The organism is Hydrogenophaga sp., from assembly GCF_025699295.1.
Lineage (GTDB): Bacteria > Pseudomonadota > Gammaproteobacteria > Burkholderiales > Burkholderiaceae_C > Hydrogenophaga.
The window spans coordinates 168593-280779 of sequence record NZ_JAILWB010000004.1 but is presented as its reverse complement, the minus strand read 5'-3'; the positions used below and the strand labels follow the sequence as shown (position 1 = coordinate 280779).

At 67.3% G+C, this 112187-nt stretch carries 112 protein-coding genes, 1 other RNA gene and 2 riboswitches (2 of these 115 running past the window's edge); of the genes, 66 read left to right on the top strand and 47 right to left on the bottom strand.

Annotated features, from left to right (window positions below; all coding sequences use genetic code 11):
• Together K5880_RS05880 and K5880_RS05875 are read right to left on the bottom strand one after the other, a co-directional pair.
• Nucleotides 1-352, bottom strand: partial view of a 3-oxoacid CoA-transferase subunit B gene (locus K5880_RS05880; RefSeq protein WP_297649757.1) — the 5' portion only. It extends 284 nt beyond the left edge of the window; the window shows 352 of its 636 coding nt (coding positions 1-352); it begins with the start codon at nt 350-352; its stop codon lies off the left edge, out of view.
• Between the two features lie 51 nt (nt 353-403).
• Nucleotides 404-1105, bottom strand: coding sequence for a CoA transferase subunit A (locus K5880_RS05875; RefSeq protein ID WP_297649755.1), 702 nt, complete (start codon nt 1103-1105; stop codon nt 404-406).
• A gap of 111 nt (nt 1106-1216) precedes the next feature.
• On the opposite strand from K5880_RS05875, the gene K5880_RS05870 reads away from it, so the two are divergent.
• A complete protein-coding gene (locus tag K5880_RS05870; protein ID WP_297649753.1) occupies nt 1217-1771 on the top strand; it encodes a LuxR C-terminal-related transcriptional regulator in 555 nt (184 codons plus the stop codon).
• 12 nt (nt 1772-1783) lie between these two features.
• Here the strand turns inward: K5880_RS05870 and iaaH are convergent, their stop codons facing one another.
• Nucleotides 1784-3265: an indoleacetamide hydrolase gene (gene iaaH, locus K5880_RS05865; protein WP_297649805.1), complete on the bottom strand. Its 1482-nt coding sequence runs from the start codon at nt 3263-3265 to the stop codon at nt 1784-1786.
• Between the two features lie 186 nt (nt 3266-3451).
• On the opposite strand from iaaH, the gene K5880_RS05860 reads away from it, so the two are divergent.
• On the top strand, nt 3452-4189 hold the full coding sequence (locus K5880_RS05860) for a LuxR C-terminal-related transcriptional regulator (protein ID WP_297649751.1): 738 nt from the start codon (nt 3452-3454) through the stop codon (nt 4187-4189).
• 3 nt (nt 4190-4192) lie between these two features.
• On the opposite strand, the gene K5880_RS05855 is transcribed toward K5880_RS05860, so the two are convergent.
• Together K5880_RS05855 and K5880_RS05850 are read right to left on the bottom strand one after the other, a co-directional pair.
• Nucleotides 4193-5110 (bottom strand): Bug family tripartite tricarboxylate transporter substrate binding protein, encoded by a 918-nt coding sequence (locus K5880_RS05855; protein ID WP_297649804.1) that lies wholly within the window; start codon nt 5108-5110, stop codon nt 4193-4195.
• 114 nt (nt 5111-5224) lie between these two features.
• Complete coding sequence (locus K5880_RS05850; RefSeq protein ID WP_297649749.1) at nt 5225-5614, bottom strand: carboxymuconolactone decarboxylase family protein; 390 nt, start codon at nt 5612-5614, stop codon at nt 5225-5227.
• A gap of 83 nt (nt 5615-5697) precedes the next feature.
• Between K5880_RS05850 and K5880_RS05845 the strand changes: the two genes are divergently transcribed.
• Both K5880_RS05845 and K5880_RS05840 read left to right on the top strand, forming a co-directional pair.
• The gene (locus K5880_RS05845; RefSeq protein ID WP_297649748.1) at nt 5698-6279 is read left to right on the top strand and encodes a peroxidase-related enzyme; all 582 of its coding nucleotides are present in this window, start codon (nt 5698-5700) and stop codon (nt 6277-6279) included.
• A gap of 128 nt (nt 6280-6407) precedes the next feature.
• A complete protein-coding gene (locus K5880_RS05840) occupies nt 6408-6719 on the top strand; it encodes a DUF5666 domain-containing protein (RefSeq protein WP_297649745.1) in 312 nt (103 codons plus the stop codon).
• Nucleotides 6720-6729: 10 nt separating this feature from the next.
• Here K5880_RS05840 and K5880_RS05835 read toward each other — a convergent pair whose 3' ends face one another.
• The 4 genes from K5880_RS05835 to K5880_RS05820 form a co-directional block, all read right to left on the bottom strand.
• Nucleotides 6730-7845: a PQQ-dependent sugar dehydrogenase gene (locus K5880_RS05835; RefSeq protein WP_297649744.1), complete on the bottom strand. Its 1116-nt coding sequence runs from the start codon at nt 7843-7845 to the stop codon at nt 6730-6732.
• 168 nt (nt 7846-8013) lie between these two features.
• Nucleotides 8014-8433, bottom strand: coding sequence for an acyl-CoA thioesterase (locus K5880_RS05830; RefSeq protein ID WP_297649742.1), 420 nt, complete (start codon nt 8431-8433; stop codon nt 8014-8016).
• A gap of 16 nt (nt 8434-8449) precedes the next feature.
• A complete protein-coding gene (locus K5880_RS05825) occupies nt 8450-9349 on the bottom strand; it encodes a DMT family transporter (protein ID WP_366882566.1) in 900 nt (299 codons plus the stop codon).
• A gap of 45 nt (nt 9350-9394) precedes the next feature.
• Complete coding sequence (locus tag K5880_RS05820) at nt 9395-10177, bottom strand: SDR family oxidoreductase (protein ID WP_297649738.1); 783 nt, start codon at nt 10175-10177, stop codon at nt 9395-9397.
• A 178-nt stretch (nt 10178-10355) separates the two neighbouring features.
• Between K5880_RS05820 and K5880_RS05815 the strand changes: the two genes are divergently transcribed.
• From K5880_RS05815 to gcvP, 5 genes are all read left to right on the top strand, one after another.
• Nucleotides 10356-12041, top strand: a complete 1686-nt coding sequence (locus K5880_RS05815; RefSeq protein ID WP_297649736.1) for an electron transfer flavoprotein-ubiquinone oxidoreductase — start codon at nt 10356-10358, stop codon at nt 12039-12041.
• A 118-nt stretch (nt 12042-12159) separates the two neighbouring features.
• Nucleotides 12160-12672 (top strand): hypothetical protein, encoded by a 513-nt coding sequence (locus K5880_RS05810; protein ID WP_297649803.1) that lies wholly within the window; start codon nt 12160-12162, stop codon nt 12670-12672.
• A 31-nt stretch (nt 12673-12703) separates the two neighbouring features.
• A riboswitch (glycine riboswitch) is annotated at nt 12704-12817 on the top strand.
• 12 nt (nt 12818-12829) lie between these two features.
• Nucleotides 12830-12934, top strand: a riboswitch (glycine riboswitch).
• Nucleotides 12935-12989: 55 nt separating this feature from the next.
• A complete protein-coding gene (gene gcvT / locus K5880_RS05805; protein WP_297649734.1) occupies nt 12990-14114 on the top strand; it encodes a glycine cleavage system aminomethyltransferase GcvT in 1125 nt (374 codons plus the stop codon).
• Nucleotides 14115-14150: 36 nt separating this feature from the next.
• Complete coding sequence (gcvH, locus tag K5880_RS05800) at nt 14151-14522, top strand: glycine cleavage system protein GcvH (RefSeq protein WP_297649732.1); 372 nt, start codon at nt 14151-14153, stop codon at nt 14520-14522.
• A 22-nt stretch (nt 14523-14544) separates the two neighbouring features.
• Nucleotides 14545-17448: an aminomethyl-transferring glycine dehydrogenase gene (gcvP, locus tag K5880_RS05795; protein ID WP_297649730.1), complete on the top strand. Its 2904-nt coding sequence runs from the start codon at nt 14545-14547 to the stop codon at nt 17446-17448.
• 27 nt (nt 17449-17475) lie between these two features.
• Here gcvP and K5880_RS05790 read toward each other — a convergent pair whose 3' ends face one another.
• The 3 genes from K5880_RS05790 to K5880_RS05780 form a co-directional block, all read right to left on the bottom strand.
• Complete coding sequence (locus K5880_RS05790; RefSeq protein WP_297649802.1) at nt 17476-18216, bottom strand: sterol desaturase family protein; 741 nt, start codon at nt 18214-18216, stop codon at nt 17476-17478.
• Between the two features lie 79 nt (nt 18217-18295).
• Nucleotides 18296-18652, bottom strand: a complete 357-nt coding sequence (locus tag K5880_RS05785; protein ID WP_297649728.1) for a helix-turn-helix transcriptional regulator — start codon at nt 18650-18652, stop codon at nt 18296-18298.
• A gap of 91 nt (nt 18653-18743) precedes the next feature.
• Nucleotides 18744-19595, bottom strand: coding sequence for an Ivy family c-type lysozyme inhibitor (locus tag K5880_RS05780; RefSeq protein WP_297649726.1), 852 nt, complete (start codon nt 19593-19595; stop codon nt 18744-18746).
• A gap of 133 nt (nt 19596-19728) precedes the next feature.
• On the opposite strand from K5880_RS05780, the gene K5880_RS05775 reads away from it, so the two are divergent.
• Nucleotides 19729-21660, top strand: a complete 1932-nt coding sequence (locus tag K5880_RS05775) for a B12-binding domain-containing radical SAM protein (RefSeq protein ID WP_297649724.1) — start codon at nt 19729-19731, stop codon at nt 21658-21660.
• A gap of 57 nt (nt 21661-21717) precedes the next feature.
• Here the strand turns inward: K5880_RS05775 and K5880_RS05770 are convergent, their stop codons facing one another.
• Nucleotides 21718-22395 carry a DsbA family oxidoreductase gene (locus K5880_RS05770; protein WP_297649722.1) on the bottom strand — a complete coding sequence of 226 codons (678 nt, stop codon included), beginning with the start codon at nt 22393-22395 and terminating at the stop codon, nt 21718-21720.
• An 85-nt stretch (nt 22396-22480) separates the two neighbouring features.
• On the opposite strand from K5880_RS05770, the gene aroE reads away from it, so the two are divergent.
• The 3 genes from aroE (at nt 22481) to K5880_RS05755 (ending at nt 24775) form a co-directional block, all read left to right on the top strand.
• Nucleotides 22481-23302 carry a shikimate dehydrogenase gene (gene aroE / locus K5880_RS05765; protein WP_297649720.1) on the top strand — a complete coding sequence of 274 codons (822 nt, stop codon included), beginning with the start codon at nt 22481-22483 and terminating at the stop codon, nt 23300-23302.
• A 108-nt stretch (nt 23303-23410) separates the two neighbouring features.
• On the top strand, nt 23411-23875 hold the full coding sequence (aroQ, locus tag K5880_RS05760) for a type II 3-dehydroquinate dehydratase (RefSeq protein ID WP_297649718.1): 465 nt from the start codon (nt 23411-23413) through the stop codon (nt 23873-23875).
• A gap of 9 nt (nt 23876-23884) precedes the next feature.
• Nucleotides 23885-24775 (top strand): DMT family transporter, encoded by an 891-nt coding sequence (locus K5880_RS05755; RefSeq protein WP_297649716.1) that lies wholly within the window; start codon nt 23885-23887, stop codon nt 24773-24775.
• Here the strand turns inward: K5880_RS05755 and K5880_RS05750 are convergent.
• A complete protein-coding gene (locus tag K5880_RS05750) occupies nt 24732-25910 on the bottom strand; it encodes an MFS transporter (RefSeq protein ID WP_297649714.1) in 1179 nt (392 codons plus the stop codon). The two genes, K5880_RS05755 and K5880_RS05750, sit on opposite strands and share 44 nt — an antisense overlap.
• Nucleotides 25911-26009: 99 nt before the next feature.
• Nucleotides 26010-27110, bottom strand: coding sequence for a chorismate synthase (gene aroC / locus K5880_RS05745; protein ID WP_297649712.1), 1101 nt, complete (start codon nt 27108-27110; stop codon nt 26010-26012).
• 164 nt (nt 27111-27274) lie between these two features.
• Between aroC and K5880_RS05740 the strand changes: the two genes are divergently transcribed.
• Nucleotides 27275-27700: a cupin domain-containing protein gene (locus K5880_RS05740; RefSeq protein ID WP_297649711.1), complete on the top strand. Its 426-nt coding sequence runs from the start codon at nt 27275-27277 to the stop codon at nt 27698-27700.
• 346 nt (nt 27701-28046) lie between these two features.
• On the opposite strand, the gene K5880_RS05735 is transcribed toward K5880_RS05740, so the two are convergent.
• A complete protein-coding gene (locus K5880_RS05735) occupies nt 28047-28484 on the bottom strand; it encodes a hypothetical protein (protein ID WP_297649710.1) in 438 nt (145 codons plus the stop codon).
• A 411-nt stretch (nt 28485-28895) separates the two neighbouring features.
• Nucleotides 28896-29558, bottom strand: coding sequence for a glutathione S-transferase (locus K5880_RS05730; protein WP_297649709.1), 663 nt, complete (start codon nt 29556-29558; stop codon nt 28896-28898).
• A gap of 141 nt (nt 29559-29699) precedes the next feature.
• Between K5880_RS05730 and phaZ the strand changes: the two genes are divergently transcribed.
• A complete protein-coding gene (phaZ, locus tag K5880_RS05725) occupies nt 29700-30908 on the top strand; it encodes a polyhydroxyalkanoate depolymerase (protein ID WP_297649708.1) in 1209 nt (402 codons plus the stop codon).
• 63 nt (nt 30909-30971) lie between these two features.
• On the opposite strand, the gene K5880_RS05720 is transcribed toward phaZ, so the two are convergent.
• Nucleotides 30972-31439 (bottom strand): CBS domain-containing protein, encoded by a 468-nt coding sequence (locus tag K5880_RS05720; RefSeq protein WP_297649706.1) that lies wholly within the window; start codon nt 31437-31439, stop codon nt 30972-30974.
• Between the two features lie 183 nt (nt 31440-31622).
• On the opposite strand from K5880_RS05720, the gene K5880_RS05715 reads away from it, so the two are divergent.
• From K5880_RS05715 to K5880_RS05705, 3 genes are read left to right on the top strand one after another with little or no spacing between them, the layout of a single operon-like run.
• Complete coding sequence (locus K5880_RS05715; RefSeq protein WP_297649704.1) at nt 31623-32933, top strand: O-acetylhomoserine aminocarboxypropyltransferase; 1311 nt, start codon at nt 31623-31625, stop codon at nt 32931-32933.
• A 2-nt stretch (nt 32934-32935) separates the two neighbouring features.
• On the top strand, nt 32936-33754 hold the full coding sequence (locus tag K5880_RS05710; protein ID WP_297649702.1) for an alpha/beta hydrolase: 819 nt from the start codon (nt 32936-32938) through the stop codon (nt 33752-33754).
• 15 nt (nt 33755-33769) lie between these two features.
• Nucleotides 33770-35050: a cytochrome P450 gene (locus K5880_RS05705; protein ID WP_297649700.1), complete on the top strand. Its 1281-nt coding sequence runs from the start codon at nt 33770-33772 to the stop codon at nt 35048-35050.
• Here the strand turns inward: K5880_RS05705 and K5880_RS05700 are convergent.
• Nucleotides 35037-36284: a YihY family inner membrane protein gene (locus tag K5880_RS05700; protein WP_297649698.1), complete on the bottom strand. Its 1248-nt coding sequence runs from the start codon at nt 36282-36284 to the stop codon at nt 35037-35039. The two genes, K5880_RS05705 and K5880_RS05700, sit on opposite strands and share 14 nt — an antisense overlap.
• 35 nt (nt 36285-36319) lie before the next feature.
• Here K5880_RS05700 and K5880_RS05695 point away from each other — a divergent pair, with 35 nt between their 5' ends.
• Genes K5880_RS05695 through xth form a run of 7 tightly spaced genes read left to right on the top strand, consistent with a single transcriptional unit; the run spans nt 36320 to nt 42171 of the window.
• On the top strand, nt 36320-36772 hold the full coding sequence (locus tag K5880_RS05695; protein WP_297649696.1) for a DUF2069 domain-containing protein: 453 nt from the start codon (nt 36320-36322) through the stop codon (nt 36770-36772).
• A complete protein-coding gene (locus K5880_RS05690) occupies nt 36769-38199 on the top strand; it encodes an FAD-binding oxidoreductase (RefSeq protein ID WP_297649694.1) in 1431 nt (476 codons plus the stop codon). The genes K5880_RS05695 and K5880_RS05690 overlap by 4 nt, the downstream gene beginning before the upstream one ends.
• The gene (locus tag K5880_RS05685) at nt 38196-39125 is read left to right on the top strand and encodes a lytic transglycosylase domain-containing protein (RefSeq protein ID WP_297649692.1); all 930 of its coding nucleotides are present in this window, start codon (nt 38196-38198) and stop codon (nt 39123-39125) included. Before K5880_RS05690 ends, K5880_RS05685 begins: the two co-directional genes overlap by 4 nt.
• A complete protein-coding gene (locus tag K5880_RS05680) occupies nt 39122-39934 on the top strand; it encodes a thymidylate synthase (RefSeq protein ID WP_297649690.1) in 813 nt (270 codons plus the stop codon). The genes K5880_RS05685 and K5880_RS05680 overlap by 4 nt, the downstream gene beginning before the upstream one ends.
• 25 nt (nt 39935-39959) lie before the next feature.
• Complete coding sequence (locus tag K5880_RS05675) at nt 39960-40880, top strand: DMT family transporter (protein WP_297649688.1); 921 nt, start codon at nt 39960-39962, stop codon at nt 40878-40880.
• Between the two features lie 4 nt (nt 40881-40884).
• Nucleotides 40885-41391, top strand: coding sequence for a dihydrofolate reductase (locus tag K5880_RS05670; protein ID WP_297649686.1), 507 nt, complete (start codon nt 40885-40887; stop codon nt 41389-41391).
• A gap of 3 nt (nt 41392-41394) precedes the next feature.
• Entirely contained in the window at nt 41395-42171 is a 777-nt protein-coding gene (gene xth, locus K5880_RS05665) for an exodeoxyribonuclease III (RefSeq protein ID WP_297649684.1), read from the top strand.
• Here the strand turns inward: xth and ntrC are convergent.
• From ntrC to K5880_RS05635, 6 genes are all read right to left on the bottom strand, one after another.
• Complete coding sequence (ntrC, locus tag K5880_RS05660; RefSeq protein ID WP_297649682.1) at nt 42158-43717, bottom strand: nitrogen regulation protein NR(I); 1560 nt, start codon at nt 43715-43717, stop codon at nt 42158-42160. The two genes, xth and ntrC, sit on opposite strands and share 14 nt — an antisense overlap.
• Nucleotides 43718-43766: 49 nt before the next feature.
• Entirely contained in the window at nt 43767-44924 is a 1158-nt protein-coding gene (glnL, locus tag K5880_RS05655; RefSeq protein WP_297649681.1) for a nitrogen regulation protein NR(II), read from the bottom strand.
• Nucleotides 44921-45445, bottom strand: coding sequence for a hypothetical protein (locus tag K5880_RS05650; RefSeq protein ID WP_297649679.1), 525 nt, complete (start codon nt 45443-45445; stop codon nt 44921-44923). Before K5880_RS05650 ends, glnL begins: the two co-directional genes overlap by 4 nt.
• A 206-nt stretch (nt 45446-45651) precedes the next feature.
• Nucleotides 45652-47067 carry a type I glutamate--ammonia ligase gene (gene glnA / locus K5880_RS05645; RefSeq protein ID WP_297649677.1) on the bottom strand — a complete coding sequence of 472 codons (1416 nt, stop codon included), beginning with the start codon at nt 47065-47067 and terminating at the stop codon, nt 45652-45654.
• A 264-nt stretch (nt 47068-47331) separates the two neighbouring features.
• A complete protein-coding gene (locus K5880_RS05640; protein WP_297649675.1) occupies nt 47332-48147 on the bottom strand; it encodes a molybdopterin-binding protein in 816 nt (271 codons plus the stop codon).
• A complete protein-coding gene (locus K5880_RS05635) occupies nt 48144-49067 on the bottom strand; it encodes an EI24 domain-containing protein (protein WP_297649673.1) in 924 nt (307 codons plus the stop codon). Before K5880_RS05635 ends, K5880_RS05640 begins: the two co-directional genes overlap by 4 nt.
• 87 nt (nt 49068-49154) lie before the next feature.
• On the opposite strand from K5880_RS05635, the gene K5880_RS05630 reads away from it, so the two are divergent.
• Both K5880_RS05630 and K5880_RS05625 read left to right on the top strand, forming a co-directional pair.
• Nucleotides 49155-49967, top strand: a complete 813-nt coding sequence (locus tag K5880_RS05630; protein ID WP_297649671.1) for an alpha/beta hydrolase — start codon at nt 49155-49157, stop codon at nt 49965-49967.
• 316 nt (nt 49968-50283) lie between these two features.
• Complete coding sequence (locus K5880_RS05625) at nt 50284-51012, top strand: hypothetical protein (protein ID WP_297649669.1); 729 nt, start codon at nt 50284-50286, stop codon at nt 51010-51012.
• Between the two features lie 20 nt (nt 51013-51032).
• Here the strand turns inward: K5880_RS05625 and K5880_RS05620 are convergent, their stop codons facing one another.
• Nucleotides 51033-51776, bottom strand: a complete 744-nt coding sequence (locus K5880_RS05620; protein ID WP_297649800.1) for a 16S rRNA pseudouridine(516) synthase — start codon at nt 51774-51776, stop codon at nt 51033-51035.
• Nucleotides 51777-51863: 87 nt separating this feature from the next.
• On the opposite strand from K5880_RS05620, the gene K5880_RS05615 reads away from it, so the two are divergent.
• Entirely contained in the window at nt 51864-52544 is a 681-nt protein-coding gene (locus tag K5880_RS05615) for a DUF2062 domain-containing protein (protein WP_297649667.1), read from the top strand.
• On the opposite strand, the gene ssrA is transcribed toward K5880_RS05615, so the two are convergent.
• From ssrA to ompA, 4 genes are all read right to left on the bottom strand, one after another.
• Nucleotides 52523-52899, bottom strand: a transfer-messenger RNA (tmRNA) gene (gene ssrA / locus K5880_RS05610). The two genes, K5880_RS05615 and ssrA, sit on opposite strands and share 22 nt — an antisense overlap.
• Before the next feature lie 13 nt (nt 52900-52912).
• Nucleotides 52913-53590, bottom strand: a complete 678-nt coding sequence (locus tag K5880_RS05605) for an HAD-IA family hydrolase (RefSeq protein WP_297649665.1) — start codon at nt 53588-53590, stop codon at nt 52913-52915.
• Complete coding sequence (ubiG, locus tag K5880_RS05600; RefSeq protein WP_297649663.1) at nt 53587-54294, bottom strand: bifunctional 2-polyprenyl-6-hydroxyphenol methylase/3-demethylubiquinol 3-O-methyltransferase UbiG; 708 nt, start codon at nt 54292-54294, stop codon at nt 53587-53589. The genes K5880_RS05605 and ubiG overlap by 4 nt, the downstream gene beginning before the upstream one ends.
• Before the next feature lie 67 nt (nt 54295-54361).
• On the bottom strand, nt 54362-55021 hold the full coding sequence (gene ompA / locus K5880_RS05595) for an outer membrane protein OmpA (RefSeq protein WP_297649662.1): 660 nt from the start codon (nt 55019-55021) through the stop codon (nt 54362-54364).
• Nucleotides 55022-55282: 261 nt separating this feature from the next.
• On the opposite strand from ompA, the gene gyrA reads away from it, so the two are divergent.
• From gyrA to lapB, 9 genes are all read left to right on the top strand, one after another.
• Entirely contained in the window at nt 55283-57922 is a 2640-nt protein-coding gene (gene gyrA / locus K5880_RS05590; RefSeq protein ID WP_297649660.1) for a DNA gyrase subunit A, read from the top strand.
• Entirely contained in the window at nt 57922-59028 is a 1107-nt protein-coding gene (serC, locus tag K5880_RS05585; protein WP_297649658.1) for a 3-phosphoserine/phosphohydroxythreonine transaminase, read from the top strand. The genes gyrA and serC overlap by 1 nt, the downstream gene beginning before the upstream one ends.
• 4 nt (nt 59029-59032) lie before the next feature.
• The gene (pheA, locus tag K5880_RS05580) at nt 59033-60130 is read left to right on the top strand and encodes a prephenate dehydratase (RefSeq protein ID WP_297649657.1); all 1098 of its coding nucleotides are present in this window, start codon (nt 59033-59035) and stop codon (nt 60128-60130) included.
• Nucleotides 60130-61008 (top strand): prephenate dehydrogenase, encoded by an 879-nt coding sequence (locus K5880_RS05575; RefSeq protein WP_297649798.1) that lies wholly within the window; start codon nt 60130-60132, stop codon nt 61006-61008. The genes pheA and K5880_RS05575 overlap by 1 nt, the downstream gene beginning before the upstream one ends.
• A gap of 35 nt (nt 61009-61043) precedes the next feature.
• On the top strand, nt 61044-63071 hold the full coding sequence (locus K5880_RS05570; RefSeq protein WP_297649655.1) for a bifunctional 3-phosphoshikimate 1-carboxyvinyltransferase/cytidylate kinase: 2028 nt from the start codon (nt 61044-61046) through the stop codon (nt 63069-63071).
• 183 nt (nt 63072-63254) lie between these two features.
• Nucleotides 63255-64940, top strand: a complete 1686-nt coding sequence (gene rpsA, locus K5880_RS05565; RefSeq protein WP_297649653.1) for a 30S ribosomal protein S1 — start codon at nt 63255-63257, stop codon at nt 64938-64940.
• A 95-nt stretch (nt 64941-65035) separates the two neighbouring features.
• Nucleotides 65036-65356, top strand: coding sequence for an integration host factor subunit beta (locus K5880_RS05560; RefSeq protein WP_297649651.1), 321 nt, complete (start codon nt 65036-65038; stop codon nt 65354-65356).
• 46 nt (nt 65357-65402) lie between these two features.
• Nucleotides 65403-65717, top strand: coding sequence for a lipopolysaccharide assembly protein LapA domain-containing protein (locus K5880_RS05555; RefSeq protein ID WP_297649649.1), 315 nt, complete (start codon nt 65403-65405; stop codon nt 65715-65717).
• Complete coding sequence (gene lapB / locus K5880_RS05550; RefSeq protein ID WP_297649647.1) at nt 65707-66852, top strand: lipopolysaccharide assembly protein LapB; 1146 nt, start codon at nt 65707-65709, stop codon at nt 66850-66852. The genes K5880_RS05555 and lapB overlap by 11 nt, the downstream gene beginning before the upstream one ends.
• Nucleotides 66853-66859: 7 nt before the next feature.
• On the opposite strand, the gene K5880_RS05545 is transcribed toward lapB, so the two are convergent.
• The 7 genes from K5880_RS05545 to K5880_RS05515 all read right to left on the bottom strand — a co-directional run bounded on the left by K5880_RS05545 (nt 66860) and on the right by K5880_RS05515 (nt 76233).
• Nucleotides 66860-70459 carry a hydantoinase B/oxoprolinase family protein gene (locus tag K5880_RS05545; protein WP_297649645.1) on the bottom strand — a complete coding sequence of 1200 codons (3600 nt, stop codon included), beginning with the start codon at nt 70457-70459 and terminating at the stop codon, nt 66860-66862.
• Nucleotides 70460-70471: 12 nt separating this feature from the next.
• Nucleotides 70472-71434: a TRAP transporter substrate-binding protein gene (locus tag K5880_RS05540; protein WP_297649643.1), complete on the bottom strand. Its 963-nt coding sequence runs from the start codon at nt 71432-71434 to the stop codon at nt 70472-70474.
• Nucleotides 71435-71447: 13 nt separating this feature from the next.
• Nucleotides 71448-72746: a TRAP transporter large permease subunit gene (locus K5880_RS05535; protein ID WP_297649641.1), complete on the bottom strand. Its 1299-nt coding sequence runs from the start codon at nt 72744-72746 to the stop codon at nt 71448-71450.
• A 28-nt stretch (nt 72747-72774) separates the two neighbouring features.
• The gene (locus tag K5880_RS05530; RefSeq protein ID WP_297649639.1) at nt 72775-73284 is read right to left on the bottom strand and encodes a TRAP transporter small permease; all 510 of its coding nucleotides are present in this window, start codon (nt 73282-73284) and stop codon (nt 72775-72777) included.
• 80 nt (nt 73285-73364) lie between these two features.
• A complete protein-coding gene (locus K5880_RS05525; protein WP_297649637.1) occupies nt 73365-74330 on the bottom strand; it encodes a TRAP transporter substrate-binding protein in 966 nt (321 codons plus the stop codon).
• Between the two features lie 27 nt (nt 74331-74357).
• Nucleotides 74358-75134: a putative hydro-lyase gene (locus tag K5880_RS05520; protein WP_297649796.1), complete on the bottom strand. Its 777-nt coding sequence runs from the start codon at nt 75132-75134 to the stop codon at nt 74358-74360.
• A 139-nt stretch (nt 75135-75273) separates the two neighbouring features.
• Entirely contained in the window at nt 75274-76233 is a 960-nt protein-coding gene (locus tag K5880_RS05515; RefSeq protein ID WP_297649635.1) for a LysR family transcriptional regulator, read from the bottom strand.
• 94 nt (nt 76234-76327) lie between these two features.
• Between K5880_RS05515 and K5880_RS05510 the strand changes: the two genes are divergently transcribed.
• From K5880_RS05510 to K5880_RS05485, 6 genes are all read left to right on the top strand, one after another.
• Nucleotides 76328-77293, top strand: a complete 966-nt coding sequence (locus K5880_RS05510) for a TRAP transporter substrate-binding protein (RefSeq protein WP_297649633.1) — start codon at nt 76328-76330, stop codon at nt 77291-77293.
• A gap of 131 nt (nt 77294-77424) precedes the next feature.
• Nucleotides 77425-77928: a TRAP transporter small permease gene (locus tag K5880_RS05505; RefSeq protein ID WP_297649631.1), complete on the top strand. Its 504-nt coding sequence runs from the start codon at nt 77425-77427 to the stop codon at nt 77926-77928.
• A complete protein-coding gene (locus tag K5880_RS05500) occupies nt 77921-79216 on the top strand; it encodes a TRAP transporter large permease subunit (protein ID WP_297649629.1) in 1296 nt (431 codons plus the stop codon). The genes K5880_RS05505 and K5880_RS05500 overlap by 8 nt, the downstream gene beginning before the upstream one ends.
• 88 nt (nt 79217-79304) lie before the next feature.
• Complete coding sequence (locus tag K5880_RS05495) at nt 79305-80300, top strand: recombination-associated protein RdgC (RefSeq protein ID WP_297649627.1); 996 nt, start codon at nt 79305-79307, stop codon at nt 80298-80300.
• 25 nt (nt 80301-80325) lie between these two features.
• Entirely contained in the window at nt 80326-80709 is a 384-nt protein-coding gene (crcB, locus tag K5880_RS05490) for a fluoride efflux transporter CrcB (protein ID WP_297649626.1), read from the top strand.
• Nucleotides 80710-80724: 15 nt separating this feature from the next.
• Entirely contained in the window at nt 80725-81231 is a 507-nt protein-coding gene (locus K5880_RS05485; protein WP_297649625.1) for a GFA family protein, read from the top strand.
• Here K5880_RS05485 and K5880_RS05480 read toward each other — a convergent pair.
• Nucleotides 81226-82185: a YafY family protein gene (locus tag K5880_RS05480; RefSeq protein ID WP_297649624.1), complete on the bottom strand. Its 960-nt coding sequence runs from the start codon at nt 82183-82185 to the stop codon at nt 81226-81228. The two genes, K5880_RS05485 and K5880_RS05480, sit on opposite strands and share 6 nt — an antisense overlap.
• 77 nt (nt 82186-82262) lie before the next feature.
• Between K5880_RS05480 and K5880_RS05475 the strand changes: the two genes are divergently transcribed.
• The 12 genes from K5880_RS05475 to K5880_RS05420 all read left to right on the top strand — a co-directional run bounded on the left by K5880_RS05475 (nt 82263) and on the right by K5880_RS05420 (nt 93990).
• Nucleotides 82263-82994, top strand: a complete 732-nt coding sequence (locus K5880_RS05475) for an NIPSNAP family protein (protein ID WP_297649623.1) — start codon at nt 82263-82265, stop codon at nt 82992-82994.
• 26 nt (nt 82995-83020) lie between these two features.
• A complete protein-coding gene (locus K5880_RS05470) occupies nt 83021-83500 on the top strand; it encodes a DUF1579 domain-containing protein (RefSeq protein ID WP_297649621.1) in 480 nt (159 codons plus the stop codon).
• 129 nt (nt 83501-83629) lie between these two features.
• Nucleotides 83630-84127, top strand: coding sequence for a hypothetical protein (locus tag K5880_RS05465; protein ID WP_297649619.1), 498 nt, complete (start codon nt 83630-83632; stop codon nt 84125-84127).
• A gap of 143 nt (nt 84128-84270) precedes the next feature.
• Nucleotides 84271-84738, top strand: coding sequence for a (2Fe-2S)-binding protein (locus tag K5880_RS05460; protein ID WP_297649616.1), 468 nt, complete (start codon nt 84271-84273; stop codon nt 84736-84738).
• Nucleotides 84739-84749: 11 nt separating this feature from the next.
• Nucleotides 84750-87128, top strand: a complete 2379-nt coding sequence (locus tag K5880_RS05455) for a xanthine dehydrogenase family protein molybdopterin-binding subunit (protein ID WP_297649614.1) — start codon at nt 84750-84752, stop codon at nt 87126-87128.
• 11 nt (nt 87129-87139) lie between these two features.
• Nucleotides 87140-87931: a xanthine dehydrogenase family protein subunit M gene (locus tag K5880_RS05450; RefSeq protein ID WP_297649612.1), complete on the top strand. Its 792-nt coding sequence runs from the start codon at nt 87140-87142 to the stop codon at nt 87929-87931.
• Nucleotides 87928-88833 carry a MoxR family ATPase gene (locus K5880_RS05445; protein ID WP_297649611.1) on the top strand — a complete coding sequence of 302 codons (906 nt, stop codon included), beginning with the start codon at nt 87928-87930 and terminating at the stop codon, nt 88831-88833. The genes K5880_RS05450 and K5880_RS05445 overlap by 4 nt, the downstream gene beginning before the upstream one ends.
• A gap of 427 nt (nt 88834-89260) precedes the next feature.
• Nucleotides 89261-90436: a VWA domain-containing protein gene (locus K5880_RS05440; protein WP_297649609.1), complete on the top strand. Its 1176-nt coding sequence runs from the start codon at nt 89261-89263 to the stop codon at nt 90434-90436.
• A 46-nt stretch (nt 90437-90482) separates the two neighbouring features.
• Nucleotides 90483-91058 (top strand): CoxG family protein, encoded by a 576-nt coding sequence (locus K5880_RS05435; protein ID WP_297649607.1) that lies wholly within the window; start codon nt 90483-90485, stop codon nt 91056-91058.
• 6 nt (nt 91059-91064) lie between these two features.
• Nucleotides 91065-92138 (top strand): XdhC family protein, encoded by a 1074-nt coding sequence (locus K5880_RS05430; RefSeq protein ID WP_297649605.1) that lies wholly within the window; start codon nt 91065-91067, stop codon nt 92136-92138.
• Nucleotides 92135-92773, top strand: a complete 639-nt coding sequence (locus K5880_RS05425) for a nucleotidyltransferase family protein (protein ID WP_297649603.1) — start codon at nt 92135-92137, stop codon at nt 92771-92773. Before K5880_RS05430 ends, K5880_RS05425 begins: the two co-directional genes overlap by 4 nt.
• A 104-nt stretch (nt 92774-92877) precedes the next feature.
• Nucleotides 92878-93990: a helix-turn-helix domain-containing protein gene (locus K5880_RS05420; RefSeq protein ID WP_297649601.1), complete on the top strand. Its 1113-nt coding sequence runs from the start codon at nt 92878-92880 to the stop codon at nt 93988-93990.
• A gap of 21 nt (nt 93991-94011) precedes the next feature.
• Here K5880_RS05420 and K5880_RS05415 read toward each other — a convergent pair whose 3' ends face one another.
• Complete coding sequence (locus K5880_RS05415; protein ID WP_297649599.1) at nt 94012-94806, bottom strand: TOBE domain-containing protein; 795 nt, start codon at nt 94804-94806, stop codon at nt 94012-94014.
• Between the two features lie 77 nt (nt 94807-94883).
• Here K5880_RS05415 and modA point away from each other — a divergent pair, with 77 nt between their 5' ends.
• From modA to modC, 3 genes are read left to right on the top strand one after another with little or no spacing between them, the layout of a single operon-like run.
• Complete coding sequence (gene modA / locus K5880_RS05410) at nt 94884-95639, top strand: molybdate ABC transporter substrate-binding protein (RefSeq protein ID WP_297649597.1); 756 nt, start codon at nt 94884-94886, stop codon at nt 95637-95639.
• A gap of 4 nt (nt 95640-95643) precedes the next feature.
• The gene (gene modB, locus K5880_RS05405) at nt 95644-96327 is read left to right on the top strand and encodes a molybdate ABC transporter permease subunit (protein ID WP_297649595.1); all 684 of its coding nucleotides are present in this window, start codon (nt 95644-95646) and stop codon (nt 96325-96327) included.
• Nucleotides 96324-97424: a molybdenum ABC transporter ATP-binding protein gene (gene modC, locus K5880_RS05400; RefSeq protein ID WP_297649593.1), complete on the top strand. Its 1101-nt coding sequence runs from the start codon at nt 96324-96326 to the stop codon at nt 97422-97424. Before modB ends, modC begins: the two co-directional genes overlap by 4 nt.
• A 29-nt stretch (nt 97425-97453) precedes the next feature.
• On the opposite strand, the gene K5880_RS05395 is transcribed toward modC, so the two are convergent.
• The 5 genes from K5880_RS05395 to K5880_RS05375 all read right to left on the bottom strand — a co-directional run bounded on the left by K5880_RS05395 (nt 97454) and on the right by K5880_RS05375 (nt 101112).
• Nucleotides 97454-97870, bottom strand: coding sequence for a DUF3597 family protein (locus K5880_RS05395; protein WP_297649592.1), 417 nt, complete (start codon nt 97868-97870; stop codon nt 97454-97456).
• Between the two features lie 60 nt (nt 97871-97930).
• Nucleotides 97931-98710, bottom strand: coding sequence for a hypothetical protein (locus K5880_RS05390; RefSeq protein ID WP_297649590.1), 780 nt, complete (start codon nt 98708-98710; stop codon nt 97931-97933).
• A gap of 73 nt (nt 98711-98783) precedes the next feature.
• Nucleotides 98784-99548 (bottom strand): substrate-binding domain-containing protein, encoded by a 765-nt coding sequence (locus K5880_RS05385; RefSeq protein WP_297649794.1) that lies wholly within the window; start codon nt 99546-99548, stop codon nt 98784-98786.
• A 44-nt stretch (nt 99549-99592) separates the two neighbouring features.
• The gene (locus tag K5880_RS05380) at nt 99593-100378 is read right to left on the bottom strand and encodes an ATP-binding cassette domain-containing protein (protein WP_297649588.1); all 786 of its coding nucleotides are present in this window, start codon (nt 100376-100378) and stop codon (nt 99593-99595) included.
• Entirely contained in the window at nt 100375-101112 is a 738-nt protein-coding gene (locus K5880_RS05375; protein WP_297649586.1) for an ABC transporter permease, read from the bottom strand. The genes K5880_RS05380 and K5880_RS05375 overlap by 4 nt, the downstream gene beginning before the upstream one ends.
• A gap of 132 nt (nt 101113-101244) precedes the next feature.
• On the opposite strand from K5880_RS05375, the gene K5880_RS05370 reads away from it, so the two are divergent.
• Complete coding sequence (locus K5880_RS05370) at nt 101245-102375, top strand: substrate-binding domain-containing protein (protein ID WP_297649584.1); 1131 nt, start codon at nt 101245-101247, stop codon at nt 102373-102375.
• A gap of 113 nt (nt 102376-102488) precedes the next feature.
• Here K5880_RS05370 and coaBC read toward each other — a convergent pair whose 3' ends face one another.
• The gene (coaBC, locus tag K5880_RS05365) at nt 102489-103715 is read right to left on the bottom strand and encodes a bifunctional phosphopantothenoylcysteine decarboxylase/phosphopantothenate--cysteine ligase CoaBC (RefSeq protein ID WP_297649582.1); all 1227 of its coding nucleotides are present in this window, start codon (nt 103713-103715) and stop codon (nt 102489-102491) included.
• A gap of 115 nt (nt 103716-103830) precedes the next feature.
• Between coaBC and K5880_RS05360 the strand changes: the two genes are divergently transcribed.
• Genes K5880_RS05360 through K5880_RS05340 form a run of 5 tightly spaced genes read left to right on the top strand, consistent with a single transcriptional unit; the run spans nt 103831 to nt 108669 of the window.
• Complete coding sequence (locus K5880_RS05360; protein ID WP_297649580.1) at nt 103831-105504, top strand: CTP synthase; 1674 nt, start codon at nt 103831-103833, stop codon at nt 105502-105504.
• A 26-nt stretch (nt 105505-105530) separates the two neighbouring features.
• Nucleotides 105531-106388, top strand: a complete 858-nt coding sequence (gene kdsA / locus K5880_RS05355) for a 3-deoxy-8-phosphooctulonate synthase (protein ID WP_297649578.1) — start codon at nt 105531-105533, stop codon at nt 106386-106388.
• A 42-nt stretch (nt 106389-106430) separates the two neighbouring features.
• Nucleotides 106431-107714, top strand: coding sequence for a phosphopyruvate hydratase (gene eno, locus K5880_RS05350; RefSeq protein WP_297649575.1), 1284 nt, complete (start codon nt 106431-106433; stop codon nt 107712-107714).
• A gap of 11 nt (nt 107715-107725) precedes the next feature.
• Nucleotides 107726-108010, top strand: coding sequence for a septum formation initiator family protein (locus K5880_RS05345; protein WP_297649573.1), 285 nt, complete (start codon nt 107726-107728; stop codon nt 108008-108010).
• 2 nt (nt 108011-108012) lie between these two features.
• Entirely contained in the window at nt 108013-108669 is a 657-nt protein-coding gene (locus K5880_RS05340; protein ID WP_297649571.1) for an ATP-binding protein, read from the top strand.
• Nucleotides 108670-108671: 2 nt separating this feature from the next.
• Here K5880_RS05340 and K5880_RS05335 read toward each other — a convergent pair whose 3' ends face one another.
• Together K5880_RS05335 and K5880_RS05330 are read right to left on the bottom strand one after the other, a co-directional pair.
• Complete coding sequence (locus K5880_RS05335) at nt 108672-109649, bottom strand: Hsp33 family molecular chaperone HslO (RefSeq protein ID WP_297649558.1); 978 nt, start codon at nt 109647-109649, stop codon at nt 108672-108674.
• 40 nt (nt 109650-109689) lie between these two features.
• Nucleotides 109690-110214: a gamma carbonic anhydrase family protein gene (locus K5880_RS05330; protein ID WP_297649556.1), complete on the bottom strand. Its 525-nt coding sequence runs from the start codon at nt 110212-110214 to the stop codon at nt 109690-109692.
• Between the two features lie 37 nt (nt 110215-110251).
• On the opposite strand from K5880_RS05330, the gene K5880_RS05325 reads away from it, so the two are divergent.
• Together K5880_RS05325 and K5880_RS05320 are read left to right on the top strand one after the other, a co-directional pair.
• Nucleotides 110252-111118 (top strand): ferritin-like domain-containing protein, encoded by an 867-nt coding sequence (locus K5880_RS05325; RefSeq protein ID WP_297649554.1) that lies wholly within the window; start codon nt 110252-110254, stop codon nt 111116-111118.
• A gap of 111 nt (nt 111119-111229) precedes the next feature.
• A protein-coding gene (locus K5880_RS05320) for a histidine kinase dimerization/phosphoacceptor domain -containing protein (protein ID WP_297649552.1) crosses the window boundary here: on the top strand, nt 111230-112187 show its 5' portion. It continues 38 nt past the right edge of the window; 958 of the gene's 996 nt are visible here — the first part of the coding sequence; the start codon lies at nt 111230-111232; its stop codon lies off the right edge, out of view.

Below are 112187 nucleotides of genomic sequence, written 5' to 3'. Positions count from 1 at the left end.
GGATCATCCAGTTGGCCAGGTCGCCCTTCTCGCTCACCTGCATGGCGCCGAGGATGGACAGGTTGATCTTGCCGCCACGGATCATGGCGAAGCTGTCGTGGCTGCCGAAGATGCTGGAGCCCGGCAGCGTGGTCACGGTCTGCTTGCCGGCGTTGATCAGGTCGGCGTCCACTTCGTCCTCGGTCGGGAACGGGCCGATGCCGAGCATGCCGTTCTCGCTCTGCAGCCACACCTCCTTGTTGCCCGTGTGGTTGGCCACCAGCGTCGGGATGCCGATGCCGAGGTTGACGTAGAAGCCGTCTTCGAGTTCCTGGGCCGCGCGCGCGGCCATCTGGTCTTGGTTCCAGGGCATGTCAGTCTCTCCGTTCAGTTGGGGACAGAGCAGAAGGTCTGTCCCGCAAGGTTATTTGGATTCGGTGATGGTGCGCTTCTCGATGCGCTTCTCGGGGTTCGGGTTGTGCACGATGCGGTGCACATAGATGCCGGGCAGGTGCACCTCGTCGGGCACCATCTCGCCGGTCTCCACGATCTCCTCGACCTCGACCACGCAGATCTTGCCGGCCATGGCCGCGGCCGGGTTGAAGTTGCGCGCGGTCAGGCGGAACTGCAGATTGCCTGACTTGTCGGCGCGGTGCGCCTTGACCAGCGACACATCCGGCACGAGGCCACGCTCCATCACATAGGTCTCGCCGTCGAACTCGCGCAGCTCCTTGCCTTCGGCCACCAGGGTGCCCACGCCGGTCTTGGTAAAAAAGGCCGGGATGCCCGCGCCACCGGCGCGCAGCTTCTCGGCCAGCGTGCCCTGCGGCGTGAATTCCAGCTGCAGTTCACCAGCCAGATACTGGCGCTCGAACTCCTTGTTCTCGCCCACATAGCTGGAGATCATCTTGCTGATCTGGCGCGTCTCCAGCAGCTTGCCCAGGCCGAAACCGTCGACACCGGCGTTGTTGGAGATGACGGTGAGGTTCTTCGCACCGCTGTCGCGCAGCGCATCGATCAGGGCCTCGGGAATGCCGCAGAGGCCGAAGCCCCCCACGGCGAGCAGCTGGCCGTCCGCCACGATGCCTTTGAGCGCGGCGGCCGCGTCCGGATAAATCTTGTTCACGTCGGTGTCTCCTGGGTTGAACCGTGCAAGCCGCTACGATACTACGTAAAGACATACGTAGTATTTCGTAAAGCCTAACCCGAGGAACGTGCCGACGAGGACACGACCCGCATGGACATCGACTACCGACTCGCCTTCGATCTCGCCCCGGTGGGTCTGGCCCTTTCGCGCGAACGCACCATGGTCGACTGCAACCAGGTGCTGTGCGACATGTTCGGCGCGACGCGCGACCAGCTGGTGGGCCAGAGCTTCCAGATCCTCTACCCGAGCGCGGACGAATACGAGCGCATCGGCGCGCGCATGGCGCCGCTGCTGGGCCGGGGCGGCACCTATGCCGACGACCGCATCATGAAGCGCGTGGGCGGGCCGTCACAAGGCGAGACCTTCTGGTGCCACGTGACCGGCCGCGCGCTCAACCGCGAAGCCCCCCACGCGGCCGGCATCTGGAGCTTCGAGGACCTGAGTTCCCGCCGCACCGTGAAGGCCGAGCTCACGCCGCGCGAGCGCGAGGTCGCGGCTTTTCTCATGGACGGCCTCACCAGCAAGCAGATCGGCAAGGCGCTGGCCATCAGCCACCGCACCGTGGAGATCTACCGCGCGCGGCTGATGCGCAAGTACCAGGCCCACAGCACGCCAGACCTGATGCACCGCCTGCTGGCTGGCTGAGTTGACGCCCCCTCAGCGTCCGGCAGGCACACGCCCGAGCAGGCCTTCGATCGCCATGCCCAGGGCAAGCAGCCGCCGGTCGCTACCGGCCGGACCATCCAGCTCCATGCCCACAGGCAACCGGCTCGAAGCCCCCAGGCCGATGGGCACCTGCACGCCGGGCAGGCCCGCGTTGCTGCCCGGATCGGTGTTCTGGATGAACAGGCCGAAGGTTTGAAGACTGCTGCTCTGCGGACCGGCGGCCGGAGCCACCTGCGGCACCGTGGGAAACACCAGCGCGTCGAGCCGGTGCTGCGCAAACGTGTCGGCGTACAGCCTGACCAGCGCGGGACGGTGGGTGGCCAGGGCGGCGCGGTAGGCAGGCTCTGCGTCCACCAGATTGGCGGGCGGCGGCGCGGGCAGCTTGCGGGGTACCACCAACGCCTCGTAGGTGCCTTTCACGTCCGGGCTCGCGATGCCCGAGACGAGTTGAGCCAGGCTCACGCCGGTGCCTCGCTCGCGCAGGTAGCGCACCATGTCATCGTGCGCCTCGTACAAGGCCACCGGAAAGCCCACCAGGCCGTTGAGCTGCATGAGTCTGGGCATGGTCACGGGCACAACGGTCACGCCGGCCGCTCGCAGTCGATCGAGCGCCGCGTCGAACGCGCTCCGGGTATCGGCATCCAGATTGACCATGAAATCGGGCGCAAGGCCCAGGCGCACGCCACGCAGGTCTGCAGCGGCCACCGCGTCACCCCCCGCGATCACTCGATCCAGCAAGGCCACATCGGTCATGGACACCGCCATCGGTCCGGCGGTGTCCCGCGTGTGCGAGATCGGTGCAATGCCGGTCTGCGCGTAACGCCCCATGGTCGGCCGCAGCGATGCGCAGCCATTGAGCGCACAGGGCAAGCGCACCGATCCACCCGTGTCGGTGCCCAAGCCAGCGGGCGCCATGCGCGCACCGATGGCCACCGCCGTGCCGGAGGAAGAGCCGCCCGCCATCCTTGACGGGTCATAGGCGTTGCGCACCCCGGGCTGCGGCCCCGTGTTGTAGTTGGGATTGAAGCCAGAGATGCCAAAGGCGAGCTCGTGCATGTTGGTCTTTCCCAGCACCACGGCGCCGGCGGCGCGCAGCTTCTGCAGCACGGGCGCATCCACCTTGGGCACGAAGCCCTTGAGCGCGGGGGTGCCGGCGGTGGTCGGCAGGCCAGCAGCTTCGATGTTGTCCTTCACCACGATGGGCACACCTTGCAAGGGCAGGCAGGGGGCACCGCTGGCGTGGCGGGCATCGGCCTGGCGGGCCGCGGCGAGGGCGCCAGCCTCGTCCAGCGTGACGAATGCGTTGAGCGCGGCGCGGGCTTGGGCGCGTGCCAGATAGGCGCGCGTGAGAGCCTCGCTGCTCACGCGCCCGCTGCACACCGCTGCGGCCGCCTCGCTTGCGGTCAGGGTGGTGAGGTCGGGCGCGGAACCACCCGTGCTGGCACAGCCGGTCAACACAAAGGCACCCGCCATGGATGAAAGAAACAGATGACGCATGGCAACAACTCCTGCAAGAACATGGCAGGGACTGTGCACGTGCACGACAGCTTCGTCTGTCATGAAGATTGATGACATGACCCGGGCACGCGACTTGCGTCAGCCGCTACACGCTCCTTTTTCCGGATTGACCTCCCCGCAGCTGCCCGCTAGCCTGCCGACATGCACCTGACCACGAACGAACAAGGCCAGCTCGCCGCGTGTTTCGCACTGCTCGCACAGGACTTGAACGAGCACGACATCCGTGCGCGCCTGGGCGGGAAGTTGCTGCGCCTGTTCCGCGCGGACCATTTCGCCTCCTTCGTGTGGGATGAGGCCACCGGCCGCTTCGACCACGGCCTGGCAATCAACATGGACCCGGCCAACCTGCACCGATATGACGCTTGGTACCAGTACCGTGACCCGATCACTTTTCGCCTGCAACAACGCCGGTGCGCCACGTTGGTGAGCGAGGTGATGCCGCGCGACGAGCTGCTGCGCTGCGAGTTCTTCAACGACTTCCTCTCCGTTGACGGTTTGCACTGGGGCATCAACCTCCATGCCTTCGAGGGCGCGCAGGCACTGGGCGATCTGCGTATCTGGCGTGGACGTTCGGGAAGCGAGTTTTCCGACCACGAGCGATCACTGCTGCAGTTTATCGAGCCCGCGTTCGCGGCCGCGCTGCGCCGCGCGCGCGATGTCCGCCGACCCGACAGCGCGGTGAGCGACGCCGCCATTGCGCAGCTGAGCCCGCGCGAAACCGCCGTGGCCCGCTGTGTGGGGCAAGGCCTGACCGACAAGGAGATCGCGCGCGAACTGGGCCTGGGCCTGCCCAGCGTGCGCACCTACCTGCAACGCGTTTTCGACAAGCTCGGCGTGCACCGCCGCACTGCACTGGCGCGGCTGGCCGATCGCCTGTGAGACTCACTGCGGCTGAAAGCCGCTGTCCTGAATGATCTTCGCCCACACTTTGCGGTAGGCCTGCTCACGTGCGCCAAGCTGTTCACCGTTCATGAATCCGACGGTAAGGCCCATGGCCGTGAGCTTCGCGCGCACGTCGGGTTGTGCAATCGCCTTCTGCACCGCCTGCGCCATGCGGTCCAGCGTGGCCCGGGGCGTACCGGCCGGGGCGAACAGTCCGTAGTAGGGGACGTCCTCGAAACCCTTGAGTCCGAGTTCGGCAAACGTGGGGACCTCGGGCATCGAAGCCTGCCGCTGTGAACCCATCACCGCCACCACGCGCAGCTTGCCGGCCTTGTGGTTTTCGATGAAGTCGGGGATCGAGGCCACGCCGGCCGGGATCTGGTTGCCCAGCATGTCGGCCATCATGGGCGCACTGCCGCGGTACGGCGCGGCCACGAGATCAAGGCCGTTCTGCTTCGCGATCACCTGCACGAGGAACTGCGGTACCGAGGCCGGCGCCGGAATGCCCACCGTACCCTTGCCACCGGCCGCCTTCACGCCGTCGACGTAGCCCTTGAATGACTGCGCGGGCGTGCCGCCGGAAACGGCGAAGGCATTGACGAAGGTGGCAAAGCCGGCCACCGGCACAAAGTCCTTTGCCGGCTCGTAACCGGGGGCCTTCATCACCATCGGCAGGATGGTGATGCTGTGGTCGTGACTGAGGAACAGCGTGTGGCCGTCGGGCGCGGCGGCCTTGAGCGCCTGCGCGGCGAGCTGACCACCCGCGCCGGGCTTGTTCTCCACCACCACCGCATGGCCGAGCTCGTCCTTGAGGCGTTCGCCCAGGATGCGCGCGATCGCGTCGGTACCGCCCCCGGGCGGGAAGCCCACCAGGATGCGGGTGGTGTCCTGCGCCTGGGCCAGGCCCATGCAGAGCATGGCGCCCAGGGCAACGGCCAGACGGCGGGTCAACACGGGAACAGGGGCATTTTTTTTCATGGCAGGTGGCTCCAGGAGAAGGGGATGGATGAAACCTTGAAAGGGGAAACGGGGTCAGGCCGAGGGTGCGTCCACCACCGTGGCAGCCGTGCGGAAGGCTTCGACCGCAGTCGGCACACCGCAGTAGATGCTGGCGTGCAGCAACACCTCCTGGATTTCCTCCGCAGTGGCGCCGTTGTTGAGTGCGCCGCGCACGTGGCCCTTGAGCTCGTGCTGCTTGCCCAGCGCGGTGAGCATGGCCACGGTGAGCAGGCTGCGCGTCTTCAGATCGAGCCCCGGGCGCTGCCACACATCGCCCCAGGCGTTGCGCGTGATGTACTGCTGCATGGGCTGGGTGAATGGCGTGGCCGTGCCGAAGGCCTGCGCCACGAAATCCTCGCCCATCACCTGCTTGCGGGTGGCGAGGCCCTTGTCGAAGTCCTTGTCGGCGAGCGGGGGGTTCATGCGGCGGCTCCTTGCAAAAGCCATCAGCATAGCCGCTACATTCCATGGACCCACCCGAGACAAACCACCCGCAGGAGACCCGCATGAACCGCTACCCCGCCCCCGACATCAACGACCTGCCCGAGGACATCAAGACCAAGGTACTCGAAGTGCAGGAGAAGGCCGGCTTCGTGCCCAACGTGTTCCTCGCGCTGGCGCGCCGACCCGCCGAGTGGCGCGCGTTCTTCGCCTACCACGATGCATTGATGCTCAAGGAGGAGGGCTCGCTGAGCAAGGGCGATCGCGAGATGATCGTCACCACCACCAGCGCGGCCAACCAGTGCCTCTACTGCGTGGTGGCGCACGGCGCGATCCTGCGCATCCACGAGAAGAAGCCGCTGGTGGCCGACCAGGTCGCGGTGAACCACCGCAAGGCCGACATCACGCCGCGCCAGAAGGCCATGCTCGATTTCGCGATGAAGGTCTGCCAGCGCTCGCACGAGATCAGCGACGACGACTTCCCGCCCTTGCATGCGCACGGCTTCTCGGACGAGGACATCTGGGACATCGCTGCCATCACCGCGTTCTTCGGCCTGTCCAACCGCATGGCCAGCTTCAGCAACATGCAGCCCAACCCCGAGTTCTATCTGATGGGTCGCGTGCCCAGGGCCAAGCCCGCAGCCTGAGCGGTCTGCGCCGCGCCGTCTGTAGGACGATCGCGCCTTTACGGGGCGATACCGCAAGACAACAAAGAATGACAGCCGCGCGCGCCGTTCGACGATTCAATGGAGACACCACAACAACCGGAGTCTCCATGTCGAAGCACATCAACCCATCTGTCACACGCGCTTTTCTTCTGGCCGCCTCGCTCGCACTGGGCGTGGGTGCCGTCCATGCCGAAGACCTCAAGGGGCGCATCCAGTCGATCGACCTCACGGCCAAGGCCTTCGTCGTCAACAGCGAAACCGTCTACGTGACGGACAAGACCGACTACGAGAACGACTACAAGCGCTTCGAGGACCTGCGCCAGGGGCACTACGTGGAAGTCGACGTCGACCGCAAGGACGGCCGCCTGTACGCCGACGACATCGAGTACAAGGCCAACGCCCGGGAGAACAAACAGTAAGCGGTCGTCTTCAGCCGCCGATGCGCAGCAGCTTGCCGCTGCTGCCGTCGGTAAGCAGGTGCAGGCGTCCGTCAGGGCCTTGTCGCACATCGCGGATGCGCTCGTTGCGCCCGGCAAGCAGGCGCTCCCGCCCCACCACGCGCGTGCCGTCGAGCTGCAGCCGCCACAGCGCCTGACCGGCCAGCGCGCCCACGAACAGGCTGCCATACCAGTGCGAAGGCTGTGGCCCGGTGAAGAAGGCCATGCCACTGGGCGCGATGGACGACTTCTGCCCCCCGTTCCACACCGTGCCGTCGATGGTCTCCCAGTACGCCACCGGCTGCTCCATGCCCGCCTTGGCCGTGCCTTCACCCACCTGCGTCGTGGTGCCGTATTCCTGGCCGTGGCTGATGACCGGCCAGCCGTAGTTGCGGCCCGCCCGCGTGAGGTTGACCTCGTCACCACCTTGCGGGCCATGCTCGTGGGTCCAGAGTTCACCGGTCAGCGGATGCAGCGCGGCGCCCTGCGGGTTGCGGTGGCCGTAGCTCCAGATACCGGGCTGCGCGCTGGCGAAGACCGGGTTGCCCGGTGCGGGAGCGCCCGAGGTGGTGATGCGCGCCACCTTGCCGTTGCCGCGGTTGAGGTCCTGCGCGAACACGCGCTGGTCGTTGCTCTGGCGGTCGCCCAGCGTCACGAACAGATGGCCGTCGCGGTCGAACGCCAGGCGCGAACCGAAGTGGCCGCTGCCCGCCACCTTGGGCAGCTGCTGGTAGATCACCTGGACGTTCACCAGTGCGAGCGCGCCGGTGTCGAGTTCGGCGCGCGCCACCGCCGTGCCGTTGAGCGATGCGTTGCCGGGGTCCCGCTCCGAAAAACTGAAGTAGATGCGCCGGTTCGTGGCGAAGGCCGGATCGACCACGACATCGAGCAGGCCGCCCTGCCCGCCGGAATCGGCCGCCGGCAGCCCGCTGATATTGCCCTGGAAGGCACCATTCGCCGCATGCAGGCGCAGGCTTCCCAGGCGTCCCGTCACCAGCATGCGCCCGTCGGGCAGGAAGGCCAGGCTCCAGGGATTGGGCAGTCCGGTAGCCAGTTCAGTGACGGCGATTGGGCCGGTGGTGGGAACGAAATCGGGATCGTTCGGCAACGGCGTGCCACCGGAACTGCCTCCACCTCCGCACGCGGTCAACAAGCCGAGGGACACACCGATGCAGGCCGCAAGGGAAGTGAGAGCGCAACGCATGCGGCCATGCTAGGCACGCGCCCGGCGCCCATGTGCAAGCATTTGTGTGTGCGGTGGCACACACACCGGCGCTCAGCCCAGGTGCGCGCGCAACCAGTCGGGAATGGGCGCCGACTTCTTCAGCGGGAAGTTCACCCACACCGTGGTGGCGCCGCCGGCCGCGTACACCTTGTCGGGGTCGTCGCTGCGGGCCAGCGTGCACCAGCTCTCGAAACTGGTGCGACCCACATCGCTCACGTACATGGTGGCAATCACCTCGCCCGGGTATTCCAGCTGCGTATAGAAGTTGCAGAAGGCATTGACGATCACCGGCCCTTCGCCCACCGGGTCGGGCGCGCCACCGATGGAATGCATCCAGTCGATGCGGATCGTCTCCAGGTAGCGAAAGTAGGTCGTGTTGTTCACGTGGCCCATCGCGTCCATGTCGCCCCAGCGGATGGGAATGCTCATGCGATAGACCTGTTTTTTCTGTTCTGGCAGTTCGAGTTTCATGCGTTTGCGGGTGAGGTCAGCGGTGCGCCTTGATCGACGCGAGGATGCCGAGAACGAACAGCGCACAGGCCGCCCACTGCAGTGCCGCGGGCCACTGCGCGCTCCAGGCGAAGGTGTAGAGCAGACCGAACACGGTCTCGCTCACGATGAGCTGGCCGGCCAGGCTGGCGCTCAGGCGCCGGCTGGCCATGTTCCAGAGCACCGAGGCGACCCAGGCAGCCCCGATGCCGGTGACCACGCAGACCAGCACGAACATGCCGAAACCGGGGCGCTGCACCAGGGTGGCCAGGTCGCTGCCGGCCACGGCCCAGATCGCCAGGGCGCCCACGCCGGCGGCCACGCCCAGCCAGTTGGCCCACACGGTGGAGTTCACCTCGGGGTGGCGGCCGAGCCAGCGCGCGTTGAGCAAGCCGAACGCGGTCCACGCGGCCGCCGCCAGCGAGGCATACAGCACACCCAGCCACAGGTTCGACCCAGCCCCGGCGTCGGCGCCGTGCGCGGTGACCTGCATCATCAGCGCCATGCCGGCCGCGGTGAGCAACAAGCCCGGCACCAGCGCGCGCCAGCGCAGGCCGTGCGGCTTGCCCAGCAACATGATCCATAAGGGAATGGTGCCGATGATGAGCACCGGCAACGCGGCGCCGGCGGCCTGGATGGCCAGCACCAGCAGCAGGTAGTAGCCGGTGTAGCCCAGCAGGCTGAGCCACAGCGCGGCGCCCATCTGCGCGAACGTGGGACGGCGCGCCTCGCCGCGCAGCGCGGCCCACGCCAGCAACAGCACGGACAGCAGGCCACAGGCCAGGTAGCGCCCCACCGTGAGGTCAACCGAGCTGAAGCCTGGCGCCATCAGGGGTGCGACGAAGGTCGTTCCCCAGAAGGCCCCCGCCCCCAGCCCGGCGAGGATGCCGGTGACCATGCCCGGCGGCCAGCGCGAAGGCTGGCCCGCAACCGCAGCCGTCATCTACGCACCGAATCCGTCGTCGGCGGCAATCACCGCGCCATTGATGAAGTGGCTCTCGGTAGAACACAGCATCACCAGCACCGCGTCCAGGTCGGTCGGCACGCCCACGCGTTTGCGCGGCAGCATGTTGATGAGCTTCTTGCCCTGCTCGGTCTGCCAGTGGTGGTGGTTGATCTCGGTGTCGATATAGCCCGGGCAGATGGCGTTGACGTTGATGCCGAAACGGCCCCACTCCACCGCCATGGCCTTGGTCATCTGCACCACGGCGGCCTTGCTCATGCAGTACACGCCGATCTGCGGAAGCACCTTCAGCCCGGCCATGGAAGCGATGTTGATGATGCGCCCGCCCACATAGGTGCCCGGCGCTGCGCCGTTGGCACGCGCCAGCATGCGCCGGCCCACCTCTTGCGCCACGAAGAAGGCGCCCTTGGTGTTGGTGTCGAAGATGTAGTCGTAGTCTTCCTCGGTGACGTCCTGCAGGCGCTGCGTGGTGCTCACGCCCGAGTTGTTGACCAGGATGTCGATCGCGCCAACCTCGGTCTCGGCGTGCGCCACGGCCGCCTTGACCGAGGCGCGGTCGGTCACATCCATGGCGACCACGTGCGCGTCGCCACCAGCGGCCTCGATGTGCGCGCGCAGCGCCATCAGCCGGTCGGTGCGCCGGCTGGCCAGCACCACGGCAGCGCCGGCGCGTGCCAGCGTCTTGGCGAACTGTTCACCCAGGCCACCGGATGCTCCGGTGACGAGGGCCACGCGACCCGACAGGTCCAGGCTGTATGCCATGAGAGAGCCTCCTCTGAAGTGATGGGTTGTGCGGGCCATTCGGGCGCCGCGAGCCTGTGCGACAGATTGTGCGCCATGGACCACTAAAATCGGTCACGACCACGACACCGGCAGGCCCACGCGCGCTGCCGTCATGAAAATCCCCGGGCACCCCGCCCGACAGAGCGAGACCCAGCACATGACGCCTGAAGACATCCTCAGCACCTACGGACCCCGCGAGGCCATGGAGTACGACGTGGTCGTGGTCGGTGGCGGCCCGGCCGGCCTGGCCACCGCCATCCGCCTCAAGCAACTGGCGGCGGACAAGGGCGTCGAGATCGGCGTGTGCGTGCTGGAAAAAGGCTCGGAGCCCGGCGCGCACATCCTCAGCGGCGCGGTGATGGATCCGAAGGCCCTCAACGAACTGCTGCCGAAATGGAAGGAAGACGGCGCGCCGCTGAACCAGCCCGTGACCGACGACAAGCTGCTGTGGCTGACCGAGAAGGGCGCGCTGGACACACCCAAGTTCCTCATCCCCAACAACTTCCACAACGAAGGCAACTACGTCGTCGGCCTGGGCAACGTGGTCAAGTGGCTGGGCCAGCAGGCCGAGGCGCTGGGCGTGGAGATCTTTCCCGGCTTCTCGGCCGCCGAGGTGCTGTACAACGACGACGGCTCGGTCAAGGGCGTGGCCACCGGCAACCTGGGCGTGGGCAAGGACGGTGAGCCGTCGGACAGCTTCCAGCTCGGCATGGAGCTGCACGCGAAGTACACGGTCTTCGCCGAAGGCTCGCGCGGCCACCTGGGCAAGCGCCTGATTGCGAAGTTCCAGCTCGACGAAGGCAGGGACCCGCAGGCCTACGCCATTGGCGTGAAGGAACTCTGGGAGATCGACCCGACGAAGCACAAGCCCGGCCTGGTGATCCACACCGCCGGCTGGCCGATGAAGGACGATACCTATGGTGGCGGCTTCATGTACCACCTGGAGGACAACAAGGTCACACTGGGTCTGGTCACCGGCCTGAACTACAGCAACCCCTGGCTCAGCCCGTTCGAGGAGATGCAGCGCTGGAAGACGCACCCGCGCATCAGGGCTTTCCTCGAAGGCGGCAAGCGCATCAGCTACGGCGCACGCGCCATCACCACGGGCGGCATCATGAGCCTGCCGCAGACCGTGTTCCCCGGTGGCGCGCTGGTGGGTTGCGACGCGGGCTACCTCAACGGCGCGCGCATCAAGGGCAGCCACGCAGCGATCAAGAGCGGCATGCTCTGCGCAGAGGCCGCCTTCGAGGCGGTGCAGGCCGGCCGCCAGCACGACGAGCTCAAGGCCTACCCGGTCGCGTTCGACAAGAGCTGGTTGCGGCAGGAGCTGGAATCGTCGCGCAACTTCAAGTCGTGGTTCAAGTACGGCAACATCGTCGGCGGCCTCATGGTCGGTATCGAGCACTGGCTGCTGCCGCGCCTGGGCTTCAAGGCACCGCCGTGGTCGCTGCACCGCGAGAAGGCCGATCACCTCTACCTCAAGCCAGCGGCCGAGTGCCCGAAGATCACCTACCCCAAGCCCGACGGCAAGCTCACCTTCGACAAGCTGGGCAGCGTGTTCGTGAGCAACACCAACCACGAAGAGCACCAGCCGGCCCACCTCACGCTCAAGGACAGCAGCGTTCCCGTGAGGATCAACCTGGCCAAGTACGCCGGCCCCGAGGCCCGCTACTGCCCGGCCGGCGTGTACGAGTTCGTGAAGGGCGAAGACGGTTCGGACCGCCTGCAGATCAACGCGCAGAACTGCGTGCACTGCAAGACCTGCGACATCAAGGACCCGACGCAGAACATCGTCTGGGTCACGCCCGAAGGCGGCGGCGGGCCGAACTACGCGGGCATGTGAGCGAAGTCACGCAACGCCATCAAAGCCGCCGCAGGGCGGCTTTTTCATGCCCACTGTTCACCGGGTCGTCACATGCGCTGGCCACAGTGCAGGCTCCGAGAACGACGTCGTGAAACCCATGCTGAACAAGACCGAGAAAGCCAGGGCAGAACTGCAGCCCGGACAGCGCCAGCTGGCGCAACGCGAACGCGCCCTGCTGCTCATGGCCGATGGCCGCAAGGCCGATGCCGAACTGTTTGCCCTGTTCGAGGGCCAGGGACGCGACCTGGCAGCCGGCTTGCTGGCGCGTGGCTACCTGGTGGACGAGTCACCCGAGCCCGCCCCGGCACCCCCCGCGCGGAACCTCCAGGCGCCAGCGGTGTCGGCCGATGCCTTCTCGGGCCCGCGCTCGATGGCCAGCGCGCGCATGTTCCTGTTCGACCTGAGCGAGCGCATGTTCGCGCCGCGTGACAAGGCGCTCGCCCAGCACCATCGCGACGCGCTGCGCGAGGCGCGGGACCTGCAGGGCATGCTGGTGGTCGGCCGCGCCATGATGGCCGATGTCGAGCGCCTGGCCGGCAGCGAGCGCGCCGACAGCATCAGCGAACGGTTGGCCCGCCTGCTGCCGGAATCGGCGCTCGAAACGCCCTGATCCGCCTGCCAGGCCCATCCCGTGCGATACACTTGCCCAGTCAGGAGAGAAGCCCCATCGCGCAGTGAAGGGGCTCGCCGAAGGCGCAGGCGGTACCGCACACCGGGTGCCCTGAACGCTCAGGCAAAAGGACTGGCAAACACGGGCCGCAAGGCCGGTGTACCCCCCTGGAGAGAGGCCGCTCCTTGAAGCGGCCCACCGAAGGAGCAAGCGCGGCATCGCCCGCGTGAATCTCTCAGGTAAAGCGGACAGCGGGGCAGCGCACGGATGAACCGTGTTCCGCCCTACCCGGGCCTGCCCTTCCCTGCGAGCTCTCCGTGTCCGACGCCGACCTCTTCAAGACCCCGCTGCATTCGCTGCACACCGAACTGGGCGCCCGCATGGTGCCCTTCGCCGGCTATTCGATGCCGGTGCAGTACCCCGCCGGCCTGATGGCCGAACACCACCACACCCGCGCCGCCGCCGGCCTGTTCGACGTCTCGCACATGGGGCAGCTGCGCCTGGTCGGCCCCGACGCCGCCGCCGCGTTCGAGTCGCTCATGCCGGTGGACGTGATCGATCTTGCCGTGGGCAAGCAACGTTATGGCCTGCTGCTCAACGATGAAGGCGGCATCATCGACGACCTGATGTTCGTCAACCGGGGCAACGATCTGTTCGTCATCGTCAACGGCGCCTGCAAGGTCGGCGACATCGCGCACATCCAGGCGCGCATCGGCGCGCGCTGCCAGGTCATCCCCCTGCCCGACCGTGGCCTGCTCGCGCTGCAGGGACCGCAGGCCGTGAGCGCGCTGCAGCGCCTGGTGCCTGGCGTCGAAAAACTGGTGTTCATGACCGGCGCATCCTTCAACTGGCAAGGCGCCGACCTGTTCGTCACCCGCAGCGGCTACACCGGCGAAGACGGCTTCGAGATCTCCGTGCCCGGCGACCGTGCCGAGGCCCTAGCGCGCGCCCTGCTGGCCGAGCCCGAGGTGAAACCGGTGGGCCTGGGCGCGCGCAACTCGCTGCGCCTGGAAGCCGGCCTGTGCCTCTACGGCAACGACATCGATGCCACCACCACCCCCGTGGAAGCCTCTCTCAACTGGGCGATGCAGAAGGTGCGCCGCACGGGCGGCGCGCGCGCCGGCGGCTTTCCCGGCGCCGCGCGTGTGCTGGCCCAGCTCGATGGCACCGAGCCGCTGCCACGCAAGCGCGTCGGCCTGGTCGCGCTCGAACGCATTCCGGTGCGCGAACACACACAACTGCAAAGCCTCGATGGCACGGCCATCGGCGAAGTCACCAGCGGACTGCTCGGCCCGAGCGCCGACAAGCCGGTGGCCCTGGGCTATGTGAACCCCGCCCATGCAGCCATCGGCACGCTGGTGGTGGCCCTCGTGCGCGGCAAGCCCGTGCCCATGGAAGTGCGCGCCATGCCCTTCGTCCCCAACCGCTACTTCCGCGGCTGACCCCTTTTCGCCCCCACTTTTTTCAGGAGCCTTCCCATGACCACCAAGTACACCGAAGACCACGAATGGATCACCGTTGACGGCGGCATCGCCACCGTCGGCATCACCGTGCACGCGCAGGACGCGCTGGGCGACGTGGTGTTCGTGGATTTGCCCGAAGTCGGCAAGCGCTTCGCGCAGAAGGACGTGGCCGGCGTGGTCGAGTCCGTGAAGGCCGCGGCCGACGTCTACATGCCCGTCAGCGGCGAAGTGACCGAGGTCAACGAAGCCCTGCGCGCGGACCCCTCGCTGGCCAACAGCGACCCGCTCAAGACCGGCTGGTTCTTCAAGGTCAAGCTCTCCGAGCCGGCGCAGGTCGATGCACTGCTGGACGAAACCACCTACAACAGCTTTGCCGCCGGGCAGTGACCCCCCATTCCTGAGGCCCTCCATGCTCATGCCCGCCGTCAAACCCCTGGGTGATCTCGAAAATCCGTCCGAATTCGTGGCGCGCCACATCGGCCTGAGCGAGGCCGACGAAGCCCACATGCTCTCGGTCATCGGCGAGGCCTCGCGCCGCGCGCTGATCGACGGCATCGTGCCGCGCTCCATCGCTCGCCGCAGAGGCATGGACCTGCCCGCGCCCGTCACCGAAGCGGCCGCGCTGGCCGAACTCAAGTCGATCGCGCAGCACAACCGTGTGCTCAAAAGCTTCATCGGCCAGGGCTACCACGGCACGCACACGCCGGGCGTCATCCTGCGCAACGTGCTGGAGAACCCGGCCTGGTACACCGCCTACACGCCTTACCAGGCCGAGATCTCGCAGGGTCGCATGGAGGCGCTGGTCAACTTCCAGACCATGGTGACCGACCTGACCGGCATGGCGATCGCCAACGCGTCCATGCTCGACGAGGCCACCGCTGCCGCCGAAGCCATGACACTGGCGCGCCGCTCGGTGAAGGCACGGGGGAACGCGATGGTCGTCTCGGGGGACACGCACCCGCAGATCATCGAGGTGATGCAGACGCGCGCGCAGCCGCTCGGTCTGGAGCTGCGCATCGCCATGTCGGGCGACGAGTGGGCCACGATGCTCGCGGCCGACGACTATTTCGCCGCGTTTGCCCAGTACCCCGCCTCCAGCGGCTGGTTGCACGACTGGACGCAGGACGCCGCCACCGTGCATGGCAAGCAGGCCGCCTTCGTCGTGGCAGCCGACCTGCTCGCGCTCACGCTGCTCAAGACACCGGCCGAGATGGGCGCCGACATCGTCGTCGGCAATACGCAGCGCTTCGGCATGCCCATGGGCAACGGCGGCCCGCACGCGGCTTTCATGGCCTGCCGCGACGAGTTCAAGCGCAGCCTGCCCGGGCGCCTGGTGGGCGTGAGCGTGGACACGCACGGCAACCCGGCCTACCGGCTGGCCTTGCAGACGCGCGAGCAGCACATCCGCCGCGAGAAGGCCACCAGCAACATCTGCACCGCGCAGGTGCTGCCGGCGGTGGTGGCGAGCATGTACGCCGTGTACCACGGCCCCGCGGGCCTCAAACGCATCGCGCAGCGCGTGGCCGCCTACACCGCCATCCTGGCGAGAGGCCTGGAGCAGCTGGGCCACCGAGGCACCCACCACGGCGAACGTGGCGTGTTCGACACCATCGCCCTGCACACCGGCGACCAGACCGATGCGCTGCTGGCGCGCGCGCTGGGCATGGGCATCAACCTGCGCAAGGCCTGGGGCGAGTACCTGATCATCTCGCTCGACGAGACCACCACGCGCGAGGACGTGGTCCAGCTCTGGCAGGTGTTCGCCCACTACGGCCAGGCGCTGCCCGGCTTCGAGGCTTTCGAAAAAGGCGTGGAGCCGCTGATCCCCGCCGAGCTGCGCCGCACCAGCGACTTCCTCACGCACCCGGTGTTCAACAGCCACCACAGCGAGACCGGCATGCTGCGCTACATCCGCGCGCTCTCCGACAAGGACCTCGCGCTGGACCGCAGCATGATCCCGCTGGGCTCGTGCACCATGAAGCTCAACGCGACCAGCGAGATGATCCCCATCACCTGGCCCGAGTTCGCGCACATCCACCCGTTCGCGCCGGCCGACCAGCGCCAGGGCTACGTGCTGCTCGACGAGCAGCTGCGCCGCTGGCTGTGCGAGGCCACCGGCTACGCCGGGATCAGCCTGCAGCCCAATGCGGGTTCGCAGGGCGAATACGCCGGCCTGCTGGTGATCCAGGCCTGGCACCGCTCACGCGGTGAGGGCCACCGCAACGTCTGCCTCATCCCCAGCAGTGCCCACGGCACCAACCCGGCCAGCGCACAGATGGTGGGCATGCAGGTTGTGGTGACCCGGTGCGACGAGAACGGCAACGTCGATCTGGCCGACCTCAAGGCCCGGTGCGAGCAGCACAGCGCGAACCTGGCGGCGGTGATGATCACCTACCCCAGCACGCACGGCGTGTTCGAGACGCAGGTGAAGGAACTCTGCGCCCTGGTGCACCAGCACGGCGGGCGCGTGTATGTGGACGGGGCCAACATGAATGCGCTGGTGGGCGTGGCCGCGCCGGGTGAGTTCGGCGGCGACGTGAGCCACCTCAACCTGCACAAGACCTTCTGCATTCCGCATGGCGGCGGTGGCCCCGGCGTGGGCCCGGTCTGCGTGGTGGAGGACCTCGTGCCCTTCCTGCCCGGCCACGCGGCGGGCGGCCTGCCGGTCAATGGCGTCGGTGCCATCTCTGCCGCGCCGCTGGGCAACGCGGCCGTGCTGCCGATCTCGTGGATGTACATCCGCATGATGGGCGCCGAGGGCCTTCAGCGCGCCACCGAGGCGGCCATCCTGTCGGCCAACTACATCAGCGCGCGGCTCGGTGACCATTTCCCGACGCTGTATGCCAGCGCCAACGGGCATGTCGCGCACGAGTGCATTCTGGACCTGCGCCAGCTCAAGGACAGCAGCGGTGTGATGGCCGAGGACGTGGCCAAGCGCCTGATCGACTACGGCTTCCACGCCCCCACGCTGTCCTTCCCGGTGGCCAACACGCTGATGGTCGAGCCCACCGAGAGCGAGACGCTGGAGGAGATCGACCGCTTCATCGACGCGATGATCGCCATCCGGGAGGAAATCCGTCTTGTTGAAGCCGGCACCTGGCCGCAGGACGACAACCCGCTGAAGAACGCGCCGCACACCGCCGCCAGCCTCATGACGGCCGACTGGCCGCACCCCTATGCGCGCGACGTCGGCGCGGCCAGCGCATCCACCCGGGCACATGCCAAGTACTGGTCGCCCGTGGGCCGCGTGGACAACGTGTATGGGGACCGCAACCTGTTCTGCAGTTGCGTGCCGCTGAGCGAACTGGGCTGATCAGGCGCGGGGCCTTCGCACATCGGATCAACCGCTGCGGAATGCACAACAAGCCGGGCGGTGTTCGCTGCGGTGCACGTCGCGCATCATCAGCATGTCGCCCACGCGCAGGGCTTTGTCCTGGTCGAAACCGACGGATCCCCGAAATTCGGGGGGATTGAAGTACGTGCCAAAGACCAGGTCCCACAGCGGAAGATCGCTGTAGTTTCTGGCGTGCACATCCCGCTCGTGGTGGCAGGCATGCATCTCCGGCCGGGGCAGGATCCAGCCCAGCCACTGCGGGGTGTTGATGTTCCAGTGCTGAAACAGGCTCAAGCCTGTCAGCGTGGCCAGCACCAGGGATGCAGTCAGTGAATCGAGTCCGAGCAGTACCGTGGTCATCAGCAACCCGATGCTGGTTTTGACCGCCACTTCCACTGGGTGCGCGTAAAAGGCCCCGGCGGTGTCGACGCGACGCGGGCTGTGGTGGAGCTGATGGCTCCAGCGCCAGAATCGGTCCGACGCGTGCTCCAGGCGGTGCCAGCCGTAGTAGGCCAGCGACGTTGCCAACACCCCTGCGGGATACCCCCAGGCGCCCCATGCGATGGCCTGTGGCCACATGGAAGCCGACATGCCCATGGCCCCCAGTAGCCAAGGCGTGACCGTCCCCACCACTGAGGTGGACACCACAAAGATCAGGCCCCACAGCGACCAGTGAGGCATGGGCTCATAGGTGCGATGGGCAAACCAGCGCTCGGTGAACCAGAAGAAAACCAGCAGCACGGGCACCAAGCCCGCAATCCAGAGCGACATCATCATCTCCTTATGAATTCATGTGCACACATATGCACAGTTTAGGCAAATTTTTTCAAGGGCAGCAGGTCTTGCGAAGCTCAGCGACCAGCGACGTGAGCCGTTGGAGCTGATCGCTCACGCCATCCCCGTCAATGGCATAAAAAGTGTGCCGCCCCACCGACTCACTGCGGACCACCCCCGCCCGCTCCAGAATCTGCAGGTGCCGCAGGACCACGCTGCGGTCTTGTGGACATTCGCGAGCGACAGCGCCCACATCCATTCGGCGGTGAACCACCAGCAGTTTCAGAATCGCCAGGCGAGCCGGTTCAGCCAGCGCCTTCATGAACTGCGAGTCCAGGGCGTCGATGCACGCGCACGCCTGCCCAGGAATGCCTTGCAATGCAGACGACGGTTTGAAAGACTGGGCCATGCTGCGGATTATATGTGCACATCGATGCACACATAATCCAAGCCACAGTCTGCGGGCACACCGGTCGGCCACTTGTGGGCCGGAAGCCGGCTCACTTGCCCTGGCGCCACTCGCGGCGCCAGAGGCGGTTGAGCTCGGCCATCACCGGCCCGGGCGGCGATCCCAGCACCGTGTTGCCGCCCTTCATGTGCACGAAACCGTACACGCGGCCCTGCGGCGCGTCGTACAGCAGCACCGCATTGTTGTCGCCGCAGTCGTGCGCCTTGCAGAAGGCCACCAGCTGGTAGGCGGTGCCGGCCACCTGCTCCTGTTTCAGATCCACAGCCGGGCCGTTCATCTGTGCCAGCCAGGCCTGCGAGACCAGCGGCCCCAGCGCGCGGCGGTACACCGCCTTGAATCGCGCATCGCGGATCAGCTCCGAGGGATGCTTCGCACTGCCGCTGGCCACGGGCGCGGCCGCCGCCGTGCGCGCCTGCTGCTCCTGCCGCATCTGTGCCACGGCTCGCTGGTTGATGGCCGCATCGCAGCTGCGGAACTGCACCTTGCCCAGCGCGCCCAGCTGGGCCATGACCGTCTTGTCACCGTCGATCCCGATGTACTGTCCGCGGCCATCGGCCTGCACCAGGAACACCATCTCATGGCGCCCCTGCACCTGGCCAAGCAGCGCGACCAGAAAACCCGGCGGCGCAGACTGGCCAAAATACGAATGCGCCGCCTGCAAGGACTGCGCGGTCAGGCGGCGGCCACCCTGCTCCACCATGGCCTGCGCCGCTTCCACCCGCACGATCGGCGACCGGACGTCCGCGCAGTCCACGGCGTAGCGACCGCCGTAGAGCTTGAGCAACTCGGCATCGAGACGGCCTTGCGCCGATGCCGCGCCACCGGCCAGCGAGCCCAGGCAGCCCGCGATCACCCACAGCATGGACCTGATGCACCGATTCATGGCGTTCTCCTTGCAGATGCTCCGCGCATGCTAGGCCCCTGCGCGCACGGCGTCCACTCCTGCGGCGGAGACCCCGGGCGCAGCGCGGCGCGAGCCGCGCCGTAAGATCGCCCTTGTCCCGAACGTACACCCCATGACCACCCCCGCAGCACTGCGCGTGCTGAGCCTCATCCCGCCGATGACGCAGCTCAACACGCCCTACCCCTCCACCGCCTACCTCACCGGCTTTCTGCGCTCGCGTGGCATCGACGCCGTGCAGGCCGACCTGGCGCTGGCGCTGGTGCTGCAGCTGTTCACCCCCGCCGGCCTCGAAGCCGTGCGCGGCCGCGCGCTCGCCCAACCCGAAGCGCAACGCACGGCCAGCGTGCACGCCTTCCTGGACCAGTTCGAGCGTTACCGCGCCAGCATCGGCCCCGTCATCGCCTTCCTGCAGGGCCGCGATTCCACGCTCGCACACCGCATTGCCGCACGCGAGTTGCTGCCCGAAGGCCCGCGCTTTGCCGCACTGGAGGTGTATGTGGACGCGGCGCTGAGCGAAGAAGGTGGCGACCCACTGGCCTGGGCCTTCGGCGCGCTGGGCGTGCAGGACAAGGCGCGCCACATCGCCACCCTGTACCTCAACGACCTGGCCGACGTGCTGCGCGACGCGGTGGACGATCGCTTCGGCTTCGTGCGCTACGCCGAGTCGCTCGCCAGCAGCCAGCCCAGCTTCGACCCCATGGCCGCCGCGCTGGCCGCGCCGCCCACGCTGGTGGACGAGCTGCTGCACACCCTCACCCTGGCCACCCTCACCCAGCACCGGCCCGACCTGGTGCTGCTCTCGGTGCCCTTCCCCGGCGCGCTCTACGCGGCACTGCGCATCGCCCAGACCATCAAGGCGCAGAACCCGCACATCGCCATCGCGCTGGGTGGCGGCTTCGTCAACACCGAACTGCGCGAACTGGCCGAACCGCGCCTGTTCGACTTCGTCGACTACGTGACGCTGGACGCGGGCGAGCGCCCGCTGCTCGCGCTGATCGAATACCTGCAGCGCAAACGCTCGAAGCAGCGGCTGGTGCGCACCTTCGTGCGCGAAGAAGAATCCGTGCGCTACATCAACTTCGTCGAGCCCGACGTGCCCTTTGAGGATGTGGGCACGCCCACCTGGGATGGCCTGCCGCTGGAGCGCTACCTGAGCCTGCTCGACATGCTCAACCCCATGCACCGGCTCTGGAGCGACGGGCGCTGGAACAAGCTCACCGTGGCGCACGGCTGCTACTGGAAGAAGTGCAGCTTCTGCGACGTGAGCCTGGACTACATCAGCCGCTACGAAACCGCGTCGGCGGCCACGCTGGCCGACCGCATCGAGGCCATCGTGACCGAAACCGGCCAGACCGGCTTCCACTTCGTGGACGAGGCCGCGCCACCCAAGGCCTTGAAGGCCCTGGCCGACGAACTGATCCGCCGCCAGTTGCCCATCTCGTGGTGGGGCAACATCCGCTTCGAAAAAACCTTCACGCCCGAGCTGTGCCAGCGGCTCGCCGACAGCGGCTGCATCGCCATGAGCGGCGGGCTGGAAGTGGCCAGCGACCGGCTGCTCACGCTGATGAAGAAGGGCGTGTCCGTCGAACAGGTGGCGCGCGTCACCAAGGGCTTCTCGGACGCTGGCATCCTGGTGCACGCCTACCTCATGTACGGCTTTCCCACGCAGACCGTGCAGGACACGGTGGACGCGCTGGAGTACGTGCGCCAGCTGTTCGAGAACGGCTGCATACAGAGCGGATTCTTCCACCGCTTCTCATGCACCGTGCACTCACCCGTGGGCCTGGACCCGGCCGCCTACGGCATCGAACTGATCCCGCTGCCCGAGGTCACGTTCGCGAAGAACGACATCGGCTTCATCGACCCCACGGGCGTGGACCACGACGCCCTCGGCATCGGCCTGCGCAAGGCGATCTACAACTACATGCACGGCATCGGGCTGGACGACGACGTGCGCGCCTGGTTCAGCCACCTGCCCGGCAAGGTGCCCAAGTCGACCGTGGGGCGCCATCGCATCGCAAAAGCACTCACTCAGCCGGCCTGAAATGTCTTCACTCCCTCTCCCGCTGGGAGAGGGCGGGGGTGAGGGCCCGCCAGCCAACTACGCAGCTTCAGCCGCAATCTGCCGCAAGGCCTGCTCGAACACCGCCGCTGGCTGCCCGCCGGAAATCAGGTGCCGGTCGTTGATGATCACCGCCGGCACCGAGTGGATGCCGTGCTGCAGGTAGAACTGCTGGCGTTCGCGCACGTCCTGCATGAACTCGTCGCTGGCCAGGATGGCCTGGGCCCGCGCCTCGTCCAGGCCAACCTCGCGCACGCAGGCGAGCAACACGTCGTGGTGGCCCATGGCTTCCGAGCGCGTGTGGCAGGCGGCAAGAAAGGCTTTTTTCAACGCGTGCTGCTGGCCTGGCGCGCCCTCCAGCTCGGCCCAGTGCAGCAGGCGGTGCGCGTCGAAGGTGTTCCAGATGCGGCCGCGCCCGGCGGGGTTGAATTCGAAGCCGACCTCGGCGCCGCGCGCGCGGATGGTGTTGCGAATCTGCGCCTGCTGCTCGGCTGTGGAGCCGTACTTTTCGGCCAGGTGCTCGCCAATGTCCTGGCCCTCGGGGCCCATCTGGGGGTTGAGTTCGAAGGGCTGGAAATGCAGCTCGGCCCGCACCTGGCCTTTCAGTGTCTGCAGCGCCTCTTCCAGCGCGCCCAGGCCGACGGCGCACCAGGGGCAGGAGACGTCGGAGACGAAATCGATCTTGAGCGGGGTGGTGGGGGTCGTCGTGGTGTTCATGGCCGCCATGGTAGGCCCGGCGCCAAGCCCGCAGCGGGGCCAGGGCCTTGCGCGACAATGGCGGCTTTCCAACGCCGCGCTTCTCATGACCGACCGCTATGCCGTCCTTGGCCACCCCATCGGCCACAGCAAATCGCCACTGATCCACAGCCTGTTCGCCCGCGCCACCGGCCAGGACATCGCCTACACCGCCATCGAGGCCCCGCTCGACGGTTTTGCCGACACGGTGCGGCGCTTCCGTGCCGAGGGCGGGCGCGGCGTCAACGTGAGCCTGCCGTTCAAGCTGCAGGCCTTCCAGATGGCCACCGAATCGGGCGAGCGCGCACGCCTGGCGGGCGCTGCCAACTGCCTCAAGTTCGACGGCGAGCGCATCCTGGCCGACAACTTCGACGGCGTGGGCCTGGTCAACGACCTGCAGCGCAATCTGGCCTGCCCCCTGGCCGGCAAGCGGGTGCTGCTGCTGGGCGCGGGCGGCGCCACGCGCGGCGCGCTGCTGCCGATCGCGGCCGAGCGGCCCGCGCTGCTGGCCGTGGCCAATCGCACGCCCGACAAGGCGCACGCGCTGCGGCACGACTTCGCGGCACACACGCCGCTGCAGACCGGTGGCTACGAGACGCTGACGGGCCAGGCTTTCGACGTGGTCATCAACGCCACCTCCACCGGCCTCTCGCAGGACGCCCTGCCCCTGCCGGACGGCCTGTTCGCGCCCGGTGCGCTGGCCTACGAGATGGTCTACGGCAAGGGCCTCACCCCCTTCCTGCGCCAGGCGCAGGCCGCGGGCGTGAGCCGCGTGGCCGATGGCGTGGGCATGCTGGTGGAGCAGGCCGCCGAGGCCTTCCTCTGGTGGCGCGGCGTGCGGCCCGACACCCGCGCCGTGCTGGAGCAGCTCACCGTGCCGCTGGTTTAAGCTCCTTCCGTTCGGGCTGAGCCTGTCGAAGCCTTTCACACCTGAGGCGAGCGTTTCGACAAGCTCAACGCGAACGGCCATTCATTGCGCAAGCCCCCAGGAACACCCATGCCCACCCTTCTGCTGCTCAACGGCCCCAACCTCAACCTGCTGGGCACCCGCGAGCCCGGCCTGTATGGCTCCACTACGCTGGCTGACGTGGAGGCCCAGTGCCGCGCCGATGCGCAGCGCCTGGGCTTTGAGCTCGAAGCCTTCCAGAGCAACCACGAGGGCGCGCTGATCGACAAGATCCACGAAGCGGGCCGGCGCCACAAGGCCGGTGAAATCGCCGGCGTGGTGTTCAACCCGGGCGCCTTCACCCACACCTCGGTGGCGATCTTCGACGCCATCAGCGGCGTCAAACCCCTGCCCGTGATCGAGATCCACATCTCCAACGTGCACGCGCGCGAAGCCTTCCGCCACCATTCGTACGTCTCGCCCGCGGCGGCCGGCATTGTGATCGGCTTCGGCACCGAGGGCTATTCGCTGGCCCTCGAAGGCCTGGCGCGCAAGATCGCAGCGGCCGCGCGCTGAGTACCTTCGGTGCAGACGCGCCATTTCGCCCAACTGGTGGGTCTCTCCGCCCTGTGGGGTGCGTCCTTCCTGTTCATCCGCATCGCCAGCCCGGTGATGGGACCCCTGGTGCTCGCGGGCTGCCGCGTGGCACTGGCCGGCCTCACGCTGGCATTCATCATGCGCGGCCTGCGGCAAGCCTGGCCCTGGGCATACTGGCGCGAACTGTTGCTGCTGGGCGCGCTGTCGGTGGCCGCGCCCTTTCTGCTCTATGCCTGGGCCGCGCTGCGCCTGCCAGCCGGCTACAGCGCGCTGCTCAACACCACCGCGGTGCTGTTCGGCACACTGGCCTCGGCCTGGTTCAAGGAGGACACGCTCAACGCGCGCAAGCTGCTGGGTTGTGTCTGCGGCTTCGCCGGCGTGGCCCTGATCGTGCAACTCGGCCCTGTGCGACCCGACGCCGCCACCCTCGCCGCCGCGCTGGCCTGCGTGCTGGCAGCCGCCTGCTACGGCTGCGCCACCCCGCTGATGAAGCGCGCCACCACCCGCATGCAGCCGCTGGCAATCGCCGCCGGCATCCACCTCGCCGCGATGGTGCTGGTGTTTCCGGGCGCGCTCTGGGCCTGGCCGCAGGCGCAGTTCACGCCGACCGCGCTGACCGCGGTGCTGGTGATGGGCGTGGTCACCTCGGGCCTGGCCTACTGGGCCCACCTGCGCATCATCCGCCACGTCACGCCGGTGGCGGCAATGAGCCCGGTCTTCCTGATCCCGGTGTTCGGCGTGACCTGGGGCCACCTGTTCCTGGGCGAGGAACTCTCGCCCGGTATCTTCGCCGGCGGTGCGCTGGTGCTGCTGGCCACCGCGCTGGTGACGGGGTTCAACCCGTTGCGGCGCTGGCTCTCTGCCACGCCCTTGCCCTGAGCGCGCACAGGCAGGCCACCACGGCGCAGGCCGACGAGAGCCAGAACACGCTGGCCAGCCCGAGCGCCGAGCTCAGCAGGCCGCCGGTGAGCCCGCCCACCAGCCCCGGCAGGCCGTAGCCCACCACGGCGTAGAGCGCCTGCCCGCGCCCGCGCAACCGGCCCGGGAAGTGCTGCGACAGCAGCGCGATGCACACCGTGTGGTGCGCGGCAAAGGTGATGGCGTGCAGCGCCTGCGCCAGCAGCAGCACCGGCAGCACCAGCGGCAGCCCCGCCGTGAGCCCCATGCGCAGCGCCATCAACGCCGCAGCAAGCACCAGCCAGCCCGGCAACGACAGCAGCGGCAGCCAGCGGCCCTGGGTGAAGAACCAGCCGATCTCGATCACCACCGACAGCGCCCAGAGCAGCCCGATCACGGTCTTGCTGTAGCCCAGCGAGTCCAGGTAGAGCGAGAAGAAGATGTAGATGAAGATGTGCGCGAGCACGTGGAAGAACACGGCGGCAAAGAACCAGCGCACCGGCGGCTGGCGCAGCACCGGCCCCACCGGCTGCGGGCGCTCGCTGGTGTGCGCGGGTTCGCGCACGTCGGGCAGCAGCCAGGTGCTGAGCGCCACCGCCGCCAGCGTGCCCAGCGTCCACGCCGGGAAGTGCAGCATGCCGAAGCGCTCGAACCAGAACCCGGCGGCCACCACGGTGACCAGGAAACCCAGCGAACCCCACAGGCGCACGCGGCCGTAGCGTTTGGCGTCGAACGCGCCGTCCCGGCTCACCAGGTGCGCCAGCGCGGCCTCGCTCATGGGCATCATGCCGCTGGTGTGGCTGAACATGAGCAGCAGCACCACGAACAGCACCACGCCACCGGCGTCGAACCACAGGCCCAGCGAGAGCAGCAGCGCGGCCGTGGCGCCGTAGCGCAGCAGGCGCACGCGCTCGCCAGTGCGGTCGCTCAGCGAGCCCCAGAGATAGGGCGCGAACAGGCGCGTGGCCGACTGCACCGAGGTCAGCACGCTGATGGCGATCAGGCCGAAGCCCAGCTCTTTCAGCCACAGCGGCAAGTAGGGGTTGAAGAAGCCGATGTGCGCGAAGTAGCTCGCAGAGAGCGCGGCGAACGGAAAGAGTTGCCTCCTCCCGCTCACAGCAATCCCCGTTCGCCCTGAGCCTGTCGAAGGGCTCGCATGGGCTTCGACAAGCTCAGCCCGAACGGGTGGGACGGGTGCACGAAACGAAGGACGTGGTCAGGCGCGCCCCGCCGCCGCGATGTCCGGCGTGGGCAGTTGCACGTCGCCGCACTGGGCGCGGTGGTGCAGCGCGTGGTCCATCACCACCAGGGCCAGCAGGGCTTCGGCAATGGGCGTGGCGCGGATGCCCACGCAGGGGTCGTGGCGGCCCTTGGTGATGATCTCGGCGGACTGCCCGGTGGTGTCGATGGTCTCGCGCGGGATCAGGATCGAGCTGGTGGGCTTGATCGCGATCGCCACCTCCAGGTCCTGCCCTGTGCTGATGCCGCCGAGCACGCCGCCGGCGTTGTTGCCCTTGAAGCCCTCGGGCGAGAGGCTGTCGCCGTGCGTGCTGCCCTTGTGCGCCACGCTGGCGAAGCCGGCGCCGATTTCCACGCCCTTGACGGCATTGAGGCCGAGCATGGCGTAGGCGATGTCGGCGTCGAGCCGGTCGTACAGCGGCTGGCCCAGACCCACCGGCATACCCTGCGCCGTCACGCGCAGGCGTGCGCCGCAAGAGTCGCCGCTCTTGCGCAGTTCGCCCATGTAGGCCTCCAGCGCCGAGACGTCGGCCACCGGCGCGAAGAAGGGATTGTTCGGCACGTGGTCCCAGCTCTCGAACGGGATCACCATCTCGCCGATCTGCGCCATGCAGCCGCGGAAGCTGGTGCCGTAGCGCTCCTTGAGCCACTTCTTCGCCACCGCGCCGGCGGCCACGGTGGGCGCGGTCAGGCGCGCCGAGCTGCGCCCGCCACCGCGCGGGTCGCGGATGCCGTATTTCTGCCAGTAGGTGTAGTCGGCGTGGCCCGGGCGAAATGTCTGCAGGATGTTGCCGTAGTCCTTGCTGCGCTGGTCGGTGTTGCGGATCAGCAGGGCAATGGGGGTACCGGTGGTCTTGCCCTCATAGACGCCGCTGAGGATTTCCACCGCATCGGGCTCGTTGCGCTGGGTCACGAACTTCGAGGTGCCGGGGCGGCGGCGGTCCAGGTCGGCCTGGATGTCGGCCTCGCTGAGCGCCATGCCCGGCGGGCAGCCGTCGATCACGCAGCCAATGGCCGGGCCGTGGGATTCACCGAAGTTGGTGACGCAAAACAGGGTGCCGAAGGTGTTGCCGCTCATGCGCTGGATTATCCCTGAGGCTCGCTGGTGCACCGGTGGGCCAGTCTGGTGCGTGAAACGCTCTGGAATGCGACCGTTCGGCCTGCCGGGCCACGGGAACATTTCGTGCTTTGTGCTGCAGCGCAGCAGTCTGGATGCTGTCCATACCCAGAAAGGAGCGTTCCATGCTCGACCGAACTTCCACCCTGTTCTCGCACGTCAAGGGCGGCGAAGGCGACTACGTCAGCGGTGGCCTGCGCGATTTTTTCCTGTACCGCGACCTCGGCATCGCTGCCGCCACCCACGGCAAGGTGATCGCCCACCTGGTGAAGGCGAACATGCCGCCGGAAGAAGGCACGGGCTGGCACCGGCACGAGGCAGACTTCCAGATCGTGATCATGCTCAAGGGTTGGGCACGCTTCATGTACGAGGACAAGGAGACACTGGTGGAAGCCGGCGACTGCGTGCACCAGCGCCCGGGCATCAGCCACTACCTGTTCGACTACTCGCCCGATATGGAGTACCTGGAGATCGTCTCGCCGGCCGATTTCAAGTCGATTGATGTGGAGCCGGTGTGTGAGATTCCGAAGCCGACGCCCTGGACGTCTTGACGTTCTTCACGCCTGCCTTGTTGGCGGGTGTCAGGCGAGGGGCTGCGGGCGGAGCGGCTTCGATGCCGTGCCCCTTCGGGGTCCCCTGCGATGCTCGAATGGCCGGCCCGGCGGCAGAACTCACTGCGCGGGCTGCGCCCGCTCCGTTCAAACAGCTGCCGCCAGTCAGATCACGAAGCGCGCTGCGCGCGCGGGCCGGCCATCCTGCGCTTCTCGGCACGGCATAGGCGCCACCCCACCCACAGCCCCTCGCCTGACGAGTACGGTATCGGCAGAGCAGGGTTTGGGGAATGCGTACTTTGGGCCCTAAGCGGTCCGTAGCGGAAGGCCGCATTGCACCCGCAGCTCAGAGATTCTTCCAGAGCAAATACAGAATTGCCGGCACTGTCGCAAGCGCGCTGAAGAAGAGCACAACTGCCCAGAAGACGGCAAATAGCCACGGGACGAAAAGCGAGACTGCGCTGGCACTCAGATATATCCAGCGACCGACATGGGCGCTGTTTCTCAGTGCCCCAAACAAGGTACCAGTGGTAGAGCCACTTCTGACCTTGTCCACTCCCCAAACTATTGCCCACCACAGACTACCAACTAACAAGCTGTTAACTCCGACAACCATGGCCACCCCAAATCGTTCGCTTGGCATGGTCACAGGCGAAGAACTGCAAACTGGGCTTGCTTGGCAGGCGGCCGGGGCAAGGCCCTCCCAAATCATCAGTCCTACCAATGCGCTGTACAGCAAGGTCACGATAGCAAGGACGCCGGTGCAAAATTTCAGGAGTTGCATCCACATATTCGTCACCGAGGGATTTCAGCTTGCATGTGCAAGCGGTGAATGGGGTAGTGCACGGCGAAGGGCAGCTTCTGGCCGATCTGAGACATCGTAGCCGACACCAAACGGTCCCTCACCGCCAATAGCCAACCCGCCCCTGCCGAGGGCCTGGGCCATGGGCTGGGGGGCGCCTGTGCGCTGGCGAGGCGCGCAGGGTGTGCGGCCGCGCGCGAAGCGCGCTTCGTAAACTGACTTGCGGCAGCTGTTTGAGCGGAGTGGGCGCAGCCCACGCAGCGAGTTCTGCCGCGGGCCGCTCACCCGAGCACCGCAGCGAACCCCTTGCGCAGCAAGGGGCAGCGCACCGAAGCCGCCCGGCCCATGGCCCAGGCCCTCGGCCGCCCACCACGCAGCGAGCGAAACCAGACCTCAGAACTCCGCATCCAGCTCGTCGATGTCGTCCGGCTCCGCCTCCGCCGCAGAAACCCACTCCTTCATGGCCGGCAGCGCCATGATGGTGTCGCAGTAGGCCACGCAGGCCTCTCCGATCAGCACCTCGTAGGTGATGAAACGTGTCACCACCGGCGCGAACATCGCGTCCGCCATGCAGGGCTTTTCGCCGAACAGGTAGGGGCCGCCGTAGGTCTCCAGGCACTCGGTCCAGATCGCTTCGATGCGGTCGATGTCCGTCTGCGCGCGCGACCACAGTTTGAAGCCCGGGAACGAGGCCTTGATGTTCATCGGCAGCGAGGAGCGCATCGCCGAAAAGCCCGAATGCATCTCGCCGCAGATGGCGCGGCAGTGCGCGCGCGCCGCGCGATCGGCCGGCAGCAGCCCGGCCTTGGGCTTGATTTCGTTGAGGTATTCGCCGATCGCCAGCGTGTCCCACACGTGGATGCCGTCGTGCTCCAGCGCCGGCACGCGCATCGAGGCCGAGAGCAGCAGCATCTCGGCCTTCATGGCCGGGTCGTCCGGTGAGATCACCTTCTCAGTGAACGCCAGCCCGGCCATGCGGGCCATCAACCAGCCGCGCAGGGCCCAGGCACCGTAGTTCTTGCTGCTGATCGTCAGTACCGCTGCTGCTTTGGCCATGGTGGGCATGCTCCTCTTGGGAGCAGGGTCAGAGCAAGGGCTGTGCCATCGCTGTGCGCCGCCCCCGCACCGGGTCGGTGCATGCGGGGTGCTGGCCCGTTAATTGCCTGCAATGCGACACGTTGTCCCAGGAAAGAAACCATGATGTATCAGGCCTACCAGCTCCAGTCCGACCTGATCTCGCCGCTGCGCCTGGCGGCACAGCACCTGAGCGCCTCGCTCTGGCTGCGTGAAACCGAAGGCAGCCTGGTGCGCAAGGTCGCCGCCGCCTGCGACGTGATCTCGCGCCTGCGGCTGACCCACTCGCGCCCGCCTTACCAGATCCACGGCGTCACGGTGGGCGAGCGCGAATACGCGGTGACCGAAGAAACCGTGCTCACCCTGCCCTTCGGCACCCTGCTGCGCTTTCGCAAGGAAGGCGCCGAGCCGCAACCGAAAGTGCTGCTGGTCGCACCACTCTCGGGCCACTTCGCCACGCTGCTGCGCGAGACCGCGCGCACCCTGCTGCAGGACCACGACGTCTACATCACCGACTGGCACAACGCGCGCGACGTCTCGCTGCGCCATGGCGGCTTCTCGCTGGACGACTACATCACGTACATGATCCGCTTCACCGAGGCCGTGGGCCCGGGCAGCCACATGGTGGCGGTGTGCCAACCCTGCGTGGCCGCGCTGGCCGCCACGGCGATCATGGCCGAGGACGACAACCCCGCCCAGCCGCGCAGCCTCACGCTGATGGCCGGCCCGGTGGACTGCCGCGTCAACCCCACCGAGGTCAACCGCCTGGCCACCAGCAAGCCGATCGAATGGTTCGAGAAGAACCTCATCAGCCACGTGCCGTTCCCGCACGCCGGCATGATGCGCCGCGTCTACCCCGGCTTCGTGCAGCTCACCGCCTTCATGAGCATGAACCCGGACCGCCACAAGCAGTCCTTTCGCAACATCTACGACCACCTGCTGGCGGGCCGCACCGAAGAGGCCGGGGTGATCCAGGCCTTCTACGAGGAGTACCTCGCGGTCAACGACCTGCCGGCCGAGTTCTACCTGGAGACGGTGGAGAAGGTGTTCCAGACCTACGACCTGCCGCGCGGCGTGCTGACCTGGAACGGCCGCACCGTGAACCCGGCGGCCATCCGGCGCACCGCGCTCATGACGGTCGAAGGCGAGCGCGACGACATCTGCTCGGTGGGCCAGACCGTGGCCGCGCAGGACCTGTGCAGCAGCGTGCGCCCCTACCGCAAGACCCACCACGTGCAGACCGGCGTGGGCCACTACGGCGTCTTCAGCGGGCGGCGCTGGAACCAGCAGATCTACCCAAAGGTGCGCGACATGATTCATGACTCGGCGTGAGCCTTTGCGGCGCCCATGAAAAACGCCCCGGCTTGCGGGGCGTTTTGCTTCTGCGATGGACGATCAGGGGAAGTTCGACTCGCTCTTGCCGGTTTCCTCTTCGGGCCAGTCGCGGATGTAGGCCTTGAGCATCTTGTTCTCGAAGTTCTGGCTGTCGACCACGGCCTTGGCCACGTCGTAGAAGCTGATCACGCCCATGAGCATCTTGTTGTCCATCACCGGCATGTAGCGCGTGTGCCGCTCCAGCATCATGGGGCGCACCTGCTCCAGCTCGGTCTCGGGAGTGCAGGTCATGGGGTGGTCGTCCATCACCGTGCGCACGGTCTTGCCGCCCAGCGTGCCGCCGTTCTTCGCCAGCGTGTGGATGACTTCGCGGAACGTGAGCATGCCGACGAGGTCGCCGTGCTCCATCACGGCCAGGGAACCGATGTCGAACTGCGACATGGTCTCGATCGCGCGTTCGAGCGATTCCTGCGGCTGGATTGTGTACAGCGTGCCGCCCTTGACACGCATGATGTCGCTGACTTTCATGGCCGTTCTCCTCGGTGTCTGTGTGTCTCCAGCGGGGCTGGCGTTCGTGCAATATAGCCCACAATCCTCGAATCCCCCACGCTGCGCCGCTGCGCGGGTCGCTGCCCCCCGAGGGGGCTGATCCGCCTTGGGGCGGCCCGGCGGCGGGTCGTTATCGCACCTTTCCGACAGGAGACATTCCCCATGCCCGGTTATTCCGATCCCGGCTTCGACACGCTCGCGCTGCATGCGGGCGCCACGCCCGACCCCAGCACGGGCGCGCGCGCCGTGCCGATCCACCTCACCACGTCCTTTGTCTTCGAATCCAGCGACCACGCCGCCGCGCTGTTCAACCTGGAGCGCGCCGGCCACGTCTACAGCCGCATCAGCAACCCGACCAATGCGGTGTTCGAGCAGCGCATGGCCGCACTCGAGGGCGGCATCGGCGCCATCGCCACCGCCAGCGGCCAGGCCGCACTGCACCTGAGCGTGGCCACGCTGATGGGCGCGGGCTCGCACATCGTCGCCAGCACCGCGCTCTACGGCGGCAGCCAGAACCTGCTGCACTACACCATGCGCCGCTTCGGCATCGAAACCACCTTCGTCAAGCCGGGCGACATCGACGGCTGGCGCGCGGCCGTGCGGCCGAACACGAAGCTGCTGTTCGGCGAGACCGTGGGCAACCCGGGCCTGGACGTGCTCGACATTCCCACCGTGGCGCAGATCGCGCACGAGGCCGGCGTACCCCTGCTGGTGGACTCCACGCTCACCACGCCCTACCTCATCAAGCCCTTCGAACATGGTGCCGACCTGGTCTACCACTCGGCCACCAAGTTCCTCAGCGGCCACGGCACCGTCATCGGCGGCGTGGTGGTCGACGCGGGCAGCTTCGACTGGGAGAAGTCGGGCCGGTTTCCCGAACTGACCGAGGCCTATGACGGCTTCCACAACATGGTGTTCAGCGAGGAAAGCACGGTGGGCGCTTTCCTGCTGCGCGCGCGCCGCGAGGGCCTGCGCGACTTCGGCGCCTGCATGAGCCCGCACAGCGCCTGGCTGATCCTGCAGGGAATCGAGACGCTGTCTCTGCGCATGGACCGCCACATGAACAACACCGCGAAGGTGGTGCAGTTCCTGGCCAGCCACCCGCTGGTGGGCCGCGTCGGCCACCCGCTGCTGGAGAGCCACCCCAGCCACGCGCTGGCCGAAAAACTGCTGCGCTTCGGCGCCAGCGGCGCGGGCTCGGTCTTCAGCTTTGACATCAAGGGCAGCCGCGCGCAGGGCAAGGCCTTCATCGAGGCGCTGAAGATCTTCAGCCACCTGGCCAATGTGGGCGACTGCCGCTCGCTGGTGATCCACCCGGCCAGCACCACGCACTTCCGCATGAGCGACGAAGCGCTGGCCGCCGGCGGCATCGGCCCGGGCACCATCCGCCTGTCGATCGGCCTGGAAGACCCGGACGACCTGATCGACGACCTGAAACGCGCGCTGAAGGCCGCAGAAAAGGCGGGGGCCTGATCATGTACCTCCAAGTCAACGGCGCCAGCACCTACTGCTACACCGGCGGCAAGCCTTTCGACGCCGCCAAGCCCACCGTGGTCTTCATCCACGGCGTGCTCAACGACCACAGCGTCTGGATCCTGCAGAGCCGCTACCTGGCCCACCACGGCTGGAACGTGCTCGCCATCGACCTGCCCGGCCACTGCAAGAGCGAGGGCGAGGCGCCTGCCACGGTGGAGGCCGCGGCCGGTTTCGTGGCCGCGCTGCTCGACGCGGCCGGTGTGCAGCGCGCCGCGCTGGTGGGTCACAGCTGGGGGTCGCTGATCGCGCTGGAAGCGGCGGGCCGGCTGAAGGACCGCGTGAGCCACCTGGTGCTGGTGGGCACTGCCTACCCGATGAAGGTCTCGCCCGCGCTGATCGAGGCCTCGCTCAACGAGCCCGAGAAGGGCCTGAAGATGATCAACGTGTTCTCGCGCAGCACCCTGGCCGCGCCACCCTCGGCGCTCGGCCCGGGCACCTGGGTCTATGGGGCGAGCCTGGCGCTGGGCAGGCGCGTGCTGCGCAGCAATGCGGAGGTCAACGTGTTCCACCGCGGTTTCGTGGCCTGCGACAGCTATACCGGGGGCGAGGCGGCCATGGCCCAGATCACCTGTCCCGTGCTGTTCGTGCTCGGCGCGCAGGACCAGATGACGCAGCCCCGCGCAGCGCAGGGCCTGATCGAGGCCGCGCGCGGTGCCGGCAAGTCCATGAACACCGTGGCGCTGCCGGTGGGGCACCACCAGATGACCGAGGCCCCGGAGGCAACGCTGTTCGCCATCCGCGACTTCCTTGCGCGCTGAAGGGCCACCACCGTGATGAACCCGATCACCCCGCCCATGACCGCGGCCCGCGCGCAGGCCATCGCCGCAAGTTTCGACCTGCGCGCCCTGCCCGCCGACTTCCTGGCCAACCCCTATCCGGTGTACGCCGCGCTGCGCGAGACCGAGCCGGTGCGCCGCATGCCCGACGGCTCGGTGTTCCTCACGCGCTGCGCCGACCTGATGGCGGTGTACCGCGACGCGCAGGCCTTCAGCTCCGACAAGCACGTGGAGTTCGCGCCCAAGTACGGCGCCGGCTCGCCGCTGTTCGAGCACCACACCACCAGCCTGGTGTTCAACGACCCACCGCTGCACACCCGCGTGCGCCGTCTCATCATGGGCGCGCTCACGCGCCGTGCCATCGCGGAAATGGAGCCCGGCCTGATCGCGCTGGTGGACCAGTTGCTCGATGGAATGGCCGCGCGCGGCGGGGGCGACCTGATCGAGGATTTCGCGTCGGCGATTCCGGTGGAGATCATCGGCAATCTGCTGGACGTGCCGCACGGCGACCGCGGGCCGCTGCGCGCCTGGTCGCTGGCCATCCTGGGCGCGCTGGAGCCCACGATCACGCCGCAGCAGCAGGCGCTGGGCAACCAGGCGGTGAGCGAGATGCTGGCCTACCTGCGCACGCTGGTGGTGGCGCGCCGGCAGCGCCCGGGGGACCCCGAGCGCGACGTGCTCACGCGGCTGATCCAGGGCGAAACAAATGGCGATCAGCTCAGCGAAGTCGAGCTGCTGCAGAACTGCATCTTCCTGCTCAACGCCGGCCACGAGACCACCACCAACCTGATCGGCAATGGCCTGATCGCGCTGCAGGAGTTCCCCGAGGCGCGCGTGCGCCTGCAGCACGCCCTGAAGGCCAGCGCGGGCGACGCGGTGGCCGAGGAAGCCGTGCTCGGCCGCGCGGTCGACGAATTCCTGCGCTTCGAGTCGTCCAACCAACTGGGCAACCGGCGCGCCGTCCAGGACACCCAGGTCGGCGGGGTGGCGCTGCCCGCGGGCACGCTGGTCACGCTGTGCATCGGTGCGGCCAACCGCGACCCGGCGCAGTTCACCCACCCCGAAGTGCTGGACCTGGAGCGCGAGGGCAACAAGCATCTGGCATTCGGTTTCGGCATCCACCAGTGCGCGGGTCTGAGCCTGGCGCGGCTGGAGGGTCGCATCGCCATCGGCCGCTTCCTGCAGCGCTTCCCGGGCTACCGCCTCACCGACACGCCGGTGCGCGGCGGGCGCGCACGCTTTCGCGGGTTCCTGGCCGCGCCGTTCAGCGTGGACTGAGCGCGGCCGCTGGCAAGGCTTCCGCCACGGTCATGCGCGCCCAGTGGCTCCCGAACCAGAAACGGTCCGTGTGGGACTGTTGCGCCAGCAGCAGCCGCTCCAGCAGCGGTGCCATGAGTGTGACCGTCGTGTCCACCAGCAGCACATAGCGCTCGCCGTCTTCGTCCAGCCGCCCCAGCCAGTCCAGCGCCACCAGCGCGGCCACCGGCTCTTCGAGCTGCAAGGGATCGACGCGCAGGGTGTTGGCCAGCGACTCCAGGCTCCGGCCCCTGTGCTCGGTGTGCTGCGCCGCCTGCAGCTCGGCGAGCAGTTCCAGCGCAAGCTGGAAGCCCCAGCCCGGCGTGTCGCCGCGCCGCGCGACGCCCGACAACAGGCTGGGCAGGTAGGCCGTCACCACCGCGCCCAGCAGCACGATCACCCACGCCAGGTAGATCCACACCAGCAGGATCGGCACGGTGGCAAAGGTGCCATAGACCAGGGAGAAGGTGGGCACCTGCTTGAGGTACCAGCCCAGCGCGTTCTTGGCCAGCTCCAGGCCCACGGCCACGAACAGGCCGCCCAGCAGCGCGTGGCCCCAGCGCACCCGCGTGTTCGGGACGTAGCGGTACAGGGCCGCCAGGCCCCCTGTGACCAGCACGATCTGCAGGGAGTCGAACAGCAGCCGCAGCGGCGCGGGCAGACGGTTCATCGAACCCCCCGAGGCGCTCAAGGCGTAGGAGGTCACCGCCACGCTGCCGGCCAGCAGCAGCGGCCCGAGCGTGAGCACGGCCCAGTACACCAGCACGCGCTGGGTGAAGGGGCGCGACTGGCGCACACGCCAGATGTCGTTGAGCTTGCGGTCGATCGTGAGGATCAGGGCAAGCGCGGTGAACAGCAGCACCAGCGCGCCCGCCCAGCCCATCTGGCCGGCCTTGGCCGCGAACTGGTTGAGGTAGGTGAGCACCTGGCGCGCGATGTCCTCGGGTACCAGGCTCTCGACCAGCGAGCGCTGCAGGGTGCGCTGCAGGCGGTCGAACATGGGAAAAGCACTGAAAATGGCCAGGGCCACGGTGAACAGCGGCACCAGGGAGATGGTGGTGGTGAAGGTCAGGCTGCTGGCGGTGATGCCCAGCCGGTCCTCGCGAAAACGCTCGCGCAGGGTGAGGGCGGTGTTGCGCCAGGGAAAATTCAGCGCGTCGTGCCACAGCGCACGTGCCAGGGTTTCAAGGGCCCGCAGGCGCTCGTTCAGGGTCATCCCGGTATCATGCCACCTGCCTTTCACACGCCCCCATGCCCGCTCCCTCCTCCCCCCTTTCCTCCCCCGCCGATCCCGTTGGCGTTCCCGGGCCTGCCTTCGCCGTGCGCGGCACGCGCTGGCTTGCAGTGGCGAGCCTGCTCGGGCTCATCGTGCTTGGCCTGGCCTGGGAGCTGTGGCTGGCGCCGCTGCGCGAGGGTGGCTCGTGGTGGGCCATCAAGGTGCTGCCGCTGACCCTGCCACTGGCCGGGCTGCTGAAGAACCGCATGTACACCTACCGCTGGGTCAGCCTGCTGGTCTGGCTGTACTTCACCGAAGGCGTGGTGCGCGCCACCAGCGAGTCCGGGCTCTCCATGGCCCTGGCGGTGCTGCAGGTGCTGCTGTGCGTGGCGCTGTTCGTGGCCTGCGCGCTGCACGTGCGCATGCGCCTGCGCGCCGCCGGCAAGGAGGCCGTGGCGGCGGACGTGGCCCGCACCGCGCGCCCATGAGCACGGCACTGCTCGCCACTTTGCGCCAGGCCGTGGGGCCGGCCCAGGTGCTCACGCACGACGATCCGGCTGCCGATCTCTCCGCCTGGGAACAGGACTGGCGCAAGCGCGCCCGGGGCCGCGCGCTGGCCGTGGTGCGCCCGGGCAGCACCGCCGAGGTGGCCGCCGTGGTGCGCGCCTGCGCGGCGGCGGGCGCATCCATCGTCCCGCAAGGCGGCAACACCGGTCTGGTGGTGGGCTCGGTACCGGACGACACGGGCACGCAGATCGTGCTCAGTCTCGCGCGCATGACCGCCGTGCGCGCCATCGACGCGGCCAACCTCACCCTGACGGTGGAGGCCGGCTGCGTGCTGCAGCACGTGCAGGAGGCCGCCGAACAGGCCGGCTTCCTGTTTCCCTTGAGCCTCGCAGCGCAAGGCAGTTGCACCATCGGCGGCAACATGGCCACCAACGCCGGCGGCACCCAGGTGCTGCGCTACGGCAATGCGCGCGATCTCTGCCTGGGGCTGGAAGTGGTGACTGCGCAGGGCGAGGTGTGGCAAGGCCTCAGCGGACTGCGCAAGGACAACACCGGCTACGACCTGCGCGACCTGTTCATCGGCAGCGAGGGCACGCTGGGCGTGATCACGGCGGCCACGCTCAAGCTGTATCCCCTGCCCACGGCCCAGCTCACCGCCTGGGCCGCCGTGCCCACGCTGGAAGCCGCCGTGGCCCTGCTCGGCCAGGCGCACCAGCACCTGGGCGCGGGTCTCACCGGTTTCGAGGTCATGGGGCGGTTCGCGCTGGGCCTGGTCGACAGGCACTTTCCCGCGCTGCGCGTGCCACTGTGGCAGGACAGCCCCTACTGCGTGCTGCTGGAGAACAGCGACAGCGAATCGGAGGAACACGCGCGCGCCCGGTTCGAGCGCCTGCTCGAAACCGCGCTGGAGAACGGCCTGGTGAGCGACGCCGTGGTGGCCGAGAGCCTGGCGCAGGCGCGCGGTCTGTGGCACATCCGCGAGAGCATCCCGCTGGCGCAGGCCGAGGAAGGCCTGAACATCAAGCACGACATCAGCATCCCGGTCTCGCGCATCCCGGCATTCTGCGCCGAGACCGACGACCTGCTGCAGCGGGAGATCCCCGGCGTGCGGCTGGTGAATTTTGGCCACCTGGGCGACGGCAACCTGCACTACAACGTGCAGGCGCCCACCGGCGCCGATGCCAAAAAATTCCTGAACGAGCAGGAAGCACGTGTGAACGCGCTGGTTTTCGATGCGGTGGCGCGCTACGATGGATCGATCAGCGCCGAGCATGGCGTGGGCAGTCTGAAGTCCGCCCACCTGCCCCACTACAAGGACCCTGTGGCGCTGGGTCTGATGCGGTCCATCAAACAGGCGCTCGACCCCCAACAGACCATGAACCCCGGCCGCGTTCTCGTCAGTCCATGAAAGTCCACCCCCTCGTTGCCTTGCCGCTCGTATGGATGCTCTGCGCCACGGTGCCGGTGCACGCGGCCGAGGCCGGCGAGCTCCGTGCATGGCGCGAGCAGGCGCGGGCACTGGAACTGGGGGAAGGTGCGGCGCGCGATACCGATGCCGCCATCGCGCTGTACTGCCGCGCCGCGCTCGCCGGTGACGTGTACTCGGCCTACAAGCTGGGCTGGCTGTATGCCCACGGCCGCGGTACGCCACGCCACGACGGTTACGCGGCCCACTGGTTCGCGCGCGCCGCGCTGCTCGGTGACGCGCACGCCGAGATCATGTTCAAGCGCCTGGGTACGCCGGCCGACACACCCGAGTGCGTGCTGCACGCCGAACGCGCCAAGCAGCAGCGTGCCGAGGTGCTCGCCGAACAGGAGCGACGGGCGGCCGAGGACCGGGTGCTGGTCACACGCTACCGAGACTGGGTGAACACGCCCGAGCAGCAGCGCATCATGAAGATCGTCTACAAGCTCGCACCGCAGTTCGGCATCGAGCCCGGTCTGGCGTACGCCGTGATCAAGGCGGAGTCCAACTTCAACGTGAACGCCGTCTCGGACAAGAACGCGCAGGGGCTGATGCAGCTCATCCCAGAGACCGCCGCGCGCTTTCGCGTGCGCAAGCCCTTCGACCCCGAGCAGAACATCCGCGGCGGCCTGTCGTACCTGCAATGGCTGCTGGCCTACTTCCAGGGTGACGTGCCGCTGGTGCTGGCGGCCTACAACGCCGGCGAAGGCGCGGTGGAGCGCCACCGCGGCGTACCGCCCTATCCCGAAACACAGGGTTACATCAAGCGCATCCAGCAGGTCTTCGCCCTGCAACACCACCCCTTCGATGAGCGCATCACACCGCCGTCGCCCGCCCTGCCTGCCATCGTTTCCGCCCGCCTTCCATGACCGACCGTCCCATCCGTTCCCAGTACGAAGACTTCATGCGCCACGTGTTCACCACGGGCGTGCAGAAAACCGACCGCACCGGCACCGGCACCACCAGCGTGTTCGGCCACCAGATGCGCTTTGACCTGAACGAGGGTTTTCCGCTGGTGACGACCAAGAAGGTGTTCACCCGGGCCATCATCGTCGAGTTGCTGTGGTTCCTGCGCGGCGACAGCAACGTGAAGTGGTTGCAGGAGCGCGGCTGCACCATCTGGGACGAATGGGCGCGCGAGGACGGCGACCTGGGCCCGGTGTACGGCGTGCAGTGGCGCAGCTGGCCCACGCCCGACGGCGGCCACATCGACCAGATCGCCGAGGTCGTCAAACAGCTCAAGACCAACCCGGACTCGCGCCGCATCATCGTGAGCGCCTGGAACGTGGCCGACCTGGGCAAGATGGCGCTGATGCCCTGCCACGCGTTCTTCCAGTTCTACGTGGCCGACGGCAAGCTCAGCTGCCAGCTCTACCAGCGCAGCTCTGACATTTTCCTGGGCGTACCGTTCAACATCGCCAGCTACGCACTGCTGACCCACATGCTGGCGCAGCAGTGCGACCTGGCGGTGGGTGAATTCATATGGACCGGTGGTGACTGCCACATCTACAGCAACCACCGCGAGCAGGTGCAGACGCAGCTGGCGCGCGCGCCGCACCCCTACCCGACGCTGCGCATCAAGCGCCGCCCTGCGTCGATCTTCGACTACGAACTCGACGACTTCGAGATCCTCGACTACCAGCACCACCCCGCCATCAAGGCCCCGGTCGCTGTATGAAGGCCGCCGCACCGGTGCTCCGCGCGTGATCAGCCGCCGCCAACTCTGGGCGCTGCTCGCGCTCACGCTGATGTGGGGCGTGAACTGGCCCATGATGAAGCTCTCGCTGCAGGAGCTCACGCCGCTGTACTTCCGCGCCAGCACCATGCTGCTGGGCGCGGCCTGGCTGTTCGTCTACGTGCAGCGACACGGCGAACGCATGTGGCCGCACGGGCGTGAATGGCTCACCATCGCCTGGCTGGCGCTGCCCAACGTGCTGGGCTGGCACACCTTGTCGATCTTCGGGGTGCAGGAACTGGCCTCGGGGCGCGCAGCCATCATCGGCTTCACCATGCCCATCTTCACCGTGCTGCTGGGCGCGGCCTTCTTCGGCGAGCGCGTCACGCCGCGCGTGCGCCTGGCCGTGGTGGCCGCGGCCATCGCCATCGGCCTGTTGCTGTGGCATGAACTGCAAAGCCTCAGCGGACGGCCCACGGGCATTGCCTGGATGCTGGGCGCCGCCGCCTGCTGGGGCCTGGGCACGCTGACCTTCAAGCGCTCGCACTTCACGCTCTCGCCGATGGTGGTCACGGTATGGATGCTGCTGATGGGCAGCGCGGTGGTCTGGGTGCTGGCGATCGCAATCGAGCCGGTGCCGGCACCCGCGCGCTTCAGCCTGGTGATGTGGCTGGCCCTGGCCTATGGTGTGGTCATCAACTACGGCGTGGCCCAGTTGATCTGGTTCGGCCTGGCGCGCCACCTGCCGCCAGCCACCAGCGCCATGAGCATCATGGCCATTCCGCTGGTGGGCACGCTCAGCGCCACCCTGATCGTCGGCGAGATCCCGCACTGGCAGGACTGGCTGGCCATCGTGTTCGTGATGCTCGCGATCGCCAGCGTGCTATGGCCGGCGCGGCCGTCCACCCCACCCGCGCCGGCCCTGCCGACCGGGCCGGCGGCACAATAGGCGCATGCCATCGACACCACCCACCCGCCTGCACCTGATCTACGCGCGCGCCAGCAACGGCGTGATCGGCAAGGACAACGTCCTGCCCTGGCACCTGCCGGAAGACATGGCGCATTTCAGGCGCGCGACGATGGGGTGCCCGGTCATCATGGGCCGCAAGACCTGGGACTCGCTGCCGCCCAAGTTCCGGCCCCTGCCTGGCCGGCTCAACATCGTCGTCACGCGCGACACAGCCTGGCAGGCGGCAGGCGCGCTGCGTGCCGGTTCCGTGTCGCAAGCTGCGGCACTGTGCCCGCCCGGCTCTGACGCCTGGGTGATCGGCGGGGCGCAGATCTACGCTGCCGCCCTGCCGCTGGCGGACAGTGCCGTGATCACCGAAATCGAACAACCCTTCGAGGGCGATGTCTTTGCACCCGTGCTGGGCGCCGAATGGCAGCAGACCGCACGCGAGGCCCACACCGCAGCCAACGGTCTGCCATTCGCCTTCGTCACCTACACCCGGAAGATCTGAACCATGCAACTTGCCACCTGGAACATCAACTCGCTCGCTGTGCGCCTGCCCCAGGTGCTGGACTGGCTGGCGGCCAACCCTGTCGATGCGCTGGGGCTGCAGGAGCTCAAGCTGGTCGACGAGAAGTTCCCCTTCGACGCCCTGCGCGAAGCCGGCTACCACGCCGCCGCGTTCGGCCAGAAGACCTACAACGGCGTCGCCATCCTGAGCCGCACGCCGCTGCGCGATGTGGTGCGCAACATTCCGGGACACGGCGATGAGCAGTCGCGCGTGATCGCGGCGACGCTGGACACCCCCGAGGGCCCGCTGCGGTTGGTGAACTGCTATTTCGTGAACGGCCAGGCGCCCGGCACCGAAAAGTTCGCCTACAAGATGCGCTGGCTGGCGGCGCTGCACCGCTGGCTGGGCGAAGAACTGCAAGCGCACTCAAGGCTTGTCCTGATGGGCGACTTCAACGTTGCGCCGGAAGACCGCGACTCGTTCGACCCTGTCGGCTTGAAGGACACCATCCACCACACGGTGGAAGAGCGCGCGCATTTCCAGGACCTGCTCAGGCTGGGGTTGACCGACGCCTACCGGATGTTCGAGCAGCCCGAAAAGAGCTACTCGTGGTGGGACTACCGCATGCTGGGCTTCCAGAAGAACCGCGGTCTGCGCATCGACCACATCCTGGTGAGCGAAGCGCTGCGCCCTGCGGTCACGGCCTGCAGCATCGACCGCGCACCGCGCAAGAACCCGCAGCCCAGCGACCATGCGCCGGTGGTGGTCACTCTAGGTTGAGTTCCTGGATCTTGCGGGTGATGGTGTTGCGCCCGATGCCGAGCTTGTGCGCCGCCTCGATGCGGCGCCCGCGCGTGTTTGAGAGCGCAGTCTGGATCAGGCGGGTTTCGAATCGGCGGGTCAGCACATCCCACACGTCGGTGCGTCCCTCTTCCAGCAAGGCCAGTGCCTCGGCTTGCAAGCCGCTTTCCCAGGCCTGGGTGGACGACGGGGATGGGTCGGCGCTCCCCGCGTCCAGCGGTGCGCTGGGTTCGACAACACTGCCGACGTAGGCCACCTCGGCCTGAGCTGGCGGGGGCAACGCCGAAGCGCTCGTGCTGGCTGCCACAGGCGCCGCGGCAAGCTCGGGTGCTACCGACACGGCCGCCACCGAGGTACCCGTCATGGACAGCACCTCGGGCGGCAGGTCCTTGAGTTCGATCACCTGCGCCGGCGCCATGACGGTGAGCCAGTGGCAGACGTTCTCCAGCTGGCGCACATTGCCCGGGAAATCGAAGGTGCCCAGCAGCTTCAAGGCCGCTTCGGAAATGCGCTTGGGCTCTACACCGAGCTGCTTGGCGCTTTGCTGCAGAAAGAAGCGCGTGAGCATGGGCACGTCTTCGCGCCGCTCGCGCAGCGCCGGCAGACGCAGACGGATCACGTTGAGGCGGTGGAACAGGTCTTCGCGGAACACGCCCTCCTTGACGCGCTGTTCCAGGTTCTGGTGGGTCGCGGCGATCACGCGCACGTTGGCGCGCACCGCGCTGTGGCCGCCCACACGGTAGAAGTGACCATCGGAGAGCACGCGCAGCAAGCGAGTCTGCAGGTCGAAAGGCATGTCGCCGATTTCGTCGAGAAACAGCGTGCCGCCGTCGGCCTGCTCGAAGCGGCCGCGGCGCATGGTCTGCGCGCCGGTGAAAGCGCCACGCTCGTGACCGAACAACTCGCTCTCCAGCAGATCCTTCGGGATGGCGGCGGTATTGATCGCAACGAAGGGCCCGCCCGAGCGCGGCGAGTGCTTGTGCAGCGCGCGCGCGACCAGTTCCTTTCCGGAGCCCGACTCGCCCGTGATCAGCACCGTGACCTGGCTCTGGCTCAGGCGCCCGATGGCCCGAAACACGTCCTGCATGGCCGGCGCCTGGCCGAGCATCTCGGGCGCGGCGTTCATGCGTTCCTCGGCCACTTCCTCGCGCTGGCTCTCTTCCACGGCGCGGTGGATCAGCTCGACGGCCTTGGGCAGGTCGAAGGGCTTTGGCAGGTATTCGAAAGCGCCACCCTGGAAGGCGGAGACGGCGCTGTCCAGATCGGAGAAGGCGGTCATGATGATCACCGGCAGGCCGGGCAGCTTTTCCTTGACCTTCTCCAGCAGTTCGAGCCCCGAACCACCGGGCATTCGGATGTCGCTTACAAGGATCTGCGGGCCTTCCTGTTCGGGCGTGTCGATCAGGGCCTTGAGCACGTCCTGCGGATTGGTGAAACTGCGCGTGGGCAGGTTCTCGCGCAGCAGCGCCTTTTCCAGCACGAAGCGGATCGATTGATCGTCGTCCACTATCCAGATCGGCTTCATTGAGTTGTCATCCCTTCTTGTGGCGCGGCGTTCGACGGTCGGTTGCTGGCTAGGGCAGCGGAATCAGGATCTTGAAATCCGTCTCTCCCGGCACGCTCTCACACTCGATCAGGCCATGGTGCTGCTGGACAAAGGTCTGCGCCAGCGTGAGCCCCAGGCCCGAGCCGCCATCGCGCCCCGACACCAGCGGGAAAAAGATGCGGTCCTTGATCGAGTCTGGAACGCCAGGCCCGTTGTCGATCACATGCAATTCCAGTGCCAGCCGGTAGCGTTGTTTACCAAACGTCACCTGCCGACCCACGCGTGTCCTGAATGCAATGCGCGCGTCGCCCGCCGCGATCCGATCACCCAGCGCCTGCGCCGCGTTGTGCGCGATGTTGAGCACCGCCTGGATGAGCTGCTCGCGGTCGCCGCGGAACTCGGGGATGGAGGTGTCGTAGTCGCGCACGACCTTCAGGCCTTTGGGAAACTCGGCCAGGATCAGCGAGCGCACACGTTCACAGACCTCATGGATGTTCACGTCCCCCACCACATGCGGGCGCCGGTGCGGTGCGAGCAGGCGATCCACAAGCGACTGCAGGCGATCGGCCTCGTGGATGATGACCTGCGTGTACTCGATCAGCTCGCGGGTCTCCAGCTCCATTTGCAGCAACTGTGCTGCGCCGCGGATGCCTCCCAGCGGGTTCTTGATCTCGTGCGCGAGGTTGCGGATCAGTTCCTTGTTCGCCTGGGCCTGGTCGATCAGGCGTTCCTCGCGCTCCTGCCGCGCCTGCTGCTCCAGCGGCAACAATTCCACGATCACGTCGCCGGGGTTGTCGGTCTGGGCCACCACCACGTGCACGGGCAATGTGTCATGGTTCAACCGCTTGAGCCAGGCGTCGTAGCGCAGCGCGGCGAACTGGTTGCCGCTTGCACCCTGCAAGGCGTTCTCCAGCAGGGCGGGCTCGGTGAAGCAGTCCTGCAGCATGGAGCCGGTGATGCTGCGGCGGGACATGCCCAGCGCATCCTCCAGCGCAGCATTGGCATAGAGCACGCGGCCATCCGGATCGACAACAGCCACCAGCGTGGCCAGCAGGTCGAGCGCCTGGAAGCGGGCAGGTGCCGCCGAAGGCTTGCGCGCAGCCGCCGTACCGTTCGGTTCGGCGGTGGTGCGACGCTGTGACGCGGGGAGGAAAGAGGAGAAGGTGGGCTTTTTCAAGCCGCTCATTGTGCGGCAGAACCCGCCGCGTTGGCGGCCGACGGAAGTCGACCCAGCTCGCGCTGCAGCCCGGCCACATCGCTCTCGGCGCGCGCCACCGCCGCCTTGAGTTCGGCCACACGGTCGAGGTAACGCTGGTAGTTGCGCGATTCGATGCCCTGCTTCTCGGGCTCGCCGTTGGCGTAAGCCTTGCGCGCCTCGGCCAGGCGCGCCTCGGCCTTGCGCAGCTCGGCTTCGAGGATGGCGCGCGCATCACTGTCGCGCGCGCGCTGTGCCGCCGAGTCGACGCGTTCGGAGCCACTGCCGCTGCGTGTGGTGGTGGCCGGAGCGCTTCGCGAAGGCGTGGGCTTGGTGCCTTCGACGATGGTGATGTTGCCCCCCTCCATCAGACTGCAGCCTCTGGACTTGGCCACCTGGGCGTCGTTCGTGTATTCATTGCCGCAGCGGTAGATGCGCGCCTGGGCATGGGCCTGCACGACGCACAGCACCAGGGTGGCGGCCGCCAGGGTCCGGATCGTGGGAGTGGGCATCAGGTTCAAGGGAAGGTCATCTCCATGGGCAGTGGCGGGAGGCGTTGGCGCAGGCCGAAGCGCGAATCAGTATGACCGAAAACCAGCGCGGAAGTGCCCCATCGGAACCTGAACGGTGGTGATGGACCGCCCGAACAACAAAAAGGGACCGCTCGCGCGGTCCCTCGGGAATTCTGAGCAGGCGGCCCGGCAAGCCGGGCGGACCATCACAGGCTGTAGTACATGTCGAATTCGACCGGATGCGGTGCCATGCGGAAGCGCGTGACCTCGCCCATCTTGAGTTCGATGTAGGCGTCCAGCATGGAGTCGGTGAACACACCCCCCTTGGTCAGGAAGCCGCGGTCCTTGTCGAGGTACTCCAGCGCCTGATCAAGGCTGTGGCACACGGTCGGGATCAGCTTGTCTTCTTCCGGCGGCAGGTGGTACAGATCCTTGGTCGCGGCTTCGCCGGGGTGGATCTTGTTCTCCACGCCATCCAGACCGGCCATCATCAGAGCCGAGAAGCACAGGTACGGGTTGGCCGAAGGATCGGGGAAACGAGCCTCGATACGGCGGCCCTTGGGATTGGCCACGTACGGGATGCGGATCGAGGCAGAACGGTTGCGCGCCGAATAGGCCAGCTTGACGGGGGCTTCGAAGCCGGGCACCAGCCGCTTGTACGAGTTCGTGCCGGGGTTGGTGATGGCATTGAGGGCACGGGCGTGCTTGATGATGCCACCCACGTAGTACAGGGCGAAATCGGACAGGCCGGCATAGCCGTCACCGGCGAACAGGTTCTTGCCGTCTTTCCAGATCGACTGGTGCACGTGCATGCCCGAGCCGTTGTCGCCAGCGTAAGGCTTGGGCATGAAGGTCGCAGTCTTGCCATAGGCATTGGCCACGTTCCACACCACGTACTTGAGCACCTGGGTCCAGTCGGCGCGCTCGACCAGCGTGCTGAACTTGGTGCCGATTTCGTTCTGGCCGGCGCCCGCCACTTCGTGGTGGAACACTTCGACCGGAATGCCCAGTGATTCGAGGATCAGGGACATCTCGGCGCGCATGTCCTGCGTGCTGTCGACCGGGGGCACAGGGAAGTAGCCGCCCTTGACGGTCGGACGGTGGCCGCGGTTGCCGCCTTCGAGCTTGGCACCGCTGTTCCAGGGCGCTTCGTACTCCTCGATCTCGTACATCACGCGGCCGGGTTCGTTGTTCCAGCGCACGCCGTCAAAGATGAAGAATTCGGGCTCCGGTCCGAAGAAGGCAGTGTCGCCCAGGCCGGAGGCCTTCAGGTAGGCCTCGGCGCGCTTGGCGATGGAGCGGGGGTCGCGGTCGTAGGCCTTGCCATCACCGGGCTCGATCACGTCGCACTGCATGAACAGCGTCGTCTCTTCGAAGAAGGGGTCGATGTTGGCGGTGTTGGCATCGGGCATGAGCTGCATGTCCGAGGCTTCGATGCCCTTCCAGCCAGCCACCGAAGAGCCGTCGAACGCGTGGCCTGAAGTGAACTTGTCTTCATCAAAAGCCGAGATCGGCACAGTCACGTGCTGTTCCTTGCCCCGGGTGTCGGTGAAACGGAAGTCAACGAACTTGACTTCGTTGTCTTTCACCATTTGCATCACGTCTGCGACGGTCTTGGCCATCAAATACTCCTGTAGCTGGATGAGTGGAAACTGAAAACGACGCAGGTGACAAGCAGAATGTGTGCCACAGAATGGGTCACACGCCTGTCAGCGGATCACCCGCTGCACGGGATCGGCGGAATTATCACCCAGGCCATGCGCCACAACGGGTCAGGCCCCACGGTCACTTCACCGGTCTGGCTGCCTGCCCGCACGATGTTGGGCCCACAACCTGGATCGTGCACGCATTAGGTGCATCGCACCAGTGCATCATTTTGGTGCAGATCAGCTTCGCACCATTTCGGGGCCTAGCTGGGCGCCGTGTCCCGCCAAACCCGCGAGCAACTCGGCGTAGGCGGTCACCACGGCAACTGAAGCCCCCTTGACGCCGAGCTCGATATGGCGGCCGAATTCCGGATGGTCCACGCTGGGCAGGCTGAACACCTTGACCGGATGGTCCCGCTCGATCTGTTCCATGAGAGGCGTGAGCGTTGCTTCCATCGCGCCGAACACGATCACCGAGCGTTCGAGCCAGGCACCGTGCCGATGGCAGTGCGCGTACACCGTGTCCAGCACGCCTTCGATCATGGGCCATGCCATGACGGGAAAGCCGGGCAGGAAATGCACTTGCCCACCTCCCGGCCCATCACAGCTGAAACCTGGAATCCGGTTGTACGGGTTGGGAATGATGCGCGCGCCCACCGGGAACACCCCCATGTTGAAACGGTGCACGTTGTCGGCACGCAGCGGGTCGAAGACTTCGCCGCGCTCGGCCGCCAGGTCGCGCATGCGGGCTTCAATCAACAGCTCGGCTTCCGGGTGGAGCGCCAGGTCCACGCCAAGCGCCGCGGCCGCGCACTGGCGCGTATGGTCATCGGGCGTGGCGCCAATACCGCCGCAACAGAACACGGCATTGCCGCTGGCAAAGGCTTCGCGCAGCGCCTCGGTGATGCGCTCGCGGTCGTCACCCACCAGGCGCATCCAGGACAGCGACAACCCTCGCTGCGCCAGCAGCTCGATCACCTTGGGCAGGTGCTTGTCGCTGCGTTTGCCAGAGAGGATTTCATCGCCGACGATGATCAGACCAAAGGCTGGCGTCATGGGTTGTTGGGGGGCTGGTGGAAAGAAGGCGGTGTGGGCCGAGCGGGCAGCGGAAGCACCGGCGCTCCGCTTGCCGTGGTGCCGGCGGCCGCCTGGAACGCCTGGGCATCACGCATGTCGAATGCCGCCTGAGTCCTCATGCGCTGCAGCACGGTCAGAGCGAAATGCGAGAACCAGAGTGAAGCAAAGGCGAACACCAGCGTGTATATCCAGATCGCCACAGGCACCAGCAGCGGCGCCAGCGCGATGAACATCGCCCCGGACGCCCACAGCAGGCTGGGCGCAGCGCCGAGATAGCCGCTGAGCACACCCATGAGCAGCAGCGAGCCGCGGTGTCTTTGCAGAATGGACTTGCGCTCCTCGGCGCTGGCGTGCACGGCCAGCGCGTCGAAAGCAAACACGCGATAGGTCAGCCACCCCCAGATCAAAGGTGGCAGGATCAGCACCAGGGGCGGCACGAGCCACAGTGGCATGGACACCAGCAGCGCCAGCACGGCCAGCAGCGTCGAGCCGAGGGACCACAACACGCTCACCAGCAGCGAGCCACCTTGTTTGCGTTCGAGATCGGGAAAACGGCGCTGCCCCACCAGATCGACCATGGCGGGCGTCATGAACATGGCAACCAGCAGCAGGCACAGCAGCACTATCAGCGGCGTGGCCATCACCAGCACCAGCAAGGGCGCGAACACCGCGCGCAGCGCACCCATGCCCGCCTGTTCCAGCCAGCCGAGAAACGCCTGGACAGTATCGAAAGCTTCCAGCCAGGCAGCGACCGAAGCCACCGCACCTTCCCAGAAAAAGTAGCCCAGTCCGAACGACAGCACAACCATGAGGATGAGGGGCAGGAAGGACAGCGCGATCACCCGCGGGTGCACGCAATAGGCCACGGCGCGCCAGAAAGAATCGAACAACAGTGACATCGTGTCGAGAATACAACCAATCGATGACGGCCACGACTGCAGAACCCCACGCGCACGGAGGCGCGGCCACGCCGCTAGGATGGTTCCATGAACCGCATCGATATTGCAGGCATCGGGCTGGAAGTGGCCCACATCCCGGGCCCCGCCAGCCAGGCCCCCCTGGTTTTTCTGCACGAAGGTCTGGGCAGCGTCGCCATGTGGCGCCAACGTGGCCAGCACTGGCCTGCCGCGCTGTGTGCCGTAACGCAGCGCGCAGGCTGGCTGTTTTCGCGCAGGGGATATGGCCAATCGGACCTCGTCACCGACGTGCGCGGAGAACCCCGATGGGAAGGCGAATGGCACGTCGGCCGCCACGGGCCGGACTACATGCATCACGAAGCCTGGAGCGTACTCCCGCAACTCCTGGAGAAGATGGGCGCTCCCCGCCCTGTGCTCGTCGGCCATTCCGACGGCGCCACCATCGCGCTGCTGCATGCGAGCCGCCATCCAGTCACCGCCTGCGTGGCCATCGCGCCTCATGTGTTTGTCGAGGACATCTCCCTGCGCGCGATCGAGCAAGCAAAGGCGCTATATGAAAACCATGAAAGCGGCATGCGCCAGCGCCTTGGCCGCTACCATGCCGACGTCGACAACGCGTTCTGGCAATGGAACGATGTCTGGCTCAGTCCAGCGTTCCGCACCTTCGACGTGCGAGGCGAATGTGGCCTGATCACCGCACCGCTCTTGCTGGTGCAGGGTGAGGACGACGAATACGGCACGATGGAACAGTTGCGGGCCATTTCCTGTGCCGTGCCTCATGCGCAGTGCGTGGCACTGCCGCGCTGCGGCCACAGCCCGCACCGCGATCAACCCGAGGCCTTGACAATCGCCGTTACGGACTTTCTCGCCAACAACCCCTGACTCCACTGTTTGTGGATAGGCGGCTTCGTGCTGCCTCGGCACAATCCAGTTCTTCCTATTCTTTTGTCCCACAAACGGCTGGCAACGGTGCGCCAAGTGGGACTCCCTGCACGGACCTCCGCAGATAGCTGGTGCGCCCCGGTCATCCGCGGTGCCCAGGCCTATCGCCGCAACGGAAGCGCGCCATTCACCTCAAATGGCATGCAAACCCCAAGAAGTTCACACCAATCCCGTGCGCACAAGCCACAAATTGCGCCGAATTTCTGACAACCGCCTACACTTTGATACAACTCGACTTCCGCGACTGCTCTCCCAAATGAACACTTGGATCAACCCATGGCTGCTGGCCGTCCTGGCGCCCGCTCTGCTGGCACTGGGCGCGTTCCTGCATCGTCTGTGGGCTGACAAGCAGGCACGGGAACGTCGCCGCATCCCCAAGCACTGGCCGCTGAGCACCCGCGCACTGGCCAACAGCGAGGAAGCACGGGTCTGGCACTGGCTGGCGCGGGCGTTCTACGACCATCACATCATGATCAAGCTGCCGGTCACACGCTTCACCCTGCCACGCGACCGAGAGCAGGGCATGGACTGGTACAAACTGCTCGGCGGCGTCTATTGCACCTTTACCGTGTGCCGCTCGGACGGGCGCGTGCTAGGCTGCCTGGACGTGCCCGGCAGCGCCGGCCTGCCGCGCAGCACGCGCACACTCAAGCATTCGCTGCTCACGCAATGCGGACTTCCCTACTGGGTGGTGCGCTCCAACAGCCTGCCCACCGTGGCGGAAATCCGGGCGGAGTTCCTAGGCGAATCCTCCCTGAATCACTCGATGCGCGAACGCGAAATGGAGGAGCGCGCCATCATCGCAGCGCAGGCCAACTTGCGCACAGCGCTCACCCGCCAGCGCAACAACCGCAACAGCGACTTCAGCCCGCTGTCGACCTGGCCCAACAGCACCACGGGTGAGCCACGCAGTGACTTCAATTCGCAGTGGCAGGAAAACTCCTTCCTCATGCCATTGGACAGCCGCAGGGGCGATCTGCTCTGAACGCCCCGGCGACCGGCTCTTCACACCGTCGTTGCAGTCTTCTGCGTCAATCCAAGCACCTCGGCCTGCGTAAGCCACCGCCATTGACCTGGCGGGAGTTCAGGCCCCAGCACCAGGCCGCCCATGGCCGAACGGTGCAGCGACTCCACCCGATTGCCCACAGCAGCCACCATGCGCTTGACCTGGTGGTACTTGCCTTCTGTCAGTGTCAAGCGCAGGTGAAGGTCGCCTGCCGCTTCGCAGGCGTGAGCCCGCACCGGCTTGGGATCGTCGTCCAGCACCACGCCGGCCAGCAGGCGATCAAGCTGACTGTGAGACAGGGGGTGCTTGACGCCAACCTCGTACACTTTGGGCACGTGGTGGCGCGGCGAGGTCATGCGGTGGATGAACTTGCCATCGTCCGACAGCAGCAGCAGGCCGGTGGTGTCGTGATCGAGCCGGCCGACCGCCTGCACGCCGGCGGCGGCACTGCCTCCGCGTTCACGCAGGGGCCCAGGCAACAAGGTGTAGACGCTCGGGTGGGCCCCTGGCTTGTGCGAGCATTCGAACCCCGCAGGCTTGTGCAGCATGAGATACGCCCGCGCATGGTATTCCCAACGCACGCCCTGAACCGTGAACACCAGGCCCTCTTCGTTGAGCACTTCGGCCGGATCCAGGCAAGGGGTCACGTCGGAGCCTACGGACACCCGGCCTTGCTGCACCAGGCCGCTGCATACGCGGCGTGTACCAAAGCCTTGAGAAAACAGAATGTCCTGCAGTTGCATCATGGTGCGGGCATTGTCGCCGCTGGCACAGCCTGCCCGCTGCCAGGGTGACAATCGAACTCCGACTCCCCGTCAACGCAGAGGCGCATGAAGCACCGCATCAAGGCTTGGCTCCCCGCACACGACAGCCTGCGCAACCACCGCTGGCTGCGGTGGATGGGGCCTGTTCTGTCGCATCCCAGGCTGTGGCATTTCAGTCGGAAGGGCATCGCGCTGGGTGTGGCCGTCGGGCTGTTCTTCGGCCTGCTCATACCGATCGCGCAGATTCCTGCTTCGGCCGCTTTCGCGGTGCTGCTCAGGGCCAACCTACCCGTGGCTGTCGCCAGCACCTTCGTCTCGAATCCATTGACCTTCGGCCCGCTCTACTACGGGGCCTACCGTCTGGGTCAGGTGGTGTTGGGCGAGCCGACCGTCGCCAAGAAGGAAGTGGCCGCTGCATTGGCCACGGCCGCGGAAGGCACCGCGACCGTCAACGCTGAAATGTCACTTTCAGACAGACTTTTGCGCGCCGGGGAACATCTGAAACTTGTGGGCAAGCCCCTGGCCGTAGGTCTTGCCATTGTGGCCAGCGTGAGCGGGCTGCTTGTCTATTTCCTCATCAGCGGTGTCTGGGCCCTCCGGACACGATGGACGCGTCGACAACGGTTGCTGGATCGCTCGCGCGACCCCAGAGCAGTTCTCGGTACGGAGGGGCGTACGACTGAAGAGGCCCATCGGAAACCGATCCCAGATGAGCGTGAGAAAGATGGTGGAGCTGGGGGGAATTGAACCCCCGTCCGCAAGCCTTCTTCGAGCAGTTCTACATGTGTAGCCGTCTGTTTTGGGTCTCGCCGCCCGAGTCGCGCAGTGGCACGCTAAACGGAAAGCCAGCATCCTTGTGTCTTACCCTGCGCCAAGGTGCCCGACGCAGAGCCAGCCGATGTGAATTACCTCGCGGCCGGGAGGTCTTGCGACCCCCTTGCCCAGCCCATCGGCCTGCTGTTGCGAGGCTCACCGGTGTTTAAGCGGCGAGTGCGAAACGTTCGTCGTTTGCAGTTGGTTTTTTTCTGCGGATTTACGAGGTGACAGAACCTCGACATGCCCTGCTGCGCGTCCGAACCCACGTCGAAACCGGTGCAGCCCCAGGAAACAGCAGTTTAAGGCAGTTCCAGCAAATTCAACACCTGCAGGGGTGAAGAAACCTCCGCGTCCGCACCCCAGGTCGATGCATCGGCTCCAGGGCCAAGGTAACCGTAGTGCGCAGCCACGGTTCGCATGCCTGCGGCGCGTCCCGCAAGAATATCGCGCTGGTCATCGCCCACATAGATGCAATCGCCAGGCGCAAGCCCCAATCTGCTGGCCGCCTCCAGGAGGGGCTCCGGATGTGGCTTTGCATACGCTGTGGTATCTCCACAGATGACCACCGATGCCGTGGCGAAGAGCTTCATTGATCGCGTGATCGGCAACGTGAACCGCTCGGCCTTGTTGGTGACCACGCCCCAGGGCATATGCTGGCCCACCAGCGAAGCCAGCAGATGCGTCACGCCATCGAATGCCTGGGTGCGCTGAGTGAGACAGCCTGCGTACACGTCGAAGAACTCGTTCTTCAAGGCTTCGTATTCCCCATGTTCGGGAGAGATGTCGAAGGCCGCACGCAGCATGCCTCGTGCACCAGACCCCGTAAAAGGCCGGTAGTGCTCCAACGGGAGCGGGTCAAGCCCACGACGAACACGCATTGTGTCGACTGCGGAACCCAGATCAGGAGCGCTGTCGATCAAAGTACCATCAAGATCGAACAGCACGGCCCGCACGCCACGGAAGCAGGTCCGGGTCATGGTTTTCGGGTGGCAAACAGGTAGTTCACACTGGTGTCGGCGCTCAGCCAGTAGCGCCGGGTCAACGGGTTGTACTCCATTCCGCGGGTCGCCTGCAGCTCAAGCCGGGCGGCCCTGCAATGGCTGGCCAGTTCGCTGGGCCGGATGAACTTCGCGTACTCATGGGTTCCTTTGGGCAGCAACTGCAGCAGGTATTCCGCCCCCAGTATGGCAAACAGGAACGACTTCGGATTGCGGTTCAGCGTGGACAGGAACACCCAGCCCCCGGGTTTCACCAGGGTCGAGCAAGCTCGCACCACGGAGGCCGGGTCGGGTACATGCTCCAGCATTTCCATGCAGGTCACCACGTCGAACGCGCCGGGCCGCTCCAGCGCCATGGCCTCGGCACTGATTTCCTCGTAGCGCACATTGGCGGTGCCTGCCTCCAGCGCATGCAATTGCGCCACGCGCAAAGCTTTGGTGGACAAATCAATGCCAACCACCTGTGCGCCTTTGCGCGCCATTGAATCGGACAGGATGCCGCCGCCGCAGCCCACATCGAGAACATTCTTCCCCGACAGCCCCGCCAGCCCATCGATCCAGTCCAATCGCAGCGGATTGATCTGGTGCAATGGGCGGAATTCGCTCTCTGGGTCCCACCAGCGATGGGCGAGGTCGGAGAATTTGGCCAGTTCGGCCGGATCGGCATTGACGGTTGGGTTCATGTGTTGATTATCGTCAGCTCAATAAAAAAACCGCGCCAGAGCGCGGTTTTCATTGGAACTGGATGAATCAGTTCTTGCGGGTGCCGACGACTTCGACTTCCACACGGCGGTTCTTTGCACGACCTTCCTTGGTCTTGTTGTCCGCCACCGGCTGGGTCAGGCCCTTGCCTTCGGTGTAGATGCGGTTGCTTTCAATACCCTTGCTCACCAGATAGGCCTTGACGGCCTCGGCGCGGCGGTTGGACAGAGTCTGGTTGTAGCTGGCCGCACCGGTGGAATCGGTGTGCCCAACGGCGATCACCACTTCCAGAGCGATACCCGAGACCTTGCCAGCCAGATCGTCCAGCTTGGCCTTGCCTTCGGGCTTCAGGACAGCCTTGTCGAAGTCGAAGAAGGCGTCAGCGGCGTAGGTCACTTTCGATGCAACCGGAGCAGGAGCAGGAGCGGGCCGGGGAGCCGGGGCTGGAGCCGGAGCAGCAGCGGGAGCAGGCGCTGGGGCAGCAGCCGGGGCCGGAGCAGGAGCCGCCATGGGGACGATCGCGCCGTCGCAACCCTGGGCGGCGGTGGCAGGCGTCCAGCTGGCATCGCGCCAGCACAGTTCGTTGGTGCCGTTCTTCCAAACCAGGTCGTTGGTGCCATTGCGCCAGTTGTCAATGGTTTGCGCGCCGGCGGCGGATGCCATGGCGGCGGTTGCCAACAGCATTGCCACTTTGTTCAGTTTTTTCATGGTTTTCCTCTATATGAGCCGCAGACGAACTGCGTGACAAAAAACGACGCTTCAAGTGACCACCACTAAAAACGTTGGAATTTATTGTGCCACAAGCACGGAATGCCTCGCCAGCCGACCAATGCCAGTCCGCCGCTCGATACAGGGCCTCACATCATTCGTTGTGGATGTACAACAAACGGATGAAGAAGTTGGAGGAAGCCTGGCCGCTTAAAATCTTCTGTTGCCTTCAGGTCCATCCACGCACCACAGCCGCCGCACATGACACAGTTCGCCAAAGAGACCCTGCCCATCAGTCTTGAAGAGGAAATGCGGCGCAGCTACCTCGACTATGCGATGAGCGTGATCGTGGGACGCGCCCTGCCCGACGCGCGCGATGGCCTCAAGCCAGTGCATCGGCGCGTGTTGTTTGCGATGCACGAACTCAACAACGACTGGAACCGACCGTACAAGAAGTCGGCCCGTATCGTGGGCGATGTGATCGGCAAGTACCACCCGCACGGCGACAGTGCGGTGTACGACACCATCGTGCGCATGGCCCAGGATTTCTCGCTGCGACACATGCTGGTGGATGGCCAGGGCAATTTTGGCTCGGTCGATGGCGATAACGCGGCAGCCATGCGCTATACCGAAATCCGACTGTCGAAGATCGCGCACGAGATGCTGGCCGACATCGACAAGGAAACCGTCAATTTCGGCCCGAACTACGATGGGTCGGAGAAAGAGCCCCTGGTGCTGCCGTCGCGGCTGCCCAATCTGCTCGTCAACGGTTCGGCCGGCATCGCGGTGGGTATGGCCACCAACATCCCACCGCACAACCTCAACGAGGTGGTCGACGCCTGCCTCCATCTGCTCAAGAGTCCGGACGCGTCCATTGACGAATTGATGGAGATCATTCCGGCGCCGGATTTCCCCACAGCCGGCATCATCTATGGCATCAATGGCGTGAAGGATGGCTATCGCACCGGGCGTGGGCGCGTGGTGATGCGCGCCAAATGCCACTTCGAAGACATTGATCGCGGCCAGCGCCAGGCCATCATCGTCGACGAGCTGCCCTACCAGGTGAACAAGAAGACCCTGCAGGAACGCATCGCCGAGCTCGTTCACGAGAAGAAGATCGAGGGCATCAGCCACATTCAGGACGAGTCGGACAAGTCGGGCATGCGCCTGGTGATCGAACTCAAGCGTGGCGAAGTGCCAGAGGTCGTGCTCAACAACCTGTACAAGCAGACACAACTGCAGGACACCTTCGGCATCAACATGGTGGCCCTGGTGGACGGCCAGCCCCGCCTGTGCAACCTGAAGGATCTCATCCAGGTTTTTCTGGAGCACCGGCGCGAGGTCGTGACACGCCGCACCGTGTTCAACCTGCGCAAGGCGCGCGAGCGCGGCCACGTGCTGGAAGGCCTGGCCGTGGCGCTGGCCAATATCGACGAGTTCATCCGCATCATCCGCGAGTCGCCAACGCCTCCTGTGGCGAAGGCGGAACTGATGGCTCGACCATGGGACAGCCAACTCGTGCGAGAGATGCTCACCCGCACGCGCGCCGACGGTGGCGTGATCAATGCCGACGACTATCGTCCCGACGGCCTGGAGAAGGCGTTTGGCATGGGCAGCGACGGACTCTACCGCCTCTCGGAAACCCAGGCGCAGGAAATCCTGCAGATGCGCCTGCAACGACTGACGGGCCTGGAGCAGGACAAGATCGTGGCGGAGTACAAGGAGGTCATGGGCGAGATCGATGACCTGCTCGACATCCTCGCCAAGCCCGAGCGCGTTTCGGCCATCATCGGCGACGAGCTGACGACCGTGAAACAGGAGTTCGGCCAGACCAAGCTGGGGGCGCGCCGAAGCGAAATCGAACACAACGCGCAGGACCTGGCCACCGAAGATCTGATCACACCCACCGACATGGTGGTGACGCTCAGCCACAGCGGCTACATCAAGAGCCAACCCTTGTCCGAATACCGCGCACAAAAACGCGGAGGACGGGGCAAGCAGGCCACGGCCACCAAGGAAGACGACTGGATCGACCAGCTCTTCATTGCCAACACACACGACTACATCCTGTGCTTCTCCAACCGGGGCCGTCTGTACTGGCTCAAGGTCTGGGAGGTTCCGGCGGGTTCGCGTGGCTCGCGCGGCCGGCCCATCGTCAACATGTTTCCCCTGCAGGAAGGCGAGAAGATCAATGTCGTCCTTCCGTTGACGGGCGAGATGCGCACCTTCCCGGCAGATCGTTATGTGTTCATGTCCACCAGCATGGGTACGGTCAAGAAGACCGCACTGGACGAATTCAGCAATCCGCGCAAGGCCGGCATCATCGCGGTGGATCTGGACGAAGGCGACTTCCTGATCGGTGCTGCGCTGACCGATGGCGCGCACGACGTGATGCTGTTCAGCGACGGTGGCAAGGCCGTGCGCTTCGACGAGAACGACGTGCGCCCGATGGGTCGCAACGCGCGCGGCGTGCGCGGCATGATGATCGAGGATGGTCAGAGTGTGATCGCCATGCTGGTCGCCGAGGACGAGGAGCAGTCCGTGCTGACGGCAACCATCAACGGCTACGGCAAACGCACCCCGATTGCCGAGTACACGCGTCATGGCCGGGGTACCAAGGGCATGATCGCGATCCAGCAGAGCGAGCGCAATGGCAAGGTGGTCGCCGCCACGCTGGTACATACCGACGACGAAATCATGCTGATCACCGACAAAGGTGTTCTTGTGCGGACCCGCGTATCCGAGATCCGCGAAATGGGCCGGGCCACGCAAGGCGTCACATTGATTGCGCTCGATGAGGGCGCCGAACTCTCGGGCCTGCAGCGCATTGTGGAGAACGACGCCAACGCGCCGGAACTGGGCGAGGCGAGCGAGACCGACGAGCCGGGCACCGAGGCGTGATGGCCCGGCCCTACAACTTCTCTGCCGGTCCGGCCGCCATGCCGGCCGACGTGTTGCAGCAGGCTGCAGCCGAAATGCTCGACTGGCACGGCAGCGGCATGAGCGTAGTGGAGATGAGTCACCGCGGCAAGGAGTTCGGCGCCATCCTGGATGCAGCCGAGCGCGATCTGCGCGACTTGCTCGCCGTGCCAGGCCACTTCCGCATCCTGTTCATGCAGGGCGGTGGTCTCGCGGAAAACGCCATCGTGCCGCTGAACCTCTCGCGTGGCGGATCGGTGGATTTCGTCATCACCGGCAGCTGGAGCCAGAAATCGCTCAAGGAAGCCGGGCGCTACTGCGCCGCGCGCATTGCGGCGAGCAACGAAGCAGACGGCCACACCACCCTGCCCGATCCGTCCAGCTGGCAACTTGACCGGAACGCTCGCTACGTGCACCTGTGCAGCAATGAAACCATCAATGGCGTGGAAGTACATGAACTGCCGGACCTCGAGGCACTGGGCAGCAGTGCGCCGCTCGTCATCGACTTTTCCTCGCACGTCGCATCGCGCCCGGTGGACTGGTCGCGCGTCGGCCTGGCCTTTGGTGGCGCGCAGAAGAACCTCGGGCCGGCAGGCGTCACGCTGGTAGTGGTGCGCGAGGACCTCCTCGGCCATGCTCTGAAGACTTGCCCGAGTGCGTTCGACTACAAGATCGTGGCGGACAACCATTCCATGTACAACACGCCGCCGACGTTCTCGATCTACATGGCGGGCCTCACTTTCCAGTGGCTCAAGCGCCAGACCGAAGGCTCCTTGAGCGGCGTGGCCGCCATGCAGGCACGCAACATCGCCAAAGCCGAACTTCTCTACGGCTTCATCGACCAATCCTCGTACTACACCAACAAGGTCGCCGCCAACTGCCGCTCGCGCATGAATGTTCCATTCTTCCTGCACGACGAATCGCGCAACGAGGCCTTCCTTGCAGGCGCAAAGGCCGCTGGACTGCTACAGCTCAAGGGTCACAAGTCCGTGGGTGGCATGCGGGCGAGCATCTACAACGCCATGCCGATCGAAGGTGTGCAAGCTCTGGTGGCTTTCATGCGCGACTTCGAGAAAACCCAGGCCTGATTTCATGACCCAACCTTCACAGTCCGATGCCCTGGCGGGTCTGCGCGTGCAGATCGATGCACTGGACCAGCAATTGCTTTCCCTGCTCAACCAGCGCGCGCACGTCGCCGAACAGGTGGGTGACATCAAGCGAGCCGAGGGCTCCCCATTTTTCCGTCCGGATCGCGTGGCCCAGGTGATCGAAAAGATCCAGCGTGCCAATCAAGGCCCTTTGCTCAACCAGCACGTGGCGTCGATCTGGCGCGAGATCATGTCGGCCTGCCTGGCGCTGGAAGCGCCTCAGCGTGTGGCGGTGCTGGGTCCGCAGGGCACGTTTTGCGAACAGGCTGCCATCGAGTTCTTTGGCAGCGCAGCCAACCTGATCTATTGCGCCAACTTTGACGAGGTCTTCCACGCCACTGCGGCCGGCACTGCGCAGTTCGGCGTGGTGGGCATGGAGAACTCCACAGAAGGCGTGGTGGCCCGTTCGCTGGACCTGTTTCTGCGCTCACCCGTGCACGTGGTCGGGGAAGTCAGCCTGCTGATCCGCCACAACCTGCTGCGCCAGAACAACCACCTGGATGACATCGAGGTCGTGATGGCGCACCCACAAGCGCTGGCCCAGTGCCAGAACTGGCTGTCGCAACACCTGCCCAACGCCGAGCGCCGGGCGGTCTCCAGCAATGCGGAGGGAGCGCGCCTGGCAGCCACGAACCCGGCCTGGGCAGGGCTGGCCAGTGAGCGCGCCGCCGCGCAGTTCGGCTTGCACATCGTGGCCCATGCGATCCAGGACGAAGCCTACAACCGCACGCGATTCGCGGTGATCGCCCTGCCGCAGACACTGGCCATGCCTCCCGCCTCGGGACGGGACTGCACCAGCCTCGTGGTCTCCGTGCCGAACCGCCCCGGCGCCGTGCACGACTTGCTGGTACCGCTGAAGAACAACGGCGTGTCCATGACGCGCTTCGAGTCGCGCCCGGCCAAGTCCGGGCAGTGGGAGTACTACTTCTACATCGACATCGCGGGCCATCCATCCCAGCCAAACGTGGCCGCCGCCCTGCAGGAACTGCAGAGCCTGTGCGCTTTCTACAAGGTGCTGGGTGCCTACCCGGTGAACGAATGATGTTTGAACAACTGGGATTGATCGGCTGCGGCATGATGGGCGGCTCGTTTGCGCTGGCGCTCAAACGTGCCGGTCTGGTCAAACGCGTCGTCGGCTACAGCAAGTCGCCTTCCACCACCGAAAGGGCGCGACAGCTGGGCGTGATCGATGTCGAGGCCCCATCGGCGCTGCTCGCGGTATCTGGTGCAGATCTCGTTCTGCTCGCCGTGCCCGTTGCCGCCACCGAGGCCACCTTCAAGGCCATTCGCCACCTGGTGCGCGGCAACGTGCTGATCATGGATGTCGGCTCCACCAAACGCGAGGTGATCGATGCCGCGCGCCGCGTGCTGAAGGATCAGGTCGGTGTGTTCGTGCCCACGCACCCGATCGCAGGCAAGGAGGTGGCGGGCGTCGAACATGCCGACGCCGACTTGTACCAGGGCCGCCAGGTGATCCTCACCCCGATTGAACGCACGCTGACAACGCAGCTCGAGAAGGCCGTGCAGCTCTGGACGGCGCTCGGCTGCCATGTCAAGCAGATGTCGCCCGAGGCGCACGACGCAGCCTACGCAGCCGTCAGCCACCTGCCGCACATGGTGGCCTTTGCACTGATGAATGCCATTCAGGGGCAGGGCGACGGGCCGGACTTCCTCTCGCTCGCCGGCCCCGGGTTCCGCGACTTCACCCGCATCGCGGCCAGCGACCCGGCCGTATGGCGCGACATCCTCATGTCCAACCGCGAGGAGCTGCTGGCGCAGTCGCGGCATTTCCAGCGCGCGCTGCACGCGCTGGAAACGGCCATCAATGCCGGCAACCCGGATGCGCTCGAAGCCCTGATCGAGCAAGCCAGCAGCGGACGCGCGCGCTGGCGCATGAGCGCCGTCAAACCACGCAGCTGAGCGCCGCCGCTGGCGCCGCTCCCCTTTCATCGAGCATGTTTGCCATTTCCTTCCTCGACATCCCGCCTCTGGCCAGCGCGGGCGGCACCGTCCGCCTGCCGGGGTCCAAGAGCATTTCAAACCGTGTACTGCTGCTCGCCGCGCTGAGCAAGGGTCACACGGATGTGACCGATCTGCTCGATTCCGACGACACCCGCGTGATGCTCGAGGCCCTCGCCCAGTTGGGCTGCCGCATCGAACGCCAACCGGATGGCGTCCTGCGCGTGCACGGCCTGGGAGGCCACCCGCCTGTCAAGCGAGCGCAGCTGTTCCTCGGCAACGCCGGCACCGCCATGCGTCCGCTCACTGCGTCGCTGGCCTTGCTGGCTGCGCGACACGGTGGCTCGTTCGAACTCAGCGGCATCGCGCGCATGCATGAACGCCCCATCGGCGACCTGGTCGATGCACTGCGACAGCTCGGTTGCCCGGTGGACTGCCTGGACAACGAAGGCTATCCACCGTTGCGACTCGGTGACGGGCGGGCACACTCGCTGCGACTCGATCAGGCCATTCGCGTGCGTGGTGATGTCTCCAGCCAGTTCCTGACAGCCCTACTGCTCGCACTGCCACTTGTGGCGCAAGAGCGTGAAGTGGTGATCGAGGTGGTGGGCGAACTCATCTCGCGCCCCTACATCGAGATCACGCTGAACCTGCTGGCGCGATTTGGCGTGACCGTGCGCAACGACGCCTGGCAGCGCTTTGTCATACCGGCCGGCAGCAACTACTGCTCGCCGGGCACCATCGCCGTCGAGGGCGATGCCTCCTCGGCCAGTTATTTCATCGCGCTCGGTGCCATCGCGCCCGCCACCGCCGGCACCGACGGCATCACCATCGAGGGCGTTGGCCTGGCGTCGATCCAGGGCGACATACGCTTCGTGGAGGCAGCCCGGCTCATGGGCGCGCAGATTTCCGGCGAAGCCAATCGCCTGCACGTGCGACGCGGAGCATGGCCGCTCAGGGCGATTGACCTGGACTGCAACCACATCCCCGACGCGGCCATGACGCTGGCCGTGATGGCCTTGTACGCGGAGGGCACGACCACCCTGCGCAACATCGCCAGCTGGCGCGTGAAGGAAACTGACCGCATTGCGGCCATGGCCATCGAGTGCCGTAAGCTCGGCGCCACCGTGGAGGAAGGCGCGGATTTCATCCGCATCACCCCGCCGGCCGACGCACGGCACTGGCGGGCCGCAGCCATCCACACCTATGACGACCACCGCGTCGCCATGTGCTTTTCCCTTGCCGCCTTCAACCCCGCCGGGCTGCCGGTGCGCATCGAAGATCCGAAGTGCGTTGCAAAAACCTTTCCGGACTATTTCGAAACGCTTTTTGGCGTCTGCATGGCACCAGCGGCCGACATCCCTGTGATCTGTATCGACGGCCCCACGGCCTCGGGCAAGGGCACGCTGGCCTCGGAGCTGGCGCAGCGTCTGGGCTACCAGTTGCTCGACTCCGGCGCCCTGTACAGGGCCACGGCCCTCGCGGCGCAAGATGCGGGTGTGTCACTTGACGACGAACCGGCTCTCGCTCGCCTGGCCGCGCAACTGCCACTGGCTTTCCGTGACCACGGAGTGTTTCTGGGGGGGCGTGACATCACCGACCCGCTGCGCCTGGAGTCCACCGGCGGCATGGCGTCCAAGGTGTCGCAATACCCGGCCGTTCGATCCGCCCTGTACGCCCTGCAACTGAGCTTTCGGCGCCTGCCTGGCCTGGTGGCCGATGGCCGCGACATGGGAACCGTCATCTTTCCCGACGCCGCCCTCAAGGTGTTTCTGACAGCCAGCGCCGAGCAGCGCGCCTCACGGCGCCATAAGCAGTTGATTTCAAAGGGATTTGCTGCTAACATCGACAGTCTTTTGGCAGACCTGAAAGCGCGCGATCAGCGGGACTCATCCCGACTGCACGCGCCCCTCAAGCCAGCTGAAGACGCCTTGCAACTGGACAACTCCGGCATGGACATCGAGGAATCGGTGCAGCGGGTCTTGCGCTGGTGGCAAGAAAAAACCGCGTTCCCGGGCAACTGAGAGCGCTTTACCGATGGCCCCGACGGCACAGCCGGGCATTCCCAGCCCGCAGGCCCGACGGTTCTTTTCACTTAACCCCGCGGTGTCACGCACCGCAACGTCAACGCCGCCCACACGTCGATTCCAGCGCAACCCGGTTCATGCCGGTGGAATGCGCCGACGCTGAGTGGTTTAGGAAATTCAATGTCTGAATCTTTTGCCGCCCTGTTCGAAGAGTCCCTGAAACGCGCCGAGATGCGCTCGGGCGAAGTCATCACCGCCGAGGTCGTGCGCATCGAGCACAGCCACGTGGTGGTCAACGCCGGCCTCAAGTCGGAAGCCTACGTGCCGCTGGCCGAATTCAAGAACGACCAGGGCGAACTCGAAGTGCAGGTCGGTGACTTCGTCTCCGTCGCCATCGATTCCGTGGAGAACGGCTTCGGCGACACCCTGCTCTCGCGCGACAAGGCCAAGCGCCTGGCCTCCTGGATGTCGCTGGAGAAAGCGCTCGAGTCGGGCGAATTCGTCACCGGCACGACCTCCAGCAAGGTCAAGGGCGGCCTCAAGGTCATGGTCAACGGCATCAGTGCTTTCCTGCCGGGCTCGCTGGTCGACAGCCGTCCCACCAAGGACCTGACCCCGTACGAGAACAAGACCCTGGAATTCAAGGTCATCAAGCTCGACCGCAAGCGCAACAACGTGGTGCTGAGCCGCCGCGCCGTGGTGGAAGCCTCCATGGGCGAGGAACGCGCCAAGCTGATGGAAACCCTCAAGGAAGGCGCCATCGTGCACGGCGTGGTCAAGAACATCACCGAGTACGGTGCGTTCGTCGACCTCGGCGGCATCGACGGCCTGCTGCACATTACCGACATGGCCTGGCGCCGCGTGCGCCACCCGAGCGAGGTGGTCACGGCCGGTCAGGAAATCACCGCCAAGATCCTCAAGTTCGACACCGAGAAGCACCGCGTCTCGCTGGGCCTCAAGCAGATGGGTGACGACCCCTGGATGGGCGTCTCGCGCCGCTACCCGCAGGGCACGCGCATGTTCGGCAAGATCACCAACATCGCCGACTACGGCGCGTTCGTGGAACTCGAGCCGGGCATCGAAGGCCTGGTGCACGTCTCCGAAATGGACTGGACCAACAAGAACGTGGCCCCGTCCAAGCTGGTGTCACTGGGCGACGAGGTCGAAGTCATGGTGCTCGACATCGACGAAGACAAGCGCCGCATCTCCCTGGGCATGAAGCAGTGCCGCGCCAACCCCTGGCACGAGTTCGCCGAGCAGACCAAGCGTGGCGACCGCGTCAAGGGCCCGATCAAGTCGATCACCGACTTCGGCGTGTTCGTCGGCCTGGCCGCCGGCATCGATGGCCTGGTGCACCTGTCCGACCTGTCCTGGAACGAGCCCGGTGAAGCCGCCGTGCGCAACTACAAGAAGGGCCAGGAAGTCGACGCGATCGTGCTGGCCATCGACGTGGAGCGCGAGCGCATCTCCCTGGGCATCAAGCAGCTCGACGGCGACCCGTTCACCACCTTCGTGTCGGTGAACGACAAGGGCTCCATCGTGACCGGCAAGGTCAAGACCGTGGACGCCAAGGGTGCCGAGATCGATCTGGGCGAGGACGTGCTGGGTTACCTGCGCGCCAGCGAAATCAGCCGCGACCGCGTGGAAGATGCGCGCAACGTGCTCAAAGAAGGCGACGAAGTCAACGCCGTGGTGGTCAACGTGGATCGCAAGACCCGCAACATCCAGTTGTCGATCAAGGCCAAGGACGCCGCCGACCAGCAGGAAGCCATGGCCAGCCTGAGCCAGCAGTCTTCCCGCGAAAACGCTGGTACGACCAGCCTGGGTGCCCTGCTGCGCGCCAAGCTGGACAACAACCAGAACTGAAGCGACACCGGTCCGGCACCGGGCGAGCAGCCTGCCCGCAGGGGTGGCATCTTGCCCGGCGCCGACTCCACAACGCCCGCCCCAATCTCGACCCCATGACCCGCAGCGACCTCGTTGAAGCCCTGGCCAGCCGCTTTGGCCAGCTCACTCACCGCGATGCCGAGTTCGCCGTCAAGGCGATCCTGGATGCGATGGGCGACGCGCTCGTCAAGGGTCACCGGATCGAGATCCGCGGCTTCGGCAGTTTCTCCGTCAACCGCCGCTCGCCACGCATCGGACGCAATCCGCGCTCGGGCGAGAGCGTGATGATCCCGGAGAAGCGCGTGCCGCATTTCAAACCGGGCAAGGCCTTGCGCGAAGCGGTGGACAAGAAGACCGCCGAAATCCTGGACCGCGAGGCCCGCAAGCAGGCCTGATCCACGAACCTGCTCGGTACAATCGCCCCACCACAAAGGGGACGACGTGAAATACCTGATGTGGCTGCTCAATGCAGCCATTTTTTTTGTGCTGTTCGCCTTCGCGCTGAACAACCAGGACAGCGTGACGCTCCACCTGTTCTTTGGCGCGAGCTGGCAGGCACCGCTGGTGCTGGTGATCCTGGTCGCACTGGTGGTCGGTGTATTCCTGGGCGTCGCCGTGATGCTGCCCCTGTGGCTGCGCGCGCGTCGCGCGCGGCGCCAGCATGGCTCCAGCACGTCCATCATGGCCAACACCACCTTTGACGGCGACACCACGCTGCTGCCTCCCGAACCGATCGACCGCCGGCATGGACTTTGATTTCACCTGGCTGCTCTGGGGCCTGCCGTTGGCGTTCGCGCTGGGCTGGGGCGCCTCGCGCCTGGATCTGCGGCAGTGGCGCATGGAAAGCCGCCAGGCCCCCAAGGCCTATTTCCGCGGCCTGAACCACCTGCTCAACGAGCAGCAGGACCAGGCGATCGACGCCTTCATCGAGGCCGTGCAGGGCGACCCCGACACCGCCGAGCTGCATTTCGCGCTCGGCAACCTGTTTCGCCGCCGGGGCGACTACGACCGCGCGGTGCGCGTGCACGAACACCTGCTCTCGCGTGCCGACATCGGCCGCAAGGACCGCGATCGCGCGCAGCATGCCCTGGCACTGGACTTCCTCAAGGCCGGACTGCTTGACCGCGCCGAGTCGGCCCTGCACAAGCTCGAAGGCTCCGAGTTCGAAGGCGAGGCCCTGCTGGCCCTGCTGGGCATCTACGAACGCTCGCGCGACTGGCCGCAGGCCCGGCGGATTGCGCAGCGGCTCGAGGAAGCCGAACAAGGCAGCTTTGCCACCCGCCTGGCGCATTACCGCTGCGAGGAAGCCGAACTCGCGCAACGCGGCGGCGACAGCGCGCAGGCCCTGGTCCTGCTGGAAGAAGCCGTCCGGCAAGCGCCACAGCTCGCGCGTGGCTGGATGGCACTGTCGGCCCTCAAAGCCCAGGGCGGCGACCCGGCAGGTGCCCTGGATGCCTTGCTGCGCCTGAACCAGCATGCCCCCCAGAACCTGCCGCTGGCCGCCCGCTCGCTCGCCGATCTGGCCCGGCAGACCGGCCGGCAGGCCGAGGCCCTGCGTCTGCTGCAGGCCAGCCACGCGCGCGCCCCCTCCATCGACGTCACCGAGGCCCTCGCCAGCCTGGACACGGACACGGCGGCGGCCAGGGCGCGGTACATGGACCACCTCGCGCAGGAACCGTCACTGGTCATCACCTCACTGTGGATGGCGGGCGAAACCCTCTCCAGCGACACCGCGCAGGCGCGGGTCCAGGCGGCGCTGGACAACGCCAGTGCACCGCTCAGACGCTACCGCTGCGCGGCTTGCGGCTTTGAGGCCCGCCAGCACTTCTGGCAATGCCCGGGCTGCCAGACCTGGGACAGCTACCCGGCGCGGCGGGTCGAAGAGCTCTGAACCCCCGCTACGCCCTGCCGTAGCCCCCGCCACCCGGCGTGTGGATCTCGAAGATGTCGCCCGGTTTCATCTCGGCCTGGCCGATGTGACCGAGGTCCTCGTGCGAGCCGTCGCCGCGCACCACGCGGTTGACGCCCACCTGGCCGTGCTCGCCCCCCGCCATGCCGAACGCGCCATGCACGCGACCGTTCGAGAGGATGCTGGCCGTCATGTCTTCAAGGAACCGCACGCGGCGCACGCCGCCATGGCCGCCGTGCCAGCGCCCGGCGCCGCCCGATCCCGCGCGGATTTCGTAGCTCTCCAGCCGCACCGGAAAACGGAACTCCAGCACCTCCGGGTCGGTCAGGCGCGAGTTGGTCATGTGGGTCTGGACCACGCTGGTCCCATCAAAACCGTCACCGGCGCCACTGCCGCCTGAAATCGTCTCGTAGTACTGGTGCCGCGCGTTGCCGAAGGTGAAGTTGTTCATCGTGCACTGGCTCGCCGCCATCACGCCCAGCGCGCCGTACAGCGCGTTGGTGATGCAGCTCGACGTCTCCACGTTGCCCGCCACCACCGAAGCCGGCGGATTGGGGTTGAGCATGGAGCCCGGCGGGATGATCACCTTGAGTGGCTTGAGGCAGCCCGCGTTGAGCGGGATGTCGTCGTCCACCAGCGTGCGGAACACGTAGAGCACGGCCGCCATGCACACGGCGGTGGGTGCGTTGAAGTTGTTGAGTTGTTGTGCCGAGGTACCCGTGAAATCGATCTCGGCGCCGCGTTGTGCAGCGTCCACCCGCACAGCCACCCGAATCTGCGCGCCATTGTCCAGCGGCAGCGTGAAATGCCCGTCCTTCAGGCGCGTGATCACGCGGCGCACCGACTCCTCCGCGTTGTCCTGCACGTGGCGCATGTAGGCCTGCACCACCTCCAGGCCGAACTGCTCGACCATCTTGCGCAGCTCCTGCACGCCCTTTTCGTTGGCGGCGATCTGTGCCTTGAGGTCGGCCATGTTCTGCTGCGGGTTGCGCGACGGAAACTCGCCACTCTGCAACAGCGCGACCATCTCGGCCTCGCGCAGCACACCCCGGTCCACCAGCTTCACGTTGTTGATCTGCACGCCCTCTTCCTCGATGCGCGTGGAGAACGGCGGCATGGAGCCCGGCGTGGTGCCGCCGATGTCGGCATGGTGGCCGCGCGAGCCCACATAGAACGTGGGGTCGGCCGCGTTCCCGATATACACCGGCGTGATCACGGTCACGTCGGGCAAATGGGTGCCGCCGTGGTACGGGTCGTTGAGCACGTACACGTCACCCGGCTGCATGCGCCCGGCGTTCTCGCGGATCACGGTCTTGATGCTCTCGCCCATCGATCCCAGGTGCACCGGCATGTGCGGGGCGTTGGCGATCAGATGGCCTTCGGCGTCGAACAGCGCGCAGGAGAAGTCGAGCCGCTCCTTGATGTTGACCGAATAGGCCGTGTTCTGCAGCTGCAGGCCCATCTGCTCGGCGATGTTCATGAACAGGTTGTTGAACACCTCCAGCAGCACCGGGTCCACCGTCGTGCCCACCGCGTAGGTCGCGGTGCGCGGCACGCGGCGGTCCAGCACGAGATGGTCGAGCGCGGTGAGCACCGCCTCCCAGCCAGGCTCCACCACGGTGGTGGCGTTCTTCTCGGCAATGATGGCGGGACCGGGAATCACGTCGCCCGGGCGCAGGTCCTCGCGCACCACCAGCGCGGCATCGAGCCATTGCCCGCCCGAATACATGCGCACCGTCTCGCGCCGCGGCACCTCGCGCGGCTCGTGCGTCTCGTGGCGGGGTTCGTGCGGCGCATCGCCCGCGACCACGGCCTCGACCGACACCGCCTCCACCACAAGGCGTTTGCCCTGCATCAGGAAGGCGAAGCGCTGGCGGTAGGCAGCTTCGAAACCTGCCTCGATCGCCGCGAGGTCGCCAAACGGCACGACCAGGGCCGAATCGCTGCCGTCGTAGCGCACGTGCACACGGTGGTGCACCACGGCCTCACCGGCGTTCACCTGCTGGCGCTGCAGTTCCTGGCGCGCCGCATCGCCCAGCGCATCCAGCGTCTGCGCGATCAGGGGCAGCGAGTTCATGGCCAGCGGCAGCTCGACCGCCTGCTCGCGGATCACGTTCTGGTCGGCCAGGCCCATGCCGTAGGCGCTGAGCACGCCCGCGAGTGGATGCACGAACACGCGCGTCATGCCCAGCGCATCGGCGACCAGACACGCGTGCTGGCCACCCGCGCCGCCGAAGCACTGCAGGGTGTAGCGCGTCACGTCGTAGCCGCGCGCCACCGAAATCTTCTTGATCGCGTTGGCCATCTGCTGCACCGCGATGTTGATGAAGCCTTCCGCGACATCTTCAGCCGGGCGCCCGGTCTGCCGGGCCAGCTCATCGAACTTCGCCTGCACGGCTTCCAGGCTCAGCGCCTCGTCCGCCCTGGGACCGAACACCCGGGGGAAATGGCGCGGCTGGATCTTGCCGGTCATCACGTTCGCATCGGTCACGGCCAGGGGGCCGCCGCGGCGGTAGCTCGCGGGCCCGGGGTTGGCGCCGGCGCTCTCGGGGCCGACGCGAAAGCGCGAGCCGTCAAAGGCGAGGATGGAGCCGCCACCGGCCGCCACGGTGTGGATGCTCATCATGGGAGCGCGCATGCGCACGCCGGCCACCTGGGTCTCGAACTCGCGCTCGAACTCGCCCGCGTAGTGCGACACGTCGGTGGAGGTGCCCCCCATGTCGAAGCCGATCACCTTGTGCTGCCCCGCCAGGCCGGCGGTGCGCGCCATGCCCACGATGCCGCCCGCGGGGCCGGACAGGATGGCGTCCTTGCCCTGGAAGGCGCGCGCGTCGGTGAGCCCTCCCGAGGACTGCATGAAGAACAGCTTCACGCCCGGCATCTCGGCCGCCACCTGCTCCACATAGCGCCGCAGGATGGGCGAGAGGTAGGCGTCGACCACCGTGGTGTCGCCCCGGCTCACGAACTTCATCATCGGGCTCGTCTCGTGCGACGTGCTCACCTGCGTGAACCCGACTTCGCGCGCGATGCGGCTTGCCGCCTGCTCGTGCGCGGTGAAACGGTAGCCGTGCATGAACACGACAGCCACGCTGCGCAGGCCCCGCCCGTGCGCGGCCTGCAGGTCGGCACGCAGGGCCGCTTCGTCCAGCGGCAGCAGCACGTCGCCGTGCGCACCCACGCGCTCCTGCGCTTCCACCACCTCGCGGTAGAGCAGTTCGGGCAGCACGATGCGGCGGTCGAACAGGCGCGGCCGGTTCTGGTACGCGATGCGCAGTGCGTCGCGAAAACCCCGCGTGGTCACCAGCAGGGTTGGCTCCCCCTTGCGCTCCAGCAGGGCGTTGGTGGCCACGGTCGTGCCCATCTTCACGCACTCGACCAGCGCGGGCGTGACAGGTTCACCCGCCTTGAGGCCCAGCAGGTGCCGGATGCCGGCCACCGCCGCGTCGCGGTACTGCTCCGGGTTCTCGGAGAGCAGCTTGTGGGTGGTGATCGAGCCGTCGGGCCTGCGGGCCACGATGTCGGTGAAGGTGCCGCCGCGGTCGATCCAGAATTGCCAGCGGCGGCCCAGGGGAGAGGTGTTGTCTTGCATGGTGACGGGACTTTAGCGTTGAAAGTAATAGGGCACAAAAATCACGTTGGCCTCGTTGCCGACCGATTGCACCCATTCGCGCGAGAACTTCTCGCCCAGGCGCCTGAGCTCGGCCTCGAACGCCGCGGGCGCGCGCTCCACCCGCATGCCCTGGCGCTGCAGCTCACGGGTGGAGTCGCTGGCCACGGCCTCGCTCAGGGCCCAGCCGCGTGCCTCGGCGCGGGTGGCGGCCTGCACCACGGCCTCGCGCACAGGGGTGGGCAGGGCGTCGAAGGCCCGCGCGTTCACGAACACAATGTTCTTCGGGAACCAGGCGTTGATGCCGTAGTAGAAGCCGATCTGGCCCCATACACGGTTCTCCACCCCGGTCACGGCCGAGGTGATCATGTTGTCCATCTCGCGCCGGGCCAGGGCCCGGTTGACCTCGACCATGGGCACGTCCACCGGCGTGGCGCCCAGCATCTGCGCGATGCGCCGGGTGGACTGGTTGTAGGTGCGCATGCGCGTGCCCTTGAAATCGGCCGCGGAACGCACCGGTGAACCGGTGAACAGGCCTTGCGGCGGCCAGGGCACCGCGTACAGGGGCCGCAGGCCACGCACGGCAAAGTGCTTTTCGATCAGGGGCCGCTGCAGCTGCCAGAGCCGGCGCGCATCGGCGTAGCTGTGGACCACGAAGGGAATCGCGTCGGCGCCTGCGATGGGCACCTCGTCGACCATGCTGGTCATGATGGACTCGCCCGCCTCGACCTGGCCTTCCTGCACTGCCTGGCGGATGTCGGCGAGCTTGAACAGCGTGTTGTCGGGGCGCACATCGATGCGCAGTGCGCCGGCCGTGGCCTGCTCCACCTCGGCCGCGAACTGCGCGATGTTCTGCGTGTGGAAGGACTCGGCGCGGTAGCCGGTGGCGAGTTGCCAGCGCGTCTGGGCGTGCGCCACCGAGGCCGCGGCCAGCGCGACCAGAAGAAACCATTTCATGGCGTCCTCCTGTTCAGCCCTGCATGCGGCCAGGCAGCCACAGCACGATCTCGGGCACGAAGTAGGTCAGCAGCACGGCCGCCATCATGAGCAGGAACAGCGGCAGCGCGGTGCGCGCGATCCAGGTCACCTCGCGGCGGGTGAGCCCCTGGATGACGAACAGGTTGAAGCCCACCGGCGGCGTGATCTGCGCCATCTCCACCACCAGCACGATGAAGACACCGAACCAGATCAGGTCGAAACCCGCGGCCTGCACCGTGGGCAGCAGCACCGCGATGGTCAGCACCACCATGGAGATGCCGTCGAGGAAGCAACCCAGCGCGATGAAGAACACGACCAGCAGCAGCATCAGGCTGAACGGCGAGAGGTTCAGTTCGCCGATGAACTCGGCCAGGTGTCGCGGCAGGCCGATGAAGCCCATGGCCAGCGTGAGGAATGCCGCGCCGGCCAGGATCAGGCCGATCATGCAGTACACGCGGCAGGCAGCGACCAGGCCGTCCTTGAAGCGCGCCCAGTTCAGGGAACCCTCGAACATCGCCAGCAGCAGCGCACCACCGACGCCGAGCGCGGCGGCCTCGGTGGGCGTGGCCACACCGCTGTAGATGCCGCCCAGCACCAGCGCGATCAGCGACACCACCGGAATCAGGTGGCGCGAGGCATGGATCTTCTGACCCAGGCTCATGGCCGCACCGGCTGCAGGCACCTTGTCCTTGTTCAGCAGCGCCCACACCGCGATGTAGCCCATGAACAGCAGGCCCAGCAGCAGCCCTGGCACCACCCCGGCCAGGAACAGCCTGGCGATCGAGACGTTGGCCGCCACGCCGTAGACGATCATGATGATCGACGGCGGAATGAGCAGGCCCAGCGTGCCGGCGCCGGCCAGCGTGCCCACGGCGATGTCGTCGGGGTAGCCGCGCTTTTTCAGCTCGGGCAGCGTGATCTTGCCGATGGTCGCGCAGGTCGCGGCCGAGGAGCCCGAGATCGCCGCGAAGATCGTGCAGCCGACCACGTTGGTGTGCAGCAGCCGCCCGGGCAGGCGCTCCAGCCATGGGGCCAGGCCCTTGAACATGTCGTCCGAGAGCTTGCTGCGGAACAGGATCTCGCCCATCCACAGGAACAGCGGCAACGCGGTCAGGGTCCAGCTCGATGTCGAACCCCAGATGGTGAGCATCATGCTATCGCCCACCGGGCGCGAGGTGAACAGCTCCATGCCGATCAGGGCCACCGCGAGCAGCGACAGGCCGATCCACAGGCCGCCGCCCAGCAGGGCCAGCAGCAGCAGCATCAGGCCGGCGGCAATCAGGACATCCATGGCAGTTCCTCGGGTTCGGGTGGTGGGTTCACTCGGTGCGCGCGGCCTGCGCGCCGACCACGATGAAATGCCCGCCCTGGCAGCGCAGCAGCAGCGCATGGGCGAACGACAGCGCGAAACCCGCGCAACCCAGTGCCATGCCGATCTGCGGGATCCACAGCGGCGTGACGTCCGCGCCCGGCGAGATGTCGTGCGTGACCCAGGACACCCAGACCAGCCGCACCGCGTACCAGGCCATGGCCAGCGCAATGCCCAGCCCGATGACCAGGGCGGCCGATTCCAGCGCAGCGCGCACCCGTCCGGGCACGCGGTCGAGCAGCAGCGTCACCCGGATGTGCTCCCCGTGGCGCAGGGTCGAGGGCAAGGCCAGGAACAGCGCACAGGCGATGGCGTAGCCGGCGTAGGCGTCCAGACCGGGAATGTCCCACTGCGCCTGGCGCGCCACCACCCCGAGCAGCACCGTGCCGAAGGCCGCGACCATGGACAGGCACGACAGGAACATCAGCCCCTGGTACACACGCAAGACGAGTTGAGCCACCGCACGCTCCTGGTTCGGTTCAAGGGAACACAGCGAAGAAACACCGCGAGCAGCAACCACCGCCCGCGGCGGGCGGGCGCTTACCGGCTGCGGTAGGCGTCGATCACGGCCTGCCCCTCAGGGCCGGCGGTCTTGAGCCAGTCGGCGGTCATGGTTTCGCCGATGGAAGCCAGTTCCTTCTTCACGCTCTCCGAGGGCGCGGCGATGGTCATGCCCCTGGCGCCGAGTTCCTTGATGAACTCGCCGTCCAGGCGCTCGCTGGTGATCCAGCCACGCTGCTCGGCCGAGGCCGCGGCCTTGAGCACCGCGTCCTGCGTGGGCCTGTCCAGCGCATCGAAGGCCTTCTGGTTCACCACGGTGGCGTTGCGCGGCAGCCAGGCGCTGACCGGGTAGAAGTACTTCACCTGCTCGTGCAGCTTGCTCTCGACACCGCTGGCGCTGGAGGTGAGGAAGGTCTGCACGCCACCGGTGGCCAGGGCCTGCGGCAGCTCGGCGAGCTGGATGGTGACCGGCTGGGCCTTGAGCATCTGGGCGATGCGCGTGGTGGCCGGGTTGTAGGCGCGCATCTTGGTGCCGGCCAGGTCGGCCGGCGAGTTCACGGGCTTGACCGAATACAGCGACTGGCCCGGCCACGGCACGGTGAACAGCAGCTTCATGCCCTGCGAGGCCAGCAGCTTGTCCTGCACCGGCTTGCCCGCTTCGTAGAGGCGCCGGGCGGCGGGGTAGCTGGTGGCCAGGAAGGGAATCGAGTCCAGGCCGAACAGCGGGTTCTCGTTGGCCGAACCCGAGAGGATGAACTCGGCCGCCGGCACCTGGCCGGTCTGTACCGCGCGCTTGATCTCGTTGGCCTTGTACAGCGAACCGCCCGCATGCACGGTGATCTTGAGCTTGCCGCCGGTGAGCTGCTCCACCTCGTTGGCGAACTGCTGCACGTTCTGGGTCTGGAAGCTGTTGGCCGAGTAGCCGGTGGGCAGGTCCCACTTGGTCTGCGCCGCGGCGGCACCGGCGAGCGTGAGCGCGCAGAGGCTGAACATCATCTTTTTCATCGGAAGGCTCCTGGTTCGGACACCGGCTCAGAAACTGGCCAGCTGGTTGTTGAGAAGGTCGGTGATCAGCATCGCGCCGGGGGCGTGGGTGATGCAGAACGCGGGGCGGGCCTGCTGGATCGCGGCCTGTGGCGTGACACCACAGGCCCAGAACACCGGCAGTTCATCGGGCATGACGTCGACGGCGTCGCCGTAGTCCGGCTTCGACAGGTCGGCAATGCCGATCAGGGAAGGGTCACCGATGTGCACCGGTGCCCCATGAACGGTGGGAAAGCGCGAGGTGACCTGCACGGCGCGGATCACGTCGGCCGCCTTCATCGGCCGCATCGTCACCACCAGCGGGCCCTGGAACGGGCCGGCCGCCTCGGTGGCGATGCGGGTGCGGAACATCGCTACATTGCGACCCTGCTCGACGTGGCGCAGCGGCAGGCCGGCTTCCATCAGCGCCTGCTCGAACGAAAACGAGCAGCCGATGACGAAGCTCACCAGATCGTCGCGCCAGAGCGCCGCGATGTCGGTGGGCTCGTCCACCAGGTCCCCGTCGTGCCACACGCGGTAGCGCGGCACGTCGGTGCAGATGTCGATGTCGGCACCCAGGGTGGGCAGCCGCCGTTCGCCCGGCTCCGACACGGCCAGCAGCGGACAGGGCTTGGGGTTGCGCTGGCAGTAGCGCAGGAAATCACCGGCCAGTGCCTGCGGCAGGATGACGACGTTGCCCTGCACATGCTCGTCGGCCAGGCCGCTGGTGTGCGAGGTCCACAGGCCCTGGCGGATCAGGGCGCGCACATGGGATGCGCGCTGCATGCCGTCCTGGCCGAACACCTCCACCGCCGATTGCAAAGCTGATCGCACTGCGACTCCTCTTGTTTCCACATGTCACCGTGATGACGTTGGGCGGATTGTGGAGTGCGGTCGTCAGCAGTTCAAATTCAAAATTTTTCGCTTACGTCATCGACTTTTTCGATGCTCTGGAACGGGGCGTCGCGCGCCCGGATGGTGCACGCGCGACGCGCGCCCGTGTGCCCGGCAGTGCCTCGACGAAGGCCAGCGCCGACTTCAGCACCGTCTCCACCGCGTCGGTGGTCGGGTCGGTGCGGTAGCTGGCGTGGATGGGCAGCGGCTGCAGCGCGTGGTCGCAGGCCAGCGGACGCAGGTCGGGGGAGTTGTGCATGCGGCGCACAGCATTGAGCGGCAAGGTGGCCACGCCGAATCCGCCCTGCACCAGTTGCACCATGGCCGAGATCGACGAAATCGTATGCACGCGCCCGGGCTCCACTTCCTCCTGACGGAACAGGTCGAGCAGGGCCACGTGCGGATGCGATCCGCGCTGGAAAGTCAGCAGCTCCAGCGCGGCCAGGTCGTCCAGGGCGTAGCGGCGCTTGCGGTGGCGCTGCGCATGACCGATGAAGACCATCTCCATCGGCGGCAGGTTGTGGCTGCGCACGCCATCGGCCGCTGCGGGCAGTGCGGCGAACACGATGTCCTGCGTGCCGCGCTGCACCTGCTCGACCAGGATGGGCGTGGTCTCCACCGTGAGCTCCAGCGCCAGCGCCGGGTGGTCGGTTCGCAGCTTCTCGATCCAGGGAATCAGCCAGGAGTGCAGCACCGACTCGATGGCGCCAATGCGCAGCGAAACCGCCAGCGCCGCGCCCGAACCCATCTCGGCCTTGGCCTCGCGCTGCAACGCCAGCATGCGTTGCGCGTAGGTGAAGAAGCGCGCGCCCGCCACGGTCAGACGGAACTGCTTGTCGCGCCGGTCCAGCAGCAGCACACCCAGTTCCTCTTCCAGCGCCGCGATACGGCTGGACATGGCCGACTGCGTGAGGAACAGTTTGTCGGCCGCGCGCGTGACGCTCTTGAGCGAGGCGACCCAGTAGAACGCCTCGACGAAGCGCAGGTTCATGCGCCAGGCCCCGGGGAAAACACCCTGACGCCTGGCCCGCTATTTGCATTTATGCTGTCGTTCCTCTTCATTCCACCATTGTCCCGGAGAAACCATGAAGCACCAATTTGCCATGATGGCCGCCGCGCTGGCGCTGAGCACCGGCGCTCACGCGCAGACCAAGTGGGACCTGCCCGCCGCCTACCCGGCCACCAACTTCCACTCGGTCAACCTGGCCACCTTCGCGACCGATGTCGACAAGGCCACCGGCGGCAAGCTGCAGATCACGGTGCATCCCGGTGCCTCGCTGTTCAAGGCCCCCGAGATCAAGCGCGCCGTGCAGGGCGGCCAGGCACAGGCCGGCGAGATCCTGCTGGCGGCCTACCAGAACGAATGGCAGATGTTCGGTGCCGACGGCCTGCCCTTCCTGGCCACCAGCTACGCCGACTCGAAGAAGCTGTACCTGGCGCAAAAGCCCATCCTGGAGAAGAAGCTGGACGAACAGGGCATGAAGCTGCTCTACGCCGTGCCATGGCCGCCGCAGGGCATCTACAGCAAGAAGCCGCTGGCCAGCGCCGCCGACCTCAAGGGCGCGAAGTGGCGCGCCTACAGCCCGGCCACCTCGCGCATCGCCGAATTGGTGGGCGCGCAGCCGGTCACGGTGCAGGCCGCCGAGCTCTCGCAGGCGCTGGCCACCGGCGTGGTCGAAGCCAACATGACCTCGGGCGCCACCGGTGTGGACAGCAAGCTCTACGAACACCTGAAGTTCTACTACGACGTGCAGGCCTGGCTGCCCAAGAACGCCGTCATCGTGAACAAGCGCGCTTTCGACGCGCTGGACAAACCCACGCAGGACGCCCTGCTCAAGGCCGGCGCTGCCGCCGAGGCGCGGGGCTGGGCCGCCTCCGAGAAGGTCAATACCGACACCCTGGCCACGCTCAAGGCCAACGGCATGGCGGTGGAGCCACCCTCGGCCGCCCTCAAGGCCGACATGCAGAAGGTCGGCGAGACCATGGTCAAGGAATGGCTGGGCAAGGCCGGCCCCGAAGGCCAGGCCATGCTCGACGCGTACCGGAAGTAGCCACCCCCGCCGCGCTCCGCGCGACCCCCTCAAGGGGGCGGCACCTGCGGCCTGGCAGAGCCAGTTCCGCGGTGCCCGCTGGGTTGGACCCGGGCACGCGCAACGGGTCATTCCATTGAAGTCACATCCCCATGCGCAAATCGCTCGATGCCCTCTACCTCGGCGCGGCCTGGCTGGCCGCGTTGTTCATGATCGGTGTGCTGATCATGGTGCTGCTGTCCATCTTCGGGCGTTTGCTGCAGTTCTATGTGCCCGGCACCGACGCCTACGCCGGCTATGCCATGGCCGGCGCCGGCTTCCTGGCGCTGGCCCACACGCTCAAGAGCGGCGAGCACATCCGTGTGACGCTGATCATCGGCAAGCTCACGGGCGGCGCGCGGCGCGGCCTCGAACTCTGGTCGCTCTCGGTGGCGGTGCTGCTCGCCGGCCTGCTGGCGGTCTACGCCTGGCGCCTGGCCTGGCAGTCGCACACCTACCACGACATTTCCACCGCGGCCGACGCCACGCCACTGTGGATCCCGCAGATCCTCATGGGCGTGGGCACCACGGTGCTGCTGATCGCCTTCATCGACGAATGGGTGCTCGAATACCTGCGCAAGCGCGCCCACGGCCCGGCGGAGACGCGCCATGAATGAGGTCGTGGTCATCACCCTGCTGATCGTCTCGCTCTTCGCCCTGCTCGGCAGCGGCGTGTGGATCGGCCTCACGCTGGCCGGCGTGGCCTGGATCGGCATGGAGCTGTTTTCCTCGCGGCCCGCAGGCGACGCCATGGCCATCACCATCTGGGGTGCAGCCAGCAGCTGGACGCTGACCGCGCTGCCGCTGTTCGTGTGGATGGGCGAGATCCTGTTCCGCACCAAACTCTCGGAGAGCATGTTCCGCGGCCTCGCGCCCTGGGTCAATGCCCTGCCGGGGCGGCTGCTGCACACCAACATCCTGGGCAGCACCATCTTCGCCGCGGTCTCGGGTTCGTCGGCTGCCACCTGCGCCACCATCGGCAAGATGAGCATTCCCGAGCTCAGCCAGCGTGGCTACCCGGCCGAGAAGATCGTGGGCTCGCTCGGCGGCGCCAGCACGCTGGGCCTGCTGATCCCGCCCTCCATCGTCATGATCGTCTACGGTGTCGCCGCCGAAGTGTCGATTGCCCGGCTGTTCGTCGCGGGCATGCTGCCCGGCCTGCTGCTCGCGGCCCTGTTCAGCGGCCATCTGATGGTCTGGGCGCTGCTCAACCCGGACAAGGTGCCGCGCAGCGACACGCGCATGACCTTGCTGCAGAAGCTCGACGAGTCGCGCCACCTGATTCCGGTGCTGCTGCTCATCGGTGGCGTGATCGGCACCATCTACACCGGCATCGCCACGGCCACCGAGGCCGCGGCCGTGGGCGTGGTGGGCGCGCTCATCCTCTCGGCCGCCCAGGGCTCGCTGAACTGGCGCACCTTCCGCGACTCGCTGCTCGGCGCCACGCGCCTGTACTGCATGATCGCGCTCATCCTCGCGGGCGCGGCGTTTCTCACCCTGGCCATGGGCTACATCGGGCTGCCACGCCACCTGGCCGAGTTCGTCACCGGCCTGAACCTGTCACCCGCGGTGCTGCTGATCGCTCTGGCGCTGTTCTACATCCTGCTCGGCTGTTTTCTCGACGGCATCTCCATGATCGTGCTGACCATGGGCGTGATCCTGCCCACCGTCACCGCCGCCGGCATCGACCTGATCTGGTTCGGCATCTACCTGGTGATCGTGGTGGAAATGGCGCAGATCACGCCGCCCGTGGGCTTCAACCTGTTCGTGCTGCAGGGCATGACGCAACGCGAGATCACCTGGATCGCGCGCGTCTGCGCGCCCTACTTCTTCCTGATGGTGCTGGCTTTGCTGCTGCTGTGGTGGTTCCCGCAGATCGCGTTGTGGCTGCCCTCCCGGATGTAGAGCACCTGGCCTCTGGCGCGCCGAGCGACAAACTAAGATACAGGCCCTGCCCCACCTGGCGCAGGGTTTGTTTTTTTGAAGGTATCCCGTGTTCAAGAATGTGACGATCTACCGCATCGCGCCCGGCTGGGCCGCGACGCTGGAAGAGATGGAGGCCGCGCTGGACGCGGCCCGGTTCCAACCCTGCGGCGCCACGCAGGACAAATCGGTCGGCTGGGTCGAACCGCGCGGCGAGGCCCATGGCCCGCTGGTGGAATCGGTCGCCGGCCAGCGCATCCTCAAACTGCAGATCGAAACCAAGGGCGTGCCGGGCTCGGTGGTGCGCAAGAAGGCCCAGGAAGAAGCCGACCACATCGAGGCCACCACCGGCCGCAAGCCCGGCAAGAAGGAAACAAAAGCCCTGCGCGAAGACGCGCTGCTGGCCCTGCTGCCGCAGGCCTTCGCGCGCCAGATGAACGTCTGGGTCTGGATCGACCTGGACAACGGCTGGCTTGTCACCGACGCGAGCAGCCAGGGCAAGCTCGACGAGGTGGTGACGGCGCTGGTGCGCGCCTTCGACGGCCTGGCCATCACCCTGCTGCAGACGGCCGTGACGCCGCAGACCGCCATGACCCAGTGGCTCTCGGCCACCACGCCGGACGAATGGCCCGGCGGCTTCGCGGTCGAGCGCGAATGCGAGCTCAAGTCCGGTGACGAGGAAAAGTCGGTGGTGAAGTTCACGCGCCACAACCTCGCCACCGACGAGGTGCGCAAGCACATCACCGAGGGCAAGCTGCCCACGCGCCTGGCCCTGAGCTGGGAAGGGCGCATCGGCTTCGTGCTCACCGAATCGCTGCAGCTCAAGAAGATCAGTTTCCTCGAAGGCGTGTTCGACGGCCGCCCCGACGAGGGCGAGAACGGCTTCGACGCCGACGTGGCCCTGTCCACCGGCGAGCTGCAGAAGCTGCTGCCCGAGCTGGTCGAGGCACTGGGCGGCGAGATGGCCTTCGGCGCCGCGGCACCCGACACCGCAGCGCCCGCAGCCATGCCCATGGCAGAACCTGCGCTGGCCGAAGGCGGCGACGACGACGGCCCGCCGTTCTGACGCGGCCTGACGGCAAGGGCAGCGCATGCACAGCGTCATCGCGATCAGCCTGGGTGCCGTGCTCGGCGCGCTGGCCCGCTGGCGCCTGAGCCTGTGGTTCAACCACGGCAGCGCCCTGCTGCCCTGGGGCACGCTGGCGGCGAACTGGATCGGCGCCTACGCGATCGGCGTGGCCGTGGTGTTCTTCCAGAGCCAGACGCAGATCGACCCGGCATGGCGCCTGGCCATCGTCACCGGTCTGCTGGGCGCGCTCACCACCTTCTCCAGCTTCTCGCTGGAGATCGTTTCCATGCTGCAGCACGGCCGCTGGCTGCTGGCCAGCGGCACGGCCAGCCTGCACCTGTTCGGCTCGCTGCTGCTGACGTGGCTGGGCATGCGCACGGCAGCGATCTGGTTCACGCCCACCTGACCCGAGGAGGTTCCCATGCAACTGGAAGGTTCCTGCCACTGCGGCAGCGTCAGGTTCTCGGTCGAATCGACGGAGCCCGTGCCCTTCATGCGCTGCTACTGCTCGATCTGCCGCAAGACGGCGGGCGGCGGTGGCTACGCCATCAACCTGGGCGCCGACCACCGCACGCTGAAAGTGAAAGGCAAGCGCCATTTGCGGATCTACCAGGCGATGATCGACGAAGGCGACCAGGTGCGGCACAGCAGCGGCCAGCGGCACTTCTGCGGCAAGTGCGGCAGCGCGCTCTGGCTGTGGGACCCGCGCTGGCCCGAGCTGGTGCACCCCCATGCCAGCGCGATCGACACACCCCTGCCCAACCCGCCCGGCAACGTGCACATCATGCTGGGCTCGAAAGCGCCCTGGGTCCACGTGGAAGGCCGCAAGGGCGACGAACAGTTTGACGCCTATCCGGATTTTTCCCTCGCACAGTGGCACCGGGAGCACGGCGCGAAAGTCCGGAAACCCGCCAGCAAGGCGTCATGACCCCGCCGCGGGGTACCTCGCCAGAACCGCTGCGGCCTGTTGCGCCATGCGCTCACGCAACGCGGGGGGCGCCAGCACCTCGATCTCGTCGCCAAAGCCCAGAAGCTGCCGCGCGCCCTGCTCGATCGACTCCACACGGATCGTCACCTCGTCGCCTTCGAGGTCGGTGAAGGGGATGCGCGCATTCGCCAGCCATTTCAGACAGCGTGGCGAGACCCGGGCGCGCACCTGCACCGCGCGCAGCTCCGATTCGAAGCGCGCGGCCGATGCCTGCCAGGTGCGCGCGAGATCGAACGACCGTGGGCGCCGGAATGCCGCGCCCGCCTTCAGTTCGAGCAGGCTGGCCAGCCGGTAGGTACGAACGCGGTCGGCCTGGCCTGAAGCGGCATCGGCCGGGCGTGCAACGAGGTACCACGCACCCGCCTTGAGCACCAGCCCCAGCGGCTCCAGCACACGCCGCGCCTGCCCGCGCCAGCTTTCGTAGTGCACCTCGATGCGGCGCGCGCGCCAGACCGCGTCAGCCACCTCGCGCAGGAACCTCGGCGCGTCCTGCGCGCGGTACCAGTCCACCGGGTCGATGTGCAGGCGCTCGCCCACGCGGTCGGCCTGCTCGCGCCAGCCACTGGGCAGGCTGGCGACCATCTTCAGGCGCGCCGAGGCGGCGGCCGCGCCCAGGCCGAGTTCGGTGGCCGGCCCCGGCAAGCCGGCGAGCAGCAGCGCGCTGGCCTCGGGCTCGGTCATGCCGGTGAGCTGCGTGCTCCAGCCTTCGTGCAGCTGAAAGCCCCCCTGCCGGCCACGCGCGCCCCACAGCGGCACGCCGGCGGCCGAGAGCTGGTCAATGTCGCGCAGCACGGTGCGCACCGACACCTCCATGGCCTGCGCCAGTGCCGGCGCCGTCATCCGCCCGCGCGCCTGCAGCAGCATCAGGATCGAGAGCAGGCGGCTGGCTTTCATGCCGCCGATTTAAACATGACACACCATGTCATGTTACGGAGCGGATCATCGGTCCATCACTTTTCAAGGAACCCGCCATGACCTCTGCTCCATCCGAATCGGCCCTCGTTGAACTGCGCCGCTACACCCTGCACCCGGGCCAGCGCGACACACTCATCGAGCTGTTCGACCGCGAATTCATCGAAACCCAGGAAGCCGTCGGCATGCGCGTGATCGGCCAGTTCCGTGACCTCGACGACGACAAGAACTTTGTCTGGCTGCGCGGTTTTGCCGACAGGGACCAGCGCCGCGCGGGCCTGGAGGCCTTCTACGGCGGCCCGGTCTGGCAGGCCCACCGCGACGCGGCCAACGCCACCATGGTCGATTCGGACAACGTGTTCCTGCTGCGCCCGGCCTGGCCCGGCGCGGGCATCGACGGGCCGGTATCCGGGCGCGCCGCGCCCGGCGCTGCCAGCACCCCGCCCGGCCTGCTCGACGCCAGCGTGTTCCCGCTGCGGGCACCTGCGGGCGGCGACTTGCTGGCGCTCTGCCGCGAGGTGCTCTCGCCCGTGCTGCGACAGGGTGGCGCGCGGCGCATCGCCTGGTATGTCACTGCATCCACGCCCAACAACTTCCCGCGCCTGCCGGTGCGCGAGGGCGAGCCCGTGCTGGTGGGGCTGGCCCTGTTCGACGACCTCGCCGCTTTCGACGCCTTCGGCCGCGGCGGCACCTGGGCACGCGACGCGCAGCCCGCGCTCGCCCCCTGGCTCGCCGGCCCCGCCGAGAGCCACCGCCTCGTGCCCACCGCGCGCTCCGCGCTGCATGGCTGACATCCATCGTCACCCAGGAACCCGCCATGCCCACCACCAGCACACACGACTTCGACTTCCTCCTCGGCCACTGGCAGGTCGAGCACCGCCGCCTGCGCGAACGCCTGTGCGGCTGCACCGACTGGGACACCTTCGGCGGCAGCTGCAGCGCGCAAGCCATCCTGGGGGGCGGCGGCAACGTGGACGACAACCTGCTGCATCTGCCCGGTGGCCACTACCGGGCCGCCACCCTGCGCACACACGATGCCGCCACCGGCCGCTGGTCCATCTGGTGGCTCGACGCCCGGCAGCCGCACCGGCTGGACGTGCCGGTGGTCGGCGCGTTCGAACATGGCGTGGGCCGCTTCTTCGCCCACGACGTGCTCGGTGGCCGCGCCATCCGGGTGCGTTTTCTCTGGACCGACACGCACACACCGTCGCCACACTGGGAACAGGCGTTTTCCGCTGACGGCGGAGCCTCCTGGGAGGTGAACTGGACGATGCGCTTTCACCGCAGCGCAGCATGACTCCGGCCGCCACCGCCGGACCGCAGGACGATCTCTCCGGTATCCTCCCCGGCAGGGTCAAGGCCGCGCCCGCGCATCGGGCGCGTCCGCCCACGAACTCCACGGCCCGGTCTGCGTCCAACACCCCACATGAAGAACATCCTGGTCTGCACCGCCCTGCTGCTCTCCAGCGCGGGCGCTTCGGCGCAAGCGCTGTGGCGCGGCGTGCCCGCGGGGGCCACGCCAGCGGAGGTGAGCGCCCTGATTCCGGAAGCCGTGCCCGCAGTCGCGGACGCGCCAGCCACCGAAGATGGCCGTGTGCTGTTGCGGATACCGGCCTACGAACTGGTGGGCGCCGACTTCGCCGTGGCCTTCGGCTTCGAACAGGACAGGCTCCAGAGCACCGTGCTGCAGACCCAGGCCGCCTCGCCACGGGAAGCACAGGCCATCGCCCAGCGGCTGACAGCTTCGCTGAAGGCGCGCTACGGCCTCGAGATCAGCACCAAGAGCCGGCAGGACCGCTCGACCACCCACATCGATCGCAAGTGGTCTTTCCGACGGACCAGCGTGCACCTGGAAGTGCTTGACGACGCCGTGGTCCGCCTTCGCTACCGCCCCGAAACCGTCCGGGCAACAAACCAGCTCTGAGCACCCGCCGGGGCGCTGCCCTCCGGCCACGTCTCAATTTGAGAATGATTGGCGGCCTGCGCGCGATTTCAGGGTTAACCCGCAAATCACCGTCTGGCGCCCGTGCTCAACTTGTTGTGCCCCAACACAACAAGGAGACAAGCATGCAGGTTCAGATCAGGGTCAACGGCAAGGCCGTGACCGTCGACGCAGCGCCCCACACGCTGCTGGTCCAGACGATTCGCGAACACCTCAAACTCACCGGCACCCACGTGGGTTGCGACACCGCCCAGTGCGGCGCCTGCACGGTGCTGGTCGATGGCCGCGCGGTCAAGTCGTGCAACATCTTGCTGGCCCAGGTGGCGGGCAGTGAGGTCACCACCATCGAAGGCATGGCCAGCGCCGACGGCACCATGCACCCCATGCAGGCCGCGTTCAAGGACTGCCATGGCCTGCAGTGCGGCTTCTGCACCCCCGGCATGGTGATGAGCGCGGTCAGCCTGTGCAAGCACCACCCGGGCGCCAGTGCCACCGAAATCCGCGAACAGCTCGAAGGCAACCTGTGCCGCTGCACGGGTTACCAGAACATCGTCAAGGCCGTGCAGCAAGGTGCTGCCGGCATGAAGGCCTGAGGAGCAAGACCATGGGTGCATCCGACTTCTCCAAGCTCCCGCACATCGGCGAATCGCTGCTGCGCAAGGAAGACTACCGCTTTCTCACCGGCGCAGGCCAGTACACCGACGACATCGTGCTGCCCAACATGCACCACGCGATCTTCGTGCGCTCGCCACACGCCCACGCCAACATCCGCAAGATCGACAAGGCCGCAGCACTCAAGGCGCCGGGCGTGATCGGCATCTTCGACGGCAACGACGTCGCCGCCGACAAGATCGGTGGCCTGCCCTGCGGCTGGCTGATCACCGACACCGCCGGCCAGCCCATGAAGGAGCCGCCGCACCCCATCCTGGCCTTCGGCAAGGTGCGCTACGTGGGCGACCACGTCGCCATGGTGGTGGCCGACACGCTGGAGAATGCGAAGAACGCCGCCGAGCTGGTGGACGTGGACTACGAGCCGCTCGCCGCCGTGGTGGACGTGCGCGACAGCATGAAGAAGGGCGCCCCCACGCTGCACGAGGCCGCCCCCGACAACCACTGCTACAAGTGGGCCATCGGCGACAAGGGCGCGGTGGACGCAGCCTTCAACGGCGCGGCCCATGTGACGAAGATCGACCTGGTCAACAACCGCCTGGCGCCCAACCCGATGGAGCCGCGCGCGGCCATCGCCAGCTACAACCGCGCCGGTGACGACTACACGCTCTACGTGGCGAACCAGAACCCGCACGTCGAGCGCCTGTTGATGACCGCCTTCGTGATGGGCCTGCCCGAGCACAAGGTGCGCGTGATCGCGCCCGACGTGGGCGGCGGCTTCGGCGCCAAGATCTACCTCTACGCCGAGGACGTCTGCCTGACCTGGGCCTCGAAGAAGCTCAACTGCGCGATCAAGTGGAACTGCGACCGCTCCGAGGCCTTCCTGTGCGACGCGCACGGCCGCGACCACGTGACCCACGCCGAGCTCGCGCTCGACAAGGACGGCAAGTTCCTCGCCTTCCGCGTGCACACCGACGCCAACCTGGGCGCCTACCTCTCCACCTTCTCGACCGCGGTGCCGACCATCCTGTACGCCACGCTGCTCGCGGGCCAGTACAAGACGCCGCAGATCTACGTGGAGGTGGACGCCTGGTTCACCAACACCGCGCCGGTCGATGCCTACCGGGGTGCGGGCCGGCCCGAGGCCACCTACCTGCTCGAACGCATCGTGAGCCGCGCGGCCTGGGAAACCGGCCTGTCGCAGGACGAGATCCGCCGCCGCAACTTCATCACCGACTTCCCCTACCAGACGCCCGTGGCGTTGCAGTACGACACCGGTGATTTCCCGGCCTGCATGGCCCAGGCCAACGAGCTGGCCGAGATGTCGACCTTCGAGAAACGCAAGGCCGACTCCAAGGCCAAGGGCCTGCTGCGCGGCGTGGGCTACAGCAGCTACATCGAAGCCTGCGGCCTGGCGCCGAGCAACATCGCAGGTGCGCTCGGTGCGCGCGCCGGCCTGTTCGAGTGCGGCGAAGTGCGGGTGCACCCCACCGGCAGCGTCACCGTGTTCACCGGCTCGCACAGCCACGGCCAGGGCCATGAGACCACCTTCGCGCAGGTGGTGGCGTCGCGCCTGGGGCTGGACCCGTCCCAGGTGGACATCGTGCACGGCGACACCGGCCGCGTGCCCTTCGGCATGGGCACCTACGGCTCGCGCTCCATCTCGGTGGGCGGCGCGGCCATCATGCGCGCGCTCGACAAGATCGAGGCCAAGGCCAAGAAGATCGCGGCCCACCTCATGGAGACCGGCGACGCCGACGTGGACTTCGCCAACGGCGAGTTCACCGTGAAAGGCACCGACAAGAAGGTCACCTTCGGCCAGGTTGCGCTCACCGCCTACGTGCCGCACAACTACCCGCTGGACAAGCTGGAGCCGGGCCTGAACGAGACCGCGTTCTACGACCCGACCAACTTCACCTTCCCCGCCGGCACGCACATCTGCGAGGTCGAGGTGAACCCCGAGACCGGCGTGGTGCGCATCGACCGCTTCACCGCGGTGGACGACTTCGGCACCATCATCAACCCCATGATCGTCGAGGGCCAGGTGCATGGCGGCCTGGTGCAGGGCATTGGCCAGGCGCTGCTGGAGCACTGCGTGTACGACCGCGAGACCGGCCAGCTCGTCACCGGTTCGTTCATGGACTACGCCATGCCGCGCGCCGACGACGTGCCCGACTTCCGCCTCGGCCATGTGGTCACGCCGTGCACCACCAACCCGCTGGGCACCAAGGGCTGCGGCGAGGCCGGCGCCATCGGCTCGCCACCGGCGGTGATCAATGCCGTGCTGGACGCGCTGGCACCGCTGGGGGTGAAGGAGCTGGACATGCCGGCCAGCCCGAACCGCGTCTGGGCTGCCATCCAGGCCGTGAAGTAAGGAGAAGAACCATGTACGCATTCACGCTCGAACAACCCAAGACACTGGCCGATGCCAAGCGCCTCGCCGCGGGCGGCGCACAGGCCCTGGCCGGCGGCCAGACCCTGATCGCCTCGATGAAGCAGCGCCTGCTGCGCCCCGAGAACCTGGTCGACCTGGGCGGCGTCGCCGAACTGCGCGGCATCAAGGTCGAGGGCCAGAATGTGGTCATCGGCGCGATGACCCGGCACCAGGACGTGGCCGCCAGCGCCGACGTGCGCAAGCACATCCCCGCGCTGGCCGCGCTGGCCGAGGGCATCGGCGACCGCCAGGTCCGCGCCATGGGCACGATGGGCGGCTCGGTGGCCAACAACGACCCCGCCGCGTGTTACCCGAGCGCCGTGCTGGGCCTGGGCGCCACCGTCGTCACCGACCGTCGCGAGATCGCCGCCGACGACTTCTTCCAGGGCCTCTACACCACCGCGCTGGAGCCGGGTGAACTCATCACCGCGATCCGCTTTCCCATCCCCGCGAAAGCGGCCTACGCCAAGTTCCGCCAGCCAGCCTCGCGCTTCGCGCTGGTGGGTGTGTTCGTGGCGCAGACCGGCGGGGGCGTGCGCGTGGCCATCACCGGCACCGGCAACGGCGTGTTCCGCCACAAGGGCCTGGAAGCGGCGCTGGCCAGGAGCTTCACGCCCGACGCGGTCAAGGGCGTGGCGATCGATGCCAGCGACATCAGCGGTGACCTGCACGCCAGCGCCGCCTACCGCGCCCACCTGGTCACGGTGCAGACGCAGGCCGCGGTGCGGCAGGCGAACGGATGAGCCGCTTGCCCGAGACCCCCGACTCCATCGACGGCCTCACCCACGCCCTGCAGGGCGTGGGCTACCACGCACCCCGGCGGCTGGCCACCGCCGTCTTTCTTGCCATGCGCCTGCAGCGTCCGCTGCTGCTCGAAGGTGAGCCCGGCGTGGGCAAGACCGAGCTGGCCAAGGCGCTGGCGAAGGTGCTCGGCCGCCCGCTGCTGCGCCTGCAGTGCTACGACGGCATGGAGCAGCGCGAGGCGCTCTACGAGTGGAACCACACCGCGCAGCTGCTGCACATGCGCGCTGCGCAGGCGGTATCGACCCCCGACGAGATCGAGCGCGAGGTTTACCAGGCACGCTACCTGATCCGCCGCCCGCTGCTGCAGGCGCTGCAGACGCCCGAGCCCGGCGCCGTGCTGCTGATCGACGAGGTGGACCGCGCCGACGAGCCCTTCGAGGCCTTCCTGCTGGAGTACCTGGGCGAGTACCAGGTCACCATCCCCGAGCTTGGCACCATCCGGGCCGTGGCCGCGCCGCTGACCATTCTCACCAGCAACCGCACGCGCGAACTCAACGACGCCGTCAAGCGCCGCTGTCTGTACCAGTGGCTTGACTACCCTGATCGCGAGCGCGAACTCGCCATCGTCAGGAGCCAGGTGCCGCAGGCCAGCGCCGCGCTCACCGAGCAGGTCACGCGCTTCGTCTCGCGTCTGCGCGACCAGCCGTTCGCCAACGCTTTCCAGCGCAGCCCGGGCATTGCCGAAAGCGTGGAGTGGGCCAAGGCGCTGGTGGCGCTGGATACGCTCACGCTCGACCCCGAGGTGATCCAGGACACGGCCGGCATCCTGTTCAAGCAGCGCGAAGACGTGGCGGCCTTGTTGCCGATGCTGGACCAGTTGCTGGCGCCTGAGCCGGTATGAATTCGGGGATCTTGCTCGCTTGCTTTTCGTCCGGGCCGATGGGGCGTGTGCCCGTTCTCCGGCGCACGCTCGCAGGCGAAGGTCCGGGTGCTCATGCATTTCTTCATCAACGCCGTGGTTTGCGCGCAGGCTCTGGGGCAACCGCGAATGGCGCCTGCGCCCGGACACCCACCCCATCGACCCCAGTGGCACCCAGGCACACCACCGAAAGCAGACATCCTCTGCGCGCCCTCCCGCCACTCTCGACGGATGGTGGGGTTCGCGGGCGCAGGCGCCATTCGCGGTTGCCACAGAAGCTGAGCACCCGCCACGGCGTTCATGACATGGCGCAGGCCCACCCGGGCAGACGCCCGCGAGCGTGCGCCGGAGAACGCGGACCACGCCAGCCGTCAGCGCGAGGTGCAGGCGACAAACCTGCAAAGACGACATGATCCTCGGCGACGCACGCAGCGGAAAACTCCCCGACCACATCACCGCCTTCGGCCGCGCATTGCGCCGCGCCGGCGTGCCGGTGGACAGCAGCCGCGTGGTGCTGGCCATCACCGCCGCACAGGCCGTGGGCCTGGAACGCAAGGACGACCTGCGCGCCGCGCTCGAAGCCGTGCTGGTCAGCCGCCAGCAGGACATCGGCGTGTTCGCCGAGATGTTCGACGCGTTCTTTCGCAACCCCGAACTGGCACAGCAACTGCTCGCCCAGATGCTGCCCAAGGCCGCCAAGGCCCACCCGGTGCGGCGCAAGGCACGCGTGCAGGAAGCGCTGAGCGTGGCGGGCCTGAAAGCGCGCACGCCCAACCAGGGCGAGACCGAGCTGAAGTTCGACGCCGCCATGACCGCCAGCGACCAGCAGCGCCTGCGCCATGCCGACTTTGCCGGGCTCTCGGCCAGCGAATTCCGCCTGGTCGAGCAACTGGTGCGCGACATCCCCATGCCCTTGCCGCCGGTGCGCGCGCGGCGCACGCGCGCCGGCACGCGGGGCCACCACCCCGACTGGCCACGCGCGCTGCAGCAGGCCCGACGGCTCGGTGGCGAACTGCTGCAACTGCCCCTGCTCACGCGCCGGCGCCAGCCGCTGCCCCTGCTGATCCTGGTCGACATCTCCGGCTCCATGGAGCGCTACGCCCGCCTGCTGCTGGCCTTCCTGCACCAGGCCACGCAGGGCACGCCACGCGCCGCCTTTGCCTTCGGCACCGACCTGACCGACCTGCGGCCCGCCTTCCGCCAGCGCGACACCGACCAGATGCTGGCGATGGCGAACGAGGCCATCGACGATTTCGCTGGCGGCACGCGCCTGGGCGCCGCGCTGGCGCAGCTGCGCACCGCGCACAAACGCTGCCTGGTGGGCCGGCGCACCGTGGTGCTGCTCATCACCGACGGCCTGGACACCGGTGCGCCCGAGGCGCTCGAAGAGGAACTGCGGTGGCTGGGCCGCCATACGCGGCAGTTGCTGTGGCTCAACCCGCTGCTGCGCTACGAGGGCTATGCGCCCCTGGCCAGCGGCGCCAGCGTGCTGCACCGCCACGCGCACGGCATGCTCGCCGTGCACAACCTCAGCCGCCTGGAAGACCTCGCACGGTCCATGGCCGAGCTGATGCGGCGCGGCTGACGCACCCGATTTCATTCATCATTCCACCCGCACAGGAGATATCAACGTGGACATGCAAGGCAGCCGGACGCTCGCCGTCACCCAGCAACAGGCCTGGGAGGCCCTGAACGACCCCGAGATGCTCAAGGCCTGCATCCCGGGCTGCGAGAAGTTCGAACTCACCGAGGCCAACACCTACGCCGTGACCACCGCCGTCAAGATCGGCCCGGTGTCCGCGCGCTTCAACGGGCGCGTGCAGCTCTCCGACATCGTGCCGCCGAACTCGTACAAGCTCGGCTTCGACGCGCAGGGCGGCGTAGCCGGTTTCGGCAAGGGCGAGGCGGCGGTGCAGCTCGCGCCGGCCGGTACGGGCTGCGAACTCAGCTACACGGTGCACTCCACCGTGGGCGGCAAGATCGCGCAGCTCGGCCAGCGCCTGATCGACGGCGCGGCCAAGTCGCTGGCCGAGGACTTTTTCCGCCGTTTCGACGAGGCCCTGCAGAGCCGCCACCCGGGCGCGGCGGCCCCGGCCGCGTCGGACATGCGGGCCATGCCCAAGCCCGGTGGCGGCATGCCATCATGGGCCTGGGCCGCGATCGCGGTGGTCGTGGCCGCGCTGATCTACCTGGCCACGAAGGGCTGAACGCACATGGAAAACCTCGACGTCACCGTCCTGCGCACCCTGCACGGCTGGCGCCTGCAGGGCCAGCGCGCGCTGCTGGCCACCGTGGTGCGCACCTGGGGTTCGTCGCCGCGCCCGGTGGGCTCGATCATGGCGCTGTGCGAAACCGGCGCCGTGGTGGGTTCGGTCTCGGGCGGCTGCATCGAGGACGATCTGATCTACCGTTACAGCCGCGCGCACGGCGCGGTGCAGGGCAGCAGCGCACCCGCCGGCATCACGCACGACATTCCCACCGGCCCGCCCGAGCGGGTGAAGTACGGCGTGAGCGCCGACGAGGCGCACCGCTTCGGCCTGCCCTGCGGCGGCACCCTGGAACTGGTGCTGGAATTCAACCCCGATGCCGCGTCGCTCGCGGAACTGGTGCGCACGCTCGAGACCGGCCACCTGGTCGAGCGCCGCACCGAGCTTGCCACCGGCCGCGTGGAGCTGCGCCAGGCCGCCGCGCCGGCCGCGCTGCGCGAGGACGCGCAGTGGCTCAGCAACACCTTCGGCCCCGAATACCGCATGCTGCTCATCGGCGCCGGCCAGCTCACCGAGTACCTCGCCACCATGGCGCTGTTCAGCGGTTTCGCGGTCACCGTCTGCGACCCGCGCGAGGAGTACCGCAACGCCTGGTCCGTGCCCGGTGTGCGCCTGCTGACCGAGATGCCCGACGACGTGGTGCGCGACTTCCGCGTCGACCGCCGCAGCTGCGTGATCGCGCTCACGCACGACCCCAAGCTGGACGACCTGGCCCTGCTCGAAGCCCTGGAGACCGAGGCCTTCTACGTCGGCGCGATCGGCTCGCGCCGCAACAACGAAGCCCGCCACGCGCGCATGATCGAGCACTTCGACCAGACCACCGAGAGCCTGGCGCGGTTGCGCGGGCCCATCGGCATCTACATCGGCAGCAAGACGCCACCCGAGATCGCGGTGAGCATCATGGCCGAGGTGCTGGCGGTGAAGAACGGCGTGCCGCTGCCGCGCGACATGGACGTGGCCAGCGCCAAGAACACGCTCGCGGCTGCGGCCTCGGCGCCCACCTGCTTCGTCTCGCCGTGAAAACCGGTTTCGTCATCCTCGCGGCCGGCGCCGGGCGCCGCATGGGTGGCGTGGCCAAGTGCCTGCTCGAACTCAACGGCAGCAGCCTGCTGGAGCGCCTGCTGCGCCAGGTGCAGCCGCTGCGCGGCAAGTCGCGACACGACCTGGTGCTGGTGCTGGGCCACCACGCGGCCGACATCCAGGCCCACCTGGCGCAGTTGCCCGAGGCGATCGTGCCGCTGTGCGTGATCAACCCGCGCCCGGAGGACGACACCGCCTCGTCGCTGCGCGCCGGCCTGCGCGCGCTTTCGCCCGGCATGCAGCAGGTGGTGGTGCTGCTGGCCGACCAGCCACTGATCGACGGCAGCGACGTGCAGGCGGCCCTGCAGGCCTTCATCGCACGCTCACCGGGCATCCGCGTGCAGGTGCCCATGGTGCATGGGCAGCCGGGCCACCCGGTGATCTTCGACGCCCGGGTGCGCGCGGAGCTGACCACCCCCGCCCAACCCAGCCTGCGCCAGTGGCGGGCCGCGCACCCGCAGGCCGTGCGGCTCTGGGCCACGGACAATCCGCACTACACGCGCGATCTGGACACGCCCGAGGACCTCAACACCCTGGCGCGCGAAACCCGCTGGACCTGGCGCTGGCCGGGTTAACCCGGACCACCGCGGCCTGCACGGGCAGCGCAATCGCTGCTCTAATGGACAGCGCTCCACGGATTCATCAGCCCGGCCCCGGCCCAGCCACATCCCCGCCGATCGTGACCCCCCAGCACCTGACCCCGGTTCCCCAGCAGCACCGGCTTGCCCTGATCGAGCAGGCCCGCAAGCTCGTGCTGGAGATCCGCGCGCCGCAGGCACAGCCCCTGCTGGCGCCCTGGGTCGAGCGCTCCTGGCGGCGTTGCCTCGACCTGGGCTTCGAGCCGCGCCAGCACATCGCCTTCGACGCCGTGTCCCCCGGTGCGATGCACCATGCCATCGAGGCCAGCCAGCCGCTGCTGCGCGCCGCCGCGCCGGTGATCCAGTCGCTCACGCGCGCCATGGCGCACACGCGGTACTTCGCCATCCTCACCGACGCGCGCGGCATGGTGATCAACGTCCATGGCCCGGTGGACCGCAACGACCCGCTGGCGGCCAACATCGCACGCGTGGGCGTCGACCTGTCGGAACGCGCCGTGGGCACCACCGCCATCGGCGCCACGCTGGCCGAACTGCAGCCGGTGTGGCTGCATCGGGGCGAACACTTCTACGACGACACCAGCGTCTACAGCTGTGCCGGCGCGCCGATCTGGGGGCATGACGGCCGGTGTGTCGGCATGCTCGACCTGACCGGCGTGAACGTGATCGAGCAGCCCGCGCTCAAGCACCTGGTGACGCAGTCCGCGCGCAGCATCGAGAACGCGCTCACCCTGGGGCAGCCTCACCGCCTGCTGCTGTGCCTGAACTGGCCCGGCCGCTTGCACGGTGACGACAGCGACGGCCTGGTCTGCGTGGATGCCGACGGCCTGGTGACCGCGCTCAACCGCCCGGCCGCCGACATGCTGGGCGTGGCACCCGGCACTGCGCCGGGCCATTGCAGCGAACTGTTTGCCGCGCCGATGGAATCGCTGTTCGACGCGGCGCGCGCGCAACGCGGACCGGTCGAAGTGCCGCTGTGGTCGGGACTGCGCCTGAGCGTGCTGGCCCAGCTCAACCCGGGTGGCGAGCGCGCATCGGTGCATGGTCCTGCCCACGGCGCGCCGCTCAAGGACGTGGAGACCGCACTGATCCGCAAGGCGGTGGACGACGCGCGCGGCAACGTGAAGGAAGCGGCGCGCGCGCTCGGCATCAGCCGCGCCACTGTGTACCGCAAGCTTGGCGCACGCCGGCGCTGACGCTGCCCGCCCGACCCGCGATCAACCCAGCGCGACCACCAGCGCCGAAGCAGCCACGCTGGCCCCGGCCTTGTCGCCCGGAGCCAGCCCCGACGGGTGCGGCGCGAACCCCACCCAGTGCCCACCCCCCGGAAGTGCCAGCACGATTTCATCGCGCGAAGCGCCCGGTGTCACCCGGTCCACCACGCCGTTGAAGCGGCAGGTTTCGGCGAGCCTGGCGCTGGCGCCGGTTCCCTTCAGCGCTGGCCCCACCGAGACCGCCGTGGCCTTGCACAGCAGCAGCACCGCCCTGCCCGGCGCCAGGCCCAGCAGATCGGCGCTCTCGCGCGTGACGCTGGACCACAGCTTCGCGCCCCCCGCGCTCCCGGCCTGCACCCACACGGTCGGGTCATCCGGCGCGGCCGCCTCGCAGCGCAGCACGGTGCACGGCAACTGGTTGCGCATGCTGGTGCGCAGGCCCAGGCCGGTGGCCAGCGCCTCACCGCCGGCAAAACGGGCCAGCACCTGTTCGCGCGCGCGCGCCAGCGCAGCGGCCAGCGCCAGCAACTGCTCGCCCTGCGGCGTGATGCGCGCGCCCCCGCCGCCCGCGCCGCCCACGGTGCGCTCCACCAGCGGCTGGCCGCTCAGGCTGGAGAGTGTGTCGATCGCCTGCCAGGCGGCCTTGTAGCTGATTCCCACCTCGCGCGCGGCCTGCGAAATCGAGCAACCCGCGGCCACCTGGCGCAGCACGTCCAGGCGCTTGTCGGCGCTGCTGTCGACCAGCGCCTGCGGCAGGTGGTTCAGCGCGTTGCGGGCAGTGGGTTTTCTGGAGGCCATGGCAAGGGGTCGGGTGCGGACTATACTCATCGCTATTCCATATCGGAATAGCGAAACGGCACGAAAAGGAGCGCCCGATGTTCGCACGTTCTCTTCTGCGCTGGCCCCTGCTGACGCTGCTGGCCATGGCCGGCACGCTGCACGCCGCAGAAGCGCAGGTGGCCGTGGCCGCCAACTTCGCCGAGCCCATCAAGGCCGTGGCCGCCGTGCTGGAGAAGCGCACCGGCCACACGCTTCGGATCACGGTGGGCTCAACCGGCCGGCTGTACGCGCAGATCCGCAACGGCGCGCCGTTCGACGTGCTGCTCGCGGCCGACACGAAGACCCCCGCGCAGCTTGAGGCCGATGGTCTGGCGCAGCCGGGCAGCCGCTTCACCTATGCCACCGGCCAGCTGGTGTTGTGGTCGGCCGATCCCGCCAGGGTCGACTCCCAGGGCGCCGTGCTCAAGAGCGACGGTTTCCGCAAGCTGGCCATCGCCAACCCGAAAACCGCCCCCTACGGCGCGGCGGCGGTCGAGGCCATGGACAAGCTTGGGCTTACCACCAAGCTCACGCCGCAGCTGGTGCAGGGCGAGAGCATCGGCCAGGCCTACAGCTTCGTCTTCACCGGCAACGCCGAGATCGGTTTCGTGGCGATGTCGCAGGTGCTCGAGGGCGGCCGGCTCAAGGGCGGTTCGATGTGGGTGGTACCGCAGGACCTGTATGCGCCGATCCGGCAGGACGCGGTGCTGCTCCAGCGTGCCGCCGGCAACGAGGCGGCGCTGGCGCTCATGAAGCTGCTGCAAAGCCCCGATACCAAGGCCCTGATCCGCTCCTTCGGCTACGGGGTCTGACAACGTGCTGCTCACGCCATCCGACCTCCAGGCCATCGGCCTCACGCTGCAGGTCGCCACCCTCACGACGCTGATCCTGCTGGTGCTGGGCGTGCCGCTGGCCTGGTGGCTGGCGCGCAGCCGCTCGGCCTGGAGCCGCCCCGTGGGCGCGCTGGTGGCCATGCCGCTGGTGCTGCCACCCTCGGTGCTGGGCTTTTACCTGCTGGTGCTCATGGGACCGAACGGGCCTGTGGGCCAGTTCACGCAATGGCTGGGTCTGGGCGTGCTCACCTTCAGCTTCACCGGACTTGTGATCGCCTCGGTGTTCTATTCGTTGCCTTTCATGGTGCAGCCGGTGCACAACGCCATGCAGGCGCTGGGTGAGCGTCCGCTGGAAGTCGCCGCCACGCTGCGCGCCGCGCCGCTGGACAGCTTCTTTCACGTCGTGCTGCCGCTGTGCAGGCCTGGCCTGGTCACCGGCGTCATCATGAGCTTCGCGCACACGGTGGGCGAGTTCGGCGTGGTGCTCATGGTCGGCGGCAACATTCCCGGTGTGACGCGCGTGGTCTCGGTGCAGATCTACGACCACGTCGAGGCGCTCGAGTACGGCGACGCGCACCGCCTCGCCGCCGTCATGCTCGGCTTTGCCTTCGCCGTGCTGCTCGCGCTGCAGCTCTACAACCGGCGCCAGCGCGGGGGCAGCGCATGAGTGACGAACTGCAACTCACCGCGCGCCTTCAGCGCACCGGCTTCCTGCTCGACGTCGACCTGCGCCTGCCCGGGCACGGCGTGAGCGTGTTGTATGGCCCCTCGGGCTCGGGCAAGACCACCTGCCTGCGTGTGCTCGCTGGCCTGGAACCGCTGGCCACGGGCGTGGTGCGCGTGGGCGGTGAGCCGTGGCAGGACAGCGTCCGGCGCCTCATGCGCCCGGCGTACCGGCGTGCGCTGGGCTATGTGTTTCAGGAGGCCAGCCTGTTCGAACACCTCAGCGTGCAGGGCAACCTGATGTTCGGCCACCAGCGCACACCGGCCGCCGAACGCCGCCACGGCTGGGACCACGGCCTGGAACTGCTGGGCATCCAGCATCTGCTGCAGCGCATGCCGCACCAGCTCTCGGGCGGCGAGCGCCAGCGCGTGGCGATCGCGCGCGCCCTGGCCACCAGCCCGCGCGTACTGCTGATGGACGAACCGCTCGCCGCGCTCGACGCCGCGCGCAAGGCAGAGATCCTGCCCTGGCTCGAACAGCTGCACGAGCAGCTCGACATCCCGGTGGTCTACGTCACCCACTCGCCCGACGAAATGGCGCGGCTGGGCGACCATCTCGTGCTGCTGGAGGACGGTCGTGTGCGCGCGCAGGGCCCGGTGATGGACCTCATGACGCGCCTGGACCTGCCACTGGCCCACGGCGACGCGGCGGCCTCACTGATCGATGCGCGGGTGGTCGCCGACTCGCAGGCCGACAGCCTGAGCGTGCTCGAATTCGTTGGTGGCGGGCGCCTGCTGCTGCCGCAGACCGGCACCCGACCACCACCGCAAACGCCGGTGCGCGTCCGCATCCAGGCACGCGACGTGAGCATCTCGCTGCAGATGCCCGAACAGACCAGCGTGCTCAACATCCTGCCCGCCACGGTGACGGACGTGGCCGACGACATGCCCGGCCAGGTGCTGGTGGGACTGCGGCTGGGCGAAGGCGCCACGGCCGTGCGCCTGCTCTCGCGCATCAGCCAGCTGTCGGCACGCCGGCTGGGCATCGTGCCGGGTGTGGCGGTGTTCGCGCAGATCAAGGGCGTGGCGATGGTGCGCTGACACGGGCCGCGCCCGCCGCCCTGGCGGGTTCAGTCGAACAGTTCCTTCGGCACGTTCCCGCCATTCGCCGCGATGTGCGCCAGCACGTTCTTGTGCAGCCACATGTTCATCTTCGCCGAGTCGCCCATCAGCTCGTCGGGGCAGTACAGCTCCTTGGCCAGTTCCTTGCGTGCGGCCAGGCTGCTGTCGAGGTCGAGCAGCTTGAGCAGGTCGACGATGGAGGTCTTCCAGTTGAGTTTCTGCGGGTTGGCGGCGGCTTTCTTTTCCATCAGCGCCATCACGTCGACCATGGTGATCGAGGCCACGGCAGGTGCCGCAGCAGGCGCTGCCACGGGGGCTGGCGCGGGTGCGGCCGCAGCACCGGGCACGGCGGGCGGCGTGATGACGGGTGCCGCGGCGGCCGAGGACATGCCGAGCTTTTCGAGGATGTTGCTGAAGAATCCCATGGTGAACTCCTTGGTGATGTGAAAACGGATGAAGGGAACCGGGAACAGTATGCCGCGCCGTCAGGGGTGAGGGCCCCAGGCGCGCCAGCCCCACCACGCCAGCCACAGCGTGAGCAGCGGGAACACGAGGGTCTGCATCAGGAACACGACCATGAGGTCGATCACGTGCGCCACGACCTGTTCGGACTGCGCCCGGATCTCGTCGACCTTCTCGGCCAGCTTCTCGCGCAGCTCCCACCAGCGCGTGCCGGTGGGCGCGTCGCTGCCGCCACTCAGGGTGCGGGTGGAGGCTTCCACCGCCTGCTGGCCGCTCTGGTACTGCTCGGTCATGAAGGCCTGGTAGCCCAGCTCGCTGGTGATGGCCACGGCCGGCACGGCGAAGCGCACCAGCAGCAAGGCAAGCAACAGGCGGCCCAGCCAGCGCGGCGGCGCCGGTTCGCGCCGCGGCCCGAACGCGAGCCAGGCCCAGGCCAGCGCCACCGCGCTCAGCACCAGCGACACGACCCAGGTTGCGCCGATCTTCATCAACAGCAGTTGCGCGCTGAACACCACGCTGACCACCAGCATCAGCCGCGAGAACTGCTCCACCAGATCGTTCACTGGATCAAGCACCTGCCCCAGCGCGAGCGTGACGTTCACGAACGCGCCGCCGGTGACTTCCGTGCCCTGGATCACCGAGATGACTGCGTTGAGACCGCGCGCGGCGGCGAACGCGGCCAGGGAGCGCTTGAGCCCTTCCGCACTGCTGGCCAGCGCGAACTGGTCCACCGGCTGCAGCCAGCTCAAGCCGACCAGCACGGTCAGCGCAAGCAGCAGCAGGTTTCGGCGCAGGGGGCTCATCGGTGGCACGGTAGCACATGACCGTGAAAAGCCGGTCGCCGTCACGGGCCCGGCGGACCGCCACCGGCGCCGCTCACTTCATCGCGTTCGGGAAGAACAGCTGCTCGCCACCGATCTTGTAGCTGGCGATGGCCGACTGGCCGGCGGGGCCGGTGACCCAGTCGATGAACTTCTGGCCGTCGGCGGTCTTGACCTGCGGGTGCCTGGCGGCACTCACCAGCATCACACCGTACTGGTTGAACAGGCGCTTGTCGCCCTCCACCAGCACCGCCAGATCGCCCCGGTTCTTGAAGTTCAGCCAGGTGCCGCGATCGGTGAGCGCGTAGCCGCCGCTGCTGGAGGCGATGTTGAGCGCCGGGCCCATGCCGCAGCCACATTCCTTGTAGCCGCTGCCCTTGGAATCCAGCCCGGCCATCTTCCAGAAGCGCAGCTCGGCCGCGTGCGTGCCGCTCTTGTCGCCACGCGAGATGAAGGGTGCATTGGCCGCGGCCACTTTCTTGAGCGCCTCCACGACGTCCTTGCCCGTGGTCTTTGCCGGGTCGGCCTTCGGGCCCACGAGCACGAAGTCGTTGTACATGACCTCCTGTCGCCTGGCTGCGAAGCCATCGGCAACGAACTTCTCCTCGGCCACCTTGTCGTGCACGAACAGCACGTCGGCGTCGCCGCGGCGTGCCATGTCGATGGCCTGGCCGGTGCCGAGAGCGACCACCTTCACGTCGATACCGCTGGCCTTCTTGAACTCGGGCAGCACATGGCCAAACAGACCCGACTGCTCGGTGGACGTGGTGGACGCGACCACGATGCTTTGTTGCGCCCAGGTACTGGCACTGGCCAACAAGACGGTGCCGAATGTGGCGGCGCGGGTCAAACGATGGAACACATTCACAGGCTTTCTCCTTGAACGAACAAATGGGCCTGCGGACACAGGGAGCGCAGCAGGTCGTGGCTGAAAAAATCCTTCACGGGGAGGTCCGCCAGCAGGCGGCCGCTCTCGAGGTAGATGACGCGGCTGGCCAGGCGCTTGACCTGGCCCAGGTTGTGGCTGCTGAAGACCAGCGTGGTGGGCCGCCCGGTGGGTTGGCCGGCCACGTCGCGCTGGCCGGCAGAGGTGAATTCGGCGATCAGCGCTTCCACCTCGCGCTTGGCGTGCGGGTCCAGGCTGGCTGTGGGTTCGTCGAGCAACCACACGGCCGGGCGCAGCGCCCAGGCGCGCGCCAGCGCCAGACGCTGCTGCTGGCCACCGGAGAGGGCCCGCGCGTTGCGCTCGGCAAGGTGGCCCATTTCCACTCGCGCCAGCGCGGCCAGCGCCATGGCATCGGTCTGGCGCCAGGGCACGCCGCGCAGCCACAGGCCGAGCTGGATATTGCGCCGCGCGCTCATGCGCAGCATGTGGGGGCGCTGGAACAGCATCGCCACGCGCTGGTGCGAGGGCGTGTGCCGCTCGCCCGCGCTGGGGCGCTGCAGGCCGTGCAGGGTACGCAGCAGCGTGCTCTTGCCGCTGCCATTGGCACCGACCAGGGCCACACGCTCGCCTTCCTGGATGCGCAGGAATACATCGGTCAGCGCCTGCAGGCGCGCGGCCGGCCCCAGATGCACCTGTACACCGCGCAACTCGAAGCACGGAGCCGGCACCATGGGGTGCCGGGCGGTCATCGGCACCCCGCTCATGCGGCCACCATCGCCGTGGCAGCGCTGGCCGCACCATCGGCGCGCTCGCGCCAGCGGCGCAGCAGGGAAACCATGGCATTGAGCAAGAGCACGACAGCCAGCAGCACCACGCCCAGGCCCAGCGCCAGCGGCAGATCGCCCTTGCTGGTTTCGAGCGCGATGGCGGTGGTCATGACGCGCGTGAAGCCTTCGATGTTGCCGCCCACGATCATCACCGCGCCGACCTCGGACACCGCGCGACCGAAAGCGGTGAGCAGCACGGTGAGCAGCGCATAACGCTCGTCCCAGGCAAGCAGCAGGCTGCGCAGCGTGGCACCCGCGCCAAGCGAAGAGAGCTGCTCACCATGACTGCGGTCGGCGTCTTCCACCACCTGGCGCGTGAGCGCGGTCACCAGCGGCAGCACCAGCACCGTCTGCGCCACCACCATGGCCTGAAAACTGAACAGCCAGCCGAGAAATCCAAGCGGACCCGAGCGCGACAGCAGCAGATAGATGACCAGGCCCACCACCACCGACGGGATCGCCAGGAGGGTGTTGAGCACGGTGAGCACCGCACCACGCCCGACAAAGCGCGCGGCCGCCAGCCAGGAACCCAGCACCAGACCGAGGCCACAGGCCAGCAGACAGGCCGTTGCGCTCACGGCCAGCGAACGCATGACCACCGACCACAGGCCGGGGTCGCCCGATAGCACCAGATGCAGCGCCGTGACCAGACTGTCGGAGAAGGTGTTCATATGTCCCACGAAGCTTACGGGTGCGCTCTCAGATTGAGAGTACGTAATGACGCGGTATGAAGTTCAATGCATAGGCAGAGAGCGGGAGAGCCCGGCCGATCCGGCGATCCGTTTGGTGCACACTCGGCGTCCATGCGAAAGATCGAGCTCTCGTACACATTGACGTCATCGACGCCGGAGCGCTCGTCCCATCCTGCGCTGTTGCGCAATCCCATGATGGACGTGCTGCACGCGGTGCGCAGCAGCGGTTCCATTTCGGGCGCGGCACGCGAACTCGGCTTGTCATACCGCCACGTGTGGGGCCAGTTGAAGGACTGGGAAGCCGATCTGGGACAGGCCCTGATCTTCTGGGAACGCGGACAGGCCGCGCGCCTCACGCCCTTCGGGGAACGCCTGCTGATGGCCGAGCGCCTGGCGCAGGCGCGGCTGGGCCCGCAGATGGAAAACCTGCGCGCCGAACTCGAACGCGCCTTCGCGATGGCGTTCGACAACGACGGGCAGAGCGCGCGGGCCAGCGATGTGCTGACCCTCTATGCCAGCCACGACCACGCGCTGACCGAACTCCAGCAGTACGCCAGCCTGCCGGGCGAAGGCCGCAACACTGCGCCGGCACTGCACATGGACATCCGCTTCTGCGGCAGCGTGGATGCGATCCGCGCGCTCAACGAGGGCCGTTGCGAGCTCGCGGGGTTCCATACCCAGCCCTTCGCCGCTGCCGGCAGTCTGAGCGCGCGCGCGTACCGGCCGCTGCTCAAGCCCGGCCTGCACAAGATCATCGGCTTCGCGCGCCGCGTGCAAGGTCTGATGGTCGCGCCGGGCAACCCGCTGCGGCTGCGCGACGTCGCCGACGTGGCGCGCCTGCAGGCGCGCTTCGTCAACCGCGCCATCGGCACGGGCACGCGCCTGCTGCTCGACGAACTGCTGGTACAGGCCGACCTGCTGCCCATGGATGTGACGGGATACCAACGAGCGGAAAGCTCTCATGGCGCGGTCGCGCTGGCTGTGGCCAGCGGCACCGCGGACGTGGGGCTGGGCACGGAATACGCTGCACGCGCACAGGGCCTGGACTTCGTTCCGATCACGGAGGAACGCTACCTGCTGGTGTGCCTGAAAAGCGCGCTGGAACAACCCGCCATGCAGCACCTGCTGCAGCGCCTGCGCAGCCGCGCCTGGCAGGAGCGCCTCAACGCCCTGCCCGGCTATGCCACCGATCATTGCGGCGAGGTGGCGGCGATGAAGCGGCTGCTGCCCTGGTGGGATTGAAAGGGCCCCCACGCTCCGCCGCTGCGCGGGTCGCTGCCCCCCGAGGGGGCTGATTCGCCTTGGGGCGGCCCGGCGGTGGATCGGCGGCCCCCACGCTCCGCCGCTGCGTCGTTTCAGCCCGGCAGACGCCGAGCGATCTCGGCCACGAGCTGCCGCGCCAGCACCAACTTGGACGCCCGGGGCAACTCGGTCATGCCCTGGTCGTCCACCAGCAGCAGGGCGTTGTCGTCCTGGCCGAAGGTGGCCGGGCCGATGTTGCCCACCAGCAAGGGCACGCCCTTGCGCAGGCGCTTGGCCTGGGCGTGTTCCTCCAGATCGTGGCTTTCGGCCGCGAAGCCCACGCAGTAGAGCGCGCCGCTTTGCGCGCGCGGCGAGGCGGCGATGGTGGCCAGGATGTCCGGGTTCTCGACGAACGACAACGTGGGCACCGCGCCCAAGCCGTCCTTCTTGATCTTGTGCTCCACCGCCAGCGCAGGGCGCCAGTCGGCCACGGCCGCGGCGGAGATGAATACGGTGGCACCGGGCACCAGCAGATCCAGGCTCTTCTGCATGTTCTGGGCCGATTTCACGTTCACCCGCCCCACGCCGCGCGGCGTGGGCAGGCCGACCGGACCGGCCACCAGCGTGACCTGCGCGCCGGCTTCGTGCGCCGCCCTGGCGATGGCAAAGCCCATCTTGCCGCTGGAGAGGTTGGTCAGGCCGCGCACCGGGTCGATGGCCTCGAAGGTCGGGCCCGCGCTCACCAGCACGTGCTGGCCCGCCAGCGGCTTGGGCTGGAAGAAGCGGGCGATGTCGTAGATCAGCTCCTCGGGCTCGAGCATGCGGCCATCGCCCGTTTCGCCGCAGGCCTGCTCGCCCGCACCCACATCGAGCACGGTGGCGCCGTCGGCGCGCAACTGCTTCACGTTGCGCTGGGTGGCCGGATGCGCCCACATCTCGCGGTTCATGGCCGGCGCCAGGATCAGTGGCACCTTGTCGATCGGGCGTGCCAGGCACATCAGGCTGAGCAGGTCGTCGGCGCGCCCATGCACCAGCCGGGCCATGAAGTCGGCGCTGGCCGGCGCCACCACGATCGCATCGGCCTCGCGGCTGAGGTTGATGTGGGCCATGTTGTTGTCCACGCCACCCGAGGTGCGAGCGTCCCACTGCGAGGTGAACACCGGTCGCCCCGACAGCGCCTGCATCGTCACCGCGGTGGTGAACTGCTCGGCCGCCTCGGTCATGACCACCTGCACCGTGGCGCCGTCCTTGACGAGCGCGCGGCACAGCTCGGCGGCCTTGTAGCAGGCAATGCCCCCCGAAAGGCCCAGCACGATGTGTTTTCCGGCGAGATCGTTCATGCGCGCAATGTATCAGTTCATGCAGGGCCACACGGGGGGGCATGGCCGGGGCAAAAGGGGGTGGCATTTATAATCGCCATTTCCACCTCCTGCGAGCGACTGGCTCGCCCGAGACATGACCAAATTTGTGTTCGTCACCGGCGGTGTGGTGTCCTCCCTGGGCAAGGGCATTGCCTCCGCATCCCTGGCCGCGCTCCTCGAGTCGCGCGGCCTCAAAGTCACCCTCATCAAGCTCGACCCGTACATCAACGTGGATCCGGGCACCATGTCCCCCTTCCAGCACGGCGAGGTCTTCGTCACCGACGACGGCGCCGAAACCGACCTGGACCTGGGCCACTATGAGCGTTTCATCGAAACGCGCATGAGGAAGACCAACAACTTCACCACCGGCAAGATCTACCAGTCGGTGCTGGAGAAGGAGCGCCGGGGCGACTACCTGGGCAAGACGGTGCAGGTGATTCCGCACGTCACCAACGAAATACAGGAATTCATCCAGCGCGGCGCCGGCATCGGCACGCCCGATGCGGTGGATGTGGCCATCGTCGAGATCGGCGGCACCGTGGGCGACATCGAGTCGCTGCCTTTCCTGGAAGCCGTGCGCCAGATGAGCCTGCGCATGGGGCCGAACAGCTCGGCCTTCGTGCACCTGAGCTACCTGCCCTGGATCGCCGCCGCTGGCGAGCTCAAGACCAAGCCCACGCAGCACACCGCGAAGGAACTGCGCGCCATCGGCATCCAGGCCGACGTGCTGCTCTGCCGCGCCGACCGCCCGATTCCCGAGGACGAGCGCGCCAAGATCTCGCTGTTCTCCAACGTCCCGGCCTGGGGCGTCATCTCCATGTGGGACGTGGACACCATCTACAAGGTGCCACGCATGCTGCACGAACAAGGCCTGGACGGCCTGATCTGCGACAAGCTGCGCATCAACACGCCCCCGGCCAAGCTCAAGCGCTGGGACGACCTGGTGTACGAAGTCGAGCACCCGCAGGCCACGGTGAAGCTCGCCATGGTCGGCAAATACGTGGACCTGTCGGACAGCTACAAGTCGCTCAACGAGGCGCTGCGCCACGCCGGCATGAAGAACCACGCCAAGGTGCAGATCGAATACATCGACTCGGAAACGCTCAACCCCGCGAACGTTGCCAAGGTGCTCGGCGTGTTCGACGCCATCCTGGTGCCCGGGGGTTTCGGCAAGCGCGGCATCGAAGGCAAGATCTGCGCCGCACGCTTCGCGCGCGAGAACAAGGTGCCCTACCTCGGCATCTGCCTGGGCATGCAGGTAGCCACCATCGAGTACGCGCGCCACGTCGCCGGCCTCGAGGACGCCAACAGCACCGAGTTCGAGGCCGACTGCACGCACCCCGTCATCGCCCTCATCACCGAGTGGAAGGACGCCGACGGCAGCATCCAGCAGCGCAGCGCGAGCTCCGACCTGGGCGGCACCATGCGCCTGGGCGCGCAAAGCTCCGACGTCGCGTCCGGCACGCTGGCCCACCAGATCTACGGCCCGGTCGTCACCGAGCGCCACCGCCACCGCTACGAGGCCAACGTCAACTACCTCGACCAGCTGCGCGCGGCCGGCCTGGTGATCTCCGCGCTCACCCAGCGCGAGCAACTCACGGAAATCGTCGAGCTGCCGCAGAAGGTGCACCCCTGGTACGTGGGCGTGCAGTTCCACCCCGAGTTCAAGTCCACGCCCTGGGACGGTCACCCGCTGTTCAACGCCTACGTGAAGGCGGCGCTGGCGCACCAGGGCCAGGCCAGCGCGAAGACCCCGGTCGCGGCCTGAACTGGCACCACGAGAGAAAACACGCCATGAAGCTCTGCGGATTCGACATCGGCCTGGACCACCCCTTCTTCCTGATCGCCGGTCCCTGCGTGATCGAATCCGAGCAGTTGCAGGTGGACGTGGCGGGGCAGTTGAAGGAGATCACCGGCAGCCTGGGCATCCCCTTCATCTTCAAGAGCAGCTTCGACAAGGCCAACCGCAGCAGCGGCACCAGCTACCGCGGCCCCGGCCGCGACAAGGGCCTGGAGATCCTGGCCAAGGTCAAGTCCACGCTGGGCGTGCCGGTGCTCACCGACGTGCACAGCGAGGACGACATTGCCGACGCCGCCAAGGTCTGCGACGTGCTGCAGACGCCGGCCTTCCTGTGCCGCCAGACGGATTTCATCCGCGCCGTGGCGCAAAGCGGCAAACCGGTCAACATCAAGAAGGGCCAGTTCCTTGCGCCGCACGACATGAAGAACGTGATCGACAAGGCGCGTGCCGCTGCGAAGGAAGCCGGCCTCGACGAAGACAGCTTCATGGCCTGCGAGCGCGGTGCCAGCTTCGGCTACAACAACCTCGTCTCCGACATGCGCGGCCTGGCCATCATGCGCGAGACCGGCGCACCCGTGGTGTTCGATGCCACGCACAGCGTGCAGCTGCCCGGCGGGCAAGGCACCAGCAGTGGCGGCCAGCGCGAGATGGTGCCGGTGCTTGCGCGCGCGGCGGTTGCCGTGGGCGTGGCCGGCCTGTTCATGGAAACCCACCCCGACCCCGCCAAGGCCCTGAGCGACGGGCCCAACGCCGTGCCGCTCAAGCATATGAAGGCGTTGCTGGAAACCCTGCTGGCGCTGGACGCCGTGACCAAGAAGAACGGTTTTCTCGAAGACCGCTTCAGCGCCTGATTTCCCATCCGTTCCTGTCCCTGACCCAAAGGTATTGAATCCATGAGTGCAATCGTTGACATCGTTGGCCGCGAAATCCTCGACAGCCGCGGCAACCCCACCGTCGAATGCGACGTGCTGCTGGAAAGCGGCGTGATGGGCCGCGCGGCCGTGCCCTCGGGCGCGTCCACCGGCTCGCGCGAAGCCATCGAGCTGCGCGATGGCGACAAGGCCCGCTACCTGGGCAAGGGCGTGCTCAAGGCGGTGGAGAACATCAACACCGAGATCAGCGAGGCCGTGCTGGGCCTGGATGCCTCCGAGCAGGCCTTCCTGGACAAGACCCTGATCGACCTCGACGGCACCGACAACAAGGGCCGCCTGGGCGCCAACGCGATGCTCGCCGTCTCGATGGCCGTGGCCCGCGCCGCCGCCGAAGAAGCTGGCCTGCCGCTGTACCGCTACTTCGGCGGCATGAGCGCGGTGCAGATGCCCGTGCCCATGATGAACGTGGTCAACGGCGGCGCGCACGCCAACAACAACCTCGACCTGCAGGAACTGATGATCATCCCCGTGGGGGCGCCGAGCTTTCGCGAAGCCGTGCGCTGGGGCGCCGAGGTGTTCCACGCGCTCAAGAAGATCATCCACGACAAGGGCATGAGCATCGCCGTGGGCGACGAAGGCGGCTTCGCGCCCAACGTGGCCAACCACGAAGCCGCGATCCAGATGATCCTGGAAGCCATCGGCAACGCGGGCTACACCGCCGGCGAGCAGATCGCCCTGGGCCTGGACTGCGCCGCGAGCGAGTTCTACAAGGACGACAAGTACCACCTGGAGGCCGAAGGCCTGGTGCTCAGCGCCGAGGACTGGACCAACATGCTGGCCACCTGGGTCGACAAGTACCCCATCATCAGCATCGAGGACGGTATGGCCGAAGGTGACTGGGATGGCTGGAAGGTGCTGACCGAACGCCTGGGCACCAAGGTGCAGCTGGTGGGCGACGATCTCTTCGTCACCAACACGAAGATCCTCAAGGAAGGCATCGACAAGCGCATCGGCAACTCGATCCTGATCAAGATCAACCAGATCGGCACGCTGACCGAGACCTTCGCCGCGATCGAGATGGCCAAGCGCGCGGGCTACACCGCCGTCATTTCGCACCGCTCGGGCGAAACCGAGGACAGCACCATCGCCGACATCGCCGTGGGCACCAACGCGGGCCAGATCAAGACCGGCTCGCTCTCGCGCTCGGATCGCATGGCCAAGTACAACCAGTTGCTGCGCATCGAGGAAGACCTGGGCGAAGTGGCCGTGTACCCAGGGCGTGACGCGTTCTACAACCTGAAGTAACCTCCGGCTTCATGGCGAACCGCTTCATCCCCGCCCTGCTGGTTGCCCTGCTGCTCGTGCTCCACGCGCAGTTGTGGTTCGGGCGGGGCAGCGTGCCCAAGGTGTCCAGCCTGAAGCAGCAGCTCGTCACGCAGGATCTCGCCAACCGCGACGCGCAGTTGCGCAACGACCAGCTGGTGAGCGAGGTGCGCGACCTGCAGGAAGGTCTGGACATGGTCGAGGAACTGGCCCGCCAGGAGCTGGGCATGGTCAAGCCGAACGAAATCTTCGTGCAGATCGCGCAGAGCAAGCGCTGAGCATGGCCTGCTGCGTGGCGCTGCTCGGTGGCGAGTCCAGCGGCAAGACGGCGCTGGCCAACGCGCTCCACCGGCTTCTCGAGCAAGCACACGGCCTGCGCACTCATCTCGTGCCCGAACACCTGCGCACCTGGTGCGAGGCCATGGGACGCGCACCCCTTGCCCACGAACAGGCGGCCCTGGCCGACGAACAGGACCGGCGCATCCAGGCTGCACTGCAGGCGCCCGGTGTCGACGTGGTGGTCGCCGACACCACGGCACTGCAGGTGGCCGCCTACAACGCACTGTATTTCGACGACACCTCACTCATCGCACCCGCGCTGGAGGCCCAACGCCGATTCGACCTCACGCTGCTCATGGGCCTGGACCTGCCCTGGGTGGCCGACGGCCTGTTTCGCGACAGCCCCGGGGTGCGGGACGCCACCGACGCGCTGCTGCGCCGCGAGCTGCAGGGCGCGGGTCTGGCGTTCCAGACGGTGTACGGCCAGGGGACTGCACGTCTGAGACAGGCCCTTCGCGCAGTGGGCCCCTTGCTGGGTCTGCCGCTGGTGGCGCCGGACCCTTCACTGGCCAGCGGCCTGCGGCCGTGGTCGTGCGAGAACTGCAGCGACCCCGAGTGCGAGCACCGGCTGTTCACCGGGCTGCTGCCTGGCCGCTGAACTCAGTGCTTGCGGTCGCTGGCTGGCGCCTGCTGCGCCGGCTGCAGGAACACCTGGGCGGCATCCACCGGGTCGAACCGGTACTGCTTGCCACAGAACTCGCAGCCAACTTCCACCTGCCCCTGTTCGGTCAGGATCGACTCCACCTCGTCGCGGCCCAGGCTGCGCAGCATGCTGCCCACGCGCTCGCGCGAACAGGTGCAGGCAAAACGCGGGCCCTGCGCGCCGGTGAGTGGCTCGAAGCGGCGCACGTCCTCTTCCCAGAACAATCGGTGCAGGATGGTGTCGGCGTCCAGGCCGAGCAACTCCTCGCGCTTGAGGCTGGCGGCCAGGATCGCGATGCGGTTGTAGTCCTCGTTCTGACCGATCTGGTCCTCGTCGCGCTGGTGCGAGCTGCCCGCCAGGTTGGTTGCGCCCTGCAGCGGCAGGCGCTGGATCAGCAGGCCCGCGGCCATCTTGTCGTCGGCCGCGAGCACCAGACGTGTGTCGAGCTGTTCGCTCTGCAGCATGTAGTGCTCGATCACCTCGCTGAGCTTCTCCAGCTTCTCGCGCCGGTCACCGAACAGCGGCACGACGCCCTGGTAGGGCTGCTGGCCCGGCAGGCGGTCTTTCGGGTCGAGTGTGATGGCGCAGCGGCCCTGGTTGGTCACGTTGACCATCTGCGACAGCGGTGCATCGGCCGCCACCTCGCCCACCACGGTGGCGGTGGCGCGCAGGCTCAGGTCGGGTTGCACCTCGGCCACGGCCAGCTTCACCGGGCCGTCCCCCATGATCTGCATGATCAGGGCGCCGTTGAACTTGATGTTGGCCTGCATCAGCGTGGCCGCCACCGTCATCTCGCCCAGCAGCTCCGTCACCGCCGCAGGATACCCACCGGCATCGCGGTGGCGCTGCAGGATCTCCTGCCAGGCGTCGGTCAGGCGCACCAGCATGCCGCGCACCGGCATGCCTTCAAAGACGAATTTGTGGAGTTCGGACACGCAGGAGCTTTCAGAAAAATCGAATCGGTGCAGATCGGGGTCAGGCCAGCTTTTTCAAGCCCGCGCGGTAGCGCGCCGCGTTCTCGATGTAATGCCCGGCGCTGCGGCGCAGGCCCTCGATCTGCTCGGGTGTGAGCGTCTTCACCACGCGCGCCGGGCTGCCCATGATCATGCTGCCGTCGGGGAAGGTCTTGCCCTCGGTCACCAGGGAGCCCGCGCCCACCAGGCAGTGCTTGCCGATCTTCGCGCCATTGAGCACGGTGGCGCCAATGCCGATCAGCGATTCGTCGCCGATGGTGCAGCCATGCAGCATCACCTGGTGGCCCACGGTCACGTTCTCGCCCACCATCATCGGAAAGCCCACATCCGCGTGCAGCACGCTGCCGTCCTGGATGTTGCTGCCGCGCCCGATGGTGATGGTCTCGGTGTCGCCACGCAGCACCGCGCCAAACCACACGCTGCTGTCCTCGGCCAGCACCACGTTGCCCATCACCTGGGCGCTGTCGGCCACCCAGGCCGAATCGGCCACGCGCGGGGTGACGCCATCGAGTTCGTACATTGCCATGAAAAGGTCTCCGGTCGCGAAACCTAGAATTGTAGGGATGCAAGCGCCCGCGCACCCAGACCCGCCTCTGCGCGCCTCGCTGCGCGAACAGGCCCTGCAGGCGCTGTGCGTCAGCAACCCGCAGCAGAAGGTGGCCGCCACGCACGCGCTGTTCGAGGCCTGCCAGGCAGGCCGCGCCGAGCTGAACACGGCGCAGCGCCTGGAGCCCGACACCACCGCGCCCCTGCCCGGGCGGCCAGCACGTCCAGAACTCATCGCACCGGTTGACGTGCCGCAGCGTTCACCCTTCACACCCGAGGGCCTGGCCATGCTGCTGCACGCGGTGACCCACATCGAGTTCAACGCGATCAACCTCGCGCTGGACGCGGTCTGGCGTTTTCCCGACATGCCGGCGAGCTACTACCACGACTGGCTGCAAGTGGCGCACGAAGAGGCGATCCACTTCAGCCTGCTGCGCGAACACCTGCAAAGCCTGGGTCACGACTACGGCGACTTCGCGGCGCACAACAGCCTGTGGGAGATGTGCGTGCGCACGCAGCACGACGTGACCGCGCGCATGGCGCTGGTGCCGCGCACGCTGGAGGCACGCGGTCTGGACGCCACGCCGCCGATGCAGGCGCGCCTGCGCAAGGTGGGCACATCGGCAGCGCTGCGGGCGGTCGGGATTCTGGACGTGATCCTGCGCGACGAGATCGGCCACGTGGCGGTGGGCAACCGCTGGTATGGCTGGCTGTGCAAGCAACAGGGACTGGAGCCCGTGGCGCACTACCGGCAACTCGCACGCCGGTTCAGCGCGCCACGGCTGCGCCCACCTTTCAACACCCCGGCGCGCAAAGCAGCGGGATTCAGCGACATCGAAATGCAAGAATTGATGAACGCGGACGCCCCCGCGACAGGCTTTTAGATCATTGGTGCTACGCCACCTGCGGCAAGCCGTCACATTTGTTCACAGGGCGCGGGCAACTCGCCTACCATGGCTCCCATGGCGGAACCACGGATACAACTCGATGAATACTTGGGACAAGCGTTTGATCGCATCCCGGTGGCCATGATCGTGGTGAACCATCTCGGCGAAATCGTCCGCCTCAACCAGTTGGCCGAGACGACGTTCGGCTACAGCACCGAAGAGCTGATCGGCCACACGGTGGAAAAGCTCATCCCTTCCCGCTACCACGGCGCGCACCCCGGCTACCGCAACGGCTTCCTGGCCGAGACCAGCGCGCGGCCGATGGGCGCGGGGCGCGACCTGAGCGGCCTGCGCAAGGATGGCAGCGAGTTCCCGGTGGAGATCGGCATCAACCCGGTGCAGACGGGCGAGGGGCCCATGGTGCTCTCGGTGATCCTCGATCTGAGCGAGCGCAAGCAGGCCGAGCGGCGCATTCAGGAGGCGCTGCAGCAGAAGGACCTGCTGCTGCGCGAGGTGCACCACCGCGTCAAGAACAACCTGCAGGTCATCCACAGCCTGCTCGACCTGCAGGCGCTCAAGAGCAAGGACCGCGAACTCGTGGGCATGCTGCGCGACAGCCAGAACCGCATCCGCTCGATGTCGCTGATCCACCAGACGCTGTACCAGTCACAGAACTTCGCCAAGGTCGACTTCCAGCGCTTCCTCGACGAACTGCTGCCCCGGCTCACCGAGGCCTACGGGACTTCGGCCAGCCAGGTGCGCATCCGGGTCGAGGCACACGAGGTGAGCCTGCCCATCAACGAGGCCATCCCCTGCGGCCTGATCGTCAACGAGCTCGTCAGCAACGCGCTCAAGCACGGCTTCGCGGAAGGGCAAGCGGGCACGATCCTGGTGGAGCTGAACCAGGACCATGGCAGGCACGTGGAGCTGTCGATCAGCAACGACGGACGCGGCATCCCCGACGACCTCGACCTGCTGCGCACCGGCTCGCTGGGCCTGCAGCTGGTGCAGCTGCTCACGCGCCAGCTGCATGGTGTGCTGGATATCCAGCGCGCCGGCCCCACGC

Coding starts and splice junctions, on each gene's coding strand:
- K5880_RS05870 (WP_297649753.1), top strand. CDS start 1,217: ATGGACATCGACTACCGACTCGCCTTCGATCTCGCCCCGGTGGGTCTG.
- iaaH (WP_297649805.1), bottom strand. CDS start 3,265: ATGGCGGGTGCCTTTGTGTTGACCGGCTGTGCCAGCACGGGTGGTTCC.
- K5880_RS05860 (WP_297649751.1), top strand. CDS start 3,452: ATGCACCTGACCACGAACGAACAAGGCCAGCTCGCCGCGTGTTTCGCA.
- K5880_RS05855 (WP_297649804.1), bottom strand. CDS start 5,110: ATGCTCTGCATGGGCCTGGCCCAGGCGCAGGACACCACCCGCATCCTG.
- K5880_RS05850 (WP_297649749.1), bottom strand. CDS start 5,614: ATGAACCCCCCGCTCGCCGACAAGGACTTCGACAAGGGCCTCGCCACC.
- K5880_RS05845 (WP_297649748.1), top strand. CDS start 5,698: ATGAACCGCTACCCCGCCCCCGACATCAACGACCTGCCCGAGGACATC.
- K5880_RS05840 (WP_297649745.1), top strand. CDS start 6,408: ATGTCGAAGCACATCAACCCATCTGTCACACGCGCTTTTCTTCTGGCC.
- K5880_RS05830 (WP_297649742.1), bottom strand. CDS start 8,433: ATGAAACTCGAACTGCCAGAACAGAAAAAACAGGTCTATCGCATGAGC.
- K5880_RS05825 (WP_366882566.1), bottom strand. CDS start 9,349: ATGGTCACCGGCATCCTCGCCGGGCTGGGGGCGGGGGCCTTCTGGGGA.
- K5880_RS05820 (WP_297649738.1), bottom strand. CDS start 10,177: ATGGCATACAGCCTGGACCTGTCGGGTCGCGTGGCCCTCGTCACCGGA.
- K5880_RS05815 (WP_297649736.1), top strand. CDS start 10,356: ATGACGCCTGAAGACATCCTCAGCACCTACGGACCCCGCGAGGCCATG.
- K5880_RS05810 (WP_297649803.1), top strand. CDS start 12,160: ATGCTGAACAAGACCGAGAAAGCCAGGGCAGAACTGCAGCCCGGACAG.
- gcvH (WP_297649732.1), top strand. CDS start 14,151: ATGACCACCAAGTACACCGAAGACCACGAATGGATCACCGTTGACGGC.
- gcvP (WP_297649730.1), top strand. CDS start 14,545: ATGCTCATGCCCGCCGTCAAACCCCTGGGTGATCTCGAAAATCCGTCC.
- K5880_RS05785 (WP_297649728.1), bottom strand. CDS start 18,652: ATGGCCCAGTCTTTCAAACCGTCGTCTGCATTGCAAGGCATTCCTGGG.
- K5880_RS05780 (WP_297649726.1), bottom strand. CDS start 19,595: ATGAATCGGTGCATCAGGTCCATGCTGTGGGTGATCGCGGGCTGCCTG.
- K5880_RS05775 (WP_297649724.1), top strand. CDS start 19,729: ATGACCACCCCCGCAGCACTGCGCGTGCTGAGCCTCATCCCGCCGATG.
- K5880_RS05770 (WP_297649722.1), bottom strand. CDS start 22,395: ATGAACACCACGACGACCCCCACCACCCCGCTCAAGATCGATTTCGTC.
- aroE (WP_297649720.1), top strand. CDS start 22,481: ATGACCGACCGCTATGCCGTCCTTGGCCACCCCATCGGCCACAGCAAA.
- aroQ (WP_297649718.1), top strand. CDS start 23,411: ATGCCCACCCTTCTGCTGCTCAACGGCCCCAACCTCAACCTGCTGGGC.
- aroC (WP_297649712.1), bottom strand. CDS start 27,110: ATGAGCGGCAACACCTTCGGCACCCTGTTTTGCGTCACCAACTTCGGT.
- K5880_RS05740 (WP_297649711.1), top strand. CDS start 27,275: ATGCTCGACCGAACTTCCACCCTGTTCTCGCACGTCAAGGGCGGCGAA.
- K5880_RS05735 (WP_297649710.1), bottom strand. CDS start 28,484: ATGCAACTCCTGAAATTTTGCACCGGCGTCCTTGCTATCGTGACCTTG.
- K5880_RS05730 (WP_297649709.1), bottom strand. CDS start 29,558: ATGGCCAAAGCAGCAGCGGTACTGACGATCAGCAGCAAGAACTACGGT.
- phaZ (WP_297649708.1), top strand. CDS start 29,700: ATGATGTATCAGGCCTACCAGCTCCAGTCCGACCTGATCTCGCCGCTG.
- K5880_RS05720 (WP_297649706.1), bottom strand. CDS start 31,439: ATGAAAGTCAGCGACATCATGCGTGTCAAGGGCGGCACGCTGTACACA.
- K5880_RS05715 (WP_297649704.1), top strand. CDS start 31,623: ATGCCCGGTTATTCCGATCCCGGCTTCGACACGCTCGCGCTGCATGCG.
- K5880_RS05710 (WP_297649702.1), top strand. CDS start 32,936: ATGTACCTCCAAGTCAACGGCGCCAGCACCTACTGCTACACCGGCGGC.
- K5880_RS05705 (WP_297649700.1), top strand. CDS start 33,770: ATGAACCCGATCACCCCGCCCATGACCGCGGCCCGCGCGCAGGCCATC.
- K5880_RS05700 (WP_297649698.1), bottom strand. CDS start 36,284: ATGACCCTGAACGAGCGCCTGCGGGCCCTTGAAACCCTGGCACGTGCG.
- K5880_RS05695 (WP_297649696.1), top strand. CDS start 36,320: ATGCCCGCTCCCTCCTCCCCCCTTTCCTCCCCCGCCGATCCCGTTGGC.
- K5880_RS05690 (WP_297649694.1), top strand. CDS start 36,769: ATGAGCACGGCACTGCTCGCCACTTTGCGCCAGGCCGTGGGGCCGGCC.
- K5880_RS05685 (WP_297649692.1), top strand. CDS start 38,196: ATGAAAGTCCACCCCCTCGTTGCCTTGCCGCTCGTATGGATGCTCTGC.
- K5880_RS05680 (WP_297649690.1), top strand. CDS start 39,122: ATGACCGACCGTCCCATCCGTTCCCAGTACGAAGACTTCATGCGCCAC.
- K5880_RS05670 (WP_297649686.1), top strand. CDS start 40,885: ATGCCATCGACACCACCCACCCGCCTGCACCTGATCTACGCGCGCGCC.
- xth (WP_297649684.1), top strand. CDS start 41,395: ATGCAACTTGCCACCTGGAACATCAACTCGCTCGCTGTGCGCCTGCCC.
- ntrC (WP_297649682.1), bottom strand. CDS start 43,717: ATGAAGCCGATCTGGATAGTGGACGACGATCAATCGATCCGCTTCGTG.
- glnL (WP_297649681.1), bottom strand. CDS start 44,924: ATGAGCGGCTTGAAAAAGCCCACCTTCTCCTCTTTCCTCCCCGCGTCA.
- K5880_RS05650 (WP_297649679.1), bottom strand. CDS start 45,445: ATGCCCACTCCCACGATCCGGACCCTGGCGGCCGCCACCCTGGTGCTG.
- glnA (WP_297649677.1), bottom strand. CDS start 47,067: ATGGCCAAGACCGTCGCAGACGTGATGCAAATGGTGAAAGACAACGAA.
- K5880_RS05640 (WP_297649675.1), bottom strand. CDS start 48,147: ATGACGCCAGCCTTTGGTCTGATCATCGTCGGCGATGAAATCCTCTCT.
- K5880_RS05635 (WP_297649673.1), bottom strand. CDS start 49,067: ATGTCACTGTTGTTCGATTCTTTCTGGCGCGCCGTGGCCTATTGCGTG.
- K5880_RS05630 (WP_297649671.1), top strand. CDS start 49,155: ATGAACCGCATCGATATTGCAGGCATCGGGCTGGAAGTGGCCCACATC.
- K5880_RS05625 (WP_297649669.1), top strand. CDS start 50,284: ATGAACACTTGGATCAACCCATGGCTGCTGGCCGTCCTGGCGCCCGCT.
- K5880_RS05620 (WP_297649800.1), bottom strand. CDS start 51,776: ATGCAACTGCAGGACATTCTGTTTTCTCAAGGCTTTGGTACACGCCGC.
- K5880_RS05615 (WP_297649667.1), top strand. CDS start 51,864: ATGAAGCACCGCATCAAGGCTTGGCTCCCCGCACACGACAGCCTGCGC.
- K5880_RS05605 (WP_297649665.1), bottom strand. CDS start 53,590: ATGACCCGGACCTGCTTCCGTGGCGTGCGGGCCGTGCTGTTCGATCTT.
- ubiG (WP_297649663.1), bottom strand. CDS start 54,294: ATGAACCCAACCGTCAATGCCGATCCGGCCGAACTGGCCAAATTCTCC.
- ompA (WP_297649662.1), bottom strand. CDS start 55,021: ATGAAAAAACTGAACAAAGTGGCAATGCTGTTGGCAACCGCCGCCATG.
- gyrA (WP_297649660.1), top strand. CDS start 55,283: ATGACACAGTTCGCCAAAGAGACCCTGCCCATCAGTCTTGAAGAGGAA.
- serC (WP_297649658.1), top strand. CDS start 57,922: ATGGCCCGGCCCTACAACTTCTCTGCCGGTCCGGCCGCCATGCCGGCC.
- pheA (WP_297649657.1), top strand. CDS start 59,033: ATGACCCAACCTTCACAGTCCGATGCCCTGGCGGGTCTGCGCGTGCAG.
- K5880_RS05575 (WP_297649798.1), top strand. CDS start 60,130: ATGTTTGAACAACTGGGATTGATCGGCTGCGGCATGATGGGCGGCTCG.
- K5880_RS05570 (WP_297649655.1), top strand. CDS start 61,044: ATGTTTGCCATTTCCTTCCTCGACATCCCGCCTCTGGCCAGCGCGGGC.
- rpsA (WP_297649653.1), top strand. CDS start 63,255: ATGTCTGAATCTTTTGCCGCCCTGTTCGAAGAGTCCCTGAAACGCGCC.
- K5880_RS05560 (WP_297649651.1), top strand. CDS start 65,036: ATGACCCGCAGCGACCTCGTTGAAGCCCTGGCCAGCCGCTTTGGCCAG.
- lapB (WP_297649647.1), top strand. CDS start 65,707: ATGGACTTTGATTTCACCTGGCTGCTCTGGGGCCTGCCGTTGGCGTTC.
- K5880_RS05545 (WP_297649645.1), bottom strand. CDS start 70,459: ATGCAAGACAACACCTCTCCCCTGGGCCGCCGCTGGCAATTCTGGATC.
- K5880_RS05540 (WP_297649643.1), bottom strand. CDS start 71,434: ATGAAATGGTTTCTTCTGGTCGCGCTGGCCGCGGCCTCGGTGGCGCAC.
- K5880_RS05535 (WP_297649641.1), bottom strand. CDS start 72,746: ATGGATGTCCTGATTGCCGCCGGCCTGATGCTGCTGCTGCTGGCCCTG.
- K5880_RS05525 (WP_297649637.1), bottom strand. CDS start 74,330: ATGAAAAAGATGATGTTCAGCCTCTGCGCGCTCACGCTCGCCGGTGCC.
- K5880_RS05520 (WP_297649796.1), bottom strand. CDS start 75,134: ATGCAGCGCGCATCCCATGTGCGCGCCCTGATCCGCCAGGGCCTGTGG.
- K5880_RS05515 (WP_297649635.1), bottom strand. CDS start 76,233: ATGAACCTGCGCTTCGTCGAGGCGTTCTACTGGGTCGCCTCGCTCAAG.
- K5880_RS05510 (WP_297649633.1), top strand. CDS start 76,328: ATGAAGCACCAATTTGCCATGATGGCCGCCGCGCTGGCGCTGAGCACC.
- K5880_RS05505 (WP_297649631.1), top strand. CDS start 77,425: ATGCGCAAATCGCTCGATGCCCTCTACCTCGGCGCGGCCTGGCTGGCC.
- K5880_RS05500 (WP_297649629.1), top strand. CDS start 77,921: ATGAATGAGGTCGTGGTCATCACCCTGCTGATCGTCTCGCTCTTCGCC.
- crcB (WP_297649626.1), top strand. CDS start 80,326: ATGCACAGCGTCATCGCGATCAGCCTGGGTGCCGTGCTCGGCGCGCTG.
- K5880_RS05485 (WP_297649625.1), top strand. CDS start 80,725: ATGCAACTGGAAGGTTCCTGCCACTGCGGCAGCGTCAGGTTCTCGGTC.
- K5880_RS05480 (WP_297649624.1), bottom strand. CDS start 82,185: ATGAAAGCCAGCCGCCTGCTCTCGATCCTGATGCTGCTGCAGGCGCGC.
- K5880_RS05475 (WP_297649623.1), top strand. CDS start 82,263: ATGACCTCTGCTCCATCCGAATCGGCCCTCGTTGAACTGCGCCGCTAC.
- K5880_RS05470 (WP_297649621.1), top strand. CDS start 83,021: ATGCCCACCACCAGCACACACGACTTCGACTTCCTCCTCGGCCACTGG.
- K5880_RS05465 (WP_297649619.1), top strand. CDS start 83,630: ATGAAGAACATCCTGGTCTGCACCGCCCTGCTGCTCTCCAGCGCGGGC.
- K5880_RS05460 (WP_297649616.1), top strand. CDS start 84,271: ATGCAGGTTCAGATCAGGGTCAACGGCAAGGCCGTGACCGTCGACGCA.
- K5880_RS05455 (WP_297649614.1), top strand. CDS start 84,750: ATGGGTGCATCCGACTTCTCCAAGCTCCCGCACATCGGCGAATCGCTG.
- K5880_RS05450 (WP_297649612.1), top strand. CDS start 87,140: ATGTACGCATTCACGCTCGAACAACCCAAGACACTGGCCGATGCCAAG.
- K5880_RS05445 (WP_297649611.1), top strand. CDS start 87,928: ATGAGCCGCTTGCCCGAGACCCCCGACTCCATCGACGGCCTCACCCAC.
- K5880_RS05440 (WP_297649609.1), top strand. CDS start 89,261: ATGATCCTCGGCGACGCACGCAGCGGAAAACTCCCCGACCACATCACC.
- K5880_RS05430 (WP_297649605.1), top strand. CDS start 91,065: ATGGAAAACCTCGACGTCACCGTCCTGCGCACCCTGCACGGCTGGCGC.
- K5880_RS05415 (WP_297649599.1), bottom strand. CDS start 94,806: ATGGCCTCCAGAAAACCCACTGCCCGCAACGCGCTGAACCACCTGCCG.
- modA (WP_297649597.1), top strand. CDS start 94,884: ATGTTCGCACGTTCTCTTCTGCGCTGGCCCCTGCTGACGCTGCTGGCC.
- modC (WP_297649593.1), top strand. CDS start 96,324: ATGAGTGACGAACTGCAACTCACCGCGCGCCTTCAGCGCACCGGCTTC.
- K5880_RS05395 (WP_297649592.1), bottom strand. CDS start 97,870: ATGGGATTCTTCAGCAACATCCTCGAAAAGCTCGGCATGTCCTCGGCC.
- K5880_RS05390 (WP_297649590.1), bottom strand. CDS start 98,710: ATGAGCCCCCTGCGCCGAAACCTGCTGCTGCTTGCGCTGACCGTGCTG.
- K5880_RS05380 (WP_297649588.1), bottom strand. CDS start 100,378: ATGAGCGGGGTGCCGATGACCGCCCGGCACCCCATGGTGCCGGCTCCG.
- K5880_RS05375 (WP_297649586.1), bottom strand. CDS start 101,112: ATGAACACCTTCTCCGACAGTCTGGTCACGGCGCTGCATCTGGTGCTA.
- K5880_RS05370 (WP_297649584.1), top strand. CDS start 101,245: ATGCGAAAGATCGAGCTCTCGTACACATTGACGTCATCGACGCCGGAG.
- coaBC (WP_297649582.1), bottom strand. CDS start 103,715: ATGAACGATCTCGCCGGAAAACACATCGTGCTGGGCCTTTCGGGGGGC.
- K5880_RS05360 (WP_297649580.1), top strand. CDS start 103,831: ATGACCAAATTTGTGTTCGTCACCGGCGGTGTGGTGTCCTCCCTGGGC.
- kdsA (WP_297649578.1), top strand. CDS start 105,531: ATGAAGCTCTGCGGATTCGACATCGGCCTGGACCACCCCTTCTTCCTG.
- eno (WP_297649575.1), top strand. CDS start 106,431: ATGAGTGCAATCGTTGACATCGTTGGCCGCGAAATCCTCGACAGCCGC.
- K5880_RS05345 (WP_297649573.1), top strand. CDS start 107,726: ATGGCGAACCGCTTCATCCCCGCCCTGCTGGTTGCCCTGCTGCTCGTG.
- K5880_RS05340 (WP_297649571.1), top strand. CDS start 108,013: ATGGCCTGCTGCGTGGCGCTGCTCGGTGGCGAGTCCAGCGGCAAGACG.
- K5880_RS05330 (WP_297649556.1), bottom strand. CDS start 110,214: ATGGCAATGTACGAACTCGATGGCGTCACCCCGCGCGTGGCCGATTCG.
- K5880_RS05325 (WP_297649554.1), top strand. CDS start 110,252: ATGCAAGCGCCCGCGCACCCAGACCCGCCTCTGCGCGCCTCGCTGCGC.